The organism is Pseudomonas sp. AC252 (assembly GCF_979258105.1).
Genome location: NZ_OZ409837.1, coordinates 1,027,263 through 1,139,768, shown reverse-complemented (window position 1 = coordinate 1,139,768; position 112,506 = coordinate 1,027,263). Strand labels below are relative to the sequence as shown.

Sequence of the window (112,506 nt, the reverse complement as noted above, 5' to 3'; positions counted from 1 at the left end):
GTCGCGGCCAGATCGGCGAGAACGACCCGGTGACCGTCAGCGAAAACGCCTGGCGCACCGGCGGTTCGCGGATGTTCATCAAGGTCGGCTCGCAGGTGACTGTCAGCGACCTGCTGCACGGCATCATCATCCAGTCCGGTAACGACGCCAGCGTCGCCCTGGCCGAGCACATCGCCGGCAGCGAAGACGCCTTCGCCGACCTGATGAACAAGACCGTCACCGAACTGGGCATGACCAATACCCATTTCATGAACCCGACCGGTCTGCCGAATCCTGAGCACTACTCGTCGGCGCACGACATGGCGATTCTGGCCCGTGCGATCATCCACGAAGACCCGGCTCACTATGCGATCTACTCGCAGAAAGAGTTCTTCTGGAATGGCATCAAGCAGCCTAACCGCAACCTGCTGCTGTGGCGCGACAAGACCGTTGACGGTCTGAAAACCGGCCACACCGACGAAGCCGGCTACTGCATGGTGTCCTCGGCGGTACGTGACGGCCAGCGCCTGATTGCCGTGGTGTTCGGCACCAATAGCGAAGTGGCCCGCGCCGCTGAAACCCAGAAGCTGCTGACCTACGGTTTCCGCTTCTTCGAAACCCAGACCTTCTATCAGAAGGGCACTGAGCTGGCGCAGGCGCCGGTATGGAAAGGCACCACCAGCCAGGTCAAGGCCGGCCTGGCGCAAGACCTGACCATGACCCTGCCGAAAGGCCAGTTGAAGAAGCTCGCTGCCAGCATGACCATGAACCCGCAACTGGTTGCGCCAATCGCCAAGGGCGACGTGATCGGTAAAGTCGAAGTCAAACTGGAAGACAAGGTGGTGCACAGCGCCGACCTGATCGCTCTGGATGGCGTCGAGGAGGGTGGTATCTTCCGCCGCATGTGGGATAGCATCCGTCTATTCTTCTACGGCTTGTTCAACTGATTCAGTGTTGACCTGCATGGCCCCGCCCCGATCCGGTGCGGGGCCATGTGCGTTACCACGGCTTGCACTCTAGAGGCCGTTACGCCATGACCGATACCGAAGTAAAGGCGCCAAAGATCGAATTCCCTGTCACGGACTATCCCGTCAAGGTGATCAGCGATACCGGTGTAGGCAACAAAGACAAGATCATCGACATCGTCAAGAAACACGCGACCATCAATGATGAGCGTATCGACGAACGTCAAAGCACCAACGGCAAATACACCACTATTCAGTTGCACATCGTCGCCACCGACCAGGATCAGCTGTACAACATCAACAGCGAACTGCGGGCGACCGGCTTCGTGCACATGGTGTTGTGATGCACGGCACGCTGGGCTTTCGCGAGCTGGGCCAGATGGCTTACGAGCCGGTCTGGCATGCCATGCAGCGCTTCACCAACGAACGCGGCAGTGCTGCCGCCGACGAAATCTGGCTCGTCGAACACCCGCCGGTGTTCACACAGGGCCAGGCCGGCAAGGCCGAACACCTGTTACTGCCGGGAGATATTCCGGTGGTGCAGGTCGATCGTGGCGGCCAAGTGACTTATCATGGCCCCGGGCAACTGGTGGCCTATCTGTTACTGGATGTGCGCAAGCTGGGTTTCGGCGTGCGTGATCTGGTCAGCCGCATGGAAGCCTGCCTGATCGAACTGCTGGCCAGCTACGGCGTCACCGCCGCCGCCAAGCCAGATGCTCCCGGCGTGTACGTCGATGGAGCGAAAATCGCTTCTCTGGGTTTGCGCATTCGCCACGGTTGTTCCTTTCATGGCCTGGCCCTGAACGTGGATATGAACCTGGAACCGTTTCGACGGATTAATCCCTGCGGCTACGCCGGGCTGGCCATGACCCAGCTGAGCGATCACGCAGGATCGATTGAATTTGCCGAGGTAAGTGCCCGGCTGCGCGCGCAGCTCGTCAAACACCTCGACTATGCTGAGCAGACGACCCTCACGGGCGGAATCGACTGATATGACTACTGATGCAGTGCAAACCATGATCCCGACGCTCGACGTGACCGAGCGCCCGGCCCCGCGTCCCAAGGTTGAAGCCGGCGTCAAGCTGCGCGGCGCCGAGAAGGTTGCACGCATCCCGGTCAAGATCATCCCGACCACCGAACTGCCGAAAAAACCCGACTGGATCCGCGTGCGCATCCCGGTTTCGCCGGAAGTCGACCGCATCAAGAGCCTGCTGCGCAAACACAAGCTGCACAGCGTCTGCGAAGAAGCGTCCTGCCCGAACCTCGGCGAATGCTTCTCCGGCGGTACCGCGACCTTCATGATCATGGGCGATATCTGCACCCGTCGCTGCCCGTTCTGCGACGTTGGCCACGGTCGTCCGAAGCCACTGGACGTCAACGAGCCGGAAAGCCTGGCGATCGCTATCGCCGACCTCAAGCTCAAATACGTGGTGATCACCTCGGTTGACCGTGACGACCTGCGTGACGGCGGTGCCCAGCACTTTGCCGACTGCATCCGCGAAATCCGCAAACTGTCGCCGAACGTGCAGCTCGAGACCTTGGTCCCGGACTACCGTGGCCGCATGGACATCGCCCTGGAAATTACCGCCGCCGAGCCGCCGGATGTGTTCAACCACAACCTGGAAACCGTGCCGCGCCTGTACAAGGCTGCGCGTCCGGGTTCGGACTACCAGTGGTCGCTGACCCTGTTGCAACGCTTCAAGCAGATGATGCCGCACATTCCGACCAAGTCCGGCCTGATGCTGGGTCTGGGCGAGACCGACGAGGAAGTCATCGAAGTCATGAAGCGCATGCGCGAACACGACATCGACATGCTGACGCTCGGTCAATACCTGCAACCGTCGCGCAGCCACTTGCCGGTGCAGCGCTTCGTCCATCCGGACACCTTCGCCTGGTTCGCCGAGGAAGGTTACAAGATGGGCTTCAAGAACGTTGCTTCGGGCCCGCTGGTACGTTCCTCGTACCATGCCGACGAGCAGGCGAAGCTGGTCAAGGCTGAGCTGCTGGGTTCCTGATTCAGTGCCGATGCAAAAATGCCCGCCGAGGACTGTCCTTCGGCGGGCATTTTTTTGCCTGAGACAAGGGGCTTTTGTTTGCCTCTTCAGCTGACTACTGTGTGTGCATGACTTTACCGCTGGAGCCCAAGGATGACCGTTCGACCGAGCCACACCCTGATTGCTCACCGAGCCGTACCGGCGCTGCCCTCTGAGGGGACGATCGGCGTCATCGCGCCGGCCGGTCCCGGCGCCCTCGACACTGAAAAAGCGCTGCAATGGATGCGTGCGCGCGGCCATGGGCTGAAGGTGTATCCGGGTGTCTACGAGAAGGACGGCTATCTGGCCGGCAGCGACGACGTACGGCTGCACGATCTGCATGCGGCATTCGCTGATCCCGAGGTCGACGCGATCATATGCCTGCGCGGTGGCTACGGTACGCCGCGTCTGCTTGATCGCATCGACTACGATCTGCTCAGCCGCAACGCCAAACCCTTTATTGGCTACAGCGATATCACCGCGCTGCACCTGGCGATCAGTCGCTACTCCGGGTTTGTGACCTTCCACGGGCCGCTGCTCAATGCTGACCTGCTGGGCGACAAGGAGCCGCCGACCGTCACCTCATTCTTCGCCATGCTGCGCGGGCAGATGAAGACAGGGAGTGTGCTGAGCCATCCGGCGGCTTATCCGCTCTCAACCGTCGAGCCGGGTATTGCTCACGGACGTCTGCTTGGCGGCAATCTGGCGATGATCGCCGCGACCTTGGGTACGCCTTACGAGATTGATGTCGAAGGGGTGATCCTGTTTATCGAAGACATCAACGAGCCGCTGTATCGGATTGATCGGCTGCTGACCCAGATGCGCCTGGCCGGCAAGTTGGCCAGACTGCGCGGTGTGCTGGTCGGCGATATCGCCGGGGTGGATGTCGACGCGCTGAATCGCTTGCTCAAGCAAACCTTTGAGCCGCTGCGGATTCCGGTGTTGTCGGGTTGGCGCAGCGGTCATTGCGACCCGAACCTGACACTGCCGTTGGGCGCGCTGGTGCGCCTGGATGCGGGGAAGCAGGAATTGCTGCTGGAGCAGGATGTGGTGATCAAGGCTGAAACGGTTATTGCCTGACAGTCAGACTTCGCGAGCAGGCTCGCTCCCACAGGTTTTGAGTCGAATTCACAATTGTGTTTCAACCAGAACCCCTGTGGGAGCGGGCTTGCCCGCGATGCTTTTATTGGGCGCGAAGGCTCTCGAGCAACTTGTGCGTCGGATAGCCATCCGCCGGCCAGCCCAGCGCCTGCTGGGCACTGCGAATGGCCTTGCGCGTGTTGGCGCCGATAATTCCGTCGGCCGTGCCGGCGTCGTAATTGCGAGCGCTCAACAGCGTTTGCAGTTCGATGCGCTCGGTGCGACTCAGCGGCAGGTCATCTTTCGGCCAGTTACCGTTGATCAGCCCTGCACCTTCAAAGCGCTCGGACAGCAGACTCACCGCCAGCGCATACGACGACGAATTGTTGTACTTGAGAATCGCCCGGAAGTTGTCGAGGATCAGGAACGCCGGGCCACGATAACCGGCCGGCAGCAGCAGGGCAGCGGACAGTTGTTCGGAACCGGCTGGCACCTGCGCGCCGTTCGGCAGGTTCACACCCAGTTGCCGCCATTCGGCGACGCTTTTGCGAATCGCGCCATCGGCCAGCGTGTAGTTGAAACCGCTGGGCAATTGCACTTCAAAACCCCACGGCTGGCCACGTTGCCAGCCCGAGCTTTGCAGGTAATGCGCGGTGGAGGCCAGCGCATCGGCCGGGCTACCCCAGATGTCGCGGCGACCGTCACCGTCAAAATCCACGGCGTGGGTGTTGTAAGTGGTCGGAATGAACTGGGTCTGGCCCATCGCCCCGGCCCAGGAGCCGAGCATTTTCTCCGGGGTGATATCGCCTTGTTGCAGAATTTGCAGGGCGGCGATCAATTGCGCATGAGCAAAGCCCGGACGACGGCCTTCGTAGGCGAGGGTGGCCAGCGAGTTGATCACCGACTTGCTGCCCTGAAACTGGCCGAAGTTGCTTTCCATGCCCCACACCGACACCAGTGCCTGGCGATCAACGCCATAACGCTGCTCGATGCTTTGCAGAATATCGGCGTACTGATTGATCAGCGCCTGGCCCTTGCGTACGCGCAGTGGCGACAGCGCGCCATCGAGGTATTCCCACACCGGGCGGGAAAACTCCGGCTGACTGCGATCGGCACGGATCACGCTGGCGTCGAAGCTGATGTTGGCAAATGCCTGATCGAACAGCTCGGGACGAATCCCGGCGGCGAGGGCGTCCTTGCGGAAACCTGCCTGCCATTCGGCGAAGGTCTGGGTCGGTTGAATATCGAGCGGATCGGTGGACGGCACTACCGGCGGAATGATCGCTGGGGCCGTGGTGACCGGGGCAGCTTGAAGCGGTTGTGCATCGGCGGCGGTGGGTTTTTCCGCGCAGGCGACAAGCAGGATGAAGCTGGAGGCAGCGATCAATTGGCGCACGGGCCAACGACGGGAAAGACTTGGGGGCATGCACAGTTCCAGGGGAAACGAATCAGGTGCAGACCTTAACATGAGCGGGGGTGGTGCGCTTCAGGCAGCCAGAAAGTAAAAAGCCTCCCGGTTGTCAGACCGGAAGGCTTCGCGGCGGTAGCTGCCTTTGCCCTTGGCTGGTCGTTCCTGGCGGCTGCGGAACAAGGGCTGGGCGACGATGGATTTGGCCTTGTTGGGGCCATGCTTTGCAGGCTTTTTGCTCATTAGGGTTCTCTCGGTGTGGTGGTTTTGCGCCGAGAATAATCTGCCGATGTGGCGCGTCTGTCCAGTAGCTCATGCGTAGGAATATTCTGGCGCTTTCGCGAGCAGGCTCGCTCCCACATTGGAACGCGGGCACCTGTGGGAGCGAGCCTGCTCGCGAATGGACGCTACGCGATCAAATGCCTTACTCGGCAGGCAATGACAGTCGCTGGCCTGACATCAATAAAGCCAGGCGGCTAAGGCTCATCCACGGCGAACCCGCTGCCTGACCTTTGATCTGGGCATCGATACGCTGCGCTTCGAGCAGCAATTGCGCCCAGCGTTGCGCCGAGTAGCGTTGCAGGGCTTTGCTCATCAGCGGCTTGCGCTTGTCCCAGACCGGCGGTTTCGACTGGCTGAAACACTTGTCCAGTGGCGTGCCCTGGCTGTATTGCAGGGAGATATTGGCCAGCAGGCGCAACTCCCGCGCCAGTGCCCAGAGGATCACGGGCGGCTCGACGCCTTCGCCGCGCAAACCCTCGAGCATGCGCAAGGCGTGGGCCGGTTCACCGTTGAGCACCGCGTCGGTCAGGCCGAACACGTCGAACCGCGCACTGTCGGCGACGGCGGCCTGCACGGTTTCGACGGTGATCTGCCCACCTTCGGCCATCAGTTTGAGCTTTTCGATTTCCTGCGCGGCGGCGAGCAGGTTGCCTTCGACACGCGCGGCAATCAATTCGACGGCGTCCTGACTGGCCGACAGACCGGCCTGAGACAGGCGCTGACGAATCCAGCTCGGCAGCTGATTGCCATCCACCGGCCAGATCTGCACGAACTGGGTTTGTTGGCCTTCGACCAGCGCCTTGCCCCACTTGGTTTTCTGCGCGCTGCCATCGAGCTTCGGCAAGCTGATCAGCAGCACGGTATCTTCAGCGGGGCGCGAGCAGTATTCGATCAGCGCGGCGGCGCCCTTGTCGCCAGGCTTACCGGACGGCAGGCGCAGTTCCAGCAGGCGTTTTTCGGCGAAGAGCGACATGCTCGCGCCGGCCTGCAACAACGTACCCCAATCGAAATTGGCGTCGGCGGCGAAGACCTGACGTTCGTCGAAACCTTGCTGGCGGGCAGCGGTGCGGATGGCGTCGGCGGCTTCCTGACACAGCAACGGGTCATCGCCGCTGATGATGTAGACCGGCGCGAGTGCGCCTTGCAGGTGTTTGCCGAGTTGCGCGGGAGCGAGCTTCATAAGGAAGGGCGAGCGGGGCGCCTGGGCGCCCCGACCGTCTTACTGCTGCGGGATTTCGAGCGGCGACTGACGCGGAGTTTCCGCCTCGGCCTTCTGCGCCGCTTCCAGCGCATCGGCTTCAGCCTTGGCGCGGTCATTGGCGGTTTGCTGCAGTTGCTGCAACTGGCCCGGAGTCAGCTGCGACAGGCGCAGCATCATGCGCTGCACCAGCTCGCGGCGGATTTCATGACGGGCGTCATTGGCTTCCTGATCGGAGCCGACGAGGTTGTTGCCGTCGTGAATGAAGACTTTCTGCACTTCGAGCTTGTCGCTGACCAACGACAGGTTTTTCTCGCCGCGGATGTCATAGCTCAGCACGGTGCTGACCTGATACTCGCCTGTGCGACCGGCACCGGCATAGCTGAGAATTCGCTGGCTTTCCTGCTCGTCAGCCAGATACAACTTGTACGGCGCGCCGCTGTAAACCTTGACGCCGCTGGACTCCAGCGTCTGACGCAGCTGTGTCACGGTTTCGCCGTAAGCGTTACGCGCGCTCAGGTCGATTTCCTTGATCGACAGTTCGTTGGTGCCAGTACCACGCAACTGGAAACCGCAGGCGCTCAGCAGAACGGCGAGGCCCATCACCAGCAGATTGCGTTTGATCATTGTGTTGCTCCCCTTGAAACCAGGTGAGCCGACTCTGCGGCCCGAAAGGTTTTACTGGGTGCCAGGCGAGCCCGGCACCCGATCCAATTTAGCTGGCGACGATATTGACCAGTTTGCCCGGCACCACGATCACTTTGCGAATGGTCAGGCCGTCGACGAAACGCAGCACGTTTTCGTTGATGCGCGCGGCGGCTTCGATCTCTTCGCGAGTGGCGCTGGCCGGCATTTCGATCTGCCCGCGCAGCTTGCCGTTGACCTGAATCACCAGGGTCAGGTTGTCCTGCACCAGCGCACTTTCGTCCACAGCCGGCCAGCCTGCATCGATCACCGCATCGGCGTGACCCAACTGCTTCCACAGTTCATGGCTGATGTGCGGGGTGATCGGCGCCAGCAGCAGGGTCACCGCTTCCAGACCTTCGTGCAGCAATGCGCGGTCCTGTTCGGTGGCTTGCGCGGCTTTTTCCAGCACGTTCATAAGCGTCATCACCTGAGCGATGGCGGTGTTGAATTTGTGGTTCTGGCCGACGTCATGGCTGGCCTGCTTGATCGCCAGGTGAATTGCACGACGCACGGTTTTCTGCTCGTCGCTCAGAGCGGCGATATCCAGTTTGCCCGGCAAGCCTTGGGTGACGTGAGCCTGCGCCAGACGCCAGACGCGCTTGAGGAAACGGTGCGAACCTTCAACGCCGGAGTCGGACCACTCCGCGCTCATGTCAGGCGGCGAAGCGAACATCATGAACAGACGGCAGGTGTCGGCGCCGAACTGGTCGATCATCGACTGCGGGTCGACGCCGTTGTTCTTCGACTTGGCCATCTTCTCGGTGCCGCCGATTTCTACCGGCAGGCCGTCGGATTTCAGCTTGGCGCTGATGACCTTTGCTTTGCTGTCACGCTCAAGTTCCACGTCTGCCGGATTGAACCAGGTGTAGGCCCCATTGGCTTCGCGACGATAGTAAGTCTCGGCGATCACCATGCCCTGGGTCAGCAGGTTCTTGAACGGCTCGTTGGAGCTGACCAGACCTTCGTCACGCATCAGTTTGTGGAAGAAGCGCGCATAGAGCAGGTGCAGGATGGCGTGTTCGATACCTCCGATGTACTGATCCACCGGCAGCCAGTGATCGGCTGCGGTTTTCTCGACCAGGCCACCTTCAAAGTGCGGCGAGGCGTAACGCGCGTAGTACCACGACGATTCGACGAAGGTGTCCATGGTGTCGGTTTCACGCTTGGCCGGCGCGCCGCATTTCGGGCAGCTGCACTCGTAGAACTCGGGCATGCGCGCCAGCGGCGAACCGGCGCCGTCCGGCACCACGTCTTCCGGCAGGACGACCGGCAGTTGATCTTCCGGCACCGGCACATCGCCGCACGTGGCGCAATGGATGATCGGGATCGGGCAGCCCCAGTAGCGCTGGCGGCTGATGCCCCAGTCGCGCAGGCGGAACTGGGTACGCGAGGCGCCCAGTTGTTTCTTGATCAGGGCGACTTCCATGGCGTCGAACGCGCCGGCAAAGTCGAGGCCGTCGAACTCGCCGGAGTTGATCAGTGTGCCGTGCTCGCCATAGGCGTCTTGCCACGGCGCCGGGTTGGTGTCACCGGAGCTGGTGCGCACCACCGATTTCACCGGCAGGTTGTACTTGTGGGCGAATTCGAAATCGCGCTCGTCGTGCGCCGGAACCGCCATGACCGCGCCGTCGCCGTAGTGCATCAGCACGTAGTTGGCGACCCACACCGGGAGCTTTTCGCCGGTCAGCGGGTGCTCGACGAACAGGCCGGTCGGCAGGCCTTTCTTTTCCTGGGTGGCGACATCGGCTTCAGCGACGCTGCCGCCCTTGCATTCAGCGATGAACGCTTGCAGCTCAGGGTTGTTCTGCGCGGCCAGGGTGGCCAGCGGGTGCTCGGCGGCGACGGCGACATAAGTCGCGCCCATCAGGGTGTCCGGACGAGTGGTGAAAACTTTCAGGGTGCCGGCTTCGCCGATCGAGTCGACGTTGTACGGGAACTGCACTTCCATGCCACGGGATTTGCCGATCCAGTTGCGCTGCATGGTCTTGACCTGTTCCGGCCAGCCAGTCAGTTCGTCGAGGCTTTCCAGCAGTTCATCCGCGTAAGCGGTGATCTTGAAGTAGTACATCGGGATTTCGCGCTTTTCGATCAGCGCGCCGGAGCGCCAGCCACGGCCATCAATGACTTGCTCGTTGGCCAGCACGGTCTGGTCGACCGGGTCCCAGTTCACGGTGCCGTTCTTGCGGTAGATGACGCCTTTTTCGAACAGGCGGGTGAACAGCCATTGTTCCCAGCGGTAGTAGTCCGGCTTGCAGGTGGTCACTTCGCGGGACCAGTCCACCGCGAGGCCGAGGCTGCGCAGTTGCGACTTCATGTAGGCGATGTTTTCGTAGGTCCACTTGGCGGGCGCTACGTTGTTTTTCATCGCGGCGTTTTCCGCAGGCATGCCGAACGCATCCCAGCCCATTGGCTGCAGAACGTTCTTGCCCTGCATGCGCTGGTAGCGCGAGATCACGTCGCCGATGGTGTAGTTGCGCACGTGGCCCATGTGCAGCTTGCCGCTGGGGTAAGGGAACATCGACAGGCAGTAGTAGGTTTCCTTGCCCGGTTGTTCACTGACTTCAAAGGACTTTTGCTCATCCCAGAACGACTGGGCGGCGGCTTCGATCTCACGGGGCTGATATTGTTCGTGCATGGCTACTTTTGTACTGGATAGGGGTGGCCTAATCCTCTTCGACGGCGGCATCCGGGATGGCCCGGGTGCGCTGGAAGTGGAATGACAGGAAGCGCCGTAGCATACATGACCGCGCTTGGCCGAGGGAAACCCTGATTACAGCTGATTGTCCCCGCGTTTGCGTGGCGAGGGCCGTTGGTCGCGGCGTGTAGCCGGTTCGTGCAGCGAAGCTAAGCTCTAACTGGGGAGTGAGTCTTATCTTCAATGAGGTGAGGGATGGTGGAGCAACGGAAAAAAACGTAACGAAACCCGAGTTGTACGAAAGGTTGATCGATCGTCTGGGCATGGCGCTGGACGCCGTGAAAACCGCCGACCGGCTGCGCGACGAGCGCCCCCTGGAACTGGAATTGCGTGGCTTGAGCCCCGCCGAGTTCAAACTGGTCAAGGCCTATCTGGATCGCAGTGAACGTGAAACGCAGGGATGCCTGTCTCAAGCAGTGAAGCAGCTCGATGCGGCACATTCGGCCAAGGTCATCTGGCTCAAGGACAAGGCGCCGCGCAGAGACACCGGCAAGGTGCGTTCTGTGCAGGCCAAGTAAGCGCATGGCAGGTCATGAAACGGATCTTTTGCAACAGGATCCCGCCTATTGGTTGTAACTCGTAATTAACACTCTTAGGCTTCGGGCATCTTTGGAGATGCCCGATGCCCTTTCGCTATTTCATCAAACAACTTTTACTGCCGCCCGGCATTCTTTTGCTGCTGTTGCTGGCCGCCTGGTGGCTGCGCCGCTCCCGGCCGCGCCTGGCGGGCGTGTGTTTTGCCCTCGGTTTTGGCGGCCTGTGGTTGATGAGCCTGCCGGTGGTGGTGCAGTGGGGCGCCAAGGCATTGGAGCGCGAGCCACCGCTGGCCCGTCAGGAATGGGCAACCCTGGCGCAACGCGCCGATGCGATTGTGGTCTTGGGCTCGGGGCGTGAGCGCGGTGATCTGGCCTGGGGCGAAGATCAGCCGACCGGCGTCGGACTGGAGCGTCAGCGTTACGCCGCACGCCTGGCCAAGGCATCGGGCTTGCCGATCCTGACCAGCGGCGGTCTGCATTACGGTACGCCACCGACCGAGGCGAAATTGATGGCGGATTCGTTGCGTGATGATTTCGACGTAACGGTGCGCTGGCAAGAAGGCGCGAGCCGCACCACATGGGAGAACGCGAAGATGACGGCGGATATTCTCCTGCCGCAGGGGATCAAGCGGGTCGTCGTGGTGACGCACGCGTGGCACATGCCGCGGGCGGTGTGGAGCTTTGAACAGGCGGGGTTTGAAGTGGTGCCGGCACCGGTGGGTTTCCTCGGTACCGATAACGCTCGCCCGTTTGGCGGCTGGTTGCCGGAATTCAAATCGATCTGGCAGAGCGGCCAGTTGCTCAATGAAGCGGTGGGGCAGGTGGGGTATTCGTTGTTTTACCGCTGAAGATCATTGTGGCGAGGGGATTTATCCCCGATGGGGCGCGTAGCGGCCCCTCTCTTACCTTCAGAAGAGGGGACTGCTACGCACTCCAACGGGGATAAATCCCCTCGCCACATTTCTCAGAGGGTCTTCGACATGCGGCTGGCCATCAACGCCCAGCCAAACAGCAGCAGGCACAATACGATCAGCGGCCACGAGCGCCATTGCAGATATGGCGTCAGGTCGTGCATCGGCACCACTTCGCCGTACAGCACGCCTTGTTCGAACTGCGGAATCTGCTCGGTGATCTGCCCGAACGGGTTGATCAGGCCGGTAACGCCGTTGTTGGTCGCGCGGATCATCCAGCGTCCTGCTTCCAGTGCGCGCATCTGCGCCATTTGCAAATGTTGCAGCGGGCCGATCGAGGTGCCGAACCAAGTGTCGTTGCTGATCGTCAGCAGCAGATCGCTGCGTGCCGACAGGCCAGCGGCGAATTCCGGATAGACCACTTCGTAGCAGATAAACGGTGCAATCTGGTAACCCTTGGCCTGTAGCAGTGCCTGATCGGAAGGGCCGCGCGCGAAGTCCGACATCGGCAGGTCGAAGAACGCGATCAAACCGCGCAACACATCCTGCAACGGCACGTATTCGCCGAACGGCACCAGTTTTTGCTTCAGGTAAGTACCGTCGCCTTCGCCGACCACGGTGATGCCGTTGAAGAAGCGCCGCTCGTGATGCACGGTCTGACGAATCGGCACACCGGTGATCAACGCCGATTTACGCTCGGCGGCGAAGTTGCCCATCATCGTCAGGTAGCCCTCGGCGGACTCCTTCAACACCGGCACGGCGGTTTCCGGCCAGATCAGCAGATCGACCGGTTTGGAGCGGAAGCTCAGATCACGGTACAGCGCCAGTTGCGCGTTGAGCTCGGCCGGGTCCCATTTCATGCTTTGCGCGACGTTGCCCTGAATTGCGGCGACCGTCAGTGGTGCGCCGGACGGGCTGGTCCACGCGTGGCCTTTGAGGGCGATACCCGCCACCCAAGGGCCCAGCAGAAATACCAGACCGGCCGCGATAAAGCCTTTGCGACGCGTCTGCAACAAGCGCGGCGCGTTGTAGATCAGCGCTGCGGTCAATGCTAGAACGAACGACACCAGCCACATGCCACCGACCGGCGCAAGCCCGGCCAATGGCCCATCAAGCTGACTGTAACCGGAGTACAACCAAGGAAAACCAGTGAGGAACCAGCCGCGAAACGCTTCCTGCCCGACCCATAACGCAGCAAATGCCAAAGCATCCGCCAGCGGTGCTTCGTTACGCCGCAACCAGCGCGCCCACAGCCAAGCGGGCAAGGCGAAGAACCAGGCAATCGCCGCCGTGAACAGCAGCATCAGGAACCCGGCGAGCAACACCGAAGCGCCGCCAAAATGGTGGATGCTGTAATAGATCCAGCTGGTGCCAGCGCCGAACAGGCCGAAGCCGAAGCACCAGCCACGGCCCAGCGCCTGACGCGGGCTCAGCTCACGCAAACCGGCGTAGAACAGACCAACCGCGAGCAAAGCCAGCGGCCAGATGTTGAACGGGGCGAGAGCGAAGGTGGTAATTGCACCGGCCGCCACGGCCAGCAGGTTACCGGGCCAGCCGGGGCGGGTTGTCCAGCGCATTTCAGTCCTTAGATTTCTTACCGGGCGATTGGGGTCAGTCGCAGCAAATGAATCCGACGGCTGTCGGCATTCAGGATGCGGAAGCGATAGGCGCCGATTTCAGTGATTTCGTTGCGTTTTGGCAAGTGGCCGAACGCGCTCATCACCAGACCGCCGACAGTGTCGAATTCGTCGTCGGAAAATTCGCTGTCGAAAAACTCGTTGAAGTTCTCGATCGGCGTCAGCGCCTTGATCAGGAAATCACCGCTGGGCAGCGGCTTGATGTAGCTGTCTTCTTCGACGTCGTGCTCGTCTTCGATATCGCCGACGATCTGTTCGAGGACGTCTTCGATGGTCACCAGACCGGCCACGCCGCCGTATTCGTCGATGACGATGGCCATGTGGTTGTGGTTGGCGCGGAATTCACGCAGCAACACGTTCAGGCGCTTGGACTCCGGCACGAAGGTGGCCGGGCGCAGCAGGTCCTTGATGTTGAAGCTGTCGCCGTTCTCCTTGAGGATCAGCGGCAGCAGGTCCTTGGCCAGCAGCACGCCCATCACGTCGTCATGGCTTTCGCCGATCACCGGATAGCGCGAGTGGGCCGAGTCGACCACGGCAGGGAGGAATTCGCGGGGTGTCTGGGTCGCCTTGATGCTGATCATCTGCGAGCGCGGCACCATGATGTCGCGTACTTGCAGGTCAGCCACCTGGATGGCGCCTTCGACGATGGCCAGCGCTTCGCTGTCCAGCAGTTTGTTCTGATGTGCATCACGCAGCAGCTCGAGGAGCTCCTGACGGTTCTTCGGCTCGTGGGCAAAAGCCTGGGTCAGTTTACCCAGCCATGACTTCTGCCCGTTGCTCGATCGATCTTCGCTCATAGCGATTACTCTGAATCCTTTGTTGTAACGATGGGGGAATGTTCGGTTTCGTCGTCCGCGTACGGATCGGGATAGCCCAGTTCAGCAAGCAACTCGCGTTCCAGTGCTTCCATTTCCTCGGCTTCGTCGTCATCTATATGGTCGTAACCGAGCAGATGCAAGCAGCCGTGAATGACCAGATGTGCCCAGTGGGCCTTTAGTTCCTTGCCCTGCTCGGCGGCTTCGCGTTCGACCACGGCCGCGCAAATCACCAGATCGCCGAGCAGCGGGATATCGAGAAACTCGTCAGGCACTTCGGCCGGGAACGACAACACGTTGGTCGCGTAGTCCTTGTGGCGCCAGGTGTGGTTGAGTTCGCGGCCTTCTTCCTCGTCGACCAGACGAATGGTCATTTCCGAGTCGGCGCTGCGCTGACGCAGGGCCAGCTCGCACCACTGGCGGAACTCGGCTTCACTCGGCGCGCTGGCCTCGGTGGCGATTTGCAGATCCAGCTCAAGCATCGCGCGAGGCTTCCTTCGCGGCTTCGGCACGGGTCTCGAAGCGCTCGTAGGCCTCGACAATCCGCTGCACCAACGGGTGGCGCACGACGTCTTTGGGCTGGAAGTGGGTGAAGCTGATGCCCGGCACGTCTTTCAGTACTTCGATGACGTGGTGCAGCCCGGACTTGGTGCCGCGCGGCAGGTCGACCTGGGTGATGTCGCCGGTGATCACGGCGGTAGAGCCGAAGCCGATCCGCGTGAGGAACATCTTCATCTGTTCGACGGTGGTGTTCTGGCTTTCGTCGAGAATGATGAAGCTGTTGTTCAGCGTGCGACCGCGCATGTAGGCCAGCGGCGCGACCTCGATCACTTGTTTCTCGATGAGTTTGGCGACGTATTCGAAACCGAGCATTTCGTACAGCGCGTCATACAGCGGGCGCAGGTACGGGTCGATCTTCTGCGACAGGTCGCCGGGCAGGAAGCCGAGTTTTTCACCCGCTTCGACCGCCGGACGCACCAGCAGGATGCGGCGGATCTGCTCACGTTCCAAGGCATCAACCGCACAAGCTACCGCCAGATAGGTCTTGCCAGTACCGGCCGGGCCGATGCCGAAGTTGATGTCGTTGCCGAGGATTTCCTTCACGTAGCGCTGCTGATTCAAGCCGCGCGGGCGAATCATGCCTTTCTTGGTGCGCAGGGCGACGGTCGGTTCGGCGGGGGCTGGATTGTCGAGATCGTCGCCGGCCGATTCCTGGATGAACAGGTGCACCAGATCGGGCGACAGCTCGGTACCCTTGGTTTCCCGGTACAGGCGGCGCAGCAGGTTTTCCGCGGACGTGGTGAGTTTTGGGTCGCCAATCAGCTCGAACTGGTTTCCGCGATTGCGGATCTCGATGGCCAGGCGCTGTTCGATCAAGCGCAGATGCTCGTCGAATTGCCCGCACAGATTGGCGAAGCGGCGAGCTTCAAAAGGCTCGAGGAGAAAACGATGTGGTTCGATAGGTGCGTTCAAGGTCGTATTTAGCCGCCCTGGGGCAATTAGGATGAAATCAAGGATAACGCCAGTGGCGTGGGTGCGAAAGCTCTTAAATATCTCAGCCGATCAGCGCCGCTGCGCTTTACCTGTGGGAGCGAGCCTGCTCGCGAAGGCGCCGACACATTCAACATTGATGTGTCTGACAGACCGCCTTCGCGAGCAGGCTCGCTCCCACAGGAGAAATGCGGCGTTATTGAATTAAAGAACCACGCAGTGAGTGCGGTTGCGCGGCGTCGATGTGCACATCGGCGAACTGGCCGATCAGGGTGGGATTATCGCAGCGGAAGTTGACGATACGGTTATTCTCGGTGCGGCCCTGCAGTTCGCCCGGGTCTTTCTTTGAATAATCGGTCACCAGAATGCGCTGGATCGAGCCGACCATTTGTCGGCTGATTTCGAAACCCTGCTGATTCAAACGGTGTTGCAGCGCGTTCAGGCGTTCTTTCTTCAATTCCTCCGGGGTGTCGTCGGCCAGATCGGCAGCGGGCGTGCCCGGGCGCTGGCTGTAGACAAACGAATAGGAGAAATCAAAGCCGACATCGGCGATCAGCTTCATGGTCTGTTCGAAGTCTTTCTCGGTTTCGCCGGGGAAGCCGACGATGAAGTCCGAACTGATGCAGATCCCTGGTACGGCGGCGCGCAATTTGCGCAGCTTGGATTTGTACTCCAGCGCCGTGTGGTTGCGCTTCATCGCCGCGAGAATACGATCCGAGCCTGACTGCACCGGCAAGTGCAGGTGTTTGACCAGTTCCGGCACTTCGGCGTGGGCCTGGATCAGGCTGTCGGAGAACTCCAGCGGGTGCGACGTGGTATAGCGAATGCGGTCGATGCCTTCGACAGCGGCGACCACACGAATCAGCTCGGCCAGATCGGCCAGACGACCGTCGTGGGTCTGGCCGCGATAGCCGTTGACGTTCTGCCCCAGCAGGGTGACTTCACGCACGCCGTGTTCGGCGAGGTGAATGATTTCCGCGATCACGTCATCGAACGGTCGGCTGACTTCTTCACCGCGGGTGTACGGCACCACGCAGAACGTGCAGTACTTGCTGCAGCCCTCCATCACCGACACGTAAGCACTCGGGCCGTCGATACGCGGCTCGGGCAGGTGGTCGAATTTTTCGATTTCCGGGAACGACACGTCGACCTGCGGCAGCTTGCTGCTGCGTGCGGCGTCGATCATTTCCGGCAGGCGGTGCAGGGTCTGCGGGCCGAACACCACGTCGACGTACGGTGCGCGATCGCGGATCGCCGCGCCTTCCTGGCTCGCCACGCAACCGCCGACGGCGATGACCATGTCCGGATTGGCCAGTTTCAGTTCGCGCCAGCGGCCGAGCTGCGAATACACGCGGTCTTGCGCGCGCTCGCGGATCGAGCAGGTGTTGAGCAGAATCACGTCGGCGTCTTCGGCGCGGGCGGTGACTTCCAGGGCCTGATGTTCGCCCAGCAGATCGACCATGCGCGAGCTGTCGTACTCGTTCATCTGGCAACCGTGGGTTTCGATGTAAAGCTTCTTGGCCATGGATTCGGGTCGTCACGTGATTCAAAGAACCGCGCATTATAGGGAACAAGCCGTCAGGTTCCTACCGCTGTGCGTCCGGTGGCTATGCTATAGTTCGCGCCCTCATTTTTACCCCGATGTTATCCGCCCGCCATGACCAAACGCGAAGCTCCAATCTACAAGGTGATTTTCCTCAACCAGGGCCAGGTGTTCGAAATGTACGCCAAGCAGATCTATCAGAGTGATCTGTGGGGTTTCCTGGAAGTTGAAGAATTCGTCTTTGGCGAGCGCACGCAAATGGTCGTCGATCCGAGCGAAGAAAAGCTCAAGGCGCAGTTCGAAGGCGTGGTACGCAGCTTTGTGCCGATGCATTCGATCGTACGCATCGACGAGGTGGAACGTCTGGGCACACCGAAAATCAGCGAAGCCCGTGGTGCGGTCGGCAATGTCATGCCGTTTCCGATGCCGATGCCTGAAAAGTAACAGCGGATTCTGGATTGGAATGAGCTTGTGGTGAGGGGATTTATCCCCGCTGGGCTGCGAAGCGGCCCTAGACCCTACAATCAGGTTCTGTCTGACACATCTCGCTGAATGGATTTGCGTCTGCTTCGCAGCCGAATGGGGCGGTGCGACGTTTCGCTAAATCCCCTCGCCACAGGTCATCTCCACAGCGCTTATGGCAGTGGTGAGAACGGCGTACGCCCATCGGCGCTCTGCAGTTCCATGAGGTATTTGCGGAAAATCTGCCCGAGTACCTGGGTGGCGGTTTCGAGATCTTCGCGGGACATTTTTTCCGAGACTTCATCAGCCGTGTCCAGCGCCTCTTCGGCCCCGTTGACCGCTGCCATCTTAAGCACGATGTAGGCCTGGATATTGTTGGCCTGCACGCCTTCACCGTGGAAGAACATGCTGCCGAGCTTGAATTGCGCCTGGGCGTGGCCTTGCAGCGAGGCCTTTTCGAAATAGCTCAGGGCTTGATTGAGGTCGCGCGGCGCGTTCTTGCCGTCGTAGTAGAACTCACCCAACTCGTATTGCGCTTGCGCGTCCCCTTCGTCCGCCGCTTTCTGGCAGGCGGCCAATGCCTGCGTGACGTCTTGCGGCTGAGTATTGAGGGTGCAACGACCCATCGCCGGGATCAACAACGAGTTGCCGCCTGCTTGTGCATGCGCGAGCAGGGGCTGAAGGAGCAACAGGCAGCCCAATGCAAGGGTGCGGCCGGTGCGGTTCATGGGAATCGACTTACCTCTGAAGGGCACGCGGACCCGTCGAGGGATCCAATAAGCGCGCATTATGAAATAAGCGAGGCCAACCTTACAAAGTCTTTACTCGTTTTTCTGCTGCGTGGGGAATATATCGGCCGATTCAGGCAGGTTTTGCGCAGACACGTCGGAAAAACCGTGGCTATGTAGGTGAAAGCTGACGCTGGCTATAGCCAACGTCAGCGGTGCGGCGATTATTTCAATGCGGCGAAGGCGCGCTCGGCAGCGTCCAGCGTCAGTTGCAGCTCGGCTTCGCCATGGGCGATCGAGGTGAAACCGGCTTCGAACGCACTCGGCGCCAGGTACACGCCACCTTCCAGCATCAAGTGGAAGAAGCGCCCGAACAGTGCCGCGTCGCTGGCCATCACGTCGTCGAAGGTGACGATGTCGTCGGCGCCGCTGAAATACAGGCCGAACATGCCGCCGGCCTGAGTGGTCACGAACGGAATGCCGGCGGCATCGGCGCGCTGTTGCAGGCCGTCGAGCATGCGCGCGGTGTAGTCGGTCAGTTCGGCATGGAAGCCCGGGCGGCTGATCAGACGCAGAGTCGTCAGGCCGGCGGCCATCGCCAGTGGATTACCCGACAGCGTACCGGCCTGATATACCGGACCCAGCGGGGCGATGCGCTGCATGATCTCGCGCTTGCCACCGAAGCAACCCACCGGCATGCCGCCGCCGATGATCTTGCCGAATGTGGTCAGGTCTGGCGTCACGCCGTAATGCGCCTGGGCACCGCCGAGGGCGACACGGAAACCGGTCATCACTTCATCGAAGATCAGCACCACACCATGTTTGTCGCACAGCGAGCGCAGGCCTTCGAGGAAGCCCGGCGCTGGCGGCACGCAGTTCATGTTGCCGGCGACCGGCTCGACGATGATGCACGCCACCTCTTCGCCCACTTCGGCGAGCATCGCTTCAACTGCGTCGATGTCGTTGAACGGCAGGGTCAGGGTGTGTTTGGCGAACGCTGCCGGCACGCCGGCCGAGCTCGGTACGCCCTGGGTCAATGCGCCGGAACCGGCCTTGACCAGCAGGCTGTCGGAGTGGCCGTGGTAGCAGCCTTCGAACTTGATGATGCTGTCGCGGCCGGTGAAACCACGGGCCAGACGAATCGCGCTCATGGTCGCTTCGGTGCCGGAGCTGACCATACGCACCATGTCCATCGACGGCACCAGCGAGCAGACCAGATCGGCCATCTCGGTTTCCATCGAGGTCGGCGCGCCGTAGGACAGGCCGTGTTGCAGCTGATTGCGCACCGCGTCGAGCACGTCCGGATGGCTGTGGCCGAGGATCATCGGCCCCCACGAACCCACATAATCGACATAACGCTTGTCGTCTTCGTCGGTGACGTAAGCGCCTTCGGCGTGTTTGAAGAACAGCGGGGTGCCGCCGACACTCTTGAACGCGCGCACCGGCGAGTTTACGCCGCCGGGGATGTGTTTCTGAGCATTGGCAAACAGGGTTTCGGAACGAGACATGATCGGGCTCTCAAATCAGATTTTCAGAAGTTCGTTGAAGGCGCGGGCGCGGCGGGTCACTTCGGCGCTGCTCTCGGCGCCAAACAAACCGTGGATCACGGCGAGCAGATCGACACCGTGCTCGACCAGCGGCGCGGCGTTATCGAGGGTGATGCCGCCAATCGCGCAGACCGGGAGGTGCAGTGTGCGTTTGGCTTCGTCGAGCAAGTCGAGGCTGCAACTCGGTGCACCGGGTTTGGTGGTGGAATTGAAGAAGCGGCCGAAGGCGACGTAGCTCGCACCTTCTTTGGCGGCCTGTTCGGCCAGGGCGATCTGCCCGTGACAGGTGGAGCCTATGATCGCTTTCGAACCGAGCAGGGCGCGGGTCGGCGACAGCGGGCCGTCGGTCTGGCCCAAATGCACACCGACGTTGAGGCGCGCGGCCAGTTCGGCGTCATCGTTGATGATCAACTGCGTCTTGTAGCGCTCGCACAAGTTGCGCAGCGCTTCGGCCTCGCGCAGGCGGCGGGCCTCGTCGCTGCTCTTGTCGCGGTATTGCAGCAGGATGACGCCACCTTCCAGCGCCGCCTCCACGTAAGACAGAAACTTGCCGGCCAGCAACTGGCTGTCGGTGATGGCATACAGGCCACGTAGTTTCATCGGGCAGACCTCACGAGGTTACGAGCAGAAATCCAGCGGCAGGCGACGCGGCACGAACTGGCCTTTGCCCAGTTGTTCGGCATCGCGCAGCGTCCGCCAGGTGTAATCCAGCGCACTGCGCACGGCACTGGCCAGGTGTTCGCCCTGAGCGAGTCGCCCGGCCAAAGCGCTGGCCAGCGTACAGCCGGAGCCGTGATAGCTACCCGGCAGACGCTGGCAGATAAAGGTTTCGCGCAGGCCGTCGCGGCTGTACACGCGGTTGTGGATTTCAGTTTCGTCGCCGTGGCCGCCGGTGATCAGCAGATTTTTGATGAACGGCAGAAGTTTTTCCGCGCATTCGTCGGCCGTACCCTCGGGCAGTTCGGCAAGGATTCGCGCTTCGGGAAGATTCGGGGTAGCAATGATCGACAGCGGTAACAGACGCTCGCGCATCGCATAGCCGACCTCGTCCTTGCCCAGGCGTCCGCCGCCGCCGGCACGCAGCACCGGGTCGCAGACCACTGGCAGATGCGGGTGCGCCGAGAGCAGTTCGACGACCGTGTCGACCATCTCCAGCGAGCCGAGCATGCCCAGTTTCACTGCGGCGACTTCGGAGTCATTGAGCACGGCGTTGGCCTGGGCCAGTACCCACTCACGGTCGAGGACGCGGAAGTCCGTGACGTTGACGGTGTCTTGCACGGTCAGGGCGGTGACGGCCGGAGCCGCATGGCAACCCTGCGCGAGCAAGGCTTCGATATCTGCCTGCAAGCCGGCGCCACCACTGGGGTCGTGGCCGGAGAGACAGAGGACAACGGGGCGGGAGCTGTAGATATTCATGGTGCGCGAGCTTACCACCAAAGCTGATTTTGGGGTGTGGGTGGCAGAGCAAGATAAATGCAGGAGCTACCGGAGGCTGCGATCTTTGACGTTCCTGACCATTCCAACAGCTCTATCTCGGTGCTTTGCCCTGGAACGCCCGTTCTAGAGCCGTTGTAGGAAAAATTTCCATGGTGCTCAATGGCCATCAACGGCTATGCTAGGCTGGATCCAAACAATCACAGGTAATACCGGTTTTACGTCTACTCAAAGGGAATGGGGGGCTTCCTGACACAACCGGACGAGCCACGCTGGGGCTTCAATGCGCTATTTGCTGATGTTGCTGTTCTGCTTGCCCCTCATGGCGAGCGCCGTCGAATTCGACGAATTCACCCAGAGCCTGCCACTGGGCCGATCGCTGCAAGTGTTCGAAGACCCGAGCGGTCAGGCGACGATTGCCGACGTCCGCGCACAGGATGCCGCCGGCCATTTCAAAGCCCACGACAAGGCCACGCTCAATGCCGGTTACTCGCGTTCGGCGTTCTGGCTGAAGATCGATCTGCATTACCGCCCGAGCAACCCGGTCGCCCAGCGCACCTGGCTGCTGGAACTGGCGTATCCGCCGCTTGATCACCTCGATCTGTACTTGCCCGACGCCAGCGGCGACTACCGACTGGTGCGCCAGACCGGCGATGCTTTGCCGTTCGCCAGCCGCGAGATCCGCCAGAACAATTACCTGTTCGATCTGCCGTTCAAACCGAATCAGCAACAGACGTTGTACCTGCGCCTGGCCAGCGAAGGCTCGATCCAGGCGCCGGTGACGTTGTGGTCGAGCACCGCGTACCTCGAAGACCAACCGGTGCGCCTGTATGTGCTCGGCATCATTTATGGCGTGCTGCTGGGGATGCTGGTCTACAACCTGTTCATCTACCTGAGCGTGCGCGACACCAGTTACCTCTATTACATCTTCTACATTGGCTCATTCGGCCTCTATCAATTGTCGGTGAACGGCGCGGCGGTCGAGTATTTCTGGCCGGACAACCCGTGGTGGGCCAACGCCGCGACGCCGTTTTTCATCGGTTGCGCCGGGCTGTTCGGCAGCCAGTTCGCTCGCAGTTTCCTGCAGACCAAGACTCACAGCCCTTGGCTGGACCGTTTGCTGATCGGTCTGGTTGCCTTCAGTGCGCTGGTGATCGGTCTGTCGCTGATGACCAGTTACGCCCTGGCCCTGCGCCTGGCGACCACACTGGCGCTGACCTTCACTGTGGTGATCTTTGCCGCCGGGATTCTCGCCTGGTGGCGCGGCTTGCGGGTGGCGCGTTACTTCATCATCGCCTGGTCGGCATTTTTGCTCGGCGGCATCGTCAATACGCTGATGGTGTTGGGCCTGCTGCCCAACGTGTTCCTGACCATGTACGCCAGCCAGATCGGCTCGGCCATCGAGGTGGCTCTGCTGTCGCTGGCGCTGGCCGATCGCATCAACGCCATGCGCGAGCAGCAGGCGCAGACGCTGTACGACGCCGGGCAGAAACTCGAAGTGCTCAACCAGCAACTGGCCCACAGCAACAAACTGAAAGATGAATTCCTCGCCACGCTGACCCACGAACTGCGCACGCCGATGAACGGCGTGATCGGTTCGCTGGAGCTGATGCAGACCGTCGACCTCGATCCCGAGCTTGAGCAATATCAACAGACCGCCGCCGGTTCTGCCCGCGACATGATGCGCATGGTCAATGGCATTCTCACACTCACCGAATTGCAGGCCGGCAAGCTCAAGGCGTCGCCGGGTACGTTCAGCCTGCGCGGCGTAGTCGAGGCATTGCGCGTGCAGTTCGAGGGGAATGCGACGAGCAAGTCGCTGGATTTCAAGGTCGAGGTCTTGCCGACCCTGCCGGATCGCCTGCATGGCGACAGCGCGAAACTGGCGCAGTGTCTGGAATGCCTGCTCGACAACGCCATCAAGTTCACCCGCGTCGGCGGCCTGGCGCTACGCGTTACCGGGCGGCCGTCGACGGATAACCGCATGGCGCTGTCGTTTGCGGTGATCGACACCGGTATCGGTTTCACTGATCTGGGCGAGGCCACGCTGTATCAGCGTTTTTTCCAGCTCGACGGTTCGATGACTCGCGAATACGGCGGCCTGGGGGTGGGTCTGGCGATCTGTCGGCAACTGGTCGAATTGCTCGGCGGCAAACTCACCCACCGCTCCGAGCCCGGAAGCGGCAGCCGCTTCCAGCTCGATGTCGAATTCGAACTGCCCGTGATCGAAACACCTGCGGATCAGCCGACCCGCGATTGCACGCGTGCGCCGCAGGACTGCACGGTGCTGCTGGTGGACGACAACAGCGTCAACCAACTGGTGATGCGCGGCATGTTGCTCAAGCTCGGTTTCCGCGTGCGCAGCGCTGATAACGGCGCCGCTGCGCTGGACTGCCTGCAACGGGAAAGCTTCGATGCGGTGCTGATCGACTGCCAGTTGCCCAGCCACGAAGGCGCATCGCTGTGCTGCCAGATCCACGCGCTGCCGGGCTGCGCGCACCTGCCGGTGTTCATGCTGGCGCTGGGCGCGGATCGCGAGCAATGCGCGCCCAGCGCGGCGATCGACTATCTGCCCAAACCGGTGAAATTCGAGGATCTGCAAGCTGCATTGCAGCGCCGCGTGCTCAGTTGCTGATGGGGTAAAAGCGCCGCAAAAACGGCGCGTATGACACTTTGTTCAAAAAAGCACCAGTGCTTAACTGGTGCCATTGCTGAACACGGAGTGCCGTCATGAACCTGCATCAGTTCGCCGAAACCCACGAAGTCACCAATCAGCCGCCGTCGCTGGACGGCACCAACCTGTACCGCATCGACCTGCCGCTCCAGGAGTGGTCGCGGCGTTTTGGCGCCGGTTGGGCCGAGTCGCGTATCGATGCCTACGGCGCACTGGCGGGCGGGCCTTTGATGGAGGCGGGGTTTCTCGCCAACCAGAACAAACCGGTATTTGCCAGCCATGATCGCTACGGTCACCGCATCGATCTGGTCGAATTTCACCCGGCTTACCACGAGCTCATGCGCAGCGCGATCGAGCATGGCCTGACCTCGCTGCCCTGGGCACACCCGCAGGACGGTGCCCATGTCGCCCGCGCTTCGATGACCTATCTGCATAGCCAGGCCGAAGCCGGCAGTGGTTGCCCGTTGACCATGACCTTCGCCAGCGTGCCGGCCCTGCGCTTGCAGCCGAACCTGGCCGAACAGTGGCTGCCGAAAGTCCTCGCCACCGAATACGATCCGCGCAACGTCGGCATGGCGCACAAGGCCGGCGTGACCATCGGCATGGCGATGACCGAGAAGCAGGGCGGCACCGACGTTCGCGCCAACACCACCAAGGCTTACCCGGTCGGCGCCAGCGGCCCGGGTCAGGCTTATGAGCTGGTCGGGCACAAGTGGTTCTGCTCGGCGCCGATGTGCGACGCCTTCCTCACATTGGCGCAAACCGACAAGGGCTTGAGTTGCTTCCTGCTGCCGCGCCATCGCCCGGACGACACGCGCAATCAGTTCTACATTCAGCGTCTGAAAAACAAACTCGGCAACCAGTCCAACGCCTCCAGCGAAGTGGAGTTTCGTGGCGCGCTGGCCTGGATGATCGGCGAAGAAGGGCGCGGCGTGCCGACCATTATCGAGATGGTGGCGATGACCCGTTTCGATTGCATGGTCGGCTCCAGCTCGCTGATGCGCCAGGCGCTGACCCAGGCCAGCCATCACTGCGCGCACCGCAAGGTTGGCGGCAAATTGCTCAGCGAGCAGCCGCTGATGCAAAACGTACTCGCCGATCTGGCCCTGGAGAGCGAAGCCGCGCTGGCCCTGAGTCTGCGCATGGGCAAGGCGCTGGGTCATCTGAATGATCGCCACGAAGCGCAATTCGCGCGGCTGGTGACGGCGGTGGGCAAGTACTGGATCTGCAAGCGCGCGCCAGGAATGATCAACGAAGCCGCTGAATGCATGGGCGGCGCCGGTTATGTCGAAGACAGCATCCTGCCACGCCTGTACCGCGAAGCGCCGGTGAACTCGACGTGGGAAGGTTCGGGGAATGTGCAATGTCTCGACGTGCTGCGCGCTCTTTCGAAGGAGCCAGGCGTGCTCGATGTGCTGTTCAGCGAATTGGGCGACGGCCATGGCGACAAACGTCTGGCCGTGCATATCCAGCAATTGCAGGCGCAGTTCAAGGACACCAGTGACATTCAGTATCGGGCGCGGCAGTTGACCGAAGACATTGCCCTTGGATTGCAGGCCAAACTCCTGTTGGAGGCGGGGAATTCAGCCGTCAGCGATGCTTTTATTGCCAGCCGTCTGAGCGGTGGAGGTCGCGTCTACGGCGCGTTGCCGCGTGGGCTGGACGTCGAAGCCATCGTCGCCCGCTCAACCCCACAGCTTTTCTGACCGCAATTTTCCCGACACCACAAAACCCTGTGGGAGCTGGCTTGCCAGCGATGGCGGTCTGTCAGTCAACATCGATTGAATGTGACGGCCTCATCGCTGGCAAGCCAGCTCCCACAGGGATTCGGGTTACCTGAAAGATTTCGGTACACCCACAACGCCACTGTTCCCGTGCGTCCACGATGCAGGCAAGATGAAGCCCTGCAAGTCAGAACACAGGAAGCTGATCGTGACCGAAGCGTTTATTGTCGTTCAAACCGCCGAACAAGCCGTGGATCGTCTGGCCGAGCTGCATGAGCGGGCCACCACTGCGTTGAATTCCGCGCTCAAGCGTTACCTCAAGGACCGCGTCGAGCCCGACGCCGAACAGCGTGCCCTGTTTCGTTATCCCGAATTGCGTCTGACCTACCACTGCCAGGGTGAAGTGCCGCAGACCACCCGCGCTTACGCCAAGGTGCAGTTGCCGGGCACTTACAGCGTCACCGTCACCCACCCGGCGGCCTTCCGCAAATACCTGCTCGAACAGCTGACACCGTTGATGCATGACTTCACCGTGACCGTCGAAGTCGGCGTCAGCCAGCAGAACATTCCGTATCCGTACGTGGTTGAGCAGGGCGATGAACTGGCCGGCTCCGGTGTCACTGCGGCAGTGCTGGCGCGGGTGTTCCCGAGTACTGACCTTTCCGCCGCCACCGATGGCATCGCCGACGGCCTCTACGATTGGGAAAACACCGATCCGCTGCCACTGGCGCTGTTCGACGCCGCGCGCGTGGACTTCTCCCTGCGCCGTCTGGTGCATTACACCGGCAGCGACTGGCGCCATGTGCAGCCGTGGATTCTGCTGACCAACTATCACCGCTACGTCGACCAGTTCATCGTTCATGGTCTTGAGCAGTTGCGCAACGATCCGCGTTTCGTGCGCATGGTCCTGCCGGGCAATGTGATCATCGAGAAGAGCATGGACCACGGCGAAGCTTCGGCAATCGCCGCCGGTGTGGTCTGGCACCGTTACCAGATGCCGGCCTATCACCTGATCGCCAGCGATGGCCACGGTGTGACGCTGGTGAATATCGGCGTCGGCCCGTCCAACGCCAAAAACATCACCGATCACCTGGCCGTGCTGCGCCCGCATTGCTGGCTGATGATCGGCCACTGCGGCGGCCTGCGTCAGTCGCAGACTATCGGCGACTACGTGCTGGCTCACGCCTACATGCGTCGCGATGGCATTCTCGATCGCGTGGTGCCGCCGAATATTCCGATCCCGGCACTGGCCGAAGTGCAGCTTGCTCTGCAGCAGGCAGCGGCGAATGTCACCGGCGAGAAGGGCGACGATCTGAAGAAGCGCCTGCGCACCGGCACGGTTCTGACCTACGACGACCGTAACTGGGAATTGCGCTGGGCTCAGGAACGGCCACTGATCAACCTGTCCCGCGCAGTGGCGGTGGACATGGAAAGCGGCACGATCGCCGCGCAGGGTTATCGCCTGCGGGTGCCCTACGGCACGTTGCTCTGTGTTTCGGACAAGCCGCTGCACAGCGAAATCAAACTGCCGGGCTCGGCCAATGCCTTCTATGAACGCGCAGTCAGCCAGCATTTGAAAATCGGCATCGAAGCGGTGGATCTGCTGCGCACCGAACTCAATTCGCTGCACTCGCGCAAACTGCGCAGCTTCGACGAGCCGCCGTTCCGGTAACGCTTAGTCGTGGTCATTTGGCGGTCGGGGCACTAGCATTGTCAGCCCTGATCGCTAAATGTTCTGTCTCTTATGTCCCGTCCCCCGCGTCCACCTTCCCGCCGCCCCGGCGCGAAGCCTCAGTCTTCTGCCCCGCGCCGTGTTGCCAAGGCACCACCGGCCGAGCCGAAACTGATCCTGTTCAACAAACCCTTCGATGTGCTGACGCAGTTCAGCGACGGTGAAGGGCGGGCGACGCTCAAGGATTACATCGATGTGCCGGGGATTTATCCGGCCGGACGTCTGGATCGCGACAGCGAAGGTTTGTTGCTGCTGACCAACGACGGCCAGTTGCAGGCGCGCATCGCCGATCCCAAACACAAGCTGGCGAAGACCTATTGGGTGCAGGTGGAAGGCGAGCCGACGGCCGAGCAGTTGCAGCGCCTGCGTGATGGTGTCGAGCTGAATGACGGCATGACCCTGCCCGCCGAAGCGCGACAACTGGCTGAGCCGCAATTGTGGCCGCGCAATCCACCGGTACGCTTTCGCGCGACCATACCCACTTCATGGCTGGAACTGGTGATTCGCGAAGGGCGCAACCGTCAGGTGCGGCGCATGACGGCGGCGGTCGGGTTGCCGACGTTGCGTCTGGTGCGGGTCAGGATTGGCGACTGGACCATCGAAGGGCTTGATCAGGGCCAGTGGCGGGAAGTACCGGCGCGCTTATAAGGCGCCGGATTCGATCAGGCCGATCACCACACTCTTGATGATGAACGCGGCCACGCCCAGGCCCAGCACGAAAAACAGAATGAACGAGCCGAACCGCCCGGCCTTGGACTTCTTCGCCAGATCCCAGACGATGAAACCCATGAAAATGATCAGGATGCTGACCAGACCGGTCATCATCCATTCTTCGAACAGTGCTGGATCCATTGGCGATCTCCGGCGCGGACAGAGCTGAAAGGGCGGCGGCGAGTATACGCCATGGTCGGATGGCGAGGCATTGATCTGCGTCGCCTGTGCGGGCCCCTTCGCGAGCAGGCTCGCTCCCACAGGTTGAAATGCATTCCCCTGTGGGAGCGAGCCTGCTCGCGAACGCGATTTCAGCTACGCAAATGAGTCAGCGGCAGTTCGGTGCTGTTGAGCACCTGATTCAGCACAAAACTCGACCGCACACTCGTAACCCCCTCAATCCGGGTCAGATGCCCCAGCAGCAGTTTCTGATAGTGATCCATATCCGGCACCACCACTTTCAACTGGTAGTCGGCATCCACCCCGGTCACCAGGCTGCATTCCAGCACTTGCGGCAATGTGCGGATCGCCGCTTCGAAGTTTTCAAAGCGCTCCGGCGTGTGCCGGTCCATGCCGATCAGCACATACGCGGTCAGGCTCAAGCCGAGCATTTTGCGATCGAGCAGCGCAACCTGGCGGGAGATATAGCCATCGTCTTCCAGTTGCTTGACCCGGCGCGAGCAAGGCGAGGGCGACAGACCGATGCGCTCGGCCAGTTCCTGGTTGGAAATACGGGCGTCGCGCTGCAATTCCGCCAAAATACTCAGGTCATACCGGTCGAGTTTGCTCATCAATCTGTCCTTGGTCGTAACTATTGCGGCGGATTATCTATCCAGGGTTAAAAATTGCGCAAGCAGTGTTTAATTGAGCAATTTTCGCAATCATCTGTCGCGCCCTCAGGCCTATTCTTATCACCAGAATCACTGCTCGGTAACACAGTCCACGCGGTTCGCCCAATCAGGCCCGCCGCGGCCGCCACCCCCACCGGGGATGTGCCGGCCCCCGAGCTGCACACTGTCCAGAAGACGGCGTGAGGTGAGCCGACGTCAAAAGCGTCGAGCCAGGACGAAGTATCTCCAGAAGGGAGGCCGACGGGTCTCCCTTTTTCTTGCCTGCGATTTCATGTTGGCGCCTCAATAAATAAGTCGCGCGACTGATAACCTGTTGCAGAACCCGGTGGGGTAGTTCCGAGTCTCAGCAACAAGCCCTCCCAACGACAGGCTCCCGCAGTGAGGAAAAGCATGAATTCGCGCATCTGGCGTCTGGCCGGTGTTGGTTTGCTCTGTGTGGGTGTCAGTGCGCAAGCGCTGGCCGATGAGCCGCAGAACCGAGGGCCTGGCAACGGGCCGCAGAACGACGGGATCATTCGTGGCGACAATAGCCGTCAGTTCGAGCACAACGGCCAGCCGCATAACAATGACGGTCAATGGCAGAACCGTGATCAGAACCGCCCGGCCTACAACCCCAACCCGGTTCGCCAACCGCCACCGCCGCCACAATTACCGGCCAACAGTCTGCCGATCCAGCCACGTCCCGACGCCGTGCGCCAGACCCAGGAGCCGCGTCAGGGTTACTACCGCGACGAGCGCCCGCAGAACGGTTACCACAATCAACAGTGGCAGACGCAGCCGCGTCCCGATGACAACCGCTGGCCGGGACGGCCGAACGGTCATGGCAATGGCTGGGGGCCGGGCCCGCAGTATCGTCCGGGCCATGTGATCGATCGCTTCCCGGATCGTGATTACCGCGTGCCGTATCGCGGTCAGGATTACTTCTACTCCGGCGGCTACTGGTATCGCCCGCAAGGCCCGCACTACATCGTCGTCCAGCCACCGCGCGGGATTCGCATCCAGTATTTGCCGGATTACGCCCGTGAGGTATGGATCGGCGGCTCGCTGCTGTTCCTCGCCGCCGGCTCGTATTACGCCTATCAAGAGGCGACGCAGGATTACGTGGTGGTCGAGCCGCCGCTGCAGCAACCGCCGCAACCGCAAGCTCAGGGCTATGACGTCGAAGCCTACCCGGCCAACGGCCAGTCGCCGCAGCAAGTGCAGCAGGACGGTTACCAGTGCTCTCAGTACGCCGTGCAGCGAAGCGGTTTCGACCCGCGCACCGCGACCTACCAACCGGCGCCTGAAGTGGTTCAGGCCTATCGCCAGGCGCAGGGCAACTGCCTGAGCAGTCGCGGTTATCAGGTCAGATAGGGGCAGCTACAAGCTACAAGCTACAAGCTACAAGCTACAAGCTTGAAGCTAGAGGCTTTTCGCTTGTGGCTGTTTTTACAGGATCGGCGTGGACCAGTACCTCGGCTCTGGGATAAGCCTTGTGTATTGCCGCCGCTGCTTGATCGCTGATGCCATGAGCGACTGACAAGGTCAGTTCGCCCGGCAGTTCCAGGTGCAATTGCACGAACCAGTGGTTGCCGGATATTCGCGTGCGCAGGTCATGTGCACCGAGCACGCCGGGGACGCTGCAGGCCAGTTCGAGCATGTGCTGGCTGACATCGGTCGGCAGTTCCTCGTCCATCAGCACCGAAAAACTTTCCCGGGCTATCTGGATCGCGCTCCAGAAAATGTACGCGGCGATCCCCAGGCCGAACCACGCGTCCAGTTGCGCAAAACCCATTCCCGCCAATACCAGCGCGATGAGGATGCTGCCGTTGAGCAGCAGGTCCGAACGGTAATGCAACGAGTCGGCGCGTACCGCGTTGGAGCCGGTCTGCTTGATCACTCGATGCTGCAACATCAGCAGCGCCGCCGTCAGCAACAGCGAAAATACGATCACGCCGATGCTCAGCCACGGCGCGCCAAGCGGCTCCGGCGTATGCAAGCGTTGGTAGGCCTGAAACGCGATCAACACCGCGCTGCCACCGATGAACAACGCCTGCGCCATGCCCGCCAGCGATTCGGCTTTGCCGTGGCCATAACGGTGATCGTCATCCGCCGGGCGCAAGGCGTAGTGCACTGCCAGCAGATTGAGCATCGAGGTGACGCCGTCCAGCGCCGAGTCGGTGAGGCCGGCGAGCATGCTCACCGATCCACTGAGCCACCAGGCAATCGCCTTGGCGACGATCAGCGTGCAGGCGACGGCCACCGAGGCGCGGGTCGCCAGTCGCAGCAGGCGGGCGTGTTCGGGGCTGGAGGTCATTGATCGTCCTTATTCAAGCGGCGGGTTGCAGGCCGAACATCGCCAGTTGCTGAGTGCTGCCCTTGTGCTGGATCAAGCGTGGATCGTCGAGGGGAAAGTCTCTTCCCAGCTCGCTCTCAAGAATCGCCTGCAACTTGTGATTGTCGACCTGTCCATCCGGGCCGATGGCTTGCTTGAGCTTGGCCGGATCGATCTGCGCGGTGTGGCCCGGTTCGAAATAGATCGCGCCAGTGGCGAAGTCGACAGCAAACGCGATCAGTCCGGGAATGATGTAGAACAGCAGGCCGACGGCATCGAGCACGGCAATCGCCGGGTCGATCTTGCCGTCGATCTGGCCACGGCGGTCCGGGTAGAAAATCGAACCGCACGCCGACAGTTGCGTGAGCAGAGTGGCAACCAGAACACCGCCGATCAGGCGAGAGGGTAAGCGCATGGAAATGTCTCCTGAGTCATCAAATTACGAAGCTTCGTCTTGTGAAGTTAAGACCCTGACGAACGTCAGACAGTTCGTCGTTATACTCGCGGCGGGCAGGGCGTACCCACAGTAAATTGCGGCCTCGTCTCACCCCTACTGAAATACGTTGAGGATTGAAGTTGTTTTCTCCAGATCGACACCGCGTGAAGGCTGATGAATTCTATCGGGGTTCGGCCCTCCGGGCTAAAGCTGTGAACGCGCCATGCTGCGTTGCGGGACTTGGCAAGGAAACGACCCTTGCCCGCGTCCGGCGCCTTGCCTGGCACGCTCACAGCTTTAACGCGACTCGCAATTTACTTGGGGCACGCCCTGGGGAGCCAGCATGATTTCTTTGCCGATCGACGATGTTTTACCCGCCCTGCGTGAAGCCCTCGCGTCACGCCACGAAGCCGTGCTCGAAGCACCGCCCGGCGCCGGTAAAACCACCCGCGTGCCCTTGGCCTTGCTCAACGAAGCCTGGCTGGCCGGGCAGACCATCGTCATGCTCGAACCCCGACGTCTGGCTGCGCGGGCGGCGGCGGAGCGTTTGGCCAGCGAGCTCGGCGAGCAGGTCGGTGAAACCGTCGGCTATCGCATCCGCCTCGACAGCAAGGTTGGCCCGAAGACGCGTATCGAAGTGGTCACCGAAGGCATTCTCACCCGGCGCTTGCAGGACGACCCGGCGCTGGACGGCGTGGGTCTGCTGATCTTCGACGAATTTCATGAACGCAGTCTCGACGCCGATCTGGCGCTGGCGCTCAGTCTGAACGGTCGTGAGCTGTTTCGCGCTGAACAGCCGCTGAAGATTCTGCTGATGTCGGCCACCCTCGAAGGCGAGCGGTTGGCGGGGTTGCTTGATGACGCGCCGATCCTGCGCAGCGAAGGGCGCATGTATCCGGTGACGATGCGCTGGGGCCGGCCATTTCAGCCGGGCGAATACATCGACCAGCGCGTTACCCAAACCGTACTCGAAGCGCTGCACGACGAGACCGGCAGCCTGTTGGTGTTCCTGCCGGGACAGGCGGAAATTCGTCGCGTGCATCAGCAATTGGCCGACGCCATCGGTGAGCGCAAAGACGTTCTGCTGTGCCCGTTGCACGGCGAACTTGACCTCAATGCGCAACGTGCAGCGATCGATCCGGCGCCCCCCGGTCAGCGCAAAGTGGTGCTGGCAACCAACATCGCCGAGACCAGCCTGACCATCAACGGCGTGCGCGTGGTCATCGATGCCGGATTGGCGCGGGTGCCGCGCTTCGACCCGGGCAGCGGCATGACCCGCCTCGACACCCAACGCATCTCCAAGGCCAGCGCCACCCAGCGTGCCGGCCGCGCCGGGCGATTGGAGCCGGGCGTGTGTTATCGCCTGTGGTCGCAGGATCAGCACGAACAACTGGCGGCTTATGGCAGCGCGGAAATTCTCTCGGCGGATCTGGCCAGCCTCGCTTTGCAACTCGGGCGCTGGGGCGTGACCCCGGGCGAACTGGTCTGGCTCGACGTACCGCCCGCCGCCGCGTATGCCCAGGCGCAGGATTTGCTGCAACACCTCGGCGCCTTGCACGGCGACACGCTGACGGCCCACGGCCAGGCCATGGCCGAACTGCCGGCGCATCCGCGTATCGCGCATTTGTTGTTGCGCGGTCAGGCATTGGGGTTGGCGGCGATGGCCTGCGATGTGGCGGCGCTGCTCGGCGAGCGCGATATCCTGCGCGGCGCTGGCGCGGATCTGCACAGCCGATTGGTCCTGCTTTCCGGCGAAGAACGTGCCGGCCGTGGCGCGCAGGGCGGGGTGCAACGTGCCCGGCAATTGGCCCGGCAGTATCGCGGCTACCTGCGCGGCAAGCCGAGTGAGCCGGTCAACGATCCCGAGCATCCGCGTTGGCTTGGCGCTCTGTTGGCGCTGGCCTACCCGGATCGCGTCGCCCAGCAACGGCGTGCCGGTGGTGCCGAATACCGTTTGGCCAACGGTCGCGCGGCGCTGTTCGCCGAGGCCGACAGCCTGATGAAGCACGAGTGGATCGTTATCGCCGACCTCGGCAGCCGTCAGGGCCAGCGCGAAGAACGCATTTATCTGGCGGCGGATTTCGATCCGGCGCTGTTCGATTCGGTGCTCGCCGAGCAAGTGCGCAGCGTCGATCAACTTGACTGGGACGAACGTGAAGGCGTGCTGCGCGCCGAGCGCCAGCGCAAGGTCGGCGAGCTGATTCTCAGCCGCGAACCGTTGACCGGTCTGGATGAAAACGCTCGCAGTCAGGCGCTGGTCAATCTGGTACGGCGCAAGGGCCTGGAGCTACTGCCGTGGACGCCGGAACTGCGCCAGTGGCAGGCGCGGGTGGGGCTGTTGCGTCAGCTGGATCTGAGCACTCAGGACGACAGCCAATGGCCGGATGTCAGCGACGCGGCATTGTTGAATATGCTGGAGGACTGGCTGATGCCGTATCTGGGCAAGGTCTCGCGGCTCAGCCATTTCGCCAACCTCGACCTGTCGAGCATCGTGCGCAATCTGCTGCCGTGGCCGCTGCCGCAGAAGCTCGACGAACTGGCGCCGCATCATTTGAGCGTGCCGTCGGGGTCGTCGATTCGTCTGGATTACAGCGAACACCCACCGATACTCGCGGTGCGTTTGCAAGAGCTGTTTGGTCTGGCCGATACGCCACGGATCGCCGGTGGCCGGCAAGTGGTCAAGCTGCATCTGCTGTCGCCGGCGCGGCGGCCGGTGCAGGTGACGCAGGATCTGGCGAACTTCTGGCGCAGCACCTATGCCGAGGTGAAGAAGGATCTGAAGGGGCGTTATCCAAAACATTATTGGCCGGACGATCCCTTGGTCGCCGAGGCCACGGCGCGGGCAAAACCACGCGGTACTTGAAGACCAGTGGCAGCGCGCCATTAGCCCATCCGTGCTAATTGCCCTTGGTTGTTCAGGCTCGCAAAATCGCCGCCTGAACAATAACCAGCCTTGTTGCCTGGCAACTTGCGCCCAAGGAACGGAGCTGCCCATGACCTCTTTCTTCAAGCTCAAGAAGTTGATCTTCTTGTCGGCTGCGCTATTGGCCGCCTCCAGTTCGGCCCTGGCCGAAGAGCCCAATCCGATTGGCGACTGGTGGATTATCTACGGCAACGGCGTGCCCCAGAAAAACATCATGTACGTCGCCGATGCGACGTCGGTGGTGCCTTCGCAGAAAACCAAAGGCGCAACCATGGTCGCGGTGACTCTGGTTTATGAAGAGCCGGGCAAACCGATGATCGACGTCTACAACCTCGAAGCCCAATGCTCTACGGGCAAGGTGCGTTTTATCAATGGCCAGTCCATCGAGCGTCTCGCCTACACCATGCGTCATCTGAAAGTTGCCAACCAATGGCAGACCCCGAAAGAGTTCTGGGTCCAGCAAGCGCTGAAGTTTGCCTGTGCGCCGGGCAGTCGCGCGAAAAACGACATGGCCGCCGTGGGCAAGATGGAATACCTGCAGATGATCGAAATGCTGCAGCAGATGTTCTTCAAACTCGCGCCGATTCAGCAAAAGAGCCAGATGATGGACAACATCGACAGCCTGCTCGAACTCAAGAAATAAGCCGGAGCATCCAATGACTACCACACGTTTATGGCTGGCAACCCTGCTGGCAGGATGGCTGTTGAGCGGCTGCTCGACCATTGCGCAGAGCCGCTGGGAAGGCCGTGATATGCAGGAGGCACTGGACCTGTTCGGCACACCCGATTCGATGAAAAAAGAAATCGGCCCAAACGGCGAACCCTTGGCCGTGCTGACGTGGTACAAGTCCTCGAGCTGGACCACCACCGAAGCGGCTGGCACTTCGATGAACCATACCGGCAATGGCATGGTGTACACCGAGCATTACCAGCAGGTCGGGCACAGCTCAAACTGCAAGTTGCAGGCGAAGGTCAATCAGCAGAAGAAAATCGCCCAGTTTCTGATCGAAGACGGGCGAATCCTGCATGGCAAATGCACCAACGTTCGCTATGTTCCCGGCTACGTTCCGCCCGGCCTGTGAGGGCTACAGCGATTACGGCGCAGCGGGCAACAGGAACCGCGCAATCACCGGCAAGTGATCGGAGATGCGCAAGGTATCGTCCTGCCGCACCTGCGCTTGCAGGCGTTTGAGCTTCGGGCTGTAGAACAGATAATCCACTGTGCGATCCGGCCCGTTGAGGCCAGGGTCGTTGGGGTAATGGGTCAGCCATTTGGCTCGATCGATACCGCCGGCCTCGTTGTTGGTCGGGATCATCGGGTACTTGTCCCACAGCAGATGCAGTTCGCTGTCGGCAGAGTAGGGCGTGCGGCGCTCGACGGGCAGGCGTCGATACTGGCCCAGCGGCAGCAGATTGAAATCGCCACCGATCAGCCACGGCAGGCCTTGGCTTTCATATTTGTCGAGGACTTTGGCCACGGCAGCCACTTGCGCCTGCACGTTGCCCTCCGCCTGGCTGGCGCGCTGCAAGTGGGTGTTGAACACGGTCAGTTGTCCGCCATCGCTGAGCGGCAGTTTGACGGCGAGCAAAGCGTCTTTGGGCTGGAACTGGCGGCTGATGAAGTTGCTCGGTGCGACGGGCAGTTGCAGGCGTTCGGCGTGTTCGATGCGATAGCGACTCAACGTGGCCAATTGGCGGCCGACGCTGCCGTAGATGTGTGGCTCAGGGACGAAATCAGCTTTCCAGTCGAAGGCGCTGGTGCTGCACGGGTAAAGGTCGGCGACGCGTTCCTGCAACAGTTTGAGCTGATTCTGGTAATCGCTGGCCTTGGCGCCCTCGTCGAGCTCCTGCAACAGCACCACATCCGGTTGTTCGTCACGAATCACCCGCGCTACTTCGTCGAGGCTGAACGCCATGTCTTCGGCAGTCGGCGCTTCATCGTCGCCTTCGGCCAGATCATTCCAGAATACGTAGCGCTTGCCGGCGAGGAACTGCACGTTCCATGTCATGACTTTCAGCGCTTGCCCGGGCACCAGCGTTGGCGCGGTAGCGCCGCAACTGACCGGCAGGGTTTCGCGAGCGTCGGGGCGCCAGGTCAGGCTGAACAGCAGTACGCCGAACAGGACGACGGCGAGAATGATGAGGAGCAGGGTGTAGCGCAGCAGACGGGTCATGGCTCGGCTTATAGCGTTACAGAAAGTGGCCCCGAGCATACCTGACGGCAGCGGCGAAGCCCAAGCGCGGCGCGGTCAGACCGCTCCGTTACGTTTGTCAGGCAATTCGCTGATCAGCATGAACAGGCGGAACAGCACCACACTGGTGAACAGTTGCAGGAAGCTGTGAGCGCTGTCGATCAGCCCGGCGATCAGCGGATTCTGCGGCTCGGGATAGACCGCCAGCGTCGCGCCCTTGAGCAGCCACAGCGGCGTCATCACACAGAGAATGCACAGCAGAATGCGCCAGAAATGCCCACGGGTCAGACGCAGGCTTTCCTTCATCGCCTGCAACGGGCCGAGGCCGCGCAGGACCAGCAGGTACTCGGCGAACGCGAGCATGACCATCAGCATCAGGCCCGGCAGGAAGTACAGCGACAGGCCGAGCAGAATCAGCAAGGTATTGAGCGCGGTGAGCACGGCGAAGCGCGGCCACAGGGTGGCGGCCATCGCCAACAGGTCGCGGTTGCGCGGCGCCTCGCCACGGCTGCGCGCATCGAGAAACAGGATCAGTGCGGCGGTGTACAGCGGATACACCAGCAGACCGACGATGATGCTGACGCCGGCAAAGGTGTCCGGCCCGGTGGCGTGATCGACTGCCTGCTGCAAGAAGGCTTCGACAATCACCAGCGGCAGGCACAGCTGCACGATGCTGCCCAGATGGCGTTTGAAAAAATACAAAGAGTCGCGCAGTACTTCGAGGGCATTCATCAGTCGGTATCGCAGGTCGAAAACAGTGGCTCACTTTAACCGATGCAACGCGGGGCGACACAAACGTAAACATTCGGTAAAGGCCATTGAAACGTTTTGTCACTGTCTCCATTACGGGAGAGCACCGCGCTCAGAGTGGGCACGGGCACGTTATTACCGGCAATCTACGAGGTCGCCATGAACAGCGAAGAGCAAACCCTGATCGATGGACTGTTTTCCCGGCTGCAACAGGCCGAAACGGAGGCAGCCCCGCGCGACGCCCAGGCTGAGGCGCGGATCAAGGAACACCTGACGCGCCAACCGGCGGCAGGCTATTTCATGACCCAGGCGATTCTGGTGCAAGAGGCCGCGCTGAAAAGCCTCGACGAGCAGAACAAGCAGCTGACCCAGCAAGTCCAGCGTCTGCAGGCCGAACTGCAATCGGCCAAGGCCCAAGGCGGCGCACCGGCATCCAGCGGTGGCGGCGGTTTCCTGTCGAGCATTTTTGGCGGCGGCAATTCGCGTCCGGCGCCGAGCCAAAGCGCAGCGCCATCGTCCACCGGCGGCTGGCGTGAACCGGCGCCACAGCAGAGCTACCAGGCTCCGGGACCGCAACAGAGCTTCGGCGCCGCGCCGCCCAACTATGCGCAGCAGGCAGCCCCGGCGGCGGGCCCCAGCTTCCTCGGCGGCGCGCTGAAAACCGCCGCAGGCGTGGCCGGTGGTGTGATGCTCGCGCAGGGCATCAGCAGCCTGTTCCATCACAACCAAGCACCTGAAGAAATCGTCGAGATCATCAAGGAAGAACCGGCACAGGTCGCCGACCAAAGCAACAATGGCTGGGGCGATGATCAGCGCGTGGCGGACAACGGTTTTTCTGGCAATGACCAGGGCGGTTTCAGCGACGCCGATTACAGCAGCGACAACTCCTCGTTTTTTGATGACGACGACTCCTTTGTCTGACATCGCCTTTGAAGACTGACATCGCCTCTGAAGGCTGACATAAACACTGTGGCGAGGGGATTCATCCCCGTTGGGCTGCGCGGCAGTCCTCGCTTTAATCGGGAAAAGCGGGGCTGCTGCGCAGCCCAGCGGGGATAAATCCCCTCGCCACAACACCGTTTGTCAGGGACACCTCGGCGTCAGCCGGTGATTATTCGCTGAATCTTTCTCTTGGCTGGCATACTGAGCGCCTTTTTCGGGCCTGATCGCCTGACCCCGCTTCGTGCGCTTGCGCGCTCACAGGAACTCCGGTGAAAAAATCGCAGTGTTCGCCGATGTGCAGAACCTCTACTACACCGTGCGTCAGGCCTATGGTTGCCACTTCAACTACGCCGCACTGTGGGCGGACATCAGCAAGAACGGGCAGATTGTCGAGGCCTACGCGTACGCAATCGACCGTGGCGACAGCAAGCAGCAGCAGTTTCAGCAGATCCTGCGCAACCTTGGTTTCACGGTGAAGCTCAAGCCCTACATCCAGCGCAGCGACGGCTCGGCCAAGGGCGACTGGGACGTGGGCATTACGCTCGACATCATGGACGCTGCCGACCATGTCGACGAAGTGGTGCTGGCCTCCGGTGACGGCGATTTCGACATGCTGCTCGAACGCATCATCAACAAGCACGGCGTGCAAGCAGTGGCCTACGGCGTCCCCGGCCTGACCGCCAACTCGCTGATCCGCGCCGCCAGCCGCTACGTGCCGATCGAAGGCGCGCTGTTGCTCAAGAGCTGAGCTGAACAATAGATTTGAACGGAGTACATCCCGGTTTGGAACGCATTGCAGTCATCGACTTTGAAACCACCGGCCTGTCGCCGAACAGCAGCTGCCGCGCCACGGAAATCGCCGTGGTCATGCTGGAAAACGGCCGCATCGTCGAGCGTTACCAGAGCCTCATGAACGCCGGCGTGCGCGTCCCGGCGTTCATCGAACAACTGACCGGAATCAGCAACGCCATGCTGCGCACCGCGCCGCCGGCCGAGCGGGTGATGGAGGAGGTCAACGAATTCGTCGGCTGCACGCCGTTGCTGGCGCACAACGCCTCGTTCGACCAGAAGTTCTGGGATTTCGAACTGGGCCGGATCAAACGCACACGCTTGCAGAATTTCGCCTGTTCGCTGCTGCTGTCGCGGCGCCTGATGCCGGCTGCGCCGAATCACAAGCTCGGCACGCTCACCACTTTCGCGCAGCTACCGCATACCGGCCAGGCTCACCGGGCCATGGCCGATGCCGAGATGGCGGCCAATCTGATGGCGCATCTGGCGCAAGAGTTGCGGGGCAAGCATGGGGTGCGCGAGTTGAATCACGACCTGCTGTGCAAATTGCAGAAAGTCCCCGCCGCCAAAGTGAGCGAGCATTTGCAGCGTTATCGCTGATGTCGGGCACCACACAGTAACCTTGTAGGAGTGAGCCTGCTCGCGATGACGGAGCATCAGTCGATGGAGATGTTAACTGCCACTCCGCCATCGCGAGCAGGCTCACTCCTACACTGGATCGGTGGTGATCCGAATTATTTACCGTTGCCTTCGATGTGTCCCAACGGCACACGCTTTTCGACTGCGCTTGAAAGCACAATCGACGTCTTGCTGAATCCGAACTTCGCCACCCGATCGATCAACTCTTCCAGCTCCGGCATCGAGGCCACCGCCGCTTGCATGATCACGCACGGGTCGCCGGTGACCCGATGGCATTCGGTGATCTGCGGGATTTTGATCAGTTCATCGTAGGCCTTCTGGTTGCCGTGCTGGTTCAGGCGCAGTTCGATCACGCACTGGATCGGCAGGCCGATTTTCGCCATATCGATTTTTGCTTGATAACCGGTGATCACCCCGGCCGCTTCCAGTTTGGCCACGCGCTCGGCGACGGCAGGGGCGGAGAGGTTAACCTTGCGCGCCAGATCAGCGTAAGACGCGCGGCCGTTGTCCAGAAGTGCGCCGAGCAGCATGCGGTCATATTTGTCCAAGGCGAACTCCTGAAATGGCCAGACTTTCGAAATCGCGGCTTGACCCGGCGATCTCCGTGTTTTCCAAAGTGTAGCGGCGCGAAAAACAGCTTTTGTAACTTATTTTTGCGCGGCAGCCTTTCTAGAATAACCCGTCCATAGAAATCTGACTGTCGAGCTGCCCATGCCTGCCTTGCGCCGTTTTTCGCTGCCGTTGATCGCTGCGTTTTTTGCGTTGTATGTGATTTGGGGATCGACCTATCTGGTGATTCGCATCGGCGTCGAATACTGGCCGCCGCTGTTGCTGGCCGGGGTGCGCTTCGTCATTGCCGGCAGCTTGATGTACGCCTGGCTGCGCTGGCGTGGGGCTCCGGCGCCGACCTGGGCGCAATGGAAAGCGGCGGGGCTGGTCGGCATTCTGCTGCTCAGTTTTGGTAATGGCGCTGTGAGCGTGGCGGAGCACACCGGCGTGGCGTCAGGTGTCGCTGCGCTGGCGGTGGCGACGGTGCCACTGTTCACCTTGTTGTTCGGTTACTTCTGGGGCGCACGCAATACGCGGCTGGAATGGGCCGGTGTGGCGCTGGGGATCATCGGCATCGCCATGCTCAATATGGGTTCCAACCTGCAATCGAGCCCGCTCGGTGCGATGTTGCTGATCTTCGCGGCGGCGAGCTGGGCGTTCGGCTCGGTGTGGAGCAAATACCTGCCATTGCCGGCGGGAGCGATGGCCAGTGCGGTGGAAATGCTGGTTGGCGGCGTGGTTTTGTTGACCGGCAGTGCGCTGAGTGGCGAGCACCTGCAAGCCATGCCGCCGCTCGAAGGCTGGCTGGCGCTGGCCTATCTGATTTTCTTCGGCTCGATCATCGCCTTCAATTCCTACATGTATCTGCTCAAACACGTGCGCCCGGCGGCAGCGACCAGTTATGCCTACGTCAACCCGGCAGTGGCGGTGTTGCTCGGCGTGGTGTTTGTCGGCGAGACCATCGGCATCGAAGAAGCGCTGGCGATGCTGGTGATCATCAGCGCCGTGCTGCTGATCAGCCTGCCGCAGTGGCGTCGACCGCCGCAGCTTCCGGTCGAAGAGGCGAAAGCCGTTCCGACGGAAGCGCGTACGAATTAGGGTAAACTGCGCGGCATTGCATCCCCGCGTCATTTTTTCCTACGGTACTCCCATGACTTTCGCCTCCCTTGGCCTGATCGAACCCTTGCTGCGCTCCCTCGAGACGCTCGGCTACCAGACCCCGACGCCGGTGCAGGCGCAAGCCATTCCGGCGGTGCTGGCCGGTCGCGACCTGATGGCAGCGGCCCAGACCGGCACCGGTAAAACTGCCGGTTTCGCCTTGCCGCTGTTGCAGCTGCTGGCTATGGAAGGGCCGAAAGTCACCGCCAATTCGGCGCGTGCGCTGATTCTGGTGCCGACCCGCGAGCTGGCCGAGCAGGTCCACGAAGCCGTGCGCCAGTACGCAGAAAACCTGCCATTGCGCACTTATGCGGTGTACGGCGGAGTCAGCATCAACCCGCAGATGATGAAGCTGCGCGGCGGCGTCGATGTGCTGGTCGCCACACCCGGTCGCTTGATCGACCTGTTCCGCCAGAACGCGCTGAAACTCAATCAGCTGCAAACGCTGGTGCTGGATGAAGCCGACCGTATGCTCGACCTGGGCTTCTCGGAAGAACTGGCGAACATTTACCGCATGCTGCCGAAAAAGCGCCAGACCCTGCTGTTCTCCGCGACTTTCTCCGATGACATCCGCCTGCTTGCCGGGCAGATGCTCAACGATCCTCTGAGCGTCGAAGTCAGCCCGCGCAACGTCGCTGCCAACACGGTCAAGCAGTGGATCGTCACCGTGGACAAAAAGCGCAAGGCCGAACTGTTCGTGCACCTGATGCGCAAGAACAAGTGGAAGCAGGTGCTGGTGTTCGCCAAGACCCGCAACGGCGTCGATGCGCTGGTGGAAAAACTTCAGGGCCTCGGTGTGAATGCTGACGGCATCCATGGCGACAAACCGCAGGCCACGCGCCAGCGCGCGCTGGACCGGTTCAAGCTCAGCGAAGTGCAGATTCTGGTGGCGACCGACGTCGCCGCTCGTGGTCTGGACATCGAAGACCTGCCGCTGGTGGTCAACTTCGACCTGCCGATCGTCGCCGAGGATTACATTCACCGCATCGGCCGGACTGGCCGCGCGGGTGCCACCGGTGAGGCGATTTCGCTGGTTTGTGCCGATGAAGTGAACATGCTCTCGGCAATCGAAATGCTCACGCGGCAGACCTTGAAGCGCCAGAACGAACCGGATTTCGTACCCGAGCATCGCGTGCCGGACACCGATGCCAGCGGTCAGGTGATCAAGAAGCCGAAGAAACCGAAGAAGCCGAAAGCCTCGGGCGGTGGCGGTGGTAAACGCAATCTGGGCAAGTGGGTCGACAGCGGCGAGACCTCAGCACCGGAGCCATCGATCAAACCGGTGCGCAAAGTGCCGGTGTTCAATACTGGACCGCGTAAGCGCAAGCCCTGAAAGCAGCTTCGAGCGTCCAGCTGCAAGCTGCAAGTTAGAAGCGCTTTGCTTTGGCTTGCAGCTTGCGGCTCAGAACTGGCGGCTGCTTTTCAGCCACTGCACGATTCCCAGCCCTGCCGCGCGCCCGCTGGCGAAACACCCGGTCAGCAAGTAGCCGCCCGTCGGCGCTTCCCAGTCGAGCATCTCGCCGGCGCAAAACGCCCCCGGCAACGCCTTGAGCATCAAGTGCTCATCCATCGCTTCGAATCTCACGCCACCGGCACTGCTGATTGCCTCATCCAGCGGACGGGTTTTCACCAAGGTCAGCGGCAATGCCTTGATCGCTCGCGCCAAGCGAGCCGGATCAGCAAACGTTTCGGCATCGGTCAGCTCACGCAACAACGCTGCTTTCACCCCGTCAATCCCGACCTGACTGTGCAGATGCTTGGCCATTGAGCGAGAGCCGCGCGGTTTGCTCAGCGCCGCCTGCAATTTATCCACAGGCCGGCCGGGTAGCAGGTCGATGTGGATAACCGCTGCGCCGTAGCGATTGATCGCCTCGCGTATCGGCGCCGATAGCGCATAGATCAGGCTGCCTTCAATGCCGGTCGCGGTGATCACGCATTCGCCCAGACGCGGGATATCGTCGTTCAGGCCGATGGCAATGTTTTTCACCGGCGCGCCGGCGAATTTGCTCACCATCAGCTCGCTCCAGGCCTGCACCTCGAAGCCGCAGTTGCTCGGCTGCAGCGGCGCCAGATCCACGCCGCGCTGCTCCAGCGGCAACATCCACGCGCCATCCGAGCCCAGGCGCGACCAACTGCCGCCGCCGAGTGCCAGCAGGGTGGCGTCGGGGTTTACGCTGATTTCGCCTTCTGGGCTGGCGATGCGCAATGCCCCATTTGCGTCCCAGCCGAGCCAGCGATGGCGGGTGTGGATAACCACGCCGCTGTCGCGCAGGCGCTTGAGCCAGGCGCGCAATAGTGGGGCGGCTTTCATGTCGGTGGGGAATACGCGGCCGGAACTGCCGATGAAGGTTTCGATGCCTAGACCGTGAATCCACTGGCGCAGCGCATCGGCATCGAACGCGCGCAGCAGCGGGGCGATGTGCGATGCGCGCTCAGCGTAGCGGGAGAGGAACGCCGGGTAGGCTTCGGAGTGGGTGATGTTCATGCCGCCGACACCGGCCAGGAGGAATTTGCGCCCGACCGAGGGCATGCCGTCATACACGTCGACGCGGATTCCGGCCTGGCTCAGCACTTCGGCGGCCATCAGGCCGGCGGGGCCACCGCCGATAATGGCGACGTGGGTGTTGGCGGGAGCGGAATTCTGGGTCATGGGCGTGCGCTGCGGTATGGCGGGACAAGGCGCGCATTCTAACAGCGCTGAACCCTGTGGGAGACCCCATGTGGGAGCGAGCCTGCTCGCGAACGCGGTCTGTCAGTCAATTAGATGTTGTGGGTGCTAAAGCTTTCGCGAGCAGGCTCGCTCCCACAGGGACGGCGGTGTATTTCGGCGCTGGTTAAAAAATAAACACTGCGCTGTACGCCACGCCTAGCATGGCCTGCAGTCCCTTTCGCTCAGGTTATCCACAGGCAGTTCCACAGCGATTGTGGGTAACGCAGCACGTTTCAGTGACAACCGTGTGAATCCCATACTCGTTGCGCGCTGTGATGGAGGATGCCGTGGCGGCGGGCGAGGGCGTGGCGGTCCTTGCTGTAGCCGCCGCCGATCACCCCGACCACCGGGATGTCGCGGCCCAGGCAATGGCGCATCACCCGTTCATCGCGCTCGGCTACGCCCTCGTCGGTCAGTTGCAGATAACCGAGGGCATCGTCCTTGTGCACATCAACGCCGGCGTCGTAGAGCACCAGATCCGGTTGATACAACGGCAACAGGTAGTTGAGCGTGTCATCCACCACCTGCAGATAGTCGGCATCGCCCATGCCTTTGGGCAGCGGAATGTCCCAGTCACTTTCGGCTTTGCGCGCGGGAAAATTCTTCTCGCAGTGCAGGGAAACGGTAATCGCCTCCGGCGTGTCATGCAGAATCCGTGCGGTGCCGTCGCCCTGATGCACGTCGCAATCGAAAATCAGCACGCGATTGACCCGGCCGCTCTGCAACAGGTGCTGGCTGATGATTGCCAGGTCATTGAAGATGCAGAAGCCGGCGGGGTAATCGTAGTGAGCGTGATGGGTGCCGCCGGCCAGATGACAGGCCAGGCCATGTTCCAGGGCTTTCTCTGCCGCCAGGATCGAGCCGCCAACCGCGCGCACCGTGCGTCGCGCCAGCGCTTCGTTCCACGGCAGGCCGAGGCGCCGTTGGTCTTCGCGAGACAACTCGCCGCTCATGTAGCGTTCGATATAGCTGCGGTCATGGGCGAGGGCGAGGATGTCGTTGGGACAGATCTGCGGGCGCAGCAGGTCGGCGTCGCGGGTCAGGCCGCTGTCGACCAGGTGATCGCGCAGCAGACGAAACTTGTCCATGGGAAAGCGGTGATCCGCGGGAAACTCGGGGCTGTAGTCGTCGTGATAGATCAACGGCAAGGGCATGGCTTGTTTCGCGCAGAACCAGGGAAAGAATGAACGATCCTACCAGCGATGTAGACTCAACGGCATGGAAATGGAGGGGACGATGGAGCCGATACTGGAGCTGCAAAGCGCGCGGTTGTTGATGCGTCAGTGGCAGGACGAGGATTTGCCGGGATTCGCCGCGATGTGCGCCGATCCGCAGGTGATGCGCTACTTTCCGGCGCCGTTGACCCGGCTCGAAAGTGCCGCATTGATCGGCCGTGTGCGAGGGCATTTTGCCGAGCACGGCTTTGGCCTGTGGGCGCTGGAGCGCAAGGACACCGGCGAGTTCATCGGTTTCACCGGGTTGGGCGTGGTCGGCTTCGATGCGCCGTTTACCCCGGCGGTGGAGATCGGCTGGCGTCTGGCCAAGGAACATTGGGGCCTGGGTTACGCCAGTGAAGCGGCGTGGACAGCTCTGCGCGCAGGCTTCGATCGTTTGAAACTGGAGGAAATCGTCTCGTTTACCGCCGGGCAGAATGCGCAGTCAGAGAAGGTCATGCAGGCGATCGGCATGCATCACGACCCGCAGGATGATTTCGATCACCCCAGGCTTGCGCTCGATCACCCGTTGCGCCGCCATGTTCTGTATCGCATCAGCCGCGAACAATGGCTGCAAACCTTGCATGAATAAGCCGACACGGACGTTTACAATGGCCGCCATCGTATTTGGCCCGTGCCAGAACCTGAATCGTCCGCCGCAGTCAAGACTGCGCGGCCATTGCTTTGTGTGAGGAGAGTCTGAATGAGCCAAGTGCTGGAAGATCTGGTCGATCTGCTGACCCTGGAGCCGATCGAAGAAAACCTGTTCCGCGGCCGCAGCCAGGATCTGGGGTTCCGCCAGTTGTTCGGCGGTCAGGTGCTCGGCCAGTCGCTGTCGGCGGCCAGTCAGACGGTGGAAGAGGCGCGCCATGTGCACTCGCTGCACGGTTATTTCCTGCGCCCGGGCGATGCCAAGTTGCCGGTGGTCTATTCGGTTGATCGCGTGCGTGATGGCGGCAGCTTCAGCACCCGCCGCGTGACGGCAATCCAGAAGGGCCACCCGATTTTCACGTGCAGCGCTTCGTTCCAGTACGACGAACAAGGCTTCGAGCATCAGGGCCAGATGCCCGTGGTGGTCGGCCCGGAAAATCTGCCGTCCGAACTGGAACTGACCCAGCAGCGTGCGCACCTGATTCCCGAGCACATGCGGGAAAAACTGCTGTGCCCGAAACCGATCGAAGTACGCCCGGTCACCGAAAAGGACCCGTACAACCCGCAACCGGCCGATCCGGTGAAATATGTGTGGTTCCGTGCCGACGGCGCCCTGGCTGACATTCCGGCACTGCACAAATACCTGCTGGCGTACGCCTCGGACTTCGGCCTGCTGACCACGTCGATGCTGCCCCACGGCAAGTCGGTCTGGCAGAAAGACATGCAGGTCGCCAGCCTCGATCACGCGCTGTGGTTCCACAATGATCTGCGCGCCGATGACTGGTTGCTCTACGCGATGGACAGCCCGTGGGCCGGCAACTCCCGTGGTTTTTCCCGTGGCAGCGTGTTCAACCGTGCCGGGCAACTGGTCGCTTCGGTGACGCAGGAAGGCCTGATCCGCCATCGCAAGGACTGGGCATGAGCCTGACCGAGGTTCGTCATTGGGTGTTCGACATGGACGGCACGCTGACCGTCGCCGTGCATGACTTTGCGGCGATTCGCGTGGCCTTGGCGATACCTCCGGAGGACGACATCCTCACCCATCTCGCAGCATTGCCAGCGGATGAAGCAGCGGCCAAGCATGCCTGGTTGCTGGAACATGAACGCGATCTGGCGTTGGGCTCGACCCCGGCCGCCGGTGCGGTGGAACTGGTGCGTGACCTGCATGCGCGCGGTTACCGCCTGGGCATTCTCACGCGCAATGCGCGGGAACTGGCGCACGTGACGCTGGAGGCGATCGGTCTGGCCGACTGCTTCGCGGTCGAGGATGTGCTGGGCCGCGACGAAGCGCCGCCAAAGCCGCATCCCGGCGGTTTGCTGAAACTGGCCGAGGCCTGGCAAGTGCCGGCCAGTGACATGGTGATGGTGGGTGATTACCGTTTTGATCTGGATTGCGGCCGAGCGGCGGGGGCGCGGACGGTGTTGGTGAACCTGCCGGATAACCCGTGGCCGGAGTTGGCGGATTGGCATGCGAAGGATTGTGTTGAGTTGCGGCGGATGCTGTTTGCCTGACATCTTCGTCGCCTGAGCCGGCCCCTTCGCGAGCAAGCTCGCTCCCACATTGGATCTTCAGTGCACACATATTTTGTGCATGTCATAGAGCTATGTGGGAGCGAGCTTGCTCGCGAAGGGGCCAGTGGATTCAGCAAAAAACTCACTGATCAAACAAAGCCTTCTGCCCCTCCGCCGAAGTCAGCATTCCATCCCCGTCATGCCCAACCCCGGGCACTTCAATCAGCCGCTGATTGACCCCCTCGGGATGCCGACGCAGCAAATAGCCGAAATACATTTTCCCGCGCATCAACCGGTAAGCCCCTTGCGCCTCAGCCGCGCAGCTCTTGTCCAGCGCCGGATGTTCCGGGTCGACGTCCTGCTGCCCGAGCAGATAAATCACCTCGCGTTTGACGTAAGCGCTCTCAACCTGCAACGGCGTTTGCCCACCGGCATACACCGGCATGTCCGCCAGCCCGTACTTCCAGCGATTGAAGCCCGGGCATTGCGCGTGGTCGAACGCCACTGGCCGCTGCTCGTTGAAGTACGCATAGGACGAAGGATTGGCCACCACATAGCGCAAGCGAATGCCGTTGGCCTTGAGCGCCGGCTGATCCTTGGCCAGCAAGGCGTAACGCTGCACCACCTGGCCCCCGCCGGAGTGGCCGAAGATCACGATCTGCTTCACGTCCGGAAATTGTTTGCGATCGCTGACCCGCGCGACGATTTCATCCAGCGCCGCGTAGGAGCTCAGCGGATTCGGCCCGGTGGACAAGCCGCCGCCCATCCACTCGTTGCCCTGCCAGCGCAGTACCGTTGGTGGCAGGGAATATAGGGTGACGTCGCTTTCATTGAGAAACTGCGGAGCGATCACCAGCGTGTGCGCGGTCTGCCCGGCGAGTTCGGCGGCGCTTTCTGCGCTTTTGCGATAAGTCTCGGCGTTGCGCAAGCGACCGTGAATGACGATCAGCACACGCTCGATCTTCTCCGGTGCCGGGCCGATGCCCACTGCCATTTCCCCGGCCTTGAGTTGCAGGCGACCGGGGCTGATCGCATCGACGCCGGCCGCTTGCGCAGTGCCGGCGATGAACAGTAACGCCACAAGCCATTTATGCATTTACAGGGTTTTCGCCGCGAAGGTGTCGCACTGGCTTACCTGGCCTTGCGCGAAGCCGGTTTTGAACCAGCGCACCCTTTGCGCTGACGTACCGTGGGTAAACGAGTCCGGGACCACGCGGCCCTGACCCTGTTGCTGCAAGCGATCATCGCCGATGGCGTTGGCAGCGTTCAAGGCTTCTTCGATGTCGCCGGGTTCGAGCCAGTTCAGGCGCTTTTGAGCGTTGTAAGCCCAGACACCAGCGAGGCAGTCAGCCTGCAATTCCTGGCGGACCAGCAAGCCGCCGTCGCCTTCCATTTGCCGACCTTGCTGGCGCGCCGTCTGCATCTTCGCCGAGACGCCAAGCAGGGTCTGCACATGGTGGCCGACTTCGTGCGCAATCACATAAGCCTGAGCGAAATCGCCGGCGGCTTTGAAACGCTGCGACATTTCCTGGAAGAAGGCCATGTCCAGATAAACCTTCTGGTCAGCCGGGCAATAGAACGGGCCGGTGGCAGAAGTGGCCATGCCGCACGCGGAGTTCACCCGATTGCTAAACAGCACCAGTGTCGGGTCTTTGTATTGGCGCCCGGCCTGCTGGAAGATCGGACCCCAAGTGTCTTCGGTGTCGCCGAGGATCGAACGGACAAATTCGGCCTGTTCATCATTGGCCGGCGGCGCCTGACGGGTCTGCGAGGTGGGCGCCGGTTGGTCCATCTGCCCGGTCAACTGGCCGAGGATCTGCATCGGGTCCTGGCCGGTGAGCCAGCCGATGCCGACGATCAGCACGATGGCGGTCAGGCTCAGGCCCTTGCCGCCACCGAAGCGCATGCCGCCACCGCCGGCATCATCACCCCGGGCGTCGACGACGTTGTCACTGCGTCGGCCTTTTTTCCATAGCATGTGGGAATCCTCTTTTATTGCCGGTGATGAATCTGCTGGTGATGAGTGTTGCCGCTGTGTGAGTGTGGCGCCAGTCCGGTCGTCCGTCCATGCGCACGCGCCCACATGGTGCGGGCCTGGTATTGACGGTCGAGCGGGCCGTGAATTCAATCCCGAGAGGAATTTCTTCGGTTGAATTGATGAACCCGCTGTTTCGACGGCAGTCTGTGATGTTGCACACTGGCCGGACGCCGAAGTGGCGGGAATCTTGCCTCAAGGTTTTGCCTGGCGGCGGTTTCCCGGCGAAGAAGAGTGCAGCCTGTGCGGTTGCTGAAAGCTCAGCCGACTATGATTGCCACAACGATTGCCGCCAGCGCGAACGCTCGCCCGGATATTTTTTTCAGAGATTGCCAATGACCGTCAGCACCCCGCTCTCCGGTGTCAACCAGCCCTTCAAGGGGATTCTGCTGATTGTCGTGGCGACGTTCCTGTTTTCCAGCCACGACGCGTTGTCGAAATACCTCTCCGGTTTTTATCCGATCGTGATGGTGGTGTGGGCGCGCTATGTGGTGCACACCTTGTTGATGGCGGGGATTTTTCTGCCGCAGTCCGGCTTGCGTGTGCTGCGCACGAAAAAACCGTTATGGCAGCTCGCCCGTGCCCTGTGCCTGCTCGGCACCAGCCTGTTTTTCACCACGGCGCTGCTGTACATCCCGCTGGCCGAAGCCACGGCGGTCAACTTTCTCGCGCCAGTGTTGGTCACCGCATTGTCGGTGCCGCTGCTCAAGGAGCGGGTGACGCGCGGGCAATGGATCGCGGTGATCTGCGGGTTCATCGGCGTGCTGATCATCGTCCACCCGGGCGGCGAACTGTTCACCCCGGCGATCCTGCTGCCGTTCTGCTCGGCGCTGTTTTTCTGCTTCTACCAACTGCTGACGCGCAAGCTTGCCGAAGTGGACAGCCCGACCACCAGCAACTTCTTTGCCGGCCTGTGCAATACCCTGGTGATGAGCGCGCTGGTGCCGTTCTTCTGGCAAGTGCCGACGTTGACTCACGCCGCGCTGATGCTGGCGCTGGGCAGTTGCGGGATGACGGCGCATCTGTTCCTGACCCAGGCCTTCCGCCACGCCGCCCCAGCGTTACTGGCGCCGTTCGGCTATTGCCAGATCGTCTTTGCCGGGTTGTTGGGCTGGCTGCTGTTCAATCACACCCCGAGCGGGTTGACGGTGATCGGCATCGCGGTGATCTGTTGCAGCGGATTGGCGGCGGCTTGGCAGCAGAGCCGGCGCTGATCAGCAAACGCCTTGGGCCTTTGGGAGAACCTGTGGGAGCGAGCTTGCTCGCGAAAGCGGTGTGCCCGTCAGCCTGTTAGTTGGCTGACTTGACGCCTTCGCGAGCGAGCTCGCTCCCACAGGGTTGACGTGTGTAGCGGGATTATTCGCTGACAGTCGGAATCTTGCGCGGTGCCATGAAGTACATCCACGTCAGTGCGAGGAAGTACATCGCCGGGATCAGCGTGAACAGCACCGTGTAGTTGTTGTTGGTGACGGTGAGGATGTGGCCAACGATCTGGGTCATGAACATCCCGCCGATCGCCGCGCACATGCCGCCGAAGCCGAACACCGTGCTCATCATGTGCTTGGGCGTGTAGTCCATCACCAGGCTCCAGATGTTCGCGGTCCAGGCCTGATGCGCGCCGATCGCCAGCGAGATCGCCGCCACCGCCACCCACAGGTTCGCCGAGCCGGCGGCCATGACCACGCCGATGATGCAGCAGGCAAACAGCAGCATCGACAGCAGTCGCGCCTTGATCGAGTTCATGCCGCGACCGATCAGGAACGAGGACAGAATCCCGCCGCCGACACTGCCGAAGTCAGCCGTCACGTAAATGATGATCAGCGGAATACCCATCTGCGTCACGTTGATGCCGAGGTTGTATTGCTGATTGAGAAACGGCGGCAGCCAGTACAGATAGAACCAGAACACCGGCGCGGTCAGCGAGTAGGCGAGGGCGAAGGCCCAGGTGCCGCGCATGCGCAGGATCTTGCTGAACGGCACGCGGGCCTGTTCCGGTTCGACTTGCTGCTGGATGTAATCGAGCTCCGACTGTTTCACCGTCGGGTGATCTTCCGGATTGAAATACTTCAAGCCCCAGAACAGCAGCCAGATGCCGCCGAGTGCCGCCATGCACAGGAACGCCGCTTGCCAGCCCCACACATGCAGGACCAGTGGCAGCAGCATCGGCGTGAACATCGCGCCGACGTTGGTGCCAGCGTTGAAAATGCCGGTAGCCACTGCACGTTCACCGGCCGGGAACCACAGGCGCGTGGTTTTCACGCAGGCCGGATAGTTGGCCGCTTCCGTCAGGCCGAGGATAAAGCGGCAGACCATGAAGCCGACCGCCGAGGTCGCCAGGCCATGGGCGCCGGTCGCCAGGCTCCAGAGCAGCACGGCGCAGAAGAACACGCGCTTGACGCCGACCCGGTCGATCAAACGTCCCTGCAGGACAAACCCGATCGCGTAGCCGACCTGAAACCAGAAGTTGATGTTGGCGTAGTCCATCGCCGTCCAGCTCATTTCCTTGGCGAGGATTGGCTGCATGACGCCGAGGGCGGCGCGGTCGATGTAGTTGAGGGTGGTGGCAAAAAACACCAGCGCCAGCATGCCCCAGCGGGTCTTGCCGACCGCCATGGCGCCGCGGATCTTGTCGCCAATGCCACCCGTGGCAGTGCTCATGGCCGGAGCCATGCGGGAAGTCTGTGAAGGAATCATGTGTTCCACCCGTTTTTGGATTTGTTATTTGGTGTTCTTTTCTGTCGAACACCTTGCCCGGTGGTTAGTGGCCGGACTCGATGTGCAACCGATGTTGGGCAGTGAACAAAAAATCGTCAATTCGCCAAATCGCCTTAGTGTTCGATAATCGCACGCAAAACTAACCGGGTAGTACACTTTAAATTGCTGCGCGCAGGGATGCAGCCAATAATTTGCTCATCCTATAAAAGCGGCGCGGCTCACGCAGCCGCCGTCTCCAAACGGGAGTTGAAACATGCAGCGTTCCATTGCCACCGTTTCCTTGAGCGGCACCCTGCCGGAAAAACTCGAAGCCATTGCCGCCGCCGGGTTCGACGGCGTGGAGATTTTCGAAAACGACCTCCTGTACTACGACGGCAGTCCGCGGGAAATTAAACAGATGTGCGCCGATTTGGGGATCGCCATCACCCTGTTTCAGCCGTTCCGTGACTTCGAAGGCTGCCGCCGCGATCGCCTGGCGCGCAATCTCGAGCGCGCCGAGCGCAAATTCGATCTGATGCAGGAACTTGGCACCGACCTGGTGCTGGTCTGCAGCAACGCCTCGCCGGACAGTGTCGGCGATCAACAAATCCTCGTCGATGATTTGCGCCTGCTGGCCGAACGCGCCGGCGCCCGTGGCTTGCGCATCGGTTACGAAGCGCTGGCGTGGGGCCGCCACGTCAATACTTATCAACAGGTCTGGGACATCGTCCGTCAGGCTGATCACCCCAACCTCGGCGTGCTGCTCGACAGCTTTCACACCCTGTCGCTGAAGGGCGATCCCAGCGCGATCGCCGACATTCCCGGCGACAAGATTTTCTTCGTGCAAATGGCCGACGCGCCGATCCTGGCCATGGATGTGCTGGAGTGGAGCCGGCATTTCCGCTGTTTCCCGGGGCAGGGCGAATTCGATCTGCCGGGTTTCCTCGCGCCGATCATCAAGAGTGGCTATACCGGGCCGCTGTCGCTGGAAATCTTCAACGACGGCTTCCGCGCCGCGCCCCCGCGAGCCAACGCCGCCGACGGTTTGCGCTCGCTGCTGTATCTGGAAGAGAAGACCCGTCAGCGTCTCGAGCAGGAAGCGACGCCGGTGGCCAACCGTGAAGTTCTTTTCGAAACGCCGCCGGCCAGCGAATACAACGGTGTGGAATTTCTCGAGTTTGCCGTCGACGAAGCGCTGGGCGCGAAGCTCAGTCACTGGCTGCAACGCCTCGGTTTTGCCAAGGCTGGCCAGCATCGGTCCAAGAGTGTCAGCCTGCTGCGTCAGGGCGATATCAACCTTATCCTCAACTCCGAGCCGTATTCGTTCGCCCACAGCTTTTTCGAAGCCCACGGCCCGTCGCTGTGCGCCACGGCCGTGCGGGTCAAGGACAGCGCCAGTGCGCTGGCCCGCGCCGTCGCTTACAAGGGGCAGCCCTATCGCGGGCTGGTCGGGCCGAATGAACTGGAACTGGCGGCGGTGCGCGCACCGGACGGCAGCCTGATTTATCTGGTCGATGAAGACGCCGACGTTTACGGCACCGATTTCAATCTGTTGCCCGACGTGCAGACCGGCGGCGGCCTCAAGCGTATCGATCACATGGCCATGGCGTTGCCGGCGGACAGCCTCGACAGTTGGGTGCTGTTTTACAAAAGCCTGCTGGATTTCGAAGCCGACGATGAGGTGGTCTTGCCCGATCCGTACGGCCTGGTGAAGAGCCGCGCACTGCGCAGTCGCGACAGTTCGATCCGTTTGCCCCTGAACATTTCCGAGAACCGCAATACCGCCATTTCTCATGCGCTATCGAGTTATCGCGGCTCCGGTGTGCACCACATTGCCTTCGATTGTGACGACATCTTCGCCCAGGTCAGTCGCGCCAAAGAAGCCGGCGTGCCACTGCTCGACATCCCGCTGAACTATTACGACGACCTCGCGGCGCGCTTCGATTTCGACGATGAGTTTCTCAGCGAGCTGGCCTATTACAACGTCCTCTACGACCGTGATGCCCAGGGCGGCGAGTTGTTTCATGTTTACACCGAGCCGTTCGAGGGACGTTTCTTCTTCGAGATCATCCAGCGCAAGAACGGTTACGCCGGTTATGGCGCGGCCAACGTTGCCGTCAGGCTGGCGGCGATGGCTAAATCGCGCAGTGGCGCGGTGCGTCAGGCTAAGTTGTAGGGAATTCGTAAACGCGGGATCAAACACGGGCTGCGCGGCTTCCTTCACTGTCCCGCGCGGCCCATAATCGCCAGCTTGTGCAGTGATGGCCGTGAGCCCGCGATGACCATGAATTCAGAACTTTCCGCCGCTGCTGTCGAGTCCGACGCAGTGCCGCGCAAGAGTCGCAAGAACAACCCGGAAAAGACCCGCGAAAACATCCTGCAGGAGGCGATCGTCGAGTTCGTCCAGCAGGGCCTGTCCGGCGCCCGCGTCGACGCGATCGCCGAGCGCATCCACACCTCCAAGCGCATGATCTATTACTACTTCGGCAGCAAGGAGCAGTTGTACGTCGAGGTGCTGGAGAAACTCTACGGCGATATCCGCAGCACGGAAAACCGCCTGCACCTGGACGAACTGTCGCCCGAACTGGCGATCCGTCGACTGGTGGAATTCACCTTCGATCACCACGACCGCAACGTCGATTTCGTACGCATCGTCAGCATCGAAAACATCCACAACGCCGAATACGTAAAGCGTTCCGATGCGATCAAGGCGCTGAACAACACGATCCTCGATACCTTGGGCGGGATTCTGCAACGGGGGGCGGACGAGGGTGTGTTCCGGCGTGGCATCGATGCGCTGGACGTGCACCTGCTGATCAGTTCGTTCTGCTTCTATCGCGTGTCGAACCGCCACACGCTGGGGGAAATCTTCCAGATCGACCTGCCGGATGAAACCATCAAACAGCGTCATCGCGAGATGATCTGCGAGTCGGTGTTGCGCTACCTGAAGGCCTGACTCGATGTCCCCTGTGGGAGCGAGCCTGCTCGCGAAAGCGGTGTGTCAGTCGCCATGTTCGTTGACTGACCCAACGCCTTCGCGAGCAGGCTCGCTCCCACAATAGTTACCCTATTGTTCAGGCATTCATGCTCTGAAAATGCGCAAGCATGCGCTGCGCATCCGGCACCACGCCGCTGAACAGTTCAAACGCCTTTACCGCCTGAAACACCGCCATGTTGCCGCCATCCAGCGTGCGGCAACCCAAGGCACGGGCATCGCGCAGCAGTTCGGTTTCCAGCGGGAAATACACAATCTCCGCGACCCACATTTCCCTGCGCAGCAACCCGGCCGGCACCGGTGAACCCGGCAGCTTGGCCATGCCCATCGGCGTGGTGTTGACCAGACCCTCGGCCTGCGCCAGTGCCCCGGGCAAATCCCCTCCGGCCTGCGCGCGACTGGCGCCAAAATGTTGATTCAGATTGTTTGCCAGGCTCTCGGCACGCTCGCGGTCGACATCAAAAATCGTCAATTGCGGTACGCCTTCGCTGAGCAGCGCGTGGGCCACCGCCGCGCCAGCGCCACCGGCGCCCATCTGGACGACACGTTCACGGGCAGCGTCTGTCAGACCCCGACGAAAACCCTCGGCGAAACCGAGACAATCGGTGTTGTGGCCGACGCGCTTGCCGTCCTTCAGCACCACGGTGTTCACTGCGCCGATGCCCCGGGCTTCCGGCGACAATTCGTCGAGCAGCGGGATGACGGCCTGTTTGCACGGGAAGGTGATGTTCAGCCCGGTGTAATTCATCCGCTCCGCCGCTTGCAGCAAGTCGGGCAGAGCCGTGCTGTCGAGGCGCAATTGATCGAGGTCGATGAGCTGGTACAGATAACGCAGGCCCTGCGCATCACCTTCGTGCTCATGCAGTGCCGGCGTGCGTGAAGCTTGAATCCCGGCGCCGATCAGCCCGGCGAGTATCACCTTGGAACGCGACATGGTTCTTACCTCTGCAACCGCTGGCTGAAATGCTCCAGCGCCAGGCGATAGCCATGGCTGCCGAACCCGCACATCACCGCCGTGGCAATGCCGGAAACAAATGAATGATGACGGAACGGCTCACGGGCGTGGACGTTGGACAGGTGCACCTCGATCACCGGCAGTTCACTGGCCACCAAAGCATCGCGAATCGCCACCGACGTATGCGTCCACGCCGCCGGATTGATCACGATCCCGGCACAACGATCGCGCGCGGCGTGAATCCAGTCGAGCAGCTCGCCTTCATGATTGGTCTGGCGAAATTCCACGTTCAGGCCGAACTCGTCAGCCGCGCGACCACACAGCGCGGAAATATCCGCCAGGGTTTCATGACCATAAGTCGCTGGCTCGCGGGTGCCGAGCAGGTTCAGGTTCGGGCCGTTAAGCACCAGAACGATAGGGGACATGGGGTAACTCCACTTATTGTTTTTGGCATCGGCCGAGAGGGTTCAGCCTGTGGAGGTAAAATGTACTAGATGGTTACATCGGTCAATTGGACAACTTTAAGCGCAGTAATTTTCGTTCGGTGATCGCACAGGAGGGATCATGCCAAGCGTAATTTCAAAACGTAACGACAGCTTTTCTTACGTTTTTCTCGACTCATTTCTCGAGCCCCAACCCCACGCCCACTAGTCTTCAGTGACCTCCGGCACATCGCTTTGTGTTAACCGGTCGTCGGACTCGAAAGGAAATTCGAGATCTGGAAATCAATTAACCTAACGGATGGGTTAGCATGAAGATATGCAGCTACAAAGGAATGTCGATTCGCATCATGTTGAGAGACGAACACTGCCCACCGCACGCCCATGTAGATGCGGGTGCCTGGAATGCCCGCTTCCGGTTCAGCTTCTGGCACAACGAAGTTGATCTGTGGGATGTCGTGCCGTTGTCCCGACGACCACCGCTCACTGTGCTTAACGGCTTGTGTCTGTCACTTGGACAACCGGCGCACTTGCGTAGAGCACGAGGGATCTGGTGGTCGGCCGTGAAGACCGCTTGTCTCGATAATCAGATATGGGACTGCCAGGCAAACGAAGTGCCCGTAATGAAACCAGTCACCGACGAGACCTACAGGATCGGATCGGCGCGCTATGACCCGGATGAAGACAAGGTGCTGCTGTCCTTGATCGGCAAGTTGGAAGGAGTTGAGATCGAATTATGAAAGTCATCAAGGCAAAACCGTCGGTGCATCGCCCCCTGACGGAAGAAATGCTCGATGCCGCCATCACACTTGGCGAAGCACGACAGGCCAACAGTTTGCAGGCCGTGTCAGTGAGCTTCGAAGAATCCTCTCTGGTCATTCGTTTCGAGGACGGCAGCGGTGTGCTGCTTCCGGTGAAGCTGTATCCAGAATTTGAGGGGTTTGAAGCGGCCGATTATGCAAGCCTGACGATCGGCTTCGCCGGCACTGCCCTGTGCCATGAGGGCAAGGACCTGGCTATTTCCATTGCCGGAATGATTTCAGCGAGCCCGCCGCTTATGCGGATGGCCGCGTCGGTCGTCGCCTCGCGCAACGGGCGTCAAAGCAGCGCTGCGAAATCTGCGGCAGCGCGAGCCAATGGCAAAAAAGGCGGGCGTCCACGCAAAACTGATATCGCGCCATAGCACCCACAAAAAAGCCGTCAATCACGACGGCTTTTCCGTATCAGCTAAAGGCAATCAACGCCGGGTCAGCAGCACACCGGATTCCATGTGATGAGTCCACGGGAACTGGTCGAACAATGCGCACTTGGTAATGCGGTGGGTGTCATGCAACTGGGCGATGTTGGCCGCCAGGGTGTCCGGGTTGCAGGAGATGTAGAGGATGTTGTCGAAGCGCCGGGTCAGTTCGCAGGTGTCCGGGTCCATGCCGGCGCGCGGCGGATCGACGAAGACGCAGCCGAATTCGTAGCTCTTCAGATCGATGCCGTGCAGGCGACGGAACGGGCGCACTTCGTTGAGCGCTTCGGTCAGCTCCTCGGCGGACAAGCGCACCAGCGTGACGTTATCCACCGCGTTTTCGCTGAGATTGCTCAAGGCAGCGTTGACCGACGTCTTGCTGATTTCGGTGGCGAGCACTTTGCGCACGCGAGTCGCCAGCGGCAGGGTGAAGTTGCCGTTGCCGCAGTACAACTCGAGCAGATCGTCGCTGCGATCGCCCAAGGCTTCGTATGCCCAGTTGAGCATCTTCTGGTTCACCGTGCCGTTGGGCTGGGTGAACGCGCCTTCGGGCTGGCGATAGCTGAAGGTGCGGCCGCCGACTTCGAGTTTTTCGACGACATAGTCCTGACCGAGCACTTCGCGCTTGCCCTTGGAGCGGCCGATGATGCTCACGCCGAGATCGGCCGACAACTGAGTGGCTGCCGCGTGCCAGTGCTCGTCCAGCGGCCGGTGATAGCACAGGGTGATCATCGCGTCGCCGGCCAGCGTGGTCAGGAATTCGACCTGGAACAGCTTGTGGCTCAGCGCCGAACTGGCCTGCCACGCAGCCTTCAACTGCGGCATCAACTGGTTGATGCGCAGGCTGGCAATCGGGAATTGCTCGATGAGGATCGGCGTGCGCTTGTCGTCCTGAGAGAACATCGCGTAATGCCGTTCGCCGCCCTCGCGCCACAGGCGGAATTCGGCGCGCAGGCGGAAGTTCTGCAACGGCGAATCAAACACCGTCGGCGCGGGTGCATCGAACGGCGCCAGCAGATCACGCAAGCGCGTGACCTTGGCTTCGAGTTGTTCGGCGTAGGCTTGGGAATCGAAACTCATGCGTTGAACCAACCCAACTTGATCACAAACAGAATCGACAGAATCACCAGTGCCGGGTTCAGCTCACGGGCACGGCCGGACAGCAGCTTGATGGCGGTCCAGGCGATGAAGCCGAAGGCGATGCCGTTGGCGATCGAATAGGTGAACGGCATGGCCAGTGCGGTGACCACAACCGGCGCAGCCACGGTGATGTCGTCCCAGTCTATTTCCGCCAGGCCGGATGTCATCAGCACGGCGACGAACAGCAGCGCTGGCGCAGTGGCGAACGCCGGAACGCTGGCCGCCAGGGGCGAGAAGAACAGCGCCAGCAGGAACAGGATTGCCACGACGATGGCGGTCAGGCCCGTGCGACCACCGGCACTGACGCCGGCAGCGGATTCGATGTAGCTGGTGGTGGTCGACGTGCCCAGCAGCGAGCCGGCCATGGCCGCCGTACTGTCGGCGATCAGCGCGCGACCCATTTTCGGCATTTGGCCGTCCTTGCCCATCAGGCCGGCGCGCTTGGCGACGCCGATGAGGGTCCCGGAGTTGTCGAACAGGTCGACGAACAGGAAAGCGAAGATCACGCTGACCAGACCGATGTCCAGTGCACCTTTGATGTCCAGTTGCAGGAAAGTCGGCGCCAGCGACGGCGGCATCGACAGGATGCCGCCGAACTTGGTGACATTCAGCGCAATCGAGGCGATGGTCACAGCGAGAATGCCGATCAGCACCGCGCCGCGCACTTTCAGCGCTTCGAGGGCGACGATCACCGCGAAGCCGATTGTCGCAAGGATCGGTGCCGGTTTGGTCAGATCACCGAGGCCGACCATGGTCGCCGAATTGCCAACCACGATTTCCGCGTTGTGCAAGGCAATCAATGCCAGGAACAGGCCGATACCGGCGGCGATTGCCGAGCGCAGTGGCAGCGGGATGGCGTTGATGATCCATTCACGGATGCGGAAGATCGACAGCAGGAAAAACAGCACGGCGGAAATGAACACCGCACCCAGCGCCACTTGCCAGGTGTGGCCCATGTGCAGAACCACGGTGTAGGTAAAGAAGGCGTTCAGGCCCATGCCCGGAGCGAGGGCGATCGGGTAGTTGGCGATCAGGCCCATCACGGTCGAGCCGATGGCAGCCGCCAGACAGGTGGCGACGAAGATCGCGCCCTTGTCCATGCCGGTCTCGCCGAGGATGCTCGGGTTGACGAACAGAATGTAAGCCATGGCCAGGAAAGTCGTGACGCCCGCAAGAATTTCGGTGCGCACGTTGGTGTTGTGTGCCTTGAGTTGAAACAGCCTTTCCAGCATGTCTGCTCCCCGTGGCGCGCGTGGCGCCGTGAATGTATCGACCTCAACAGCAAAGCACAGACCGTCGCAAGCGCCTGGAAAATTGTCGTGGGCCGGAAAAAGCCGCGCATCATACCAGCCGCGTGAGGAATTTGGCGGATGTTGGTGTCGATCGTCGGCGAAGTTTTGCGCAGCCGACAACTGCGCCATACTGCGCGCTGATTTTTGGAGTGGGCAGGCATGCGCAACGGTTGGATCAGGATTTTCGGATGGATTGCAGCGCTGCTGACAGCTCCGGCGTTCGCGGCCTCGGCGCCTCCGCTCACCGAAGTGAAGGTGATCAAGGTTCAATCACCGTCCTGCGGCCTGGAAGATATTGCCGATAACCAACCGCAAACCCAGTGCGATCACAGCGGGCCGAATATCAAGGTCTACGTGCTGGAAGTCGGCTATGGCCAGAACCAGCCACACGTGACGCTGGATGGCTTCGAGGTCAACGGCACACGAGGCCCGGTGTGTGCCTTCGATAGTGGCAACCTCACCGAATGTACCCCAGGCAGCAAAACCGTCGGTTCTCTGTATACCTTCGATCTGGCCGGCAAACAGCAAGGCACCTTCAGCTTCCGCAACACCTCGATCAACGCTCCGCGCAACACGCTCTCGGCTCAGCTTTACATCAAGTAACGGCTGTCTGCGAACAGGCTGGGACAAAGCTGACTACGCTTTACAGACTACCCAGCGGAAAGCACCCATGACTTCCAGAGCCCTGATTGCCCTCGCCGAGGGCATCGATGATTTGCAAAGCGTGACCCTGATCGACGTACTACGCCGCGCCGGCATCGAAGTGGTCGCCGCCAGCATCGAAGGTCGGCGCATGCTGACCTGTGCGCGCGGCACCCGGCTGACAGCCGACGGCATGCTCGTCGATGTACTGGCACAGACTTTTGACCTCATTGTCCTGCCGGGCGGTGTCGTCGGTTCGCAGCATCTGGCGGCGCATCAGCCCTTGCAGCAGTTGCTCAAGGACCAGGCCAGCGCCGGCCGCCTGTTCGCCGCCATCGGCGAAGCCCCAGCTACCGCCCTCCAGGCATCAGGCGTGCTGCGCCAGCGACGCATGACCTGCCTGCCCGGCGCCAGCCATCAGTTGTCCGGCTGTACGTTTGTTGATCAACCGGTGGTGGTCGACGGCAGTTGCATCACCGCCCAAGGCTCGGGCGCGGCACTGGAGTTTGCCTTGACCCTGGTTGAGCAGCTTGGCGGCAAGGCGTTGCGGGCGAGGGTGGCGGGGGAGTTGATGGCCTGACGGGTCAGCCGTGGGCTGCGAGGGGTTCTATCATTGGTTGCTCACGGTGCTCCGCTTGCCAAAGATCGTAGTCGGTTTGGACGCCTAGCCAAACGCGCGCCTTGCCGATCCCTGCACGCTCAAGTCGTACTGCCAGATCCGGGCTGATTGGCGCGTGTCCGTGCAGTACGCGCGAAAGATGCGGGCGTGCAAAGCCAAGGTGCCGGGCCAATTCGCTCACGCTGATACCAAGCTCGGGCAAGACATCCAGCAGCAGGGTTTGACCGGGGTGTGGCGGGTTGTGCATGGGCATGAGCCTGCCTCCTGTCAGTGGTAGTCCAGATAATCGACCAATTCGATATCCGAACCGACAAAACGAAAGATCACTCGCCAGTTGCCTGAAACGCTGAGCGACCAGTATTCACTCAGCTCGCCTTTCAACGGATGCAGACGCCAGCCCGGCAAGTCCAGATCGCCGGGAAGTGTTGCTCGATCCATGAACTGCAACATGCGCGACAGCCGTTTTGCATGGTCGGCACGAATTCCACGAGTCGTACCTGTTTCATAGAAGCCACGAAGGCCTTTGTGCTGAAAGGATTTGATCATGGCGGCGAGTGTAAGGCGATACATTACACTCAGTGCGGTAACTATGTACCGCACGTTGTCGCTTGATATGTGCTGAGCAGGTGAGTTTTTTCCAAAAACGTCAGGCCTTCTCTTCCACCGGCGCATGCATCCGGTCCCGATTTGCCAACGTCGGAAACAGTTTGATCCACGTCCCCGTCACCACCAGGGTGCCGATCCCGCCCATCACCACGGCCGGCACGGTGCCGAACCAGTGGGCGGTGAGGCCGGATTCGAATTCGCCCAACTGGTTCGAAGCGCCGATGAACAGCCCGTTGACCGCGCTGACCCGGCCGCGCATTTCGTCAGGAGTTTCCAGCTGTACGAACGAGGCACGGATGACCATGCTGATCATGTCCGCTGCGCCGAGCACCACCAGCACCGCCAGGGAGAACCAGAACGAGGTCGACAAACCAAACGCGATAGTGGCGACGCCGAAGATGCCGACGGCGGTGAACATCACCCGGCCGACATTGCGTTCCACGGCAAATCGCGCCAGAAACAGTGACATCAGCAACGCACCCACCGCCGGCGCCGAGCGCAACAGGCCAAGGCCCCACGGGCCGGTCAGCAGAATGTCCTTGGCGAACACCGGCAGCAACGCCGTGGCGCCGCCGAGCAACACGGCGAACAGGTCCAGCGAGATCGCGCCGAGGATGTCCGGGCGGCTGCGGATGAAGCGAATCCCCGCCAGCAGCGAGTCCAGCGTGGCTTTACCTTTATTCAATGGCGTCTGGCGTGCCGGCAGGTTGAGCATCAGCGAACAGGCGATCACGTACAGCAGCACGGTCGGGCCGTAGACCCAGACGCTGCCGAATGCATAGAGCAAACCGCCGAGGGCCGGGGCGACGATGGTGGCCGACTGCTGCGCCGATTGCGCGGCGGCAACTGCGCGGGGGAAAAGCGCACTGGGGACGATGCTCGGCAGCAGCGCCTGAGTCGTCGGCATCTCGAACGAACGGGCGGCGCCGAGCAGAAAGGCGAGGATGAAAATCATCTCGCGGGTGACGTGGTCTGTCGCACTGCCGATAGCCAGCGCCAAGGCAATCAACGCCTGCAACGACTGGCAAAGCGCGGCGACCTTGCGCCGATCGTAGCGATCAGCGACATGCCCGGTATGCAGCATGAACAGCACCCGTGGGGCGAATTCGACCAGACCGACCAGGCCCAGATCCAGCACGTTGCCGGTCAGTTGATACAGGTTCCAGCCGATCGCCACGGTGAGCATCTGGAACCCGCTGGCGGTGAAAATACGCGCCAGCCAGAAAGCCATGAACGGACGATGGTGACGTAACAGCAGGGGCTCTTGTGTGGGCATCTGAAGGCAGGTCTTGGACGAGTGAACGGCGAGATTATCACCAGTCTGTAACAGGAAGTTGCTGCGAGAAACAATTCAGTTAGCCAGACATCGATCTCTCATGCTGACAATCAGCCCTGTGGTGAGGGGATTTATCCCCGTTGGGTAGCGCAGCGGCCCCAAAATCTCGAAACGACGACGACGACTGCTGCGCAGCCGGACGGGGATAAATCCCCTCGCCACAGGAGTGAGACAACTTGCCACGCGGCAAACGACCACGCAGTTCATTGGCAAAAATGGGACTACTCTTTCAACGTTGCTTGATCCAGATCAAGACCGCATGCGGAACCGATCTGACGGCCAGTTGGCCAGACTCCCTGCGTTGCGATGGTTGTAAAAAAGAACGAATCCGAATTCGCCGCACTCCATATCCGTGGGGGCAGTGGTTGCAGGCCTCCGGGTCCGCTACCCGTACTACCTGACAGAGGAAGCCATATGTTCGGTTTAGAGGCTCTCGATCTCGCCCGAATTCAGTTCGCGTTCACCATCTCGTTCCACATTCTGTTCCCGGCCATCACCATCGGCCTGGCGAGTTACCTGGCGGTGCTCGAAGGCCTGTGGCTGAAAACCCGCAACGATACCTACCGTGACCTCTACCATTTCTGGTCGAAGATTTTTGCCGTCAACTTCGGCATGGGTGTGGTCTCCGGACTGGTCATGGCCTATCAGTTCGGCACAAACTGGAGTCGTTTCTCCGACTTCGCCGGCGCCGTCACCGGGCCGTTGCTGACTTATGAAGTGCTCACGGCGTTCTTCCTCGAGGCCGGTTTCCTCGGCGTCATGCTGTTCGGGTGGAACAAGGTCGGGCGCGGCCTGCACTTTTTCTCGACGGTGATGGTGGCGATCGGCACGCTGATTTCGACCTTCTGGATTCTCGCCTCCAACAGCTGGATGCAGACCCCGCAAGGTTTTGAAATCGTTAACGGCCAGGTGATTCCGACCGACTGGCTGGCCATTGTCTTCAACCCGTCATTCCCCTACCGCCTGATGCACATGGCGACTGCCGCATTCGTCGCGACGGCGTTCTTCGTCGGCTCTTCAGCGGCCTGGCACCTGCTGCGCGGCAGGGACAACCCGGCGATCCGGACCATGCTGTCGATGGCGATGTGGATGGCGTTGATCGTCGCGCCGATCCAGGCTGTGATCGGCGACTTCCACGGCCTCAATACGCTCAAGCATCAGCCGGCTAAAATCGCGGCGATCGAAGGCCACTGGGAAAACCATGGCGACGAAGCCACGCCGCTGATCCTGTTCGGCTGGCCGGACATGAAAGAAGAACGCACTAAGTTTGCCGTGGAGATTCCCTATCTCGGCAGCCTGATTCTCACGCACTCGCTGGACAAACAAGTGCCGGCGCTGAAGGAGTTTCCACCCGAAGACCGGCCGAATTCGACCATTGTGTTCTGGTCGTTCCGGATCATGGTCGGCCTCGGTTTTCTGATGATCTTCACCGGTCTGTGGAGCCTGTGGCTGCGCAAGCGTGACTCGCTGTACACCTCACGTCCGTTCCTGCATCTGGCCTTGTGGATGGGGCCGTCCGGGCTGATCGCGATTCTCGCCGGCTGGTTCACCACGGAAATCGGCCGTCAGCCGTGGGTGGTCTACGGCCTGATGCGCACTGCGGATGCTTCGTCCAACCACAGCTTCATGCAGATGAGCATCACCCTGATCATGTTCGTCGTGGTCTATTTCGCGCTGTTCGGCGCAGGTCTTGGCTACATGATGCGTCTGGTGCGCAAAGGGCCGAAGATCAGCGAAGGCAGCGACACGCCGGACGGTGGTCCAGGCAAGAAACGCACTCCGGCGCGTCCATTGTCCGCAGCCGACGATCCGGCCGAGGGCGAGCACGAAGATAACACTCGCTTGACCAAGGAGATTTGACTCATGGGTATTGATCTTCCGCTGATCTGGGCCGTGATCATCATCTTCGGCATCATGATGTACGTGGTCATGGACGGCTTCGACCTGGGCATCGGCATTCTCTTCCCGTTCGTGCCAGGCAAGACCGATCGCGACGTGATGATGAACACGGTCGCCCCTGTGTGGGACGGCAACGAGACCTGGCTGGTGCTGGGCGGCGCGGCGTTGTTCGGCGCATTCCCGCTGGCCTATTCGGTAGTGCTGTCGGCGCTGTACCTGCCGCTGATCTTCATGTTGATGGGCCTGATCTTCCGTGGCGTGGCTTTCGAGTTCCGCTTCAAGGCCAAGGATGAAAAACGGCATCTGTGGGACAAGGCATTCATCGGTGGTTCGATCGCGGCGACGTTCTTTCAGGGCGTGGCGCTCGGTGCGTTCATCGATGGTCTGCCGGTGGTCAATCGCCAGTTCGCCGGTGGTTCACTGGATTGGCTGACCCCGTTCACGCTGTTCTGCGGTGCGGCGCTGGTGGTGGCCTATGCCTTGCTCGGCTGTACTTGGCTGATCATGAAAACCGAAGGCAAGTTGCAGGAGCAGATGCATGACCTGGCGCGGCCGCTTGCGTTTGTTCTGTTGGCAGTGATCGGTATCGTTAGCCTGTGGACGCCACTGTCGCATCCGGAAATCGCCTCGCGCTGGTTCAGCATGCCGAACCTGTTCTGGTTCATGCCGGTGCCGATTCTGGTGCTGGTCACCTTGTACGGCCTGATCCGCGCGGTGGCACGCAATGCCAACTACACGCCGTTCCTGCTGACCCTGGTGCTGATCTTCCTCGGCTACAGCGGCCTGGGCATCAGCCTGTGGCCGAACATCGTGCCGCCGTCGATCTCGATCTGGGACGCCGCTGCGCCGCCGCAAAGTCAGGGCTTCATGCTGGTGGGCACGCTGTTCATCATCCCGTTCATCCTGGGTTACACCTTCTGGAGCTATTACGTGTTCCGCGGCAAGGTCACCCACGAAGACGGCTATCACTAATCCAGTGCGGGGCTTGCCCTGTGGGAGCGAGCCTGCTCGCGAAGGCGTCCGCAGTGGCGCCTTCGTCTAACGGAGATCGATGCAATGACCGGCAAACATTCTCTGCACGACATTGAAGAAGCCGAAAAAAAGCCGCTGTGGCAGCGGCTCGGCTGGTTGGCCCTGATCTGGGTTGGCAGTGTCGGCGTGCTGTTCATCGCCGCCAGCCTGATGCGCATGTTCATGAATGCCGCAGGTTTGACCACCCACTGAAACATCCCGTCCCGGCGCCTTCGGGTATGGACTCGCAACCCTCCCCACGGAGGGTTTTTTATGCGCGAAATTTATTTGCGCGCCTTGAGGATGACGAATTTCGGCGTCGCCGCGACTTGCTCGACGCCGCGAAACAGGCGCGCCAGTTTGCTGTGATAGCCCAGATGCCGGTTGCCGACGATGTACAGCGCACCACCGACCACCAGCGCCTCGCGCGCCTGCTGGAACATGCGCCAGGCGAGGAAATCGCCGACCACCTGCTGCTGATGGAACGGTGGGTTGCACAGCACCACGTCCAGCGACTGTGGCGCCTGCCCGGCCAGACCATCGCCAGCGCGCACGATGACTTCGCGATCGCCCAATGCCGCGCGCCAGTTCTCGGCAGCCGATTGCACCGCCATGAACGATTCGTCGACCAGCGTGTAATACGCATCCGGGTTCTGCAGGGCGCTGGCAATCGCCAGCACACCGTTGCCGCAACCGAGATCGGCGACCCGCGCGTTGCCAAGGTTCTTTGGCAGATGCGGGAGAAATGCGCGGGTGCCGATGTCCAGGCCTTCGCGGCAGAACACGTTGGCGTGGTTAAGCAGTTCGATCGCTGGTTCGTCGAGGCGATAGCGAGTCGGGTAGGGCGATGTGGCGAGCACTTTGGTTTCAGGCGTGGCGATCAGCAGTCGCGCCTTTTTTACCGCCAGCGATGCCTGCACCGGACCGACGTAGCGCTCCAGCAGATCGCCTGCGGCACGGGGCAGATGCTTGACCATGGCCGCCGCGATCACTTGCGCGCCGGGAGCGAGTTGCCCTTGCAGGCGGATCAACTGCTCTTCCAATAGCGCCAGGGTTTTGGGGACTCGGATCAGCACCCGATCAAACGGCCCGACCAAAGGCTCACTGGCCGGTATCGGGCGGATCGCGTCGAATGCCTGGCCATTGCGCAGCAGGTTCTTTTCCAGCCCGATAAAACCCAGGAACGAATCGCCGCTGCTGCTCACCTCGACCTTGCCCAGCAGACTGATCGCCAACGCCCCAAAGCTGTCATTGAGCACCAGCACGCGAGTGCTGCTTGCCGGTTGTTCGCTGGCGAGATAATTGAGCAGGTATTCGTCCGCCGCATCGAAGGCTTGCAGCGGTTCATTCTGCTGTTCGGGCTGGCGGATCAGGTCGAGTTGAGCGAAAGGCGTTTCGAGCAAAGGCATGGGGCGGGGACTCAGGATATTCGGCGGGTGTCCCGTTGCTGGCTGTCGTGCGACGGGATCCTACCGAGTGGACAGCGATGCAAGCAGGTTGCGTCATCACTCGGAGAGGCCGCAATGGTACGTTTTTTGCGTGTAAATACATGCGGGATTGAGGCGCGTTACCCCTGGGTTATTCAGATGATTCCGGCACGGGCGGCCGCGATCACCGCAGAAATCTTGTTGCAGACGTTGAATTTCTCGATGACGTTTTGCACATGGTAGTTAACGGTGCGCTCGCTCAGGCTCAGGATCCGCGAGATATCGTGAGCTGTCTTGCCCACGGCGGACAATTTCATGATCTCCAGCTCCCGGGACGATAGCCTGGGCCTGCTGGGCTTGGCCTGAACAGGAACGGTGCGGGCATACAATTCGCTGAGGTGCCGGTTGGCGTAGAACAGATAACCATAATGCTCATACAGCTCGAGCGGGCTGATCGGGCAATGAGTACGCGCCAGGCTGATGATGCTGCACAAACCGCTGGCTTCGTCATGAAACGCTTGCGACCAGCCATGTTGCAGCCCGTTCTGTTTCAGCGCCTGCCACAGTTCGGGCGCGTCTGAAAACACGGTCTCCTCCCAAACGATCGGCAGTATTGAGTGATTGCAATGCGCTATTACCGGATCAATATTGCGGTAGTTCTGTTTTTTGTACTGGACGTTCCATTCTTTCGGATAGTTATTGATTTGCAAGGCGTTAAGATGCACTTCGCGATTCGGTGACGTGACTGCGATTGCGCAGAAATTAAAGCCCAGGTTTTCGGCGAATCTCAGCAATATTGCGTAAGCCGATTCTATGCCCTTGGCAAACGTCAGTTGTTTCAATTGTGATTCTTTCCACGTTTCCATGAACTATCGCCTCCATAGCCTGATATCGGGGCGCCGAATGGATCCAAAAGATCCGGCACGAATCGAAGTGTAGGGTCTTTCCTGCGAATCGCCTTACATTATTTCGAGATTGAAACTTTGATGTTTTTTATAAAGCGTTCTTAGCAATACAGGCTGTTATATTTTAATTGGCATCTTAAAGTTATTGCTCTAGATCCAGGATTGACGAAAAGTCGAATGCGCGGTGCCGATCCTGTTAATACCATTACCAATGACAGGTGTTTGGCAGCGCGATTTTGCGGGACACTGGGGGTAATCGTTTCAAGGAGTGCCTCATGACTGCCAGCGCCGAGAAGTACACCAGCCAGACCTTGCTCGATGTGCAACCGTTGACCCCGAACCTGTTCACGCTGCGCACCAGCCGCGATCCCGGCTTTCGCTTTCGTGCCGGCCAGTTCGCCCGGCTGGGCGTGACCAAGGCCGATGGCAGCACGGTCTGGCGCGCCTATTCGATGGTGTCGTCGCCGTTCGACGAGTTTCTCGAGTTCTTTTCCATCGTTGTGCCGGGCGGTGAATTCACCAGTGAGTTGAGCCGACTCCAGGTCGGCGACACTTTGATGGTGGAGCGCCAGGCGTTCGGTTATCTGACGCTGGATCGCTTTGTCGACGGCCGGGACCTTTGGCTACTGTCCACCGGCACCGGGGTGGCGCCGTTCCTGTCGATCCTGCAGGACTTCGAAGTCTGGGAGAAATTCGAGCGGATCATTCTGGTTTACAGCGTGCGGGAGGCGCGGGAACTGGCCTATCAGGAATTGATCGCCGGGTTGGCGCAACGTGACTATCTGAGCGAACACGTCCACAAGCTGCAATTCATTCCAACGGTGACCCGCGAAGCGCACCCCGGCGCGTTGCAGGGCCGGATCACCACGTTGATCGAAAATGGCGAACTGGAGCGAGCGGCGGGCGTTGAGCTCTCGCCAGAGCATTCGCGGGTGATGCTGTGCGGCAATCCGCAAATGATCGACGACACCCGCGCCTTGCTCAAGCAGCGCGATATGCGCCTGAGCCTGACGCGCAAGCCGGGGCAGGTCGCGGTAGAGAATTACTGGTAACGAAAACGGCACCCGCGGGTGCCGTTTCAATGTGAAGCAAATGCCTCAGGGCCGCTCGTTCTGCGCCTTGAGCAGGTCGCGGATTTCGCCCAGCAGCTGCTCTTCCTTGCTCGGGATCGGCGGCGCAGTGGGTGCTACGGCTTCTTCGCGCTTGAGGCGGTTGATGGCTTTGACGCCCATGAAGATCGCGAAAGCGACAATCACGAAATCCAGCACCGTCTGCAGGAATTTGCCGTAAGCCAGCACCACGGCGGGCGCATCGCCCTGGGCGGCTTTGAGCGTGACGGCCAGATCACTGAAGTCGACCCCACCGATCAACAGGCCGATCGGCGGCATGATCACGTCGCCGACAAACGACGAAACAATCTTGCCGAACGCTGCGCCAATGATGATACCGACGGCCATGTCGACCACATTGCCTTTGACCGCGAAGGCCTTGAACTCGCTAAGCACGCCCATAGTTATTTCCTTGTTACAGATGAGTTTGGTGTAGGCAGTGTAAATCAGCGAAACGCCTCCTGCGCGAAACACCTTCTTACAATGCCCGTTTTTATCGACACATCAATTGACGATTAGTTTGCAAAATGCCAGCAATCGCGCGCGAAATACGCGCTAAAGCGCTGATTGCACAGCCAATTTCTTCAATCATGGTGTTACGTTCTTTCTATTTATGTTCCGCTGCACAGGCCTCTAGCCTTGGCGTGGCGCACCTGGATGCGCCCAATAAAACCAGAGGAACCTGATATGACATCCATTCCTGGACTGGGGGCTTTTCCCCATCGCCGCACCTTCGGTGTGCTGACCGCCAGCCTGCTGACCTTCTCGGTCAATGCCGCTCCGCTGACCCGCGATAACGGCGCTGCGGTCGGTGACAATCAGAACTCGCAAACCGCTGGCGCCAGCGGCCCGGTACTGCTGCAGGATGTGCAACTGATCCAGAAGCTGCAGCGCTTCGATCGCGAACGCATCCCCGAGCGCGTGGTGCATGCACGCGGCACCGGCGCTCACGGCACGTTCACCGTGACCGATGACCTCAGTGACCTGAGCAAGGCCAAGGTATTCGCCGCCGGCCAGAGCACCCCAGTGTTCGTACGCTTTTCGGCGGTGGTGCACGGCAACCACTCCCCGGAAACCCTGCGCGATCCGCGCGGTTTCGCCACCAAGTTCTACACCGCTGACGGCAATTGGGATCTGGTCGGCAACAACTTCCCGACCTTTTTCATCCGCGATGCGATCAAGTTCCCGGACATGGTGCACGCCTTCAAGCCCGATCCGCGCACCAACCTGGACGACGATTCTCGCCGGTTCGATTTCTTCTCCCATGTACCGGAAGCGACCCGCACACTGACCGAGTTGTATTCCAACTACGGTACCCCGGCCAGTTATCGCGAAATGGATGGTAATGGCGTTCATGCCTACAAGCTGATCAATGCAAAAAATGAAGTTCACTATGTGAAGTTTCACTGGAAGAGCTTGCAGGGGATTAATAATCTGCGGCCGAAACAGGTTGGCAAAGTTCAGGGACAGGATTACAGCCATATGACCAATGACTTGGTCAGCAATATCAATAAAGGCAACTTTCCGAAGTGGGACTTGTACGTGCAAGTTCTGAAGCCACAGGATTTGTCCAAGTTTGATTTCGATCCATTGGATGCAACCAAGATCTGGCCGGGTATTCCGGAGCGCAAAGTTGGACAGATGGTCTTGAACCGTAACCCGGCCAATGTCTTCCAGGAAACCGAACAAGTGGCCATGGCACCCGCCAACGTAGTTCCGGGTATCGAGCCTTCGGAAGATCGTTTGTTGCAGGGCCGAGTGTTCTCTTATGCCGATACGCAGATGTATCGCCTCGGTGCCAACGCATTGCAATTGCCGATCAACGCACCGAAAACCGCAGTGAACAATGGCAATCAGGATGGTGCGATGAATTTCGGCGCCAGCCAGTCCGGCATCAACTACCAGCCAAGCCGTCTGCAACCGCGTGAAGAGACGCCATCGGCGCGTTACAGCCAATCGGCGCTGGCGGGCACCACCCAGCAGGCGAAGATTCAGCGTGAGCAGAACTTCAAACAGGCCGGTGATCTGTATCGCTCGTACAGCAAGCAGGAACGTCGCGACCTGATCGACAGCTTCGGCGGCTCGCTGGCCACCACTGATGACGAGAGCAAGCACATCATTCTGTCGTTCCTGTACAAGGCCGACCCTGAGTACGGCAGCGGTGTGACCGAGGTGGCCAAGGGCGACCTCAGCCGTGTGAAAGCGCTGGCGGCCAAACTGACCGACTGATAGCCATGCGGCGCACGCGAGGGCCAGTAAGGCCTCGCGTGCGCTCAAGGAGAGTGCTCGATGCGTATTTTTCTTTTAGGCCTGGCCGCGTGCCTGTCGACCCTCACCTGGGCGGCACCGGTCGAGCAAAGTCCCGAAGCGATCAAGGCGCAGTTGCAGGATTACTACTTCGACGCCGCCCGCCGTGGCGATGTGCCGATGCTCGAGACGTTTATCGAGTCCGGCTATTCCCTCGATACCCGCGACAGCAAGGGATACACCGCGCTGATTCTGGCGGCTTATCACGGTCAGGCGCCGGCGGTGGAACGCCTGCTCGCCGCTGGCGCCGATGCCTGTGCTCAAGACCAACGCGGCAACACCGCCCTGATGGGCGCGATATTCAAAGGCGAGTTGCAGATCGCCCGGCGCCTGATGGCCACCGATTGCAGCCCCGACCAACGTAACGGCGCCGGGCAGACCGCGGCGATGTACGCCGGGCTGTTCAAACGTCTGGAATTGCTTGACGCGTTGAAAGCCAAGGGCGCCGACCTGAATGCCGAGGATCCGCTGGGCAACAGTGCCGTGCGTCTGGCCAGCGGCGAAATCCGGACTGCCGCGCCGCGCTGATCGGCGATGGCTGCGTTATCATCGCGTCTTTTCTTTCGGGGGTTCTGATGGCCAAGGCCAAGCGCATGTACGGCTGCACCGAGTGCGGCGCAACCTTTCCCAAGTGGGCCGGGCAGTGCGGCGAGTGCGGTGCCTGGAACACCCTGACCGAAACCATGATCGAAAGCGGCGGCGCTACGGCACCCACCGGGCGCACCGGCTGGGCCGGGCAGCAGGCACAGATCAAGACGCTCGCCGAAGTCAGCATCGAAGAAATCCCGCGTTTTTCTACCGCCTCCGGTGAACTCGATCGCGTGCTCGGCGGCGGCCTGGTTGACGGTTCTGTGGTGCTGATTGGCGGTGATCCGGGGATCGGCAAGTCGACAATCCTGCTACAGACCCTGTGCAACCTGGCCAAGAGCATGCCGGCGCTGTACGTCACCGGTGAGGAATCCCAGCAGCAGGTGGCCATGCGTGCACGCCGTCTCGGCCTGCCCCAGGATCAGCTGCGGGTGATGACCGAGACCTGCATCGAAGCCATCATCGCCACCGCTCGCCAGGAAAAGCCCAAGGTGATGGTGATCGACTCGATCCAGACCATTTTCACCGAACAACTGCAATCGGCGCCGGGCGGCGTATCTCAGGTGCGCGAGAGCGCGGCGTTGCTGGTGCGTTACGCCAAACAGAGCGGCACGGCGATCTTCCTCGTCGGCCACGTCACTAAAGAAGGTGCGCTGGCCGGTCCGCGTGTTCTGGAACACATGGTCGACACGGTGCTGTATTTCGAAGGTGAATCCGATGGTCGTCTGCGTTTGCTGCGCGCGGTGAAGAACCGTTTCGGCGCGGTCAACGAGTTGGGCGTATTCGGCATGACCGATAAGGGCCTGAAAGAAGTCTCCAACCCATCGGCGATTTTTCTCACTCGCGCTCAGGAAGAAGTCCCGGGCAGTGTGGTCATGGCGACGTGGGAAGGCACCCGGCCGATGCTGGTGGAAGTGCAGGCGCTGGTCGATGACAGCCATCTGGCCAACCCGCGTCGGGTCACGCTGGGGCTGGATCAGAACCGTCTGGCAATGCTGCTCGCGGTGCTGCACCGTCATGGCGGCATTCCGACTCACGACCAGGACGTGTTCCTCAACGTGGTCGGTGGCGTGAAGGTGCTGGAAACCGCCTCGGATCTGGCGTTGATGGCGGCGGTGATGTCGAGTTTGCGCAATCGGCCGCTGCCCCATGATTTGCTGGTGTTCGGCGAAGTCGGCCTGTCCGGCGAAGTGCGCCCGGTGCCGAGCGGGCAGGAGCGGCTGAAAGAAGCGGCCAAGCATGGCTTCAAACGCGCGATTGTGCCCAAGGGCAACGCACCGAAGGAAGCGCCGGCGGGGTTGCAGATCATTGCCGTGACCCGTCTCGAACAAGCCCTCGACGCACTGTTTGAGTGAACGCCGAACCTCTGTGGTGAGGGGGTTATCCCCGTTGGGCTGCGCAGCAGACCCGCTTTTCAGGGCCGCTGCGCGCCCCAACGGGGATAAATCCCCTCGCCACATAAATCCCCTCGCCACATAAGTCCCCTCACCACATAGATCCCCCTCACCACAGGGCATTCCAAATTGGGATTGGGGGGCCTAGATTTCGATCAGTGCACCCAGTTCGCGCTCCAGCTCGGCCTCATCCGCCAGATTCAGTTCGATCAAGCGGCGCAGGCGCTGGATCGATTCCAGGCTGATGTGCCGGCAGATAAACCCCAAGTGGCCGTTTTCCTCGTGGGCCAGATGCACGTCCATTTCGATATCGACGTCTTCGCTCAGATGAATGTCGACGAAGAAGTCCTGGTCTTTATCCCCGAGCCACGGCTCCGGTCGCTCGATCAGCAGGCCCTTGAGCGACAGGTCGATCAGTTTGACCGGCCAGATGTACTCGCCCTGTTTCAGCTCGGTTCGGGCATCGAACGCAATACGTTTGAAACGACGTCGATTGGCAGGGTGCTCGCTCATGGCGCAATCCTCATGAAGGTTCGCTGACTATAGACCGCGAATGCGGGCGCCAGCCAATCACTAAGGCGTCTAGACCTATGTCGGGGTATGGCCTTTGGCGCCGTAAGCGCTAAACTCGGGGTGGCTGTCTTTCTTGTCCACCCTGGCTGGAATAATAAAATGAAAAATAATAATAGCCTGCTGCGCCACTTACCCTGGCTCGTGCTGGCAATCGTAGGAGCGTGCGCCCTCGGCGTAGTGGCATTGCGCCGCGGCGAGGCGATCAACGCCTTGTGGATTGTGGTCGCTGCCGTGGCCATTTATCTGGTTGCGTACCGTTACTACAGTCTGTTCATCGCCAACAACGTGATGCAACTGGATCCGCGTCGGGCCACCCCCGCCGTGCTCAACAACGATGGTCTGGACTATGTGCCGACCAACAAACACATTCTTTTCGGTCACCACTTCGCGGCCATCGCTGGCGCGGGGCCGCTGGTCGGTCCGGTGCTGGCGGCGCAGATGGGGTATCTGCCCGGTACACTCTGGCTGATTGCCGGTGTGGTGCTGGCGGGCGCGGTGCAGGACTTCATGGTCCTGTTCATGTCGACCCGACGCAACGGCCGTTCCCTGGGCGATATGGTGCGTGAAGAAATGGGCCGGATTCCCGGCACTATCGCACTGTTCGGCTGCTTCCTGATCATGATCATCATCCTCGCGGTGCTGGCGCTGATCGTGGTCAAGGCCCTCGCCGAGAGCCCGTGGGGCATCTTCACCGTGATGGCGACCATCCCGATCGCGATGTTCATGGGCATCTACATGCGCTACATCCGCCCGGGTCGCATCGGCGAAATCTCCGTGGTCGGTGTGTTGCTGCTGCTCGGTTCGATCTGGCTGGGCGGGCAGATCGCTGCCGATCCGGTATGGGCCAAAGCCTTCACCTTCACTGGTGTGCAGATTACCTGGATGCTGGTCGGTTACGGCTTTGTCGCCGCTTCGCTGCCGGTGTGGCTGATCCTGGCGCCGCGTGACTACCTGTCGACCTTCCTCAAGATCGGCACCATCGTCGCCCTGGCGATCGGCATCCTGATCACCATGCCCGAGCTGAAAATGCCGGCGCTGACCCAGTTTGTCGACGGTACTGGCCCGGTGTGGAAGGGCGGTCTGTTCCCGTTCCTGTTCATCACCATCGCCTGCGGCGCGGTATCGGGTTTCCACGCACTGATCTCGTCGGGCACCACGCCGAAGCTTTTGGATAACGAAACCAACGCCCGCTACATCGGTTACGGCGGCATGCTGATGGAATCGTTCGTGGCGATCATGGCCATGGTTGCCGCTTCGGTGATCGAGCCAGGCGTGTACTTCGCCATGAACAGCCCGGCCGCAGTCGTCGGCAGTGACGTCGCTTCGGTGGCGCAGGTTGTCACGAGCTGGGGCTTTGCGATTACGCCGGAAGCGCTGCAAGCGGTTGCCCATGACATCGGCGAAACCACCATCCTGGCTCGCGCCGGTGGTGCGCCGACGCTGGCGGTCGGTATTGCGCAGATCCTGCACAGTGTCCTGCCGGGTGAAAACACCATGGCGTTCTGGTACCACTTCGCGATCCTGTTCGAAGCGCTGTTCATCCTCACCGCTGTCGACGCCGGTACCCGTGCCGGGCGCTTCATGCTGCAGGATCTGCTCGGCTCCTTCGTACCGGCGCTGAAACGTACTGAGTCGTGGGGTGCCAACCTGATCGCCACCGCCGGTTGTGTGGCGATGTGGGGCTGGTTGCTGTATCAGGGCGTGATCGATCCACTGGGCGGCATCAACACCCTGTGGCCGTTGTTCGGTATCTCCAACCAGATGCTCGCCGGTATCGCGCTGATGCTCGGCACCGTGGTTCTGATCAAGATGAAGCGTCAGCGCTATATCTGGGTCACGCTGTTGCCGGCCACCTGGCTGTTGATCTGCACCACCACGGCTGGCTTCATCAAGCTGTTCGATGCCAACCCGGCGATCGGCTTCCTGTCCCTGGCCAAGAAGTACAGCGATGCGCTGGCCAACGGTCAGGTGCTGGCACCGGCAAAAAGCGTTGAGCAGATGCAGCACGTGATCTTCAACGCCTACACCAACGCCACACTCACCGCGCTGTTCCTGTTCGTGGTGTTCAGCATCCTGTTCTATGCGCTCAAGGTCGGCATCGCCGCCTGGGGCAAAAAAGAGCGTACGGATAAAGAATCGCCATTCCAGGCCCTGCCGGATGCGTAACCAGAGGATTGCACCATGTTCAATGACCTGAGTCGCCTCGGTAAATACCTCGGTCAGGCCGCGCGCCTGATGGTCGGCATGCCCGACTACGACACCTACGTCGAGCATATGCAAACCAAACACCCGGACAAACCGGTGATGAGCTACGAGATGTTCTTTCGCGAACGTCAGGAGGCCCGTTACGGTGGCAAGGGTGGGCCGAAGTGCTGTTGAGCTGACAGCATCAGGTTGAGGTAATCCCCTGTGGGAGCGAGCCTGCTCGCGAATACGGAGTGTCAGTTGATGAATGATTTGACTGGCACACCGCTTTCGCGAGCAGGCTCGCTCCCACATTTGTTTTTGTGTTCTTTTCAGGAGATCGGGTTTTGTCTTCTCCCATTCCGGTAACGGTACTCAGCGGTTTCCTCGGCGCCGGCAAGACCACTTTGCTGCGTCATCTATTGAAAGCCGAGCACGGTCTGAAAATCGCCGTGATCGAGAACGAATTCAGCGACGCCGGCATCGACACCCAATTGCTGGGTGACGAGCCGGTGCAAGTCATGACTCTGGCCAACGGCTGCGTCTGTTGCACCATTCACACCGACTTGACCAAGGCGCTGTACTTGCTGCTCGAGCGCCTGGATAGCGGCGAGATTGCCTTCGACCGTCTGGTGATCGAGTGCACCGGTCTGGCCGATCCCGCGCCGGTGGCGCAGACGTTTTTCATCGACGAAGAGCTGCGCGAGCGTTACTTGCTCGACGGCATTATCACCCTGGTCGACGCTGCCCACGCCGATGTGCACCTGACTCAGACCATCGCCCAGGCGCAAATCGGTTTCGCTGATCGCTTGCTGGTGAGCAAGACTGATCTGGTCGATGAGCCGACGTTTACCGCGCTGAGCGAACGCCTCACCCGAATCAACCGCCGCGCGCCGATCCGCGTGGTCGAGCATGGCAACATCGATCTGGCCGAACTGTTGGATGTGCGTGGTTTCAACCTCAATGCTGATCTGGGCGGCGGTTTGAGCCTGCGTCCGGTGAGCAAGGCGCCGTCGATCGATCGCATCTCCAGTCTGGTGCTGCGCACCGATCAGGCGCTGGATATCGATCAACTCAGCGAATTCATGAACGAACTGCTGGAAGAGCACGGCAAGCAATTGCTGCGCTACAAAGGCGTGCTGAACATTGCCGGCGAAGACCGGCGGCTGGTGTTTCAGGGTGTGCTGAAACTCTATGGTTTCGACTGGGACACCGAATGGGCCGAGGGCGAGGCGCGGGAGAGCGTGATCGTGTTTATTGCCGATGACTTGCCGGAAGAGAAGATTCGGGCGGGGTTTGCCAGGGTAGCTTCTGACTGATGATTTTTCGGTGTCAGCACTGACGCCATCGCGGGCAAGCCCGCTCCCACAGGTTTATTGGTGTACCCACAATCTGTGAGCGACAAATAACCCTGTGGGAGCGGGCTTGCCCGCGATGGCGATTTAACTCACAACACAATGTTGAAAGGTTGTGCCCAGCAGTGTCAGCTCAAGATGATCCAGATGCCGATTCATCAGCATCCCGGCCTTGGAAACATCACCTCGCTCCACAACCTCAACCAACGCCAAATGCTCCTGCCATGCGCAACAGCTTCGCGTCGAACACTGACTTCGCGCAATCGCCAGCGACGTCAGCGGCACCAGACTGCGCAGAAAATGCGCCAGCGGCAGATTTCCCGCCATACGCGCCAACTGCAGATGAAAGTCTCCCGACAAGCGAATCGCCGCCCCGCGCCGATTCTGCTCGATGGCGCGCTTCTCGCGCGCTATCAACGTGCTCAAGCATTTCAAATCGTCTGGCTGCGGACGCTGACAAGCCAACCGCACCAAGGTGTTCTCAGCCAGCCGCCGCGCATGCAAGGTCTGCCGGATCAGTTCCCGATCAGGCGCGGCCACTCGCGGTCGATGATTGGCGCGCAACACCACGATCTGCTCGTGGGACAGTTGCGTCAGCACGCGGCGCACATCGGCACGGCTGGCGCTGAACATCGCCTTCAGACTGTCCTCGGTGAACCGGCAGCCTTCATCGATTCGCCGCTCGAGGATCGCATCGAACAGTCGCGGATACAGATCCTCCGTCGGCGTGCCCAAGCGAGAGACGGGCAGGGCGGTCGAATGCGCGTGGGACGCTGAAGCAAAACTGTTCATGGCCGTTCTCCTGGCAAATCAGGTGGGCAGGTTGTCGTCCGGGATGTTCAGCTCAACGCCCATGCGCTGGCCTTCGCGCAGAATGTGCCGGCGCATTTCGGCGCTGGCCTGAGCGCTGTTCTTACTGCGGATCGCGCGGACCACGGCTTCGTTTTCTTCCAGGCGTTCGGCCAGATGTTCCGGGGAATTGCGCAACACTTCGGCGCTTTGCTTGAGCGCGTTACTGGTCTGCTGCACCACGCTCTGGAAAATCGGGTTCGAGGTCAGGGTGAACAGTTCTTCGTGGAAGGCGATGTAGGCGCTGACCCCGGCTTCACTGTCACCGGCCTCGAGGGCTTCGCGCATGTCCATCAGGGTCAGGCGCAACTGGCCGACTTCCTTGCTGCTGATCGATTGCGCGACCAGCCCGACAATGAACGGCTCAAGGGTGTAGCGCAGTTGCAGCACGTCTTCGAGACTGGCGCCGGCCACCGCGCTGTCGTGGCTCTGAGTGTCGCTGAGTTGCACGTCGAGTACGACCACGCCTTTGCCCGGCATCGAACGCACCAGACCGAGGGTTTCGAGGACGATCACCGCTTCGCGCAGGCTCGGCCGGCTGATGCCCAGTTGTTCGGCCAGTTCGCGCTGGCCCGGCAGCATGTCGCCGGAGCGCCACTGCCCTCGGGCCAACGCGGCGCGGAGTTTTTCCACCACTGAGTTGACGACGGTTGAAGTTGTAATCACGTACTGGCTCCCTGGGCCGTGCCTGCGCATTGGCAGGCACGGCACTCATTCAAAATTCTTTGGCCGCCGCCTGAGCGACGGTTTTTCGCGGTTGAAAGTTATAGCCCTGCTCGCCGTTGAGCACCTTGTTCGCGCGCTGCACGTCGATGTCCTTTTCCCAGCGGGCGATGGCCACGGTGGCGACGCAGTTGCCGATCAGATTGGTCAGCGCGCGGCCGATGCCCATGAACCAGTCCACGGCCAATACCAGCACCAGACCGACTACGGGAATCGCCGGGATCGCCGTCAGTGTCGCCGCGAGGATCACCAGCGCCGAACCGGGAATGCCATGGGCACCTTTGGAGGTAATCAGCGACACCAGCAGAATCGTCAGCAGATCGGTCATCGCCAGCGGTGTGCCGGTGGCATTGGCGATGAACACGATGGCCAGGGTCAGGTAGATCGAGAAACCGTCGAGGTTGAACGAGTACCCGGTCGGGATCACCAGGCCGACGGTCGAGCTGCCGATGCCGAGGTGTTCGAGCTTGCGCATGATCTGCGGCAGCACGGCGTCGGAAGAGGCGGTGCCCATGACAATCAGCAGTTCTTCACGCAGGTATTTGAGCAGCGGCCACATGCGCAGACCGGACGCGCGCATGACCAGGCCGAGAATCACACTGACAAAAGCAACGCAGGTCAGGTAGAACAAGCCGACCAGACTGCCCAGGTGCTGCAGCGAATCGAGGCCGTATTTGCTGGTGGTGAAGGCGATGGCGCCGAACACGCCGATCGGCGCCAGCCGCACGATCATGCCCATGATGCGGAAGATCACATGGCTCAGTTCGTTGATCAGCCGCGAAATCCCGGAAGCGGCTTCGCCGACCAGATTCAGTGCACTGCCGAACAGCACCGAGAACAGCAGTACCTGCAGAATGTTGTTGTCGGCGAAGGCGCCGATCACCGAGGTCGGGATCAGATCCATCAGAAACTGCGTGGTGGTGTGCATGTGCTGGCCGCGCTCGGCGAGGTCGCCCATGTCGGCGCTGGAGAGCTGCTCCAGATGAATGTTCGCGCCGCTGCCAATGCCGGTGCTGAAGGCGAACACCAGACCGATCACCAGAGCGATGGTGGTCAGCACTTCAAAGTAGATCACCGACTTGAGGCCGATGCGCCCGACCTTCTTCAGATCGCCCGCGCCGCTGATACCGCTGACGACCACGCAGAACACGATCAGGCCGATCAGCATCTTGATCAATTTGATGAAGCCATCGCCAAGCGGTTTGAGCTGGGCCGAGTATTCCGGAAGGGTCAGCCCGCAGACGATGCCGAGCATCAGTCCGAGAACCACTTGGAGGAAAATTGAACGCGAGCACCATCTGAGCATGGGAGGAATCCTGGGTCGGTGTCCTGGCTGCCGTACGCGTGGCGCAGCGGATTCAGGACTTAATTATTGTGGTCTTACCGGTATGTCCAGTGCAGGCGCAGTCTAGGCGCAGGTTTTCCAGGTTCGCAAGGAGAAATTTAGACAATTGGCATGACCGGTCTTACCAGTTGCCGGAAAGGCCCGGTCTTGAGCATTTGCGAAAAACGGTAAGGCTGTCTGTTGCCGGATGGGAAGTGGCTCACCTTTTGATGTCAGGTACATGTCTTTCGACAACGCTCAGGATGAAGGTGATTTTCGAGCGCTCTTCGGTTTTGCCCAGATAGACGTACGGCAAACTTCTGATTTTTATGCCGCCCAAGTAGTCGTGGCTTTCCAGTTTCAAACAAACGGGTGTGTGTTCGGCCTGTAAGTTGTCCCGGGTAATAGCGGTGCCATAACGGTCGAGGAGGACAAACTTGCTCGGGCTGTCAGTGTCTGGCTTAACGGCCTCGACAGTGTCCAGCCAGTGATTGCTGATCACCTGATTGAAATAGGGCCCCTGGTTTTTTACGGTGAGGATATAGCCGTCAGGGGTATGACCGAAGTGCAGCTTCAACGGCTTTATCCTGCCGCTCTGCTCGTTGATCCGGATGCCGAGCAAGTGGGATTGATCCCGTATTTGCGGACGTCCGGTATAAAAACCGCCGCTGAACAGACTGATGGTAGCCATCGCCGGTTTGCCGTACAGGTGTTCAAGAAAGCCGACTCTGTGGTCGAACATTCTCAATGTTGCAATGAAAGATTTTTCGATATTGCTCGTCATGACGAAACCCTTTTATCAAGTCGGGTTTCAGACTAAGCGGTTTTCATTTGTGGCGGTTTGCATCTGTGTTGCAAGAGTTTGGTTTGAAAAAAGGGATGAAAAGCCCTGCGGGACGGGATTAGCAGATTGCAGTTTTCTTCGGGTGGTATTGAGTTATCTGATGACTGGCCATAAAAAAACCGGCCAATGTTGGCCGGTTCTTTTATGCAGGTTAACGGGGCTTATCAAGCACCGTACACTGGCAGTTTCTTGCAGATGGTTTTGACTTTCTCACGAACGGCGTCGATTACCGCTTCGTTGTTCAGGTCAGCCAGGATGTCGCAGATCCAGCCGGCCAGCTCTTTGCACTCGGCCTCTTTGAAGCCACGGGTGGTTACAGCCGGAGTACCGAAGCGCAGGCCGGAAGTCACGAACGGCGAGCGTGGATCGTTAGGCACGGAGTTCTTGTTCACGGTGATGAACGCTTTGCCCAATGCGGCGTCGGCGTCTTTACCGGAGATGTCCTGCTTGATCAGCGACAGCAGGAACAGGTGGTTTTCAGTACCGCCCGAAACCACGTCAAAACCGCGCGCGATGAACACTTCGGCCATGGCCTTGGCGTTCTTCACCACTTGTTGCTGGTAAGCCTTGAATTCAGGCTGCAGCGCTTCCTTGAAGCAGATCGCCTTGGCCGCGATCACGTGCTCCAGCGGGCCACCCTGGGCGCCCGGGAATACTGCGGAATTGAGCTTCTTCTCGATCTCGGCGTTCGCTTTGGCCAGGATCAGACCGCCACGTGGACCGCGCAGGGTCTTGTGGGTGGTGGTGGTCACGACGTCGGCGAACGGCACCGGGTTCGGGTAGACGCCCGCGGCAACCAGACCGGCGACGTGAGCCATGTCGACGAACAGGTAAGCGCCGACCTTGTCGGCAATTTCGCGGAAGCGCGGGAAGTCGAGGATCTGCGAGTAGGCCGAGAAACCGGCAACGATCATTTTCGGCTTGTGCTCGACCGCCGGGCGCTCGACTTCGTCGTAGTCGATCAGGCCGTTGGCGTCGATGCCGTATTGGATGGCGTTGTACAGCTTGCCCGAGGAGGAAACACTGGCGCCGTGGGTCAGGTGACCGCCGTGGGCCAGGCTCATGCCCAGAATGGTGTCGCCAGCCGACAGCAGCGCCAGGTACACCGCAGCGTTGGCTTGCGAACCGGCGTGCGGCTGAACGTTGGCGTAATCGGCGCCGAACAGTTCCTTGGCGCGGTCGATGGCCAGTTGTTCAACCACGTCAACGTACTCGCAACCACCGTAGTAGCGCTTGCCCGGATAGCCTTCGGCGTACTTGTTGGTCAGGACCGAGCCTTGAGCTTCCATCACCGCTGGGCTGGTGTAGTTTTCCGAAGCGATCAGCTCAATGTGTTCTTCCTGACGCTGAGCTTCTTGCTCCATGGCGGCAAAAAGGTCGGCGTCGTACTTGGCAATAGTCAAATCACGGCTGAACATGGCGGTCCTCAAGGATCGGGGGCAGAAAAGGGGGCATTCTAACTCAACCGCTTTTAGAAGGGCTATGAAACACAGTCAGGTTGTGGATAAGCGGGCTTCAAGCTGCAAGCTGCAGCTCCTCTTCATGTTCGACTGACCTGAGCCGCCCGAAGCGGCTCAGGTCAGTCGAACATGAAAAGCGCATCATTGCTGAACTGCGCCTCGAACCGTCCCGCCGGCATCGGCCGGCCGAACAGATATCCCTGCACTTCATCGCAACCGTGCTCACGCAGGAAGTCCAGTTGCTCGTGGGTTTCCACGCCCTCGGCGATCACCGCCAGATTCAGGCTGTGGGCCATGGCGATAATCGCCCGGGCGATCTGCGCGTCCTGTTCGCCGGACGGCAGGCCATCGACGAAGGTGCGGTCGATCTTCAGCACGTCGATCGGGAATTGTTTGAGGTAGTTCAGCGATGAATAACCGGTGCCGAAGTCGTCGACCGCGATACTCAGGCCGAGGTTTTTCAATCCGGCGAGAATCTGCATTGCCTCGCTGACTTCGCGCATCAGGATACTTTCGGTCAGCTCCAGTTCCAGACACGCCGGGGGCAGGCCGGTTTCGCGCAAGATCGTCGCGATTCGGGTGCCCAACTGGCCATCGGAAAACTGCCGTGCGGAGATGTTCACCGACACCTTCGGCACCCGCACCCGTTGCTGGTGCCAGGTTTTCAGCTGTCGACAGGCCTCGCTGATGACCCAGTCGCCAACATCCACCACCAGGCCGAGCTCTTCCAGCACCGGAATGAAATCCCCCGGCGGTACCAGTCCGCGACGGGGATGGCGCCAGCGCAGCAGTGCTTCGGCGCCGGTCAGACGTTTGCCGTCGCCGCTGAACTGCGGTTGGTAATACAGGACGAATTCGTTCTGCTCCAGCGCATGGCGCAAATCGCTTTCCAGCTCCAGACGCTCCAGCGCACTGGCGTTCATGTCGGCCTGATAGAACTGGAAGTTGTTCTTGCCGCGTTCCTTGGCGTGGTACATCGCCGTGTCGGCGTTCTTCATCAACTGGCTGAGTTCGTTGCCGTCCTGCGGGCTCAACGCGATGCCGATACTGGCGGTGACGAAGAACTCACGACCCTCGAGCACGAACGGCCGCACCAAGCTGGCGAGAATCTGCTCGGCGACATGAATCGCCCGGTTCAGCGCCAGTTCGCGGTTGGAGCGATGCTGCAGCAGCAAGGTGAATTCGTCGCCGCCCATGCGCGCCACGGTGTCGTCGTCATCGACGCAGGCCAGCAGGCGCGTGGCCATATCCTTGAGCATGCGGTCGCCGGCGGCGTGGCCCAAGGAATCGTTGATCGGTTTGAAACGGTCGAGGTCGAGGAACATCAGCACCACCCACGACTTCTGCCGTTCGGCCGCTTGCAGCGCGGTATGCAGCCGATCCTGGAACAGCGTGCGGTTCGGCAGGTGGGTGAGAGCGTCGTAATAGGCGAGGCGGTGGATGCGCTGCTCGCTGGCCTTGCGCTCGCTGATGTCGCTGAAGAAGCACACGTAACTGGCCAGATCGCCCTCGTCGTCGAGTACGGCAGTGATGCCGACCCACGCCGGGTAATGCTCGCCGTTGCGGCGCTTCATCCACACCTCGCCTTCCCAGGTGCTGTGCTCGTGCAACTGCTTGAGCACATAGCGCAGGTGGGCATCCTGCTGCTCGTCGACGGTGAGCATGTTTGGCAACTGGTCGAGGACTTCGCCGACGCTGTAGCCGCTGACCCGACTGAAGGCTTCGTTGGCCTGGACGATGTAGCCGGCCGGGTCGGTGATCAGGATCGCCGAGGTGGAGTGCTCGAATACCGTGGCGGCCATGCGCAAATCTTTTTCGGCACGGCGCTGTTGACTGATATCGCGGCCGACGCCGAGCACGCCTTCGAACGCGCCGTGTTCGTCCCACACCAGCACCAGGCGCAGCTCGATCGGAATCTTGCGGCCGTCGGCGCGCAGGCAATCGAAGAGGAACAACTGCGTTTGCACCTGATTGCGCAACAATGCCAGTTGCTCGGGCTTGTCCAGCGCTTTGCTGACGCGGTCCATCAGCGCGTAGATGCCGTTCAATTGCCCGGGGTTGGCGATGGTCGATTGCCAGCCGTTCTGGAAAATCCACTCGGCGTTGTAACCGAGCACGGCTTGCACCGAGGGGCTGACATAGTTCAGCGAGAGCTTGCTGTCAGTGGAGAAAATCACGTCGCTGATGCTTTCGGCGAGCATGCGGTAGCGCTGCTCGCTGTCACGCAGCGATTCGCTGGCCTCGATCTGTTCGGTGATGTCCTTGGCCACACCGATGATCCGCGTGACCTGATCGTGCTTGTCCCTCGCCAGCGCCTGTTCACGGATGTCGAAGCGCCGCCACTTGCCGTCGCGATGGCGGAAGCGCAACTGGCATTGCAACAACTGGCTGTAACCGGCGTGGCGCTGCAACTGCCGCGAACGATGGTAATAGTCGGCGTCTTCCGGGTGCAGGAGGATTTCCCAGAAGTACTCGCCCATCTGATGCAGTTCGGTGCGGTTGTAGCCCAGGGTCTGGCCGAGGTGGTGGTTGCTGAAAATCATCCGCTGGCTGATCACGTCCTGCACATACAGATGATCCGGAACGGTGCGCACCACGTCCGACCAGAAACCCTCACGCTCCAGCAGCGACAGCTCGATCAGCTTGCGGCTGGTGATGTCATTGATGCTGAGGATTACGGCTTTATAGTCGTGCTGCTCGCTTGGCAGGCGCAGGACCATCCACAAGTGCTGGTCGCGACCGTTGCTGTTGGGCAGTTTGATTTCCAGTTCCAGCTGCTTCTGCTGCTGCAGGACGGCGTCGAGAATCTGCTGACCGATCGCGCACTGCGGATGGCGCTGGCCGTCGATCAGCAGTTGCCAGGCATCGTCGCAGGAGTGCACATCGAGCAGTTGCAGGGCGACCTGATTGACCTCGGTGACGCGCATTTCCGCAAGCAACTGCTGGCGCTGCTGCGGCTGGTCCAGCCAGGCCTTGAGCTGGTCGCTGGTCTGGATCTGCGTCTTGTCGAACATCTGCTTGAGGCCGGACAGGTCAAGCACGCACAAGGCCACGCCGGTGCCTTCGAAAATATCCTGATAGCGCCGCCGACCTTCATGCACTTGGCGCTGGCGCCGACGCATGTTCAGCAGCGCGATCACTGGCAACATCGAGAACGCCAGGCCGAGCAGGCATTTTCCGATGAACGCCGGCAGCAATTCTTCCAGTACGCGCTGGCGGTCGAACAGCCCGCGCAGTTGCCAGTCGCTACTGCTCAGCGGCACGGTCAGCACGGTGTTGGCGACATCGTCGGGCGTCAACCCGCCAGCCTTGTTTGACGGCAGCCCGGCCTCGCGGCTGATGATCTGGTGGTTGAGGCGGTTTTCCACCAGCCACAGCGGGCGCAGGGCGGTGGCGTCCTGTTTGGTCAGCGAATCGAAGAAGGTCGGCGTCAAGCGCAACGCCCAGTAACCACGACTGCTGCCGCTGGCCTGATGCAGCAGCAGATGCACCACCGAGCCGTCATCGGCATTGCTGAAGTAGTGCGCCTGGGCGCGGCTGCGGCGCACCAGTTCGGACAGGTAATCGGCGTCGGAGCTGTCAGTGGCGCTGTCGCTGATGATCCGGCCGGAGGGCGAGAGCAGGGCCATGCTGCGCAGGTCGGGCAGCGAGCGTTGCAACTTGCGCAGGAGCATCTGCTGTTCGTCGGCGGTTTGCGGTTGTTCGACGATCGGTAGCAGGTTGAGGGCGATTTGCGCGTTCAGCGCCATGTTCAGGCTGACCTGGGCGGCAAGGTCGGCGGTGTAATCGATGGTGTACTGACGCTGATTCTTCTGGGTTTCGCGCAATTGATCGAGCAGTTGCCAGAACAGCAACGCGAGCAATAACAGCACGAGGGTGGCCAGCGCACCCTTTAATGTTCCGCGCAGGGGCGAGCCGGGCGCCGGTGGGGTGCTGCTCACAGAGGCTGGCGGAGTGACATTGGTCAAGCTGTGATCCTGCGATTTGGCTGGACTGGCGCGACGTGCACTATAAGCCGGACGCCCGAAGGGCGGCTAGCATGCCTTGACTCGTGGCTAAGTGCCAGCCCCTCTCGGCTGGACTGCCATCGGTCATTCAGGTAGCTTTGCCGGTTAGACGGGGGCGTTCCAGCCCCTACAATCAGACTTTTTCCAGCGCGCACGCATTGATCGTGATCAAGTGAACGACGCGCACAGTCTGGCCAGGCATCGCCTGCGCTCCAATCATTCATCTGTCACTGACCCAAGGTTCTCCATGGCTCAATACGTCTTCACCATGCATCGGCTGGGCAAAGTTGTTCCGCCGAAGCGGGAAATTCTCAAAAACATTTCGCTGTCCTTCTTCCCCGGCGCCAAGATCGGCGTGCTCGGCCTCAACGGTTCGGGTAAATCCACGCTGCTGAAAATCATGGCCGGCGTCGATACCGAGTTCGAAGGTGAAGCACGTCCGATGCCAGATTTGAACATCGGTTACCTGCCGCAAGAGCCGCAACTCGATCCTGCCAAGACCGTGCGTGAAGTGGTCGAGGAAGCGGTCAGCGTGATCAAGGATGCACAAGCGCGTCTGGACGAAGTCTATGCAGCCTACGCTGACCCGGACGCCGACTTCGATAAGCTCGCCGCTGAACAGGCCAAGCTCGAAGCGATCCTGCAGGCCAGCGACGGCCATAACCTCGAGCGCCAACTGGAAGTCGCCGCCGACGCGCTGCGTCTGCCGGCTTGGGACGCGAAAGTAGAACACCTGTCCGGTGGTGAAAAGCGCCGTGTCGCCCTGTGCCGTCTGCTGCTGTCCGCTCCGGACATGTTGCTGCTCGACGAACCGACCAACCACCTGGACGCCGATTCGGTGGCGTGGCTGGAGCATTTCCTCCACGATTTCCCGGGCACCGTGGTTGCGATCACGCACGACCGCTACTTCCTCGACAACGTCGCCGGCTGGATTCTGGAACTCGACCGCGGCGCGGGCATTCCTTACGAGGGCAACTATTCGGGCTGGCTCGAAGCCAAGTCCGATCGTCTGGCCCAGGAATCCAAGCAGCAGTCGGCTCATGAAAAAGCCATGAAAGAAGAACTGGAATGGGTGCGCAAAGGCGCCAAGGCCCGCCAGTCGAAATCCAAGGCACGTTTGCAACGCTTCGAAGAAATGCAATCGCAGGAATTCCAGAAGCGCAGCGAAACCAACGAGATCTACATCCCGGCCGGTCCACGCCTGGGCGACAAGGTCATCGAGTTCAAGAACGTCACCAAGGGCTACGGCGATCGCGTGCTGATCGACAACCTGTCGTTCTCCATGCCGAAGGGCGCCATCGTCGGCGTGATCGGCGGTAACGGTGCCGGTAAATCGACGCTGTTCCGCATGCTGATGGGCAAGGAAACCCCGGATTCGGGCAGCATCGAAATCGGTGAAACCGTGCAGCTGGCCTGCGTCGACCAGAGCCGCGAAGACCTCGACGGCAGCAAGACCGTGTTCCAGCAGATTTCCGACGGTTCCGACCAGATCCGCATCGGCAACTACGAGATCCCGTCGCGCACCTACGTCGGTCGCTTCAACTTCAAGGGCGGCGACCAGCAGAAGTTCGTCAAGGATCTGTCCGGCGGTGAGCGCGGTCGTCTGCACCTGGCGCTGACCCTGAAGGAGGGCGGCAACGTCCTGCTGCTCGACGAACCGTCCAACGACCTCGACGTGGAAACCCTGCGTTCGCTGGAAGAAGCCCTGCTGGACTTCCCGGGCGCCGCCATTGTGATCTCCCACGATCGGTGGTTCCTTGACCGTGTCGCCACGCACATCCTGGCGTACGAAGACGACTCGCAAGCGGTGTTCTTCGAAGGCAACTACACCGAGTACGAAGCTGACCGCAAAAAGCGCCTCGGCGAAGCAGCGGCCCAGCCTCACCGGGTACGTCACAAGAAACTGGCCTGATGTCGGGTTGGTTAGAGAAAGAGCGGAGCCTTCGGGCTCCGTTTTTTTCTGTGTTTTTCAGGTTTAACCGAGTCGAACCCTTCGCGAGCAAGCTCGCTCCCACAAGAGAACGCATTTCAAATGTGGGAGCGAGCTTGCTCGCGAAGGGGTGTAACTGTTGGTGCATGACGTGAGTCTGATCTCACCATTAGAGTGCAAAGCAGGGTCAAAAACCGACCTGATTTATATCCTGTGCACCATTTAATTTCATAACTGCGACATTTTGCTCTGTTCCTGTGCGTAATTCGTTTGTTACAGTCCGGCCCAATCTCCTCCAACGACAATAAATTTGCCGAGACTTTGCCCATGATCGAACCCGTCGAATCCTTCCTTGCGCGCCTGAAAAAACGCGACCCGGATCAACCCGAATTCCACCAGGCTGTCGAAGAAGTCCTGCGCAGTCTGTGGCCATTTCTTGAAGCCAATCCGCATTACCTGACTTCGGGGATTCTCGAGCGCATCTGCGAGCCGGAGCGTGCGTTGGTGTTTCGGGTGTCGTGGGTCGACGATCAGGGCAAGGTCCAGGTCAATCGCGGCTTCCGTATCCAGATGAACAGCGCCATCGGCCCGTACAAGGGCGGCTTGCGTTTTCATCCGTCGGTGAACCTCGGCGTGCTGAAATTCCTCGCTTTTGAGCAGACCTTCAAGAACTCGCTGACCTCGCTGCCCATGGGCGGCGGCAAGGGCGGTTCGGATTTCGATCCCAAGGGCAAGAGCGACGCCGAAGTCATGCGTTTCTGCCAGGCGTTCATGAGCGAGCTGTACCGCCACATTGGCGCCGACGTCGACGTGCCGGCCGGTGACATCGGCGTCGGTGCGCGGGAGATCGGTTTCCTGTTTGGCCAGTACAAGCGCCTGAGCAACCAGTTCACCAGCGTCCTCACCGGCAAGGGCATGACCTACGGCGGCAGCCTGATTCGCCCGGAAGCGACCGGTTTCGGCTGCGTGTACTTCGCCGAAGAAATGCTCAAGCGCCGTGGGCAGACCGTCGAAGGCAAGCGTGTGGCAATTTCCGGTTCTGGCAACGTTGCGCAATATGCGGCGCGCAAGGTCATGGATCTGGGCGGCAAAGTGATCTCGCTGTCCGACTCCGAAGGCACGCTGTATTGCGAAGCCGGTTTGAGCGAAGAGCAGTGGCTGGCGCTGCTGGAGCTGAAGAACGTCAAACGCGGGCGCATCAGCGAACTGGCGAGCGCCCATGCTCTGGAATTCCGCGCCGGCCAACATCCGTGGTCGTTGGCGTGCGATATCGCATTGCCCTGCGCAACACAGAACGAACTCGACGCCGAAGCCGCACGCACGCTGCTGCGCAATGGCTGCGTCTGTGTGGCCGAAGGCGCGAACATGCCGACTACGCTGGAGGCTGTGGATATCTTTATCGAGGCCGGCATTCTGTTTGCGCCGGGCAAGGCCTCGAATGCCGGCGGCGTGGCCGTGAGTGGTCTGGAGATGTCGCAGAACGCCATGCGCCTGCTGTGGACGGCGGGCGAGGTCGACAGCAAGCTGCACGCGATCATGCAGTCGATCCACCACGCCTGCGTGCATTACGGCGAAGACAACGGTCAGGTCAATTACGTCAAAGGCGCGAACATTGCCGGCTTCGTCAAAGTCGCCGATGCGATGTTGGCGCAAGGCGTGGTTTAAGCCGGTTCGATGCGGATCACTTCGATCAGTTGATCGCCGGCAGGCCGCTGCCAGAGCACTTCATCGTTGAGCCGGGCGCCGAGCAAGGCCCCGCCCAGCGGTGAGGCCCAGTTGATCAGGCCCTGAGTGGCGTCGGCCTGATCCTCGCCGACCAGTTGCACGCGGTGTTCAGTGTCGTGTTCATCGGCAAAGGTTACCCAACTGCCGATCTGCACCTTGTCGGTGGAGGTCGCAGCGACTGCGACTTGGGCGCTGCTCAGACGTTGGGTGAAATAACGCAGATCCCGTTGCAGATCGGCCAGGCGCTGTTTGTCAGCCTGCTCGCCTTTGGCCGTTTGCTCGGCGTGCAGGCTCTGCAACTCGGTAACCTTCGCCTGCAACTGCGCCAGACCTTGCGGGGTGACGTAGTTGGGCTGCGTGCTGACCTGACGTTCGACCGGCTGATCGGCCTGCGCGGCGGCGTTGTCTTCGTTGACGAATGCGCGACTCATGAAGTCCTCCTGTTAAAGGATTTGGGCCATCATTGCCGGCATTTGGTTTCAATGGATGTCTGCAGGCGACCTATTGCGAGCGATAAGCCCGCCCGGCGCCCTGGTCCTTCTGTTGCTGCCAGGCGCGCTCGCGCTCGTCCCAATGCTCGTTGCGATACTGTTCGCGATCCTTGTTTTCGAGCATCGCCTGACATTGGCGGAAGCCGTCGACCCAGCCGTCGGCGTATTGCTGGTCCTTGAGATAGCGCGGCACGTTCTTGCGAAACTCGCCGCTGATCGAGCCCGCCGCTTGCCGGCCGCTGACGCAACCGTCATCGAAACCGTCGGCGAAGGCCGGTGGATAACCCTTGGCGATCAAGTCTTCATGGGTGGTCTGGCAACCGCCCAGCGCCAATACAACGCCCAACAACCCCACGCACCGCCACATCGCACTCTCCCGCGCCGATACTCGGCTCATAAGGAAAGTCTAGAAGGGGATTCATGAGGCGGCTGTCGAAGGCCTGTGAAAAATCCATTGCACACCACAAAGCCCCTGCGGGAGCGAGCTTGCTCGCGAAGGCGTCCTGTCAGGCGATTCTAATATCGACTGACCCACCGCTTTCGCGAGCAAGCTCGCTCCCACATTGGTTCTGTGTTGTGTTCGAAGTCAGTAGTGATACCACTTCACTTCCAGCATCACTTCGGTTTCCGGCGTGGCGAGATGGCTGAATTCACGCTGTGCAGTCAGGCGCAAACCGAGGTTGCGCGACAGCTCCCACTGCTGATTCAGGCTCAGGCTGCGGCGCACTTCACCGTTGAAGAAGTAGTCGCCCTTGGCTTCCAGACTCAGGTTGCCCAGCGGGTTTTTCCACAGCACCCCGGTGTTGAAGCCACCGGCCGGGGAAACAAACTCGGCAAAGTCGTTGTTGTGCTCCACGCGCACCGTGCCCAGCGCGAAGCCGAGCACGTCTTCGCCCAATTGCCAGGTACCGCCGCCGCCGCCGTTGACATGGCTGACCAGTGTTTCGTCGTCATGCTTGCCCGGCACCCGCTCCAGGCCACCGGTGACTTGCCACGACAGCGGTTGCAGCAGCTCGTTGCGCGGAGTCAGCGAACGAATGGTCGCCAGATCCAGTTGCTGCAACTGCCAGTCATTGCCTTCGTACTGACGCAGCTTCAGTTGCAGGATCTCGATCTGTGCGCCGAGGGGAAAGCTCTCTGCGTTGTCGTTAAGGTCGTGATAGGCCATGCGCAAGCCGTATTCGCCAAATGCACGATCGCCGCGCGTACCAAGGCCGGCCTGCCAAGTGCGCGATTCGTGGCCATCTTCGGGCAGACCGGGTTGCGGAATTTCCAGCTCCGGCGCCGGGTTCTTGTTGATCGCCCGCAGCAGTTCGAAACTGCGCTGCGCTCGTTGCGGGTCGCGCTCCTGACCGTTGGCGCGGTAGCGCTCCAGACGATAGGCGGCGTCAACGATCAACGCCTGACGTGCGCGCGGCAGGGCTTTGAACGTTGGCTCTTGCAGGACTTTTTGATCGGCGCTGACCTTGAGCACCCATTGCTGTTCTTCATCGCTCAACGGTTCGGCGCGACTGAGCAGTTCACGTTCGCGGGACGGGCGATATTCGATGTGTTCGACCAGCCCGGCCTCTTTCACCGCTTTGACGGTGTCGGTCGGGATTGCGGTCAGCGGAAACTGTTCGGTCAGGCGCAGGCTCGGCCGCGCCACTTGCAGCAGTTCCAGCAAGCGATACGAGCAGTTTTCGTCGAAGAAGAAGTAGTCGAACTGGATCTGCTTGAGCTCCCACACATGTTCGACCATGCGTGCGGTTTCTTCCTGAGTCAGATTGAGCCGGTATTCCCACAGATCGCGGTTTTCCAGGCTGCGGTATTCCGAGAGTTTTTCCTGATACGGCACCAGCGCGAACAGCCCCGGGTAGCCGCCCATCAAGCCTTTCCAGGCATACAGAATGCTGTTGTCCGAGCCTTCGATGTAGGCACCGAAATTGATCGCATAGCTGAGCAGCGAGGTCTTGTCGGCCTGCACATCCGCCTGATCGATGCGCAGCAAAGTGTGGCCGAACATCGACGAAGGACTGTTGAGATACGCCGCCGGGAAAATCATCACCGCGCTGTGCGGCGAGACATCCTTGAACCATTTCTTGTATTCGGCGCATTCCGGCGTTGGCAAGTCGGAGAGGGTGAGCTGCGCTTTCAGCCAGCGGGTACGCGCCGGGTATACGCACTGTGCGTGTTGCTCGCCGAGGCTGGCCGGGGCGTACAGCGCCTGCACGGTGGCGGCCAGTTCGCGGTCCGGATGCTCGTTGCCGTCGGGGGCGAGAAAGAACTTCTTGTCGCTGACATAGCTGCGCCAGCCGCCGAGTTTGGCGGTTTCGTAATGACCGAGGGAAATCCAGAAGCGGTCGTTGGCCAGTTGCTGCAAACGTTGAGGATCGATGTGAGGCGCGGCGGACAGCGGGGCGCAGACACAGAGCGCCAGCCAGGCAAGGCGTTTGAGCATAGGTGGCAACTTAAGTCGAAAGAAAACAAATCCCGGATCGGGGGTAATCACACACCCTGTGGCGAGGGGATTTATCCCCGCTGGGCTGCGAAGCGGCCCCATAAGCTGTGTCACCAATGCATCGGATACATCGCATGCACAGGTTTTACGACTGCTTCGCAGCCGAACGGGGATAAATCCCCTCGCTACAGACTGTATTCAAAATAAAACCCGCTTCCCGAAGGAAGCGGGTGGGGTCGAGCTTAAGCCTGAGTTGCGTACTTGGCCAGACGTGGGTCCGATTTCAGTACTGCCAGGGTGTTGGTATGCACGTCTTCGGCGGTCACGTCAGCTTTGCTGAAGATCTGCTGGAAGTGCTCGTGGGTCACTTGCGCGAAGTGTGCGCGGTCTTCCGGTGCTACGCCCAGTACCACGGCATAGGTGGTCAGCGCTTCGCCGTTGCCTTTGGCCATGTCTTCGGACAGCTCGTTCATCATGCCATTCATGGCGAACCAGGATTTGCCGCCATAAGTCAGGGACGCGTTGGTCGAGCAGCCGTTGGTGCCGGAGGTCATACCGAAGGTAGCGTTACCGGAAGTGCCGTTGGTGGTGGAAGCAAGGAAGTGCGCCGGGGTGCCACGCTGACCTTCGAACAGCATGTTGCCCCAACCGCAATCCGGGCCGCCCGGGGCTTGCGCCATTGCGTTGATGGATACAGCGGTGAAGAGAGTACCGAGAAGAATCCGTTTCATAGCTTTGTTCTCTTTATGTGCATACCAATGGACAGGGTTCTGGCCTTTCGTACTCTGCCCGAGGACAGCGCCGAAAGTGTCAGTGGGCCGGTATTAGTTCCAGCCGCGCAGTTTGGAGTTTAGGCACGTTCCAGCGGTTCCGTGACTTTTTGCAAAATATTTGGAATAAACCTCTGATTTATCGGGACGCGTCGGCCGGCCGCGCGCTTGTCTATGCTTTGTCATGTGGCGCGCCTTGCCAGTGGGGCACGGGCAGCGCCAGAATGCCGCTACCTGCCCCGCCTGATTGTTAAGGAAGCCCGATGCCTGATCCTGTTGCTGCCAGCCTGCGTCTTGCGCCCGAAGCGCTGACTCGTCCGTTTTCCGCTGAACAGTTCAGCTTCACTACCACCAATGATCTGGAGCCCTTTCGCGGTGTGCTCGGCCAGGAACGCGCGGTCGAAGCCTTGCAGTTCGGTGTGGCGATGCCACGCCCCGGTTACAACGTATTCGTCATGGGCGAGCCCGGCACCGGCCGTTTCTCGTTCGTCAAACGCTACCTGAAGGCCGAAGGCAAGCGCCTGCAGACCCCGGCGGACCGGGTCTACGTCAACAACTTCGATGAGCCGCGCGAACCGCGCGCACTGGAGCTGCCATCGGGCACGGCGGCCTCGTTCATCGGCGACATCAACGGCTTGATCGACAACCTGCTGGCGACCTTCCCGGCAGTCTTCGAGCACCCGTCCTACCAGCAGAAAAAAGCGCCATCGACCGCGCGTTCAATCAGCGCTACGACAAGGCGCTGGACATCATCGAGCGCCTGGCCCTGGAAAAAGACGTCGCCCTGTACCGCGACAGCAGCAACATCGCCTTCACCCCGATGCTCGACGGCAAGGCCCTGGACGAAGCCGAATTCGCCCAGTTGCCGGAAGCCGAGCGCGAGCGTTTTCACAATGACATTTCCGGCCTCGAAGAGCGCCTGAACGAAGAGCTCGCCAGCCTGCCGCAGTGGAAACGCGAGTCGAACAATCAACTGCGTTCGCTCAACGAGGAAACCATCACGTTGGCGTTGCAGCCATTGCTCGCGCCGCTGTCGGAAAAGTACGCAGAGAACGCTGCGGTCTGCGGTTACTTGCAGGCCATGCAGGTCTACCTGCTGAAAACCGTGGTCGAGCAACTGGTCGATGACAGCAAGACCGACGCCGTGGCGCGCAAACTGCTCGAAGAGCAATACGCACCGAGTCTGGTGGTCGGGCATCCGGCCAGCGGTGGTGCGCCAGTGGTGTTCGAGCCGCATCCGACCTACGAAAACCTGTTTGGCCGCATCGAGTACACCACCGATCAGGGCGCGCTCTATACGACCTATCGACAGTTGCGCCCGGGCGCGCTGCATCGCGCCAATGGCGGTTTCCTGATACTTGAAGCGGAAAAAATGCTCAGCGAGCCGTTCGTGTGGGACGCGCTGAAACGCGCCCTGCAATCGCGCAAGCTGAAAATGGAATCGCCGCTGGGCGAGATGGGCCGCTTCGCCACCGTGACCTTGAATCCGCAGCACATTCCGCTTCAGGTCAAAGTCATCATCATCGGCGCGCGGCAGCTGTATTACACGCTGCAGGACCTCGATCCGGACTTCCAGGAAATGTTCCGTGTACTGGTCGATTTCGACGAAGACATTCCGATGGTCGACGAAAGCCTCGAGCAATTCGCCCAGCTATTGAAAACCCGCACTTCGGAAGAAGGCATGGCGCCGTTGACCGCCGATGCGGTGGCGCGTCTGGCCACTTACAGTGCACGGCTGGCCGAACATCAGGGGCGCTTGTCGGCGCGCATTGGCGATCTGTTTCAACTGGTCAGCGAGGCGGATTTCATCCGTCATCTGGCCGGCGATGAAATGACCGATGCCGGGCACATCGAACGTGCGCTGAAAGCCAAGGCTACCCGCACCGGGCGGGTCTCGGCGCGGATTCTCGACGACATGCTCGCCGGGATCATCCTCATCGACACCGATGGCGCGGCAGTCGGCAAGTGCAACGGGCTGACGGTGCTGGAGGTCGGTGATTCGGCGTTCGGCGTGCCGGCGCGGATTTCCGCCACGGTGTACCCGGGTGGCAGCGGCATCGTCGACATCGAGCGTGAGGTCAACCTTGGCCAGCCGATTCACTCCAAAGGCGTGATGATCCTCACCGGTTATCTAGGCAGCCGTTACGCCCAGGAATTCCCGCTGGCGATCTCGGCGAGCATTGCGCTGGAGCAGTCGTACGGTTACGTCGACGGCGACAGTGCGTCGCTGGGCGAGGCATGCACGCTGATTTCGGCGCTGTCGAAAACCCCGCTCAAGCAATGTTTCGCTATCACCGGTTCGATCAACCAGTTCGGCGAAGTGCAGGCGGTCGGTGGGGTCAACGAGAAGATCGAAGGTTTCTTCCGTCTCTGCGAAGCGCGTGGCCTGACCGGCGAACAGGGCGCGATCATTCCCCAGGCCAACGTCGCCACGCTGATGCTCGATGAGAAAGTCCTGGCCGCCGTGCGCGCCGGGCAGTTCCATGTATATGCGGTGCGTCAGGCCGATGAAGCGTTGAGCCTGCTGGCGGGCGAACCTGCCGGTGAGCCGGATGCCGACGGCGAATTCCCCGAAGGCAGCATCAATGCGCGAGTGGTCGAACGCCTGCGCGACATCGCCGAGATGGTCAGCGAAGAGGACTTGAAAGAGGCCGAAAAGGAACTGGCGCAGGAGGCTCTCGCCGAAGCCAAACCGGCCTGATCAGTTCACGCCAGACCCTGTGGGAGCGAGCCTGCTCGCGAAAGCGCTGTATCAGTCGACGAATGAGTTGGCTGATCCATCGTCTTCGCGAGCAGGCTCGCTCCCACAATGCTTTTCCAGATTGATCTCTGCGGGGATCTTCGTGGAATGTGTCACGACTCTGACGCCAAACTTCACACAATGACCATTCGGCGCCTTCTGGTTCCATTTGGCTTGCGCGGGACACTTTTCTTCTATTCTCAGGTCAAGGATATCGACAGTATCACTGGATCGAGCCAGTCCTCCCGTGGGGGCTGAATACCGGCTTTACCGAGGGTCGCCGCCATGTCGCGCAACCTCTGTCTCACCCGTCAATGCCTGGGTCTGGTGACCCGGATCGAATGCGCCGTCAAGCCGCTGGCCGGCGACAACGGCATGTGGACGCTGCTCTTCGCGGCCGGCATGGCCGGCGAACAACCTTCCGCGATCAAAGCCCAAGGCCCGTTCCACGGCCCGGTGGCGGCCGAGTCGATTCTCGACACGATTGTTGAAAGCCTGACCTTGCACGGCTACGAACTGGCCGATGATCCGCAGATCTGGAGCCTGCACCTGCAAGCTCAGTTGCGGCAGATCAACGGCGGCCGGGGTCGCAGTCTCAACGGTTAAGGCGCCGTCTGGTCCGCCGGCGCCTTGTCGAGCTTGACCTCAAAGCCGTATTGCACGGTCGCGAGGTCGGTGCGCTGATAGGTTTCCACGCGAGTCGGGCGACCATAAAAGTAGTGCACGCCAAGCAGCGCCGGGCCTTCGGTGCTGGCGTCGTGGCTGACCGAAAGAATCTGCTTGAGGTAGTGGCCACTGTCGTCCTTGACGAAGAAACGCCATTCGTTGGCCGGGAAGGTTTTCAGGTCGACCACCAGCGTGTTGTCCTTGATCGCCAGGCCTTTGGGCAATGCCTGCGCGTCGTAGGATTGCTTGGCCACTGTCGCCAGGAACAACGGCATCGAACCTACGGCAATCGCCGGGGTTTCCGGAAACAGAGTCAGATCATAAGTAATCGTCGCTTGCAGCGGATCGACCTGGTACGCCTCGGGCGGCAGTTCGATCGGCTCGTCGAGTTTGCCGCCGCGCTTTTCCGTGAAGAAAGTCACCGGGCTGACGCCGGGATTGAGTTCGTCGCCGAGCAGTTCGTCATTGAAGGTGCGGCGGTGGGAAAACTCGATCCGCGCCGCGCTCGGCTCTTCCACCGATTGATGAATGCGCACGCCGGCCTTCAATTGTTCCTCGGTCAGGTCCGCGCCTTTGAGCCAGTTGGCGGCGAGATCGTCATACACCACAACTGGCAGGTCCAGCGGCTGCACGGCTTTGGCCGTGGTGTGCGGATTGAAGGTGCGCACCGGCAGGTCCAGCGGTTTGCGCGTCACCGTTGCCGAGGAGAAATCGAGCACGCTGACTTCCAGCGTGTCGATCGGGCCGTGGAAATACACCTTGTTATAGCGGCGCGGGTGATCCTTCTCGAAGGCTTGCTGGTCGTCGCTGAGCTGTTTTTCCAGGGTGTCGCTCCAGCTCGTTTGCTTCTGTAGCTGAGCCAGTTGTTGCTGATAAAACTCCACCTGCTCCGGGCTTTCGTTGATCGAACCGGCGCGCACCAGGTATTGGCCGCTGGCGTCGCGGGCCTGGACGATCAGCGGATTGATGCGGGTCTCGGCGACTTCTGCGGCCAGCGGCAGGCTGTTGCTGACTTCGACTTCGGCGTAGTTCTTTTCCAGTTTGAGCAGTTTGACGCTGAGGTTGTCGTTGCTGCGAGTCTGGCCGACGTCTTTCTGTGTCAGGTCGAAACTGTACAAGCGACGCGGCGCAATGACTTCGATCTGGCCTTGAAGGCTGACCGGTTGCGGCAGGCTTTTCTTCTCGACGTTGAGGCCATCGATAAACGGGTAGGTCACCGTCAGGTCATCGGGATTGGTCACGTTGGAACTGGACGGGCTGAGCTGAATGCCCGGATCGGTTTCCGACCACTCCGGCTGCCAGGCGATCACGCGTTTGTTGCTCAACGTCACCGAGTGCCACTCGATGCCGTGCGGGAACAGAAAACCGCCGGGAATGTTCAGGTTGAACGGGAATACCGGCTGCAGATCGGTGAGGTAATCCGAGCTGGCGTCCTTGTGCAGCACGAACAGGCCATTGATAAAGGTATCGACCAGCGCTTGCGGGGTAGGGTAGTGCTTGAGCACGGCGAGGGCGTCGGCGCCGTATTCGGTGTGCGGGGTGATGTCGTCGAGCTTGAGTCGGGCCCTTTCGAGCAACAGCAGCGAACCGCCGAGTTCGGTGATGGCGTCCTTGAGCTTCGGGTCGCTGATCGCGTCCAGTGACTGTTCGAAGGTGGCGGTCTTTTCGTCGAGGTTGGCGACGTGCTTTTCATCGCTCGGCGAGCAACCGCCGATGAGTAAAGCAATGCAGAATCCGGCAGTCGTCAAGGCTGATCGCACATCCATTTCCACGCGTCCTGTCCACTGTCATTGGGCTGTCAATGCTTTGGACACTAGCAGAAAAAATTTGTCACACACACGCAGGTAGCGGATTTTCCGGCGGTTTCTGGCTGTCACAGCGGGCTGTTATACTCGCCGCCATTTCCAGCCCCTTGTGTGAGAGTCAATGGAACGCTTTATCGAAAATGCAATGTACGCCACCCGCTGGCTGCTGGCGCCGATCTACATCGGCCTGTCCCTCGGTCTGCTGGCGCTGGCATTGAAGTTCTTCCAGGAAATCATCCATATCCTGCCCAATGTCTTCGCCATGGCTGAATCGGACCTGATTCTGGTGCTGCTGTCGCTGATCGACATGGCACTGGTGGGTGGTCTGCTGGTGATGGTGATGATTTCCGGCTACGAGAACTTTGTCTCGCAACTGGACATCGACGAAGGCAAAGAGAAGCTCAGCTGGCTGGGCACCATGGACTCGTCGTCGCTGAAGATGAAAGTCGCGGCGTCGATCGTGGCGATTTCTTCGATCCACCTGTTGCGCATCTTCATGGATGCCAAGAACGTCGATCCCGAGCATCTGATGTGGTACGTGATCATTCACATGACTTTTGTGGTGTCCGCGTTTGCCATGGGTTACCTGGACAAGGTCACCAAGCACTGATCAGCCGATCTCTGCAAAAGAGCCGCCCGTCTGTTGCGAAACAGACGGGCGGTTTTGTTTGTGGCTTGTGCTTTCAAGCGCAGCGGCCTATCCCTGTAACGGTGCGATTCGCCACGGTGTGAGGTGCTCCCATGAACCTGCAAGAGTTGAATGCGTTTGCCATCGCCGGCAAGGTCGATGAGTTGAATCTGATTTCCATGGAGGGCGGGATCTATTTGCTGGAAGCACGCATGCACGGCGCGGCTCATCCGCTGCATGATCCGCTGGGGAAAACCCTGACTCTGCGCTCGGTCGAGCACGCGCGGGACGTGCTGCACGCGTTTCCGGTGCTGCCGTTCAATCTGGTCCACACCTCGGTGCACGATGAAATGTGCGGGCTGGGCGGTGGCATTAATGAAAGCCTCAAAGTGCCGCTGGCCTGGCGTTCGGCCCTGTAGGCCCGGCCCCAACCCCGGGTATCTGTGCTAGTCTGCTCGCCCTTTTGGTTCCGGGCGCGCCGGGACGCGCTGTGCACGCACGGCAAGTCCTGAGGCCGTCCGCACAGCGGAGCAGTGTCATGTCCGAAGTAAATCTGTCCACCGACGAAACCCGCGTCAGCTACGGTATCGGCCGTCAACTCGGCGACCAGCTGCGCGACAACCCGCCACCGGGTGTCAGCCTGGACGCGATCCTGGCCGGTCTGACCGACGCTTTCGCCGGCAAGCCAAGCCGTGTTGGCCAGGAAGAGATGTCCGCCAGCTTCAAGGTTATCCGCGAAATCATGCAAGCCGAAGCCGCTGCCAAGGCTGAAGCCGCGGCTGGCGAAGGCCTGGCCTTCCTCGCCGAAAACGCCAAGCGTGACGGCATCACCACCCTGGCTTCCGGCCTGCAATTCGAAGTACTGACTCAGGGCGACGGCGCCAAGCCGACCCGTGAAGACCAGGTGCGTACGCACTACCACGGCACACTGATCGACGGCACGGTGTTCGACAGCTCCTACGAGCGCGGCCAGCCTGCAGAATTCCCGGTTGGCGGCGTGATCGCTGGCTGGACCGAAGCCCTGCAACTGATGAATGCCGGCAGCAAATGGCGCCTGTACGTGCCGAGCGAACTGGCGTATGGCGCACAAGGCGTTGGCAGCATCCCGCCGCACAGCGTTCTGGTGTTCGACGTCGAGCTGCTCGACGTTTTGTAATACCGAGCCTGCCTTGGTGGCAGGCTAACCCTGTGGGAACGAGCCTGTTCGCGAAGGCGGTGTGTCAGTCAACTCAATCGTCGACTGCAAATCCATCTTCGCGAGCAGGCTCGCTCCCACAGATTTTGTATTACCGCTCATATTTCGATCTTGTTGTGCAGCTCACTGGTCGGGCGCAACGCCCGGGCATAGCAGAACAGGAACAGATTGCGCACCAGCTCCTTGAGCACCAGCGGCTCGCTGGAATTGAGGCTGCTGACGTCCAGATCGCCTTGATCCTGCAGCTCATGCAGCGCTTCTTCTTCAAGCACCGCGCAGACTTCGCCGGTTTCCCGATGGAGAATTCTGAGGTAAGGGTGTGGGCGATCCAGCCAGGCGTCGATCAAATAAGTCATGGGTCTCATCTCCTTGAAAGGTTTCAATGAGAATAATTCTTATTCATCAAATAGCAAGTGCCTATTGGCGGATCGTGGAGTTTTCCGGGTAAAGGTTGTGTCAGGTCAAAACGACTGGCTGATGGCCATGCGCGGATTCATTGAGCCGAAGGGGGAGGGCAAAGCTCCATCCCACGGCTGGCGCAGGATGGATGACGCAAGGATCAGACTTTTCTGACGAACTCGGATTTGAGCTTCATCGGGCCGATGCCGTCGATCTTGCAGTCGATGTCATGATCGCCATCGCACAGGCGGATATTCTTGACCTTGGTGCCGACCTTGACCACCAGCGACGTGCCCTTGACCTTGAGGTCCTTGATCACGGTGATGGTGTCGCCGTCCTGCAGGACGTTGCCGACCGAATCTTTCTTCACGGCATCATCGGCCGCCACTTCGGCTTCGCCGCTGGCAGACCACTCGTGGGCGCACTCGGGGCAGACCAGTTGGGTGCCGTCTTCGTAGGTGTATTCGGAATTGCATTTCGGGCAGGGTGGCAACGTGCTCACTAAGGTTCCTTGGGTATCAGGAGGGCTAAAGGGCGCACATTGTATAGGGTTTTAGCTTTTCAGGCAGGCAAAAGCAAAAGATCGCAGCATCGGCACCCCATGTAGGAGCTGCCGAAGGCTGCGATCTTTTGATCTTGTTTCAGCAATATCAGTGCGTGCGGGCTACCGCGAACTCGCTCAGTTCCACCAGCGCATCGCGGTATTCGCTGGCCGGCAGCGCCTCGAGGCACTTGATCGCGCGGGCTACGTAATCGCGGGCCAGTTGCGCGGTGTACTCCAGCGAGCCGGACGCTTCGACGGCGATGCGGATGCTTTCCAGGTCTTCGATCCCGCCTTTCTGGATCGCCTGACGCACCAGCGCTGCCTGTTCGGCGGTGCCTTCGCGCATGGTGTAGATCAACGGCAGGGTCGGCTTGCCTTCGGCCAGATCGTCACCGACGTTCTTGCCCAGGGTTTCCGCGTCGCCTTTATAGTCGAGCAGGTCATCAACCAGCTGGAACGCCACACCCAGGTGATCGCCGAAGGTGCGCAGGGCTTCGCTCTGCTCGGCGGTCGCGCCGGCGAGCGCGGCGGCGCTGTGGGTCGAGGCTTCGAAGAGCATCGCGGTCTTGCCGCGGATGACTTCCATGTAGGTTTCTTCGCTGGTGCTGGCGTCACGCACCTTGGACAACTGCAACACTTCGCCTTCAGCGATGATGCGCGTGGCCTGGGAGAGGATCTTCATCACCGGCATCGAGCCCAGTTCGACCATCATTTCGAACGAGCGCGAGTACAGGAAGTCGCCGACCAGCACGCTCGGGGCATTGCCCCACATGGCGTTGGCGGTCGAGCGGCCACGACGCATGCCGGACATGTCGACGACGTCGTCATGCAGCAGGGTGGCGGTGTGCAGGAATTCGATGGTGGCGGCCAGCAGGCGCATGTCGTCGCCTTCGCGACCCAGGGCCTTGCCACACAGCAACACTAATAAAGGACGCAGGCGTTTGCCGCCGGCCGACGTGATGTAATCGCCGATTTTCGATACCAGCGGCACTCGAGACGTCAGCTGCTTCTTGATGATGCCGTCGACGGCGCTAAAATCGTCCGCCACCGCGCGGTAGAAAGCTTGGGGTTGCATCAGCGAGAGTCGCTCCAGAAGGGTTGCGCGGCATGCTAGGACCCCCGTCCAGACCTGTCAAGGCGCGATGGACGGCCACTTGCGCGAGGCAGATTGCTTGCGTACAATCGCGCACCCTGAACTTCCTGGGCAGCACCTGCCTTACGCAATTGCACTTGGGCCGTTCCAGCCCCATGCAGCCATGCCAGCCAATACCTCTTCTTATAAAGAGCTGGGTGAGCAGGATTATCGGAGAAATACCATGTACGCAGTAATCGTTACCGGCGGTAAGCAATACAAGGTCGCTGAAGGTGAATACCTGAAGATCGAAAAACTGGAAATCGCTACTGGCGAATCCGTGACTTTTGATCGCGTTCTGCTGGTCGCCAACGGCGACGACGTGAACATCGGCGCACCAGTTGTTGCTGGCGCAACCGTCAAGGCTGAAGTGATCTCCCAAGGTCGTCACGATAAAGTCCGCATCATCAAGTTCCGTCGCCGTAAGCACCACATGAAGCGTATGGGCCACCGCCAGTGGTTCACCGAGATCAAAATCACCGGTATTCAGGCTTAATTACAGCCTAATTCCTCACTAGGAGAATTGAACTCATGGCACACAAAAAAGCTGGTGGTAGTACCCGTAACGGTCGCGACTCAGAAGCCAAACGCCTTGGCGTGAAGATGTATGGCGGCCAGGTCATCAAGGCCGGCAACATCATCGTGCGTCAGCGCGGCACCCAATTCCACGCTGGCTACGGCGTTGGCATGGGCAAGGATCACACTCTCTTCGCTAAAATCGAAGGCGTGATCAAGTTCGAAGTAAAGGGCGCCTTCGGTCGTCGTTACGTGAGCGTAATCGCGGCTTAATCGCGAGATCGCTGGAGAAGCCCTGTCTTGCGACGGGGCTTTTTCGTTTGTGGGGTGAGTCTCTTGCAAAGCTGTTTGTATGGGCTGTCGGCGTGCGATGCAGGTCGTGTCTTGGGGTCGCTGCGCTCATTTTTGCAAGAGTCTTATGTCTTGATTGTTTTTCGGCTCGTCCGTACGGCGAGAGGCGTTGGTTATGAAGTTTGTTGATGAAGTATCGATTCGCGTAAAGGCCGGTGACGGTGGCAACGGTGCCATGAGTTTCCGCCGGGAAAAATTCATTGAAAACGGCGGCCCGAACGGCGGTGATGGCGGTGACGGCGGTTCCATCTACATGATGGCCGACGAAAACCTCAACACCCTGGTCGACTACCGTTACACCCGTCACTTCGATGCCGAGCGTGGCTCCAACGGCGGCAGCACCGACTGCACCGGCAAGAAGGGCGAAGACCTGATCCTGCGCGTGCCGGTCGGCACCACGGTGATCGATTCCGCTACTCAGGAAGTCATCGGCGACCTGACCAAGGCCGGTCAGAAGCTGATGGTCGTGCAGGGCGGCTGGCACGGTCTGGGCAACACCCGTTTCAAATCCAGTACCAACCGTGCACCGCGTCAGACCACGCCAGGCAAGCCGGGCGAGCAGCGCGACCTGAAACTGGAAATGAAAGTGCTGGCCGACGTCGGTCTGCTGGGCTTGCCGAACGCCGGTAAAAGTACCTTTATCCGTTCGGTCTCGGCCGCCAAGCCTAAAGTCGCCGACTACCCGTTCACCACGCTGGTGCCGAACCTGGGTGTGGTCAGCGTCGATCGCTGGAAGAGCTTCGTCATTGCCGACATTCCGGGTCTGATCGAAGGCGCTTCCGACGGTGCCGGCCTGGGCATTCGCTTCCTCAAGCACCTGGCGCGTACGCGTCTGCTGCTGCACCTCGTCGACATGGCGCCACTGGATGATTCCAGTGCGCCGGACGCGGCTGAAGTGATCGTCAACGAGCTGATCAAGTTCAGCCCGTCGCTGGCCGAGCGTGATCGCTGGCTGGTGCTGAACAAGTGCGACCAGATTCTTGAGGAAGAGCACGATGCTCGCGTCAAGGAAATCGTCGATCGCCTGGAGTGGACTGGTCCGGTGTACGTGATCTCGGCCATCGCCAAGATCGGTACCGAGCGTCTGTGCCACGACATCATGCGCTACATGGAAGACCGTGCCGATCGCTTGGCTGCAGACCCTGCGTACAAGGAAGAGCTGGCCGATCTCGATCAGCGCATCGAAGACGAAGCCCGTGCGCAGTTGCAGGCGCTGGACGACAAGCGTGCCCTGCGTCGCAGTGGCGTGAAGTCGGTCCATGACATCGGCGACGATGACTGGGACGAAGAAGATGTGGATGACGAAGACGGTCCGGAAATCATTTACGTGCGCGACTGATCCGTTGCGATAAACTTGAACGCCGCTCAATCGAGCGGCGTTTTAGTATCCGGAAATCGATCGTTGGTCAGCAATCGCCACGATTAACGTCACGGGCAGTGCCAGGTCGCGCTGCCCTCAAGCTAAGGTTGAAGATGATGCGGAGCAAGGTGACAGGTGCGCAGCGTTGGGTCGTGAAGATCGGCAGCGCTTTGCTGACAGCTGACGGCAAAGGGCTGGATCGCGCGGCAATGAGTGTCTGGGTCGAGCAGATGGTGGCGCTGCATGAAGCGGGCGTCGAGCTGGTGCTGGTGTCCTCCGGGGCGGTGGCGGCCGGCATGAGTCGCTTGGGCTGGACCGCACGACCCAGTGCCATGCACGAGCTCCAGGCGGCCGCTGCAATCGGTCAGATGGGGTTGGTGCAGGCGTGGGAATCAAGCTTCGCCGAGCATGGCCGGCACACCGCGCAGATTCTCCTGACCCACGACGACCTGTCCGACCGCAAGCGCTACCTCAACGCCCGCAGTACCTTGCGTGCGCTGGTCGAGCTGAAAGTCATTCCGGTGATCAACGAAAACGACACCGTGGTTACCGACGAAATCCGTTTCGGCGATAACGACACGCTGGCGGCGCTGGTGGCCAACCTGGTCGAGGCGGATCTGCTGGTGATCCTCACCGATCGCGACGGCATGTTCGACGCCGATCCGCGCAACAACCCCGATGCGCAGCTGATTTATGAAGCGCGTGCCGATGATCCGACGCTCGATGCGGTTGCAGGTGGTACCGGCGGTGCGCTGGGGCGCGGCGGCATGCAGACCAAGTTGCGTGCGGCGCGCCTGGCAGCGCGTTCCGGTGCGCACACCATCATCGTCGGCGGGCGCCTTGAACGTGTGCTTGATCGTCTCAAGGCGGGCGAGCGCATCGGCACGCTGCTATCGCCGGAGCGCGGCATGCTCGCGGCGCGCAAGCAGTGGCTGGCCGGGCATTTGCAAACCCGTGGCACTCTGGTGCTGGATGAGGGAGCGGTGTCGGCGTTGTCCAAGGGCAACAAAAGTCTGCTGCCGGTGGGGGTGAAACTGGTTCAAGGCAGTTTCCGTCGTGGTGAGATGGTCGTCTGCGTAGCGCCGGATGGTCGGGAGATCGCTCGGGGTCTGGCCAATTACAGCGCCCTGGAAGCGCAAAAAATCATCGGTCAGTCGTCGGATGCGATTGTCGGTTTGCTCGGTTACATGGCAGAGCCGGAGCTGGTTCACCGTGACAACCTGATTCTGGTCTAAGGAAAATTCGATGCGTGTAGCGAAAGGATTATTGGGTCTGCTGATGGCCATGCCATTGCTGGCCTCGGCCGAGGAAATCGGTCAGGTCTCGACGGTATTCAAGTTTGTCGGGCCGAATGACCGGATCGTGGTCGAGGCGTTCGACGATCCGAAAGTCGAAGGTGTGACCTGCTACCTGTCACGCGCCAAGACCGGTGGAGTGAAGGGTGGTCTCGGTCTGGCAGAGGATCGCGCCGAGGCCTCGATCGCCTGTCGCCAGGTCGGGCCGATCAAGTTCAAGGGAGAGCTGAAGGATGGCGACGAGGTGTTCAAGGAGCGCACCTCGCTGGTGTTCAAGACGATGCAGGTGGTGCGTTTCCTCGACAAGAAGCGCAACACGCTGGTGTACCTGGTCTACAGTGATCGCTTGATCGAGGGTAGTCCGCAGAATGCGGTCACGGCCATCCCGATCCTGCCGTGGGTGCCGGTCCAGCAATAAGCCCCACCAATCCGAACTGTGGGAGCGAGCCTGCTCGCGAATTCGATCTGTCAGTTGATATTTGTATCGACTGACATGACCTCTTCGCGAGCAGGCCCACTCCTACATTTTTTTGCGTTGGATTCGTTAAATCACAGGCAATAAAAAACCGACCCTGAGGTCGGTTTTTTAATGACTACGTCGATTAAGCAGCTTCTTTCAGCGCTTTGACGTGGCCATTCAGGCGGCTCTTATGACGAGCAGCCTTGTTCTTGTGGATGATGCCTTTATCGGCCATACGGTCGATAACTGGCACAGCCAGAACGTATGCAGCTTGAGCTTTTTCAGCGTCTTTTGCGTCGATGGCCTTAACTACATTCTTGATGTAGGTACGAACCATGGAACGCAGGCTGGCGTTGTGGCTGCGACGCTTCTCAGCCTGTTTTGCACGTTTTTTGGCGGAAGGTGAGTTGGCCACCGTCGAGCTCCTCGAAAGACTTTTTAGGAAATAGCAAACAAAATAGGCCGCGAATCATGCCGATGAAGACTTGTCTTGTCAAGGGCACTTGAATCGTTCCGCTAAGTGGTAGGTATAAAGAGGCGGGATATTTATTTCCGGCGCTTGACCTGTAAACTCGCGAGCTTTGGCTCTGTGCTGTTGCGGCGCGGAGTATCGCACAAGTGGGCGCATTGTTCGCCTGCTGTTTATCGACAGGCACAAACTCTCTCAATGAATCTGCTCAAATCGTTGGCCGCCGTCAGCTCTATCACGATGCTTTCCCGGATTCTGGGTTTTGTTCGTGACACGCTGATCGCGCGGACATTCGGCGCCGGGATGGCCACGGATGCCTTCTTTATTGCGTTCAAACTGCCCAACCTGCTGCGGCGGATATTTGCCGAAGGGGCTTTCTCCCAGGCGTTCGTGCCGATCCTGGCCGAATATAAAAGCCAGCAGGGCGAGGAGGCGACGCGCACCTTTATTGCCTATGTATCGGGCCTGCTGACGCTGGTGCTGGCGATAGTGACGGCGCTGGGCATGATCGCCGCGCCCTGGGTGATCTGGGCCACGGCGCCCGGTTTTACCGATACCCCGGAGAAATTCCAGCTCACCTCCGATCTGTTGCGGGTGACCTTTCCTTACATATTGCTGATCTCGCTGTCGTCGCTGGCCGGCGCGATCCTCAATACCTGGAACCGCTTCTCGGTGCCGGCCTTCGTGCCGACTCTGCTCAACGTCAGCATGATCGTATTTTCGCTGTTCCTGACGCCGTACTTCGATCCACCGGTCATGGCCCTTGGTTGGGCGGTGCTGGTCGGCGGTCTGGCGCAGTTGCTGTATCAGCTACCGCACCTGAAAAAGATCGGCATGCTGGTGCTGCCACGCCTGAACCTGCGCGACAGCGGCGTGTGGCGGGTGATGAAGCAGATGCTGCCAGCGATTCTCGGCGTGTCGGTCAGTCAGATTTCGCTGATCATCAACACCATCTTCGCCTCGTTTCTGGTCGCAGGTTCGGTGTCGTGGATGTATTACGCCGACCGCTTGATGGAATTGCCGTCGGGTGTGTTGGGTGTGGCACTCGGCACGATTCTGCTGCCGACACTGGCCAAGACCTATGCCAGCAAGGATCGCCACGAGTATTCGCGAATCCTCGATTGGGGGCTGCGCCTGTGCTTTGTGCTGGTGCTGCCGTGCGCGCTGGCGCTGGGGATACTTGCCGAACCGTTGACCGTTTCGTTGTTCCAGTATGGCCAGTTCAGCGGCTTTGATGCCGAGATGACCCAGCGAGCGCTGATTGCCTATTCGGTCGGCCTGCTCGGAATTATCGTGATCAAAGTGCTGGCGCCGGGCTTTTATGCGCAACAGAACATCCGCACCCCGGTGAAAATCGCAATTTTCACCCTGGTCTGCACGCAGCTGTTCAACCTGGCGCTGATCGGCCCGCTGGCGCACGCCGGTCTGGCATTGGCGATCAGTGCCGGTGCTTGCCTGAACGCCGGGCTGCTGTTCTATCAACTGCGCAAGCAAAAGATGTATCAACCGCAGCCGGGCTGGGGCAAATTCGGCTTCAAGCTGGTCGTTGCAGTGACGGTGATGTCGGCGGTGTTATTGGCCGGCATGCATTTCATGCCCGCGTGGGATGAGGGCCATATGCTTGAGCGCTTCTTGCGCCTGGGCGCGCTGGTGATTGCTGGCGTGGTGGCGTATTTCGGTATGTTGTTGCTGTTGGGTTTTCGCCTGCGCGACTTCAATCGCAAGGCCTTGAGCTGAGGTTTCAGTCTTTATCGACGGGCATGGGCCGGCGGTTTTGTCGGCTCGTTCACTTTGCGTTACGGTGTTGCCTGTCGTCGGCCGTCGGGTGTGGTTATAATCGACCACTTTATGAGCAAGAAGCGCGTTATGCAGCTGGTTCGAGGCCTCCACAACTTGCGCCCCCAGCATCGGGGCTGCGTCGCCACTATTGGCAACTTTGACGGTGTTCACCGTGGTCACCAGGCTATCCTGGCCCGACTGCGTGAGCGTGCGCTTGAGTTGGGCGTACCCAGCTGCGTGGTGATTTTCGAGCCGCAGCCACGGGAGTTCTTTGCTCCCGACACCGCACCGGCACGTCTGGCGCGGTTGCGCGACAAGCTGCAATTGCTGGCCGCTGAAGGCGTTGACCGGGTCTTGTGCCTGGCCTTCAATCAGCGCTTGAGCAAGCTCAGTGCCAGCGAGTTCGTCGACACCATTCTGGTCGATGGTCTCGGTGTACAGCATCTGGAGGTCGGTGACGATTTCCGTTTCGGTTGTGACCGCCTCGGCGATTTCGATTTTCTGATGCAGGCCGGGCAGGTTCACGGATTCACCGTCGAAGCTGCGCAAACCGTCGAGCTGGACGGCATTCGCGTCAGCAGCACGCAAGTGCGCAACGCTTTGGCTGCGGCCGATTTTGCCTTGGCCGAACGCTTGCTCGGGCGTCCGTACCGCATCGCCGGTCGCGTGCTGCATGGCCAGAAACTGGCCCGGCAACTGGGCACGCCCACTGCCAATATTCAACTCAAACGCCGTCGCGTGCCGTTCACCGGGGTGTATCTGGTGAACGTCGACATCGACGGCAAGACCTGGCCCGGCGTCGCCAATATCGGCGTGCGCCCTACGGTGCAAGGGGATGGCAAAGCCCACCTCGAGGTCCATCTGTTAGATTTTGCCGGCGATCTGTATGACCGGCGTTTGACGGTGGTTTTCCACCAAAAGCTGCGTGAAGAGCAGCGCTTCGCCTCTCTGGAGGCATTGAAAACGGCGATCAATGCGGATGTCGCCACCGCCCGTGCACTAGCCGCACCTAGCGCCCATCGCTAATGAAGAGCCTTAAATGACCGACTATAAAGCCACGCTAAACCTTCCGGACACCGCCTTCCCAATGAAGGCCGGCCTGCCACAGCGCGAACCGCAGATCCTGCAGCGCTGGGACAGTATTGGCCTGTACGGAAAGTTGCGCGAGATTGGCAAGGATCGTCCGAAGTTCGTCCTGCACGACGGCCCTCCGTACGCCAACGGCACGATCCACATCGGTCACGCACTGAACAAGATTCTCAAGGACATGATCATCCGCTCGAAAACCCTGTCGGGTTTCGACGCGCCGTACGTCCCGGGCTGGGACTGCCACGGCCTGCCAATCGAGCACAAGGTTGAAGTGACCCACGGCAAGAACCTCGGCGCGGATAAAACCCGCGAGCTGTGCCGTGCCTACGCCACCGAGCAGATCGAAGGGCAGAAGTCCGAGTTCATTCGTCTCGGTGTGCTGGGCGACTTCGCCAACCCGTACAAGACCATGGACTTCAAGAACGAGGCCGGTGAAATCCGTGCCCTCGCCGAAATCGTCAAGGGCGGTTTCGTCTTCAAGGGCTTGAAGCCCGTGAACTGGTGCTTCGATTGCGGTTCGGCGCTGGCTGAAGCGGAAGTCGAATACGAGAACAAGAAGTCGTCGACCATCGACGTTGCGTTCCCGATCGCTGATGAAGCCAAACTGGCTGCCGCGTTCGGTCTGGCTTCGCTGAGCAAACCTGCTGCGATCGTGATCTGGACCACCACCCCGTGGACCATCCCGGCCAACCAGGCGCTGAACGTGCACCCGGAATTCAACTACGCCCTGGTCGATATCGGCGACAAGCTGCTGGTGCTGGCTGAAGAGCTGGTCGAAGCCTGCCTGGCGCGCTACGGCGTGGAAGGTTCGGTCATCGCCACCACCACCGGTAAAGCACTTGAGCTGATCAACTTCCGTCACCCGTTCTA

Annotated in this window: 107 protein-coding genes and 1 pseudogene (2 of these 108 running past the window's edge); 56 read left to right on the top strand and 52 right to left on the bottom strand. The window is 60.6% G+C overall.

Going from position 1 to position 112,506, the window contains the following annotated elements; genetic code table 11:
• The 5 genes from ACZZZ4_RS05325 to ACZZZ4_RS05305 all read left to right on the top strand — a co-directional run.
• A protein-coding gene (locus ACZZZ4_RS05325; protein ID WP_016773028.1) for a D-alanyl-D-alanine carboxypeptidase family protein crosses the window boundary here: on the top strand, window positions 1-926 show its 3' portion. The gene continues 232 nt to the left of window position 1, outside the view; 926 of the gene's 1,158 nt are visible here — the last part of the coding sequence; the start codon falls outside the window, past its left edge; its stop codon occupies window positions 924-926.
• Window positions 927-1,012: 86 nt separating this feature from the next.
• Window positions 1,013-1,288 carry a DUF493 domain-containing protein gene (locus tag ACZZZ4_RS05320; RefSeq protein ID WP_039761816.1) on the top strand — a complete coding sequence of 92 codons (276 nt, stop codon included), beginning with the start codon at window positions 1,013-1,015 and terminating at the stop codon, window positions 1,286-1,288.
• Entirely contained in the window at window positions 1,288-1,935 is a 648-nt protein-coding gene (gene lipB / locus ACZZZ4_RS05315) for a lipoyl(octanoyl) transferase LipB (protein ID WP_042610579.1), read from the top strand. Before ACZZZ4_RS05320 ends, lipB begins: the two co-directional genes overlap by 1 nt.
• A 25-nt stretch (window positions 1,936-1,960) precedes the next feature.
• The gene (gene lipA / locus ACZZZ4_RS05310) at window positions 1,961-2,959 is read left to right on the top strand and encodes a lipoyl synthase (RefSeq protein ID WP_160768663.1); all 999 of its coding nucleotides are present in this window, start codon (window positions 1,961-1,963) and stop codon (window positions 2,957-2,959) included.
• A 132-nt stretch (window positions 2,960-3,091) separates the two neighbouring features.
• Entirely contained in the window at window positions 3,092-4,057 is a 966-nt protein-coding gene (locus tag ACZZZ4_RS05305) for a S66 peptidase family protein (protein WP_463547382.1), read from the top strand.
• 103 nt (window positions 4,058-4,160) lie between these two features.
• Here ACZZZ4_RS05305 and ACZZZ4_RS05300 read toward each other — a convergent pair whose 3' ends face one another.
• The 5 genes from ACZZZ4_RS05300 to leuS form a co-directional block, all read right to left on the bottom strand.
• The gene (locus ACZZZ4_RS05300) at window positions 4,161-5,483 is read right to left on the bottom strand and encodes a lytic murein transglycosylase (protein ID WP_039761810.1); all 1,323 of its coding nucleotides are present in this window, start codon (window positions 5,481-5,483) and stop codon (window positions 4,161-4,163) included.
• Between the two features lie 60 nt (window positions 5,484-5,543).
• A complete protein-coding gene (gene arfA, locus ACZZZ4_RS05295; protein ID WP_016773035.1) occupies window positions 5,544-5,708 on the bottom strand; it encodes an alternative ribosome rescue factor ArfA in 165 nt (54 codons plus the stop codon).
• A gap of 181 nt (window positions 5,709-5,889) precedes the next feature.
• Window positions 5,890-6,927, bottom strand: coding sequence for a DNA polymerase III subunit delta (holA, locus tag ACZZZ4_RS05290; RefSeq protein ID WP_129999751.1), 1,038 nt, complete (start codon window positions 6,925-6,927; stop codon window positions 5,890-5,892).
• A gap of 39 nt (window positions 6,928-6,966) precedes the next feature.
• The gene (locus ACZZZ4_RS05285; protein WP_039761806.1) at window positions 6,967-7,572 is read right to left on the bottom strand and encodes an LPS-assembly lipoprotein LptE; all 606 of its coding nucleotides are present in this window, start codon (window positions 7,570-7,572) and stop codon (window positions 6,967-6,969) included.
• An 88-nt stretch (window positions 7,573-7,660) separates the two neighbouring features.
• Window positions 7,661-10,267 carry a leucine--tRNA ligase gene (gene leuS / locus ACZZZ4_RS05280; protein ID WP_415761336.1) on the bottom strand — a complete coding sequence of 869 codons (2,607 nt, stop codon included), beginning with the start codon at window positions 10,265-10,267 and terminating at the stop codon, window positions 7,661-7,663.
• 248 nt (window positions 10,268-10,515) lie between these two features.
• On the opposite strand from leuS, the gene ACZZZ4_RS05275 reads away from it, so the two are divergent.
• Window positions 10,516-10,845, top strand: a complete 330-nt coding sequence (locus tag ACZZZ4_RS05275) for a hypothetical protein (protein ID WP_463538760.1) — start codon at window positions 10,516-10,518, stop codon at window positions 10,843-10,845.
• Between the two features lie 104 nt (window positions 10,846-10,949).
• On the top strand, window positions 10,950-11,711 hold the full coding sequence (locus ACZZZ4_RS05270; protein ID WP_463547381.1) for a YdcF family protein: 762 nt from the start codon (window positions 10,950-10,952) through the stop codon (window positions 11,709-11,711).
• A 116-nt stretch (window positions 11,712-11,827) separates the two neighbouring features.
• On the opposite strand, the gene lnt is transcribed toward ACZZZ4_RS05270, so the two are convergent.
• The 5 genes from lnt to miaB all read right to left on the bottom strand — a co-directional run bounded on the left by lnt (window position 11,828) and on the right by miaB (window position 17,242).
• Complete coding sequence (gene lnt / locus ACZZZ4_RS05265) at window positions 11,828-13,351, bottom strand: apolipoprotein N-acyltransferase (protein ID WP_463547380.1); 1,524 nt, start codon at window positions 13,349-13,351, stop codon at window positions 11,828-11,830.
• 17 nt (window positions 13,352-13,368) lie between these two features.
• A complete protein-coding gene (locus ACZZZ4_RS05260) occupies window positions 13,369-14,208 on the bottom strand; it encodes an HlyC/CorC family transporter (protein ID WP_007909641.1) in 840 nt (279 codons plus the stop codon).
• A gap of 5 nt (window positions 14,209-14,213) precedes the next feature.
• Window positions 14,214-14,708, bottom strand: a complete 495-nt coding sequence (ybeY, locus tag ACZZZ4_RS05255) for an rRNA maturation RNase YbeY (RefSeq protein WP_039761795.1) — start codon at window positions 14,706-14,708, stop codon at window positions 14,214-14,216.
• Window positions 14,701-15,699 (bottom strand): PhoH family protein, encoded by a 999-nt coding sequence (locus ACZZZ4_RS05250; protein WP_039761794.1) that lies wholly within the window; start codon window positions 15,697-15,699, stop codon window positions 14,701-14,703. The genes ybeY and ACZZZ4_RS05250 overlap by 8 nt, the downstream gene beginning before the upstream one ends.
• Before the next feature lie 214 nt (window positions 15,700-15,913).
• Window positions 15,914-17,242 carry a tRNA (N6-isopentenyl adenosine(37)-C2)-methylthiotransferase MiaB gene (gene miaB, locus ACZZZ4_RS05245; protein WP_463547379.1) on the bottom strand — a complete coding sequence of 443 codons (1,329 nt, stop codon included), beginning with the start codon at window positions 17,240-17,242 and terminating at the stop codon, window positions 15,914-15,916.
• A gap of 132 nt (window positions 17,243-17,374) precedes the next feature.
• Between miaB and ACZZZ4_RS05240 the strand changes: the two genes are divergently transcribed.
• Window positions 17,375-17,704, top strand: a complete 330-nt coding sequence (locus ACZZZ4_RS05240) for a DUF1820 family protein (protein WP_016773045.1) — start codon at window positions 17,375-17,377, stop codon at window positions 17,702-17,704.
• A 191-nt stretch (window positions 17,705-17,895) separates the two neighbouring features.
• On the opposite strand, the gene ACZZZ4_RS05235 is transcribed toward ACZZZ4_RS05240, so the two are convergent.
• From ACZZZ4_RS05235 to ACZZZ4_RS05220, 4 genes are all read right to left on the bottom strand, one after another.
• A complete protein-coding gene (locus tag ACZZZ4_RS05235) occupies window positions 17,896-18,450 on the bottom strand; it encodes a tetratricopeptide repeat protein (RefSeq protein ID WP_064364065.1) in 555 nt (184 codons plus the stop codon).
• Window positions 18,451-18,674: 224 nt separating this feature from the next.
• Window positions 18,675-19,958 carry a glutamate-1-semialdehyde 2,1-aminomutase gene (hemL, locus tag ACZZZ4_RS05230; protein ID WP_039761791.1) on the bottom strand — a complete coding sequence of 428 codons (1,284 nt, stop codon included), beginning with the start codon at window positions 19,956-19,958 and terminating at the stop codon, window positions 18,675-18,677.
• A 15-nt stretch (window positions 19,959-19,973) separates the two neighbouring features.
• Entirely contained in the window at window positions 19,974-20,597 is a 624-nt protein-coding gene (gene thiE / locus ACZZZ4_RS05225; RefSeq protein ID WP_463547378.1) for a thiamine phosphate synthase, read from the bottom strand.
• Between the two features lie 18 nt (window positions 20,598-20,615).
• A complete protein-coding gene (locus ACZZZ4_RS05220; RefSeq protein ID WP_129999758.1) occupies window positions 20,616-21,413 on the bottom strand; it encodes a hydroxymethylpyrimidine/phosphomethylpyrimidine kinase in 798 nt (265 codons plus the stop codon).
• A 301-nt stretch (window positions 21,414-21,714) separates the two neighbouring features.
• On the opposite strand from ACZZZ4_RS05220, the gene ACZZZ4_RS05215 reads away from it, so the two are divergent.
• The 4 genes from ACZZZ4_RS05215 (at window position 21,715) to ACZZZ4_RS05200 (ending at window position 28,209) form a co-directional block, all read left to right on the top strand.
• Window positions 21,715-24,066 carry a 7TM diverse intracellular signaling domain-containing protein gene (locus ACZZZ4_RS05215; protein ID WP_463547377.1) on the top strand — a complete coding sequence of 784 codons (2,352 nt, stop codon included), beginning with the start codon at window positions 21,715-21,717 and terminating at the stop codon, window positions 24,064-24,066.
• Window positions 24,067-24,161: 95 nt separating this feature from the next.
• Window positions 24,162-25,811 (top strand): acyl-CoA dehydrogenase family protein, encoded by a 1,650-nt coding sequence (locus ACZZZ4_RS05210; RefSeq protein ID WP_463547376.1) that lies wholly within the window; start codon window positions 24,162-24,164, stop codon window positions 25,809-25,811.
• 190 nt (window positions 25,812-26,001) lie between these two features.
• Entirely contained in the window at window positions 26,002-27,501 is a 1,500-nt protein-coding gene (gene amn, locus ACZZZ4_RS05205; protein ID WP_200890480.1) for an AMP nucleosidase, read from the top strand.
• A 72-nt stretch (window positions 27,502-27,573) separates the two neighbouring features.
• Window positions 27,574-28,209 carry a pseudouridine synthase gene (locus ACZZZ4_RS05200; RefSeq protein ID WP_039761782.1) on the top strand — a complete coding sequence of 212 codons (636 nt, stop codon included), beginning with the start codon at window positions 27,574-27,576 and terminating at the stop codon, window positions 28,207-28,209.
• On the opposite strand, the gene ACZZZ4_RS05195 is transcribed toward ACZZZ4_RS05200, so the two are convergent.
• Together ACZZZ4_RS05195 and ACZZZ4_RS05190 are read right to left on the bottom strand one after the other, a co-directional pair.
• On the bottom strand, window positions 28,204-28,413 hold the full coding sequence (locus ACZZZ4_RS05195) for a DUF2788 domain-containing protein (RefSeq protein WP_016773053.1): 210 nt from the start codon (window positions 28,411-28,413) through the stop codon (window positions 28,204-28,206). The two genes, ACZZZ4_RS05200 and ACZZZ4_RS05195, sit on opposite strands and share 6 nt — an antisense overlap.
• A gap of 170 nt (window positions 28,414-28,583) precedes the next feature.
• Entirely contained in the window at window positions 28,584-29,063 is a 480-nt protein-coding gene (locus ACZZZ4_RS05190) for an Lrp/AsnC family transcriptional regulator (RefSeq protein ID WP_007909658.1), read from the bottom strand.
• Window positions 29,064-29,513: 450 nt separating this feature from the next.
• Here ACZZZ4_RS05190 and ACZZZ4_RS05185 point away from each other — a divergent pair, with 450 nt between their 5' ends.
• Window positions 29,514-30,476, top strand: coding sequence for a DUF6515 family protein (locus tag ACZZZ4_RS05185; protein ID WP_463547375.1), 963 nt, complete (start codon window positions 29,514-29,516; stop codon window positions 30,474-30,476).
• Between the two features lie 34 nt (window positions 30,477-30,510).
• Here the strand turns inward: ACZZZ4_RS05185 and ACZZZ4_RS05180 are convergent, their stop codons facing one another.
• Window positions 30,511-31,419 (bottom strand): cation diffusion facilitator family transporter, encoded by a 909-nt coding sequence (locus ACZZZ4_RS05180; RefSeq protein WP_463547374.1) that lies wholly within the window; start codon window positions 31,417-31,419, stop codon window positions 30,511-30,513.
• Between the two features lie 13 nt (window positions 31,420-31,432).
• A complete protein-coding gene (locus ACZZZ4_RS05175; RefSeq protein WP_016773056.1) occupies window positions 31,433-31,852 on the bottom strand; it encodes a hypothetical protein in 420 nt (139 codons plus the stop codon).
• A 364-nt stretch (window positions 31,853-32,216) separates the two neighbouring features.
• On the opposite strand from ACZZZ4_RS05175, the gene hrpB reads away from it, so the two are divergent.
• The 3 genes from hrpB to ACZZZ4_RS05160 all read left to right on the top strand — a co-directional run bounded on the left by hrpB (window position 32,217) and on the right by ACZZZ4_RS05160 (window position 35,878).
• Window positions 32,217-34,736 (top strand): ATP-dependent helicase HrpB, encoded by a 2,520-nt coding sequence (hrpB, locus tag ACZZZ4_RS05170; RefSeq protein WP_463547373.1) that lies wholly within the window; start codon window positions 32,217-32,219, stop codon window positions 34,734-34,736.
• A gap of 130 nt (window positions 34,737-34,866) precedes the next feature.
• Window positions 34,867-35,439: a hypothetical protein gene (locus tag ACZZZ4_RS05165; protein ID WP_133339152.1), complete on the top strand. Its 573-nt coding sequence runs from the start codon at window positions 34,867-34,869 to the stop codon at window positions 35,437-35,439.
• A 13-nt stretch (window positions 35,440-35,452) separates the two neighbouring features.
• Window positions 35,453-35,878: a hypothetical protein gene (locus ACZZZ4_RS05160; protein WP_129999766.1), complete on the top strand. Its 426-nt coding sequence runs from the start codon at window positions 35,453-35,455 to the stop codon at window positions 35,876-35,878.
• A gap of 12 nt (window positions 35,879-35,890) precedes the next feature.
• Here ACZZZ4_RS05160 and ACZZZ4_RS05155 read toward each other — a convergent pair whose 3' ends face one another.
• On the bottom strand, window positions 35,891-36,970 hold the full coding sequence (locus tag ACZZZ4_RS05155; RefSeq protein WP_463547372.1) for an endonuclease/exonuclease/phosphatase family protein: 1,080 nt from the start codon (window positions 36,968-36,970) through the stop codon (window positions 35,891-35,893).
• A 75-nt stretch (window positions 36,971-37,045) separates the two neighbouring features.
• Window positions 37,046-37,720, bottom strand: coding sequence for a YciC family protein (locus ACZZZ4_RS05150; RefSeq protein WP_039761773.1), 675 nt, complete (start codon window positions 37,718-37,720; stop codon window positions 37,046-37,048).
• 177 nt (window positions 37,721-37,897) lie between these two features.
• Between ACZZZ4_RS05150 and ACZZZ4_RS05145 the strand changes: the two genes are divergently transcribed.
• From ACZZZ4_RS05145 to ACZZZ4_RS05135, 3 genes are all read left to right on the top strand, one after another.
• Entirely contained in the window at window positions 37,898-38,659 is a 762-nt protein-coding gene (locus ACZZZ4_RS05145) for a DUF2076 domain-containing protein (protein ID WP_463537032.1), read from the top strand.
• 268 nt (window positions 38,660-38,927) lie between these two features.
• On the top strand, window positions 38,928-39,428 hold the full coding sequence (locus tag ACZZZ4_RS05140) for a LabA-like NYN domain-containing protein (protein ID WP_463549255.1): 501 nt from the start codon (window positions 38,928-38,930) through the stop codon (window positions 39,426-39,428).
• A gap of 35 nt (window positions 39,429-39,463) precedes the next feature.
• Window positions 39,464-40,069, top strand: a complete 606-nt coding sequence (locus ACZZZ4_RS05135; RefSeq protein WP_463547371.1) for a 3'-5' exonuclease — start codon at window positions 39,464-39,466, stop codon at window positions 40,067-40,069.
• A gap of 134 nt (window positions 40,070-40,203) precedes the next feature.
• Here ACZZZ4_RS05135 and ACZZZ4_RS05130 read toward each other — a convergent pair whose 3' ends face one another.
• The gene (locus ACZZZ4_RS05130; protein WP_129999771.1) at window positions 40,204-40,656 is read right to left on the bottom strand and encodes an Lrp/AsnC family transcriptional regulator; all 453 of its coding nucleotides are present in this window, start codon (window positions 40,654-40,656) and stop codon (window positions 40,204-40,206) included.
• A 163-nt stretch (window positions 40,657-40,819) separates the two neighbouring features.
• Here ACZZZ4_RS05130 and yedA point away from each other — a divergent pair, with 163 nt between their 5' ends.
• Together yedA and ACZZZ4_RS05120 are read left to right on the top strand one after the other, a co-directional pair.
• Entirely contained in the window at window positions 40,820-41,755 is a 936-nt protein-coding gene (gene yedA / locus ACZZZ4_RS05125; protein WP_039761770.1) for a drug/metabolite exporter YedA, read from the top strand.
• A gap of 52 nt (window positions 41,756-41,807) precedes the next feature.
• Window positions 41,808-43,148 carry a DEAD/DEAH box helicase gene (locus tag ACZZZ4_RS05120; protein WP_463547370.1) on the top strand — a complete coding sequence of 447 codons (1,341 nt, stop codon included), beginning with the start codon at window positions 41,808-41,810 and terminating at the stop codon, window positions 43,146-43,148.
• 69 nt (window positions 43,149-43,217) lie between these two features.
• Here ACZZZ4_RS05120 and ACZZZ4_RS05115 read toward each other — a convergent pair whose 3' ends face one another.
• Window positions 43,218-44,465 (bottom strand): TIGR03862 family flavoprotein, encoded by a 1,248-nt coding sequence (locus ACZZZ4_RS05115; protein ID WP_463547369.1) that lies wholly within the window; start codon window positions 44,463-44,465, stop codon window positions 43,218-43,220.
• Window positions 44,466-44,758: 293 nt separating this feature from the next.
• Entirely contained in the window at window positions 44,759-45,679 is a 921-nt protein-coding gene (locus ACZZZ4_RS05110) for a histone deacetylase family protein (protein WP_463547368.1), read from the bottom strand.
• 82 nt (window positions 45,680-45,761) lie between these two features.
• On the opposite strand from ACZZZ4_RS05110, the gene ACZZZ4_RS05105 reads away from it, so the two are divergent.
• From ACZZZ4_RS05105 to ACZZZ4_RS05095, 3 genes are all read left to right on the top strand, one after another.
• Window positions 45,762-46,331 carry a GNAT family N-acetyltransferase gene (locus tag ACZZZ4_RS05105; RefSeq protein WP_463547367.1) on the top strand — a complete coding sequence of 190 codons (570 nt, stop codon included), beginning with the start codon at window positions 45,762-45,764 and terminating at the stop codon, window positions 46,329-46,331.
• Window positions 46,332-46,442: 111 nt separating this feature from the next.
• Entirely contained in the window at window positions 46,443-47,312 is an 870-nt protein-coding gene (tesB, locus tag ACZZZ4_RS05100; RefSeq protein WP_042610543.1) for an acyl-CoA thioesterase II, read from the top strand.
• On the top strand, window positions 47,309-47,902 hold the full coding sequence (locus tag ACZZZ4_RS05095; RefSeq protein WP_463547366.1) for an HAD family hydrolase: 594 nt from the start codon (window positions 47,309-47,311) through the stop codon (window positions 47,900-47,902). Before tesB ends, ACZZZ4_RS05095 begins: the two co-directional genes overlap by 4 nt.
• Before the next feature lie 142 nt (window positions 47,903-48,044).
• Here the strand turns inward: ACZZZ4_RS05095 and ACZZZ4_RS05090 are convergent, their stop codons facing one another.
• Both ACZZZ4_RS05090 and ypfJ read right to left on the bottom strand, forming a co-directional pair.
• Complete coding sequence (locus tag ACZZZ4_RS05090) at window positions 48,045-48,998, bottom strand: alpha/beta fold hydrolase (protein ID WP_463547365.1); 954 nt, start codon at window positions 48,996-48,998, stop codon at window positions 48,045-48,047.
• Entirely contained in the window at window positions 48,999-49,880 is an 882-nt protein-coding gene (gene ypfJ, locus ACZZZ4_RS05085; RefSeq protein ID WP_434766802.1) for a KPN_02809 family neutral zinc metallopeptidase, read from the bottom strand. It abuts the gene before it with no gap.
• Between the two features lie 392 nt (window positions 49,881-50,272).
• Here ypfJ and ACZZZ4_RS05080 point away from each other — a divergent pair, with 392 nt between their 5' ends.
• Complete coding sequence (locus ACZZZ4_RS05080; protein ID WP_101160797.1) at window positions 50,273-51,151, top strand: DMT family transporter; 879 nt, start codon at window positions 50,273-50,275, stop codon at window positions 51,149-51,151.
• Window positions 51,152-51,293: 142 nt separating this feature from the next.
• Here the strand turns inward: ACZZZ4_RS05080 and ACZZZ4_RS05075 are convergent, their stop codons facing one another.
• On the bottom strand, window positions 51,294-52,631 hold the full coding sequence (locus ACZZZ4_RS05075; RefSeq protein ID WP_129999776.1) for an MFS transporter: 1,338 nt from the start codon (window positions 52,629-52,631) through the stop codon (window positions 51,294-51,296).
• 274 nt (window positions 52,632-52,905) lie between these two features.
• Between ACZZZ4_RS05075 and quiC the strand changes: the two genes are divergently transcribed.
• A complete protein-coding gene (gene quiC / locus ACZZZ4_RS05070) occupies window positions 52,906-54,807 on the top strand; it encodes a 3-dehydroshikimate dehydratase QuiC (RefSeq protein WP_463547364.1) in 1,902 nt (633 codons plus the stop codon).
• A gap of 102 nt (window positions 54,808-54,909) precedes the next feature.
• Window positions 54,910-55,587 (top strand): TetR/AcrR family transcriptional regulator, encoded by a 678-nt coding sequence (locus ACZZZ4_RS05065; protein WP_463547363.1) that lies wholly within the window; start codon window positions 54,910-54,912, stop codon window positions 55,585-55,587.
• A gap of 118 nt (window positions 55,588-55,705) precedes the next feature.
• Here the strand turns inward: ACZZZ4_RS05065 and ACZZZ4_RS05060 are convergent, their stop codons facing one another.
• Window positions 55,706-56,560, bottom strand: coding sequence for a shikimate dehydrogenase (locus ACZZZ4_RS05060; RefSeq protein WP_463547362.1), 855 nt, complete (start codon window positions 56,558-56,560; stop codon window positions 55,706-55,708).
• A gap of 5 nt (window positions 56,561-56,565) precedes the next feature.
• Window positions 56,566-57,006, bottom strand: coding sequence for a type II 3-dehydroquinate dehydratase (aroQ, locus tag ACZZZ4_RS05055; protein ID WP_463547361.1), 441 nt, complete (start codon window positions 57,004-57,006; stop codon window positions 56,566-56,568).
• A gap of 326 nt (window positions 57,007-57,332) precedes the next feature.
• Here aroQ and ACZZZ4_RS05050 point away from each other — a divergent pair, with 326 nt between their 5' ends.
• Both ACZZZ4_RS05050 and ACZZZ4_RS05045 read left to right on the top strand, forming a co-directional pair.
• Window positions 57,333-57,761, top strand: coding sequence for a DUF4160 domain-containing protein (locus ACZZZ4_RS05050; protein ID WP_136494060.1), 429 nt, complete (start codon window positions 57,333-57,335; stop codon window positions 57,759-57,761).
• On the top strand, window positions 57,758-58,204 hold the full coding sequence (locus ACZZZ4_RS05045; protein ID WP_463547360.1) for a DUF2442 domain-containing protein: 447 nt from the start codon (window positions 57,758-57,760) through the stop codon (window positions 58,202-58,204). The genes ACZZZ4_RS05050 and ACZZZ4_RS05045 overlap by 4 nt, the downstream gene beginning before the upstream one ends.
• A gap of 54 nt (window positions 58,205-58,258) precedes the next feature.
• Here the strand turns inward: ACZZZ4_RS05045 and trmA are convergent, their stop codons facing one another.
• Window positions 58,259-59,338, bottom strand: a complete 1,080-nt coding sequence (gene trmA, locus ACZZZ4_RS05040) for a tRNA (uridine(54)-C5)-methyltransferase TrmA (RefSeq protein WP_463547359.1) — start codon at window positions 59,336-59,338, stop codon at window positions 58,259-58,261.
• Entirely contained in the window at window positions 59,335-60,630 is a 1,296-nt protein-coding gene (locus ACZZZ4_RS05035) for an NCS2 family permease (protein WP_463547358.1), read from the bottom strand. The genes trmA and ACZZZ4_RS05035 overlap by 4 nt, the downstream gene beginning before the upstream one ends.
• A 219-nt stretch (window positions 60,631-60,849) precedes the next feature.
• Between ACZZZ4_RS05035 and ACZZZ4_RS05030 the strand changes: the two genes are divergently transcribed.
• Window positions 60,850-61,293, top strand: coding sequence for a DUF4879 domain-containing protein (locus ACZZZ4_RS05030; RefSeq protein WP_463547357.1), 444 nt, complete (start codon window positions 60,850-60,852; stop codon window positions 61,291-61,293).
• A 67-nt stretch (window positions 61,294-61,360) separates the two neighbouring features.
• The gene (locus ACZZZ4_RS05025) at window positions 61,361-61,912 is read left to right on the top strand and encodes a DJ-1 family glyoxalase III (RefSeq protein WP_463547356.1); all 552 of its coding nucleotides are present in this window, start codon (window positions 61,361-61,363) and stop codon (window positions 61,910-61,912) included.
• A 4-nt stretch (window positions 61,913-61,916) separates the two neighbouring features.
• Here ACZZZ4_RS05025 and ACZZZ4_RS05020 read toward each other — a convergent pair whose 3' ends face one another.
• The 3 genes from ACZZZ4_RS05020 to ACZZZ4_RS05010 form a co-directional block, all read right to left on the bottom strand.
• Window positions 61,917-62,204, bottom strand: a complete 288-nt coding sequence (locus ACZZZ4_RS05020; RefSeq protein WP_463547355.1) for a HigA family addiction module antitoxin — start codon at window positions 62,202-62,204, stop codon at window positions 61,917-61,919.
• Between the two features lie 14 nt (window positions 62,205-62,218).
• Entirely contained in the window at window positions 62,219-62,497 is a 279-nt protein-coding gene (locus tag ACZZZ4_RS05015) for a type II toxin-antitoxin system RelE/ParE family toxin (protein ID WP_038861219.1), read from the bottom strand.
• Window positions 62,498-62,597: 100 nt separating this feature from the next.
• Entirely contained in the window at window positions 62,598-63,833 is a 1,236-nt protein-coding gene (locus tag ACZZZ4_RS05010; protein WP_336354073.1) for an MFS transporter, read from the bottom strand.
• Window positions 63,834-64,307: 474 nt separating this feature from the next.
• Between ACZZZ4_RS05010 and ACZZZ4_RS05005 the strand changes: the two genes are divergently transcribed.
• The 3 genes from ACZZZ4_RS05005 (at window position 64,308) to ACZZZ4_RS04995 (ending at window position 67,016) form a co-directional block, all read left to right on the top strand.
• Entirely contained in the window at window positions 64,308-65,753 is a 1,446-nt protein-coding gene (locus ACZZZ4_RS05005; RefSeq protein ID WP_039761747.1) for a cytochrome ubiquinol oxidase subunit I, read from the top strand.
• Window positions 65,754-65,756: 3 nt separating this feature from the next.
• Window positions 65,757-66,764, top strand: coding sequence for a cytochrome d ubiquinol oxidase subunit II (gene cydB / locus ACZZZ4_RS05000; RefSeq protein ID WP_016773089.1), 1,008 nt, complete (start codon window positions 65,757-65,759; stop codon window positions 66,762-66,764).
• 84 nt (window positions 66,765-66,848) lie between these two features.
• Window positions 66,849-67,016 carry a DUF2474 domain-containing protein gene (locus tag ACZZZ4_RS04995; RefSeq protein ID WP_016773090.1) on the top strand — a complete coding sequence of 56 codons (168 nt, stop codon included), beginning with the start codon at window positions 66,849-66,851 and terminating at the stop codon, window positions 67,014-67,016.
• Window positions 67,017-67,087: 71 nt separating this feature from the next.
• On the opposite strand, the gene ACZZZ4_RS04990 is transcribed toward ACZZZ4_RS04995, so the two are convergent.
• Entirely contained in the window at window positions 67,088-68,212 is a 1,125-nt protein-coding gene (locus tag ACZZZ4_RS04990; RefSeq protein ID WP_039761745.1) for a methyltransferase, read from the bottom strand.
• A gap of 173 nt (window positions 68,213-68,385) precedes the next feature.
• Complete coding sequence (locus ACZZZ4_RS04985) at window positions 68,386-69,096, bottom strand: autoinducer binding domain-containing protein (protein ID WP_415761365.1); 711 nt, start codon at window positions 69,094-69,096, stop codon at window positions 68,386-68,388.
• A 314-nt stretch (window positions 69,097-69,410) separates the two neighbouring features.
• Here ACZZZ4_RS04985 and ACZZZ4_RS04980 point away from each other — a divergent pair, with 314 nt between their 5' ends.
• Window positions 69,411-70,187, top strand: a complete 777-nt coding sequence (locus tag ACZZZ4_RS04980; RefSeq protein ID WP_463547354.1) for a ferredoxin--NADP reductase — start codon at window positions 69,411-69,413, stop codon at window positions 70,185-70,187.
• A 45-nt stretch (window positions 70,188-70,232) separates the two neighbouring features.
• Here ACZZZ4_RS04980 and mscL read toward each other — a convergent pair whose 3' ends face one another.
• The gene (mscL, locus tag ACZZZ4_RS04975) at window positions 70,233-70,646 is read right to left on the bottom strand and encodes a large-conductance mechanosensitive channel protein MscL (RefSeq protein WP_024014404.1); all 414 of its coding nucleotides are present in this window, start codon (window positions 70,644-70,646) and stop codon (window positions 70,233-70,235) included.
• A 285-nt stretch (window positions 70,647-70,931) separates the two neighbouring features.
• Here mscL and katB point away from each other — a divergent pair, with 285 nt between their 5' ends.
• Genes katB through radA form a run of 3 tightly spaced genes read left to right on the top strand, consistent with a single transcriptional unit; the run spans window position 70,932 to window position 74,494 of the window.
• Window positions 70,932-72,473, top strand: a complete 1,542-nt coding sequence (gene katB, locus ACZZZ4_RS04970; RefSeq protein ID WP_039761741.1) for a catalase KatB — start codon at window positions 70,932-70,934, stop codon at window positions 72,471-72,473.
• 60 nt (window positions 72,474-72,533) lie between these two features.
• A complete protein-coding gene (locus ACZZZ4_RS04965; protein ID WP_463547353.1) occupies window positions 72,534-73,079 on the top strand; it encodes an ankyrin repeat domain-containing protein in 546 nt (181 codons plus the stop codon).
• A gap of 47 nt (window positions 73,080-73,126) precedes the next feature.
• Window positions 73,127-74,494 carry a DNA repair protein RadA gene (radA, locus tag ACZZZ4_RS04960; RefSeq protein WP_463547352.1) on the top strand — a complete coding sequence of 456 codons (1,368 nt, stop codon included), beginning with the start codon at window positions 73,127-73,129 and terminating at the stop codon, window positions 74,492-74,494.
• 183 nt (window positions 74,495-74,677) lie between these two features.
• Here radA and ACZZZ4_RS04955 read toward each other — a convergent pair whose 3' ends face one another.
• Window positions 74,678-75,046, bottom strand: coding sequence for a PilZ domain-containing protein (locus ACZZZ4_RS04955; protein WP_039761738.1), 369 nt, complete (start codon window positions 75,044-75,046; stop codon window positions 74,678-74,680).
• A 159-nt stretch (window positions 75,047-75,205) separates the two neighbouring features.
• On the opposite strand from ACZZZ4_RS04955, the gene ACZZZ4_RS04950 reads away from it, so the two are divergent.
• The 3 genes from ACZZZ4_RS04950 (at window position 75,206) to yjiA (ending at window position 78,609) form a co-directional block, all read left to right on the top strand.
• Window positions 75,206-77,272 (top strand): carbon starvation CstA family protein, encoded by a 2,067-nt coding sequence (locus tag ACZZZ4_RS04950; protein ID WP_016773099.1) that lies wholly within the window; start codon window positions 75,206-75,208, stop codon window positions 77,270-77,272.
• A 15-nt stretch (window positions 77,273-77,287) separates the two neighbouring features.
• A complete protein-coding gene (locus tag ACZZZ4_RS04945; protein ID WP_003228401.1) occupies window positions 77,288-77,485 on the top strand; it encodes a YbdD/YjiX family protein in 198 nt (65 codons plus the stop codon).
• A 152-nt stretch (window positions 77,486-77,637) separates the two neighbouring features.
• Entirely contained in the window at window positions 77,638-78,609 is a 972-nt protein-coding gene (gene yjiA, locus ACZZZ4_RS04940) for a GTPase (protein ID WP_463547351.1), read from the top strand.
• Window positions 78,610-78,732: 123 nt separating this feature from the next.
• Here yjiA and ACZZZ4_RS04935 read toward each other — a convergent pair whose 3' ends face one another.
• The 6 genes from ACZZZ4_RS04935 to morA all read right to left on the bottom strand — a co-directional run bounded on the left by ACZZZ4_RS04935 (window position 78,733) and on the right by morA (window position 87,813).
• A complete protein-coding gene (locus ACZZZ4_RS04935; RefSeq protein ID WP_463547350.1) occupies window positions 78,733-79,437 on the bottom strand; it encodes a GntR family transcriptional regulator in 705 nt (234 codons plus the stop codon).
• Between the two features lie 18 nt (window positions 79,438-79,455).
• Window positions 79,456-80,160, bottom strand: a complete 705-nt coding sequence (locus ACZZZ4_RS04930; RefSeq protein WP_039761732.1) for a FadR/GntR family transcriptional regulator — start codon at window positions 80,158-80,160, stop codon at window positions 79,456-79,458.
• Between the two features lie 49 nt (window positions 80,161-80,209).
• Entirely contained in the window at window positions 80,210-81,523 is a 1,314-nt protein-coding gene (locus ACZZZ4_RS04925; RefSeq protein WP_310406968.1) for a C4-dicarboxylate transporter DctA, read from the bottom strand.
• A 238-nt stretch (window positions 81,524-81,761) separates the two neighbouring features.
• The gene (locus tag ACZZZ4_RS04920; protein ID WP_415761373.1) at window positions 81,762-82,325 is read right to left on the bottom strand and encodes a hypothetical protein; all 564 of its coding nucleotides are present in this window, start codon (window positions 82,323-82,325) and stop codon (window positions 81,762-81,764) included.
• Between the two features lie 224 nt (window positions 82,326-82,549).
• Window positions 82,550-83,803 carry a serine hydroxymethyltransferase gene (gene glyA / locus ACZZZ4_RS04915; RefSeq protein ID WP_463547349.1) on the bottom strand — a complete coding sequence of 418 codons (1,254 nt, stop codon included), beginning with the start codon at window positions 83,801-83,803 and terminating at the stop codon, window positions 82,550-82,552.
• A 161-nt stretch (window positions 83,804-83,964) separates the two neighbouring features.
• Window positions 83,965-87,813 (bottom strand): cyclic di-GMP receptor MorA, encoded by a 3,849-nt coding sequence (gene morA, locus ACZZZ4_RS04910; protein WP_463547348.1) that lies wholly within the window; start codon window positions 87,811-87,813, stop codon window positions 83,965-83,967.
• Between the two features lie 286 nt (window positions 87,814-88,099).
• Between morA and ettA the strand changes: the two genes are divergently transcribed.
• Window positions 88,100-89,764 (top strand): energy-dependent translational throttle protein EttA, encoded by a 1,665-nt coding sequence (gene ettA / locus ACZZZ4_RS04905; protein WP_016773108.1) that lies wholly within the window; start codon window positions 88,100-88,102, stop codon window positions 89,762-89,764.
• A 345-nt stretch (window positions 89,765-90,109) separates the two neighbouring features.
• Window positions 90,110-91,447, top strand: a complete 1,338-nt coding sequence (gdhA, locus tag ACZZZ4_RS04900; protein ID WP_463547347.1) for an NADP-specific glutamate dehydrogenase — start codon at window positions 90,110-90,112, stop codon at window positions 91,445-91,447.
• Here the strand turns inward: gdhA and ACZZZ4_RS04895 are convergent.
• The 4 genes from ACZZZ4_RS04895 to ACZZZ4_RS04880 form a co-directional block, all read right to left on the bottom strand.
• Window positions 91,444-91,938, bottom strand: a complete 495-nt coding sequence (locus tag ACZZZ4_RS04895; RefSeq protein WP_463547346.1) for a GreA/GreB family elongation factor — start codon at window positions 91,936-91,938, stop codon at window positions 91,444-91,446. The two genes, gdhA and ACZZZ4_RS04895, sit on opposite strands and share 4 nt — an antisense overlap.
• Before the next feature lie 70 nt (window positions 91,939-92,008).
• Window positions 92,009-92,365, bottom strand: coding sequence for a hypothetical protein (locus ACZZZ4_RS04890; RefSeq protein WP_129999789.1), 357 nt, complete (start codon window positions 92,363-92,365; stop codon window positions 92,009-92,011).
• 219 nt (window positions 92,366-92,584) lie between these two features.
• Window positions 92,585-94,438, bottom strand: a complete 1,854-nt coding sequence (locus ACZZZ4_RS04885; RefSeq protein ID WP_463547345.1) for an Lnb N-terminal periplasmic domain-containing protein — start codon at window positions 94,436-94,438, stop codon at window positions 92,585-92,587.
• Between the two features lie 242 nt (window positions 94,439-94,680).
• Entirely contained in the window at window positions 94,681-95,169 is a 489-nt protein-coding gene (locus ACZZZ4_RS04880) for a DUF3015 domain-containing protein (RefSeq protein ID WP_016773112.1), read from the bottom strand.
• A 302-nt stretch (window positions 95,170-95,471) separates the two neighbouring features.
• Here ACZZZ4_RS04880 and ACZZZ4_RS04875 point away from each other — a divergent pair.
• Together ACZZZ4_RS04875 and ACZZZ4_RS04870 are read left to right on the top strand one after the other, a co-directional pair.
• Window positions 95,472-97,909, top strand: a pseudogene (locus ACZZZ4_RS04875) (Lon protease family protein).
• Between the two features lie 324 nt (window positions 97,910-98,233).
• The gene (locus ACZZZ4_RS04870) at window positions 98,234-98,554 is read left to right on the top strand and encodes a PA4575 family protein (protein ID WP_016773114.1); all 321 of its coding nucleotides are present in this window, start codon (window positions 98,234-98,236) and stop codon (window positions 98,552-98,554) included.
• On the opposite strand, the gene ACZZZ4_RS04865 is transcribed toward ACZZZ4_RS04870, so the two are convergent.
• Complete coding sequence (locus ACZZZ4_RS04865; protein ID WP_463547344.1) at window positions 98,551-100,380, bottom strand: hypothetical protein; 1,830 nt, start codon at window positions 100,378-100,380, stop codon at window positions 98,551-98,553. The genes ACZZZ4_RS04870 and ACZZZ4_RS04865 overlap by 4 nt on opposite strands.
• Window positions 100,381-100,540: 160 nt before the next feature.
• Here ACZZZ4_RS04865 and ACZZZ4_RS04860 point away from each other — a divergent pair, with 160 nt between their 5' ends.
• From ACZZZ4_RS04860 to ACZZZ4_RS04850, 3 genes are all read left to right on the top strand, one after another.
• Window positions 100,541-101,029 (top strand): TIGR00645 family protein, encoded by a 489-nt coding sequence (locus ACZZZ4_RS04860; protein ID WP_016773116.1) that lies wholly within the window; start codon window positions 100,541-100,543, stop codon window positions 101,027-101,029.
• A gap of 131 nt (window positions 101,030-101,160) precedes the next feature.
• On the top strand, window positions 101,161-101,466 hold the full coding sequence (locus ACZZZ4_RS04855) for a DUF6482 family protein (protein ID WP_310406978.1): 306 nt from the start codon (window positions 101,161-101,163) through the stop codon (window positions 101,464-101,466).
• A 119-nt stretch (window positions 101,467-101,585) separates the two neighbouring features.
• Complete coding sequence (locus ACZZZ4_RS04850) at window positions 101,586-102,203, top strand: FKBP-type peptidyl-prolyl cis-trans isomerase (RefSeq protein WP_016773117.1); 618 nt, start codon at window positions 101,586-101,588, stop codon at window positions 102,201-102,203.
• A 137-nt stretch (window positions 102,204-102,340) separates the two neighbouring features.
• On the opposite strand, the gene ACZZZ4_RS04845 is transcribed toward ACZZZ4_RS04850, so the two are convergent.
• The 3 genes from ACZZZ4_RS04845 to ACZZZ4_RS04835 all read right to left on the bottom strand — a co-directional run bounded on the left by ACZZZ4_RS04845 (window position 102,341) and on the right by ACZZZ4_RS04835 (window position 104,260).
• A complete protein-coding gene (locus ACZZZ4_RS04845) occupies window positions 102,341-102,598 on the bottom strand; it encodes a PA4570 family protein (RefSeq protein WP_039761704.1) in 258 nt (85 codons plus the stop codon).
• 203 nt (window positions 102,599-102,801) lie between these two features.
• On the bottom strand, window positions 102,802-103,143 hold the full coding sequence (locus ACZZZ4_RS04840) for a zinc ribbon domain-containing protein YjdM (protein WP_016773119.1): 342 nt from the start codon (window positions 103,141-103,143) through the stop codon (window positions 102,802-102,804).
• 148 nt (window positions 103,144-103,291) lie between these two features.
• Window positions 103,292-104,260: a polyprenyl synthetase family protein gene (locus ACZZZ4_RS04835; protein ID WP_016773120.1), complete on the bottom strand. Its 969-nt coding sequence runs from the start codon at window positions 104,258-104,260 to the stop codon at window positions 103,292-103,294.
• Window positions 104,261-104,501: 241 nt separating this feature from the next.
• Here ACZZZ4_RS04835 and rplU point away from each other — a divergent pair, with 241 nt between their 5' ends.
• The 5 genes from rplU to ACZZZ4_RS04810 all read left to right on the top strand — a co-directional run bounded on the left by rplU (window position 104,502) and on the right by ACZZZ4_RS04810 (window position 108,257).
• Entirely contained in the window at window positions 104,502-104,813 is a 312-nt protein-coding gene (gene rplU, locus ACZZZ4_RS04830) for a 50S ribosomal protein L21 (RefSeq protein WP_007924746.1), read from the top strand.
• A gap of 35 nt (window positions 104,814-104,848) precedes the next feature.
• Window positions 104,849-105,106: a 50S ribosomal protein L27 gene (rpmA, locus tag ACZZZ4_RS04825; protein WP_016773121.1), complete on the top strand. Its 258-nt coding sequence runs from the start codon at window positions 104,849-104,851 to the stop codon at window positions 105,104-105,106.
• Window positions 105,107-105,299: 193 nt separating this feature from the next.
• Window positions 105,300-106,523 (top strand): Obg family GTPase CgtA, encoded by a 1,224-nt coding sequence (gene cgtA / locus ACZZZ4_RS04820; RefSeq protein WP_016773122.1) that lies wholly within the window; start codon window positions 105,300-105,302, stop codon window positions 106,521-106,523.
• A gap of 137 nt (window positions 106,524-106,660) precedes the next feature.
• The gene (proB, locus tag ACZZZ4_RS04815; protein WP_039761700.1) at window positions 106,661-107,779 is read left to right on the top strand and encodes a glutamate 5-kinase; all 1,119 of its coding nucleotides are present in this window, start codon (window positions 106,661-106,663) and stop codon (window positions 107,777-107,779) included.
• Window positions 107,780-107,789: 10 nt separating this feature from the next.
• On the top strand, window positions 107,790-108,257 hold the full coding sequence (locus ACZZZ4_RS04810; protein WP_039761698.1) for a CreA family protein: 468 nt from the start codon (window positions 107,790-107,792) through the stop codon (window positions 108,255-108,257).
• Window positions 108,258-108,441: 184 nt separating this feature from the next.
• On the opposite strand, the gene rpsT is transcribed toward ACZZZ4_RS04810, so the two are convergent.
• Window positions 108,442-108,714, bottom strand: a complete 273-nt coding sequence (gene rpsT / locus ACZZZ4_RS04805) for a 30S ribosomal protein S20 (protein WP_003228351.1) — start codon at window positions 108,712-108,714, stop codon at window positions 108,442-108,444.
• A gap of 252 nt (window positions 108,715-108,966) precedes the next feature.
• Between rpsT and murJ the strand changes: the two genes are divergently transcribed.
• From murJ to ileS, 3 genes are all read left to right on the top strand, one after another.
• Window positions 108,967-110,505, top strand: coding sequence for a murein biosynthesis integral membrane protein MurJ (murJ, locus tag ACZZZ4_RS04800; protein WP_129999797.1), 1,539 nt, complete (start codon window positions 108,967-108,969; stop codon window positions 110,503-110,505).
• A 129-nt stretch (window positions 110,506-110,634) separates the two neighbouring features.
• On the top strand, window positions 110,635-111,573 hold the full coding sequence (gene ribF / locus ACZZZ4_RS04795; RefSeq protein WP_016773125.1) for a bifunctional riboflavin kinase/FAD synthetase: 939 nt from the start codon (window positions 110,635-110,637) through the stop codon (window positions 111,571-111,573).
• A gap of 13 nt (window positions 111,574-111,586) precedes the next feature.
• Window positions 111,587-112,506 carry the 5' portion of an isoleucine--tRNA ligase gene (gene ileS / locus ACZZZ4_RS04790; RefSeq protein WP_463547343.1) on the top strand. The gene runs 1,912 nt beyond the window's last position, so the window shows 920 of its 2,832 coding nt (coding positions 1-920); it begins with the start codon at window positions 111,587-111,589; the stop codon falls past the right edge of the window.

Coding starts and splice junctions, on each gene's coding strand:
- ACZZZ4_RS05215 (WP_463547377.1), top strand. CDS start 21,715: ATGCGCTATTTGCTGATGTTGCTGTTCTGCTTGCCCCTCATGGCGAGC.
- ACZZZ4_RS05180 (WP_463547374.1), bottom strand. CDS start 31,419: ATGACCTCCAGCCCCGAACACGCCCGCCTGCTGCGACTGGCGACCCGC.
- ACZZZ4_RS05155 (WP_463547372.1), bottom strand. CDS start 36,970: ATGACCCGTCTGCTGCGCTACACCCTGCTCCTCATCATTCTCGCCGTC.
- ACZZZ4_RS04925 (WP_310406968.1), bottom strand. CDS start 81,523: ATGCTCAGATGGTGCTCGCGTTCAATTTTCCTCCAAGTGGTTCTCGGA.
- ACZZZ4_RS04810 (WP_039761698.1), top strand. CDS start 107,790: ATGCGTGTAGCGAAAGGATTATTGGGTCTGCTGATGGCCATGCCATTG.
- ACZZZ4_RS05220 (WP_129999758.1), bottom strand. CDS start 21,413: ATGAATATCTACAGCTCCCGCCCCGTTGTCCTCTGTCTCTCCGGCCAC.
- ybeY (WP_039761795.1), bottom strand. CDS start 14,708: ATGCTTGAGCTGGATCTGCAAATCGCCACCGAGGCCAGCGCGCCGAGT.
- ACZZZ4_RS05305 (WP_463547382.1), top strand. CDS start 3,092: ATGACCGTTCGACCGAGCCACACCCTGATTGCTCACCGAGCCGTACCG.
- ACZZZ4_RS05150 (WP_039761773.1), bottom strand. CDS start 37,720: ATGAATGCCCTCGAAGTACTGCGCGACTCTTTGTATTTTTTCAAACGC.
- ACZZZ4_RS05260 (WP_007909641.1), bottom strand. CDS start 14,208: ATGAGCGAAGATCGATCGAGCAACGGGCAGAAGTCATGGCTGGGTAAA.
- quiC (WP_463547364.1), top strand. CDS start 52,906: ATGCAGCGTTCCATTGCCACCGTTTCCTTGAGCGGCACCCTGCCGGAA.
- ACZZZ4_RS05195 (WP_016773053.1), bottom strand. CDS start 28,413: ATGGATCCAGCACTGTTCGAAGAATGGATGATGACCGGTCTGGTCAGC.
- katB (WP_039761741.1), top strand. CDS start 70,932: ATGACATCCATTCCTGGACTGGGGGCTTTTCCCCATCGCCGCACCTTC.
- holA (WP_129999751.1), bottom strand. CDS start 6,927: ATGAAGCTCGCTCCCGCGCAACTCGGCAAACACCTGCAAGGCGCACTC.
- ACZZZ4_RS04955 (WP_039761738.1), bottom strand. CDS start 75,046: ATGAGCGAGCACCCTGCCAATCGACGTCGTTTCAAACGTATTGCGTTC.
- ACZZZ4_RS05050 (WP_136494060.1), top strand. CDS start 57,333: ATGAAGATATGCAGCTACAAAGGAATGTCGATTCGCATCATGTTGAGA.
- ACZZZ4_RS05035 (WP_463547358.1), bottom strand. CDS start 60,630: ATGCTGGAAAGGCTGTTTCAACTCAAGGCACACAACACCAACGTGCGC.
- ACZZZ4_RS04980 (WP_463547354.1), top strand. CDS start 69,411: ATGACTGCCAGCGCCGAGAAGTACACCAGCCAGACCTTGCTCGATGTG.
- thiE (WP_463547378.1), bottom strand. CDS start 20,597: ATGAAACTACGTGGCCTGTATGCCATCACCGACAGCCAGTTGCTGGCC.
- ACZZZ4_RS04865 (WP_463547344.1), bottom strand. CDS start 100,380: ATGGATGTGCGATCAGCCTTGACGACTGCCGGATTCTGCATTGCTTTA.
- ACZZZ4_RS05060 (WP_463547362.1), bottom strand. CDS start 56,560: ATGTCGCGTTCCAAGGTGATACTCGCCGGGCTGATCGGCGCCGGGATT.
- hrpB (WP_463547373.1), top strand. CDS start 32,217: ATGATTTCTTTGCCGATCGACGATGTTTTACCCGCCCTGCGTGAAGCC.
- ribF (WP_016773125.1), top strand. CDS start 110,635: ATGCAGCTGGTTCGAGGCCTCCACAACTTGCGCCCCCAGCATCGGGGC.
- ACZZZ4_RS04835 (WP_016773120.1), bottom strand. CDS start 104,260: ATGCAACCCCAAGCTTTCTACCGCGCGGTGGCGGACGATTTTAGCGCC.
- ACZZZ4_RS05270 (WP_463547381.1), top strand. CDS start 10,950: ATGCCCTTTCGCTATTTCATCAAACAACTTTTACTGCCGCCCGGCATT.
- ACZZZ4_RS05175 (WP_016773056.1), bottom strand. CDS start 31,852: ATGCGCTTACCCTCTCGCCTGATCGGCGGTGTTCTGGTTGCCACTCTG.
- ACZZZ4_RS05105 (WP_463547367.1), top strand. CDS start 45,762: ATGGAGCCGATACTGGAGCTGCAAAGCGCGCGGTTGTTGATGCGTCAG.
- ACZZZ4_RS05235 (WP_064364065.1), bottom strand. CDS start 18,450: ATGAACCGCACCGGCCGCACCCTTGCATTGGGCTGCCTGTTGCTCCTT.
- mscL (WP_024014404.1), bottom strand. CDS start 70,646: ATGGGCGTGCTTAGCGAGTTCAAGGCCTTCGCGGTCAAAGGCAATGTG.
- ACZZZ4_RS04890 (WP_129999789.1), bottom strand. CDS start 92,365: ATGTGGCGGTGCGTGGGGTTGTTGGGCGTTGTATTGGCGCTGGGCGGT.
- tesB (WP_042610543.1), top strand. CDS start 46,443: ATGAGCCAAGTGCTGGAAGATCTGGTCGATCTGCTGACCCTGGAGCCG.
- lipA (WP_160768663.1), top strand. CDS start 1,961: ATGATCCCGACGCTCGACGTGACCGAGCGCCCGGCCCCGCGTCCCAAG.
- ACZZZ4_RS05030 (WP_463547357.1), top strand. CDS start 60,850: ATGCGCAACGGTTGGATCAGGATTTTCGGATGGATTGCAGCGCTGCTG.
- trmA (WP_463547359.1), bottom strand. CDS start 59,338: ATGAGTTTCGATTCCCAAGCCTACGCCGAACAACTCGAAGCCAAGGTC.
- ACZZZ4_RS05160 (WP_129999766.1), top strand. CDS start 35,453: ATGACTACCACACGTTTATGGCTGGCAACCCTGCTGGCAGGATGGCTG.
- ACZZZ4_RS05320 (WP_039761816.1), top strand. CDS start 1,013: ATGACCGATACCGAAGTAAAGGCGCCAAAGATCGAATTCCCTGTCACG.
- proB (WP_039761700.1), top strand. CDS start 106,661: ATGCGGAGCAAGGTGACAGGTGCGCAGCGTTGGGTCGTGAAGATCGGC.
- leuS (WP_415761336.1), bottom strand. CDS start 10,267: ATGCACGAACAATATCAGCCCCGTGAGATCGAAGCCGCCGCCCAGTCG.
- cydB (WP_016773089.1), top strand. CDS start 65,757: ATGGGTATTGATCTTCCGCTGATCTGGGCCGTGATCATCATCTTCGGC.
- ACZZZ4_RS05185 (WP_463547375.1), top strand. CDS start 29,514: ATGAATTCGCGCATCTGGCGTCTGGCCGGTGTTGGTTTGCTCTGTGTG.
- ACZZZ4_RS04920 (WP_415761373.1), bottom strand. CDS start 82,325: ATGACGAGCAATATCGAAAAATCTTTCATTGCAACATTGAGAATGTTC.
- ACZZZ4_RS05095 (WP_463547366.1), top strand. CDS start 47,309: ATGAGCCTGACCGAGGTTCGTCATTGGGTGTTCGACATGGACGGCACG.
- ACZZZ4_RS05240 (WP_016773045.1), top strand. CDS start 17,375: ATGACCAAACGCGAAGCTCCAATCTACAAGGTGATTTTCCTCAACCAG.
- ACZZZ4_RS05285 (WP_039761806.1), bottom strand. CDS start 7,572: ATGATCAAACGCAATCTGCTGGTGATGGGCCTCGCCGTTCTGCTGAGC.
- ACZZZ4_RS05025 (WP_463547356.1), top strand. CDS start 61,361: ATGACTTCCAGAGCCCTGATTGCCCTCGCCGAGGGCATCGATGATTTG.
- glyA (WP_463547349.1), bottom strand. CDS start 83,803: ATGTTCAGCCGTGATTTGACTATTGCCAAGTACGACGCCGACCTTTTT.
- ACZZZ4_RS05065 (WP_463547363.1), top strand. CDS start 54,910: ATGACCATGAATTCAGAACTTTCCGCCGCTGCTGTCGAGTCCGACGCA.
- ACZZZ4_RS04885 (WP_463547345.1), bottom strand. CDS start 94,438: ATGCTCAAACGCCTTGCCTGGCTGGCGCTCTGTGTCTGCGCCCCGCTG.
- ACZZZ4_RS05010 (WP_336354073.1), bottom strand. CDS start 63,833: ATGCCCACACAAGAGCCCCTGCTGTTACGTCACCATCGTCCGTTCATG.
- ACZZZ4_RS04855 (WP_310406978.1), top strand. CDS start 101,161: ATGAACCTGCAAGAGTTGAATGCGTTTGCCATCGCCGGCAAGGTCGAT.
- ACZZZ4_RS05115 (WP_463547369.1), bottom strand. CDS start 44,465: ATGACCCAGAATTCCGCTCCCGCCAACACCCACGTCGCCATTATCGGC.
- ACZZZ4_RS04990 (WP_039761745.1), bottom strand. CDS start 68,212: ATGCCTTTGCTCGAAACGCCTTTCGCTCAACTCGACCTGATCCGCCAG.
- ACZZZ4_RS04870 (WP_016773114.1), top strand. CDS start 98,234: ATGTCGCGCAACCTCTGTCTCACCCGTCAATGCCTGGGTCTGGTGACC.
- ettA (WP_016773108.1), top strand. CDS start 88,100: ATGGCTCAATACGTCTTCACCATGCATCGGCTGGGCAAAGTTGTTCCG.
- ACZZZ4_RS04845 (WP_039761704.1), bottom strand. CDS start 102,598: ATGACTTATTTGATCGACGCCTGGCTGGATCGCCCACACCCTTACCTC.
- rplU (WP_007924746.1), top strand. CDS start 104,502: ATGTACGCAGTAATCGTTACCGGCGGTAAGCAATACAAGGTCGCTGAA.
- ACZZZ4_RS05145 (WP_463537032.1), top strand. CDS start 37,898: ATGAACAGCGAAGAGCAAACCCTGATCGATGGACTGTTTTCCCGGCTG.
- ACZZZ4_RS05210 (WP_463547376.1), top strand. CDS start 24,162: ATGAACCTGCATCAGTTCGCCGAAACCCACGAAGTCACCAATCAGCCG.
- lnt (WP_463547380.1), bottom strand. CDS start 13,351: ATGCGCTGGACAACCCGCCCCGGCTGGCCCGGTAACCTGCTGGCCGTG.
- ACZZZ4_RS05165 (WP_133339152.1), top strand. CDS start 34,867: ATGACCTCTTTCTTCAAGCTCAAGAAGTTGATCTTCTTGTCGGCTGCG.
- murJ (WP_129999797.1), top strand. CDS start 108,967: ATGAATCTGCTCAAATCGTTGGCCGCCGTCAGCTCTATCACGATGCTT.
- ACZZZ4_RS04945 (WP_003228401.1), top strand. CDS start 77,288: ATGTTCAATGACCTGAGTCGCCTCGGTAAATACCTCGGTCAGGCCGCG.
- ypfJ (WP_434766802.1), bottom strand. CDS start 49,880: ATGCTATGGAAAAAAGGCCGACGCAGTGACAACGTCGTCGACGCCCGG.
- ACZZZ4_RS05020 (WP_463547355.1), bottom strand. CDS start 62,204: ATGCCCATGCACAACCCGCCACACCCCGGTCAAACCCTGCTGCTGGAT.
- ACZZZ4_RS04850 (WP_016773117.1), top strand. CDS start 101,586: ATGTCCGAAGTAAATCTGTCCACCGACGAAACCCGCGTCAGCTACGGT.
- ACZZZ4_RS04860 (WP_016773116.1), top strand. CDS start 100,541: ATGGAACGCTTTATCGAAAATGCAATGTACGCCACCCGCTGGCTGCTG.
- miaB (WP_463547379.1), bottom strand. CDS start 17,242: ATGGCCAAGAAGCTTTACATCGAAACCCACGGTTGCCAGATGAACGAG.
- ACZZZ4_RS04985 (WP_415761365.1), bottom strand. CDS start 69,096: ATGGAAACGTGGAAAGAATCACAATTGAAACAACTGACGTTTGCCAAG.
- ACZZZ4_RS05080 (WP_101160797.1), top strand. CDS start 50,273: ATGACCGTCAGCACCCCGCTCTCCGGTGTCAACCAGCCCTTCAAGGGG.
- ACZZZ4_RS04895 (WP_463547346.1), bottom strand. CDS start 91,938: ATGAGTCGCGCATTCGTCAACGAAGACAACGCCGCCGCGCAGGCCGAT.
- ACZZZ4_RS05075 (WP_129999776.1), bottom strand. CDS start 52,631: ATGATTCCTTCACAGACTTCCCGCATGGCTCCGGCCATGAGCACTGCC.
- ACZZZ4_RS05110 (WP_463547368.1), bottom strand. CDS start 45,679: ATGCCCTTGCCGTTGATCTATCACGACGACTACAGCCCCGAGTTTCCC.
- ACZZZ4_RS04950 (WP_016773099.1), top strand. CDS start 75,206: ATGAAAAATAATAATAGCCTGCTGCGCCACTTACCCTGGCTCGTGCTG.
- ACZZZ4_RS05120 (WP_463547370.1), top strand. CDS start 41,808: ATGACTTTCGCCTCCCTTGGCCTGATCGAACCCTTGCTGCGCTCCCTC.
- yedA (WP_039761770.1), top strand. CDS start 40,820: ATGCCTGCCTTGCGCCGTTTTTCGCTGCCGTTGATCGCTGCGTTTTTT.
- rpmA (WP_016773121.1), top strand. CDS start 104,849: ATGGCACACAAAAAAGCTGGTGGTAGTACCCGTAACGGTCGCGACTCA.
- ACZZZ4_RS04880 (WP_016773112.1), bottom strand. CDS start 95,169: ATGAAACGGATTCTTCTCGGTACTCTCTTCACCGCTGTATCCATCAAC.
- ACZZZ4_RS05090 (WP_463547365.1), bottom strand. CDS start 48,998: ATGCATAAATGGCTTGTGGCGTTACTGTTCATCGCCGGCACTGCGCAA.
- ACZZZ4_RS05015 (WP_038861219.1), bottom strand. CDS start 62,497: ATGATCAAATCCTTTCAGCACAAAGGCCTTCGTGGCTTCTATGAAACA.
- lipB (WP_042610579.1), top strand. CDS start 1,288: ATGCACGGCACGCTGGGCTTTCGCGAGCTGGGCCAGATGGCTTACGAG.
- aroQ (WP_463547361.1), bottom strand. CDS start 57,006: ATGTCCCCTATCGTTCTGGTGCTTAACGGCCCGAACCTGAACCTGCTC.
- gdhA (WP_463547347.1), top strand. CDS start 90,110: ATGATCGAACCCGTCGAATCCTTCCTTGCGCGCCTGAAAAAACGCGAC.
- hemL (WP_039761791.1), bottom strand. CDS start 19,958: ATGTCTCGTTCCGAAACCCTGTTTGCCAATGCTCAGAAACACATCCCC.
- ACZZZ4_RS05300 (WP_039761810.1), bottom strand. CDS start 5,483: ATGCCCCCAAGTCTTTCCCGTCGTTGGCCCGTGCGCCAATTGATCGCT.
- radA (WP_463547352.1), top strand. CDS start 73,127: ATGGCCAAGGCCAAGCGCATGTACGGCTGCACCGAGTGCGGCGCAACC.
- ACZZZ4_RS05005 (WP_039761747.1), top strand. CDS start 64,308: ATGTTCGGTTTAGAGGCTCTCGATCTCGCCCGAATTCAGTTCGCGTTC.
- arfA (WP_016773035.1), bottom strand. CDS start 5,708: ATGAGCAAAAAGCCTGCAAAGCATGGCCCCAACAAGGCCAAATCCATC.
- cgtA (WP_016773122.1), top strand. CDS start 105,300: ATGAAGTTTGTTGATGAAGTATCGATTCGCGTAAAGGCCGGTGACGGT.
- ACZZZ4_RS05190 (WP_007909658.1), bottom strand. CDS start 29,063: ATGAGCAAACTCGACCGGTATGACCTGAGTATTTTGGCGGAATTGCAG.
- ACZZZ4_RS04965 (WP_463547353.1), top strand. CDS start 72,534: ATGCGTATTTTTCTTTTAGGCCTGGCCGCGTGCCTGTCGACCCTCACC.
- ACZZZ4_RS04995 (WP_016773090.1), top strand. CDS start 66,849: ATGACCGGCAAACATTCTCTGCACGACATTGAAGAAGCCGAAAAAAAG.
- amn (WP_200890480.1), top strand. CDS start 26,002: ATGAAGCCCTGCAAGTCAGAACACAGGAAGCTGATCGTGACCGAAGCG.
- ACZZZ4_RS04935 (WP_463547350.1), bottom strand. CDS start 79,437: ATGAACAGTTTTGCTTCAGCGTCCCACGCGCATTCGACCGCCCTGCCC.
- ACZZZ4_RS05045 (WP_463547360.1), top strand. CDS start 57,758: ATGAAAGTCATCAAGGCAAAACCGTCGGTGCATCGCCCCCTGACGGAA.
- ACZZZ4_RS05200 (WP_039761782.1), top strand. CDS start 27,574: ATGTCCCGTCCCCCGCGTCCACCTTCCCGCCGCCCCGGCGCGAAGCCT.